This is a genomic window from Streptomyces sp. NPDC037421 (assembly GCF_055602105.1).
In genome coordinates this window covers 1-105,012 of the sequence record NZ_JBVJWV010000005.1, presented here as the reverse complement: position 1 = coordinate 105,012, position 105,012 = coordinate 1, and the positions used below count along the sequence as shown (strand labels likewise).

Here is a 105,012-nt window from a genome sequence, read left to right as displayed (position 1 = left end):
GGAGGGTGGGACTAAAGCGGGCAGCGCCAACCCCCCACCCCCCCCACCCCCCCCCCCCCCCCCCCCCCCCCCCCCCCCCCCCCCCCCCCCCCCCCCCCCCCCCCCCCCCCGGCGTCGTGCGTCACCGGCTCACAGCACCCGCTGGAGCAGGACGTACCCGCCCGCCTCGCCCGCCGGCGCGAAGCGCGATCCCGGGTGCAGCCGCTCGGCGTAGGCGACGGGGTCGCCGGCCCCGAGGGAGGAGTTGTCGAAGACCAGGAAGGCCGGCAGCACCCCCTCGGTGCCGCCGATCCAGTACACCTGGCAGCGCGAGGTCAGCCGGGTCAGCGGCCCGTGGTCCGCCTCCACCCGCACCCCGTCCGGGATCTGCGCCAGCAGCCGTTCGACTTCGGTCACCCGTGCGGGCTTCTCGTACGCGGACCGCTCGCCGAGCCGGGCCAGCGGCAGGCTGGTCGCGCTCAGCGCGAGGGCGGCCGCGAGCACGGCGCCGGGCAGCTGGTGGGCGTACGCCCGCACCCGCGGCCGGGTGCTGCGCCGGGCGGTGTCGAGGGCGTCGGCCAGGGCCAGGGCGACGACCGGCATCAGGACGGCGCTGTAGTGGAAGTCGGTGGACCAGTAGTGCGGGTCCCCCGACAGGAACCGCCAGCCCAGGGTGGGCACGGCCACCAGCAGCAGCGGGGAGCGCAGCGCGAGGAGCCCGGTGGTGGGGAGGAGCACCCAGCCGAGGGTGGTCAGCTTCGTGCCGAGGCCGCTCAGGGGGCCGCCGCCGGCCTCGCCCCCGCCGAGCTTCTCCCAGTAGGCGTAGCCGTCGGCGGCGAAGGCGGGGATCACCACGGTGAACACCAGTGCCGCGGCGGCCGCCCCCGCCACGGCGACGGCCGCCGCGAGCCGAGCGGCCCGCGGGTCGGCGCGCCGGGCCCGCCAGGCGGTGACGAGGGCCAGGGCGGCCAGAGTGACCCCGAGGTCCTCCTTGACCAGCAGCAGCGGCAGCCCCCAGCCCAGGGCGGCCCGCCAGCGGCGCGCGAGCAGCGCCTCCAGGGCGAACGCCAGCAGCGGTACGGCGAAGCAGATCTCGTGGAAGTCGAACTCCACGGCCCGCTGGATCCCCCAGGACAGCCCGTACGCCGCCCCGAGCGCGAGCCCCCGGGCCTGCCCGAGGAGCTTCGCCGAGGCCCGGGTGACGGGCAGCGCGGACAGCGCGATCAGGGCCGCCTGCACCACCAGGAGGGTGACGGGGGTCGGGAAGATCCGGTAGAGCGGGGCGATCAGGGCGATGACCGGGCTGAAGTGGTCGCCGAGGATGTTGGAGCCCGGGCCCTTCAGGTCCACCACGGGCGCCTGGAGCCAGGCGTAGGCCCTGACCGCCTGTTCGAATATCCCGAGGTCCCAGGAGGCCTCCTCCATCCGCCGGTAGCGGGTCACCGAGAGCACGGCGTACGCGAGGAACAGCGCGGCGGTGAGGGCGTACGGCGCCCGGCGCGCGGCCCGCCCGGCGCGGTCGCCGGAGTTCGGGGTGCTTCCGGATATCGGCATCCGGACAGATTCTCACCCCCGACCGGAATGCCTCCCTCCGCCCCCCTGGCCCCGCCCCGCACGGCTCCCCCGCACCATCCGCCCCCCGCCTCACCCCTTCCGGGACCGGAATGCCCCGCGCGGCCGGGGGAGCGGCGTCATAGGGTGGGAACCCCCGGCCCGTTCACGTGTCGGGCCCTTCGCGTTGCCCCCGGCACCCCTCGCCCCTCACCGGATGGAAAGCCTGTCTCATGAGCCTGCACGGACTGCTCGACGCCGTCACCCGGGATCCCGCCCTCGCCGAGGCGGTCACCGCGGCCGGGGACGGCAACCGCATGCACGTGGACCTCGTCGGCCCGCCCGCCGCCCGGCCCTTCGCGATCGCCGCGCTGGCCGCCCGTACCGAGCGGACCGTGCTCGCGGTCACCGCCACCGGGCGGGAGGCGGAGGACCTCGCCGCCGCGCTGCGCTCCCTGCTGCCCCCCGACGAGGTGGTCGACTACCCGGCCTGGGAGACGCTGCCGCACGAACGGCTCAGCCCGCGCAGCGACACCGTCGGCCGCCGGATCGCGGTGCTGCGCCGGCTCGCGCACCCGAGCAAGGAGGACCCGGCGGCCGGACCCGTCTCGGTGGTCGTCGCCCCCATCCGCTCCGTGCTCCAGCCGCAGGTCAAGGGGCTCGGGGACCTGCTGCCGGTGAGCCTGCGCCAAGGCGACACCGCCGACCTGGGCGTGATCACCGAGGCCTTGGCGGCGGCCGCCTACGCCCGCGTCGAGCTGGTCGAGAAGCGCGGCGAGTTCGCCGTGCGCGGCGGCATCCTCGACGTGTTCCCGCCCACCGAGGAGCACCCGCTGCGCGTGGAGTTCTGGGGCGACGAGGTCGAGGAGATCCGTTACTTCAAGATCGCCGACCAGCGCTCCCTGGAGATCGCCGAGCACGGCCTGTGGGCCCCGCCCTGCCGGGAGCTGCTGCTCACGGACGAGGTGCGCGGGCGGGCCGCCGCGCTGGCCGAGGAGCACCCGGAGCTCGGCGAACTGCTGAACAAGATCGCCGAGGGGATCGCGGTCGAGGGCATGGAGTCCCTCGCCCCGGTCCTCGTCGACGACATGGAGCTGCTCATCGACGTCCTGCCCGCCGGGGCGATGGCCGTGGTCTGCGACCCGGAGCGGGTGCGCACCCGGGCCGCCGACCTGGTGGCGACCTCGCAGGAGTTCCTGATGGCCTCGTGGGCGGCCACCGCCGGCGGCGGCGAGGCCCCCATCGACGTCGGCGCGGCCTCGCTGCGCGGCATCGCGGACGTGCGCGAGCACGCGCGCGAGCTCGGCATGATGTGGTGGTCGGTGTCCCCCTTCGCCGCCGACGAGGCGATCGGCGGGGACACGCTGAAGCTCGGCATGCACGCCCCCGAGGCCTACCGGGGCGACACCGCCCGTGCGCTCGCCGACACCAAGGGCTGGATCGCCGACGGCTGGCACACCGTCTACCTCACCGAGGGCCACGGCCCGGCCGCCCGTACCGTCGAGGTGCTGGGCGCAGAGGGCATCGCCGCCCGGCTGGAGCCGCGGCTGGGGGCGCTGGAGCCCTCGATCGTCCACGTCGCCTGCGGCTCGCTCGACAACGGCTTCGTGGACCCGGCGCTGAAGCTGGCCGTCCTCACCGAGACCGACCTGACCGGGCAGCGCACCGCCACCAAGGACCTCGGCCGGATGCCGACCCGGCGCCGCAAGTCCATCGACCCGCTCACCCTGGAGGTCGGCGACTACATCGTGCACGAGCAGCACGGTGTCGGCCGCTACATCGAGATGGTGCAGCGCACCGTGCAGGGCGCCACCCGCGAGTACCTGCTCGTCGAGTACGCGCCGGCCAAGCGCGGCCAGCCCGGCGACCGGCTGTACATCCCGACCGACCAGCTGGAGCAGGTCACCAAGTACGTGGGCGGCGAGGCCCCGACGCTGCACCGGCTCGGCGGCGCGGACTGGACGAAGACCAAGGCGCGGGCGAAGAAGGCCGTCAAGGAGATCGCCGCCGACCTCATCAAGCTGTACAGCGCGCGCATGGCCGCCCCCGGCCACACCTTCGGCCCGGACACCCCCTGGCAGCGCGAACTGGAGGACGCCTTCCCGTACGCGGAGACGCCCGACCAGCTCACCACCATCGCCGAGGTCAAGGAGGACATGGAGAAGTCCGTTCCGATGGACCGCCTGATCTGCGGCGACGTCGGCTACGGCAAGACGGAGATCGCCGTCCGGGCCGCCTTCAAGGCGGTGCAGGACGGCAAGCAGGTGGCCGTCCTGGTCCCCACGACCCTCCTCGTGCAGCAGCACTTCGGGACCTTCTCCGAGCGCTACAGCCAGTTCCCCGTCAACGTGAAGGCGCTGTCGCGCTTCCAGTCCGACACCGAGTCCAAGGCCACCCTGGAGGGCCTCAAGGAGGGCTCGGTCGACATCGTCATCGGCACCCACCGCCTCTTCTCGCAGGAGACCAAGTTCAAGGACCTGGGCCTGGTCATCGTCGACGAGGAGCAGCGCTTCGGCGTCGAGCACAAGGAGCAGCTGAAGAAGCTGCGCGCCAACGTGGACGTGCTGACCATGTCCGCGACCCCGATCCCGCGCACCCTGGAGATGGCGGTGACCGGCATCCGCGAGATGTCGACGATCACCACCCCGCCGGAGGAGCGCCACCCGGTGCTCACCTTCGTCGGCCCGTACGAGGAGAAGCAGATCGGCGCGGCCATCCGGCGCGAGCTGCTGCGCGAGGGCCAGTGCTTCTACATCCACAACCGGGTCGAGTCCATCGACCGGGCGGCCGCGAAGCTGCGGGAGATCGTGCCCGAGGCGCGGATCGCGACGGCCCACGGCCAGATGTCGGAACAGGCCCTGGAACAGGTCGTGGTCGACTTCTGGGAGAAGAAGTTCGACGTGCTCGTCTCCACGACGATCGTCGAGTCCGGCATCGACATCTCCAACGCCAACACCCTGATCGTGGAGCGCGGAGACAACTTCGGCCTGAGCCAGCTGCACCAGCTGCGCGGCCGTGTCGGGCGCGGCCGCGAGCGCGGGTACGCGTACTTCCTGTACCCGCCGGAGAAGCCGCTGACGGAGACCGCGCACGAGCGCCTGGCCACCATCGCCCAGCACACCGAGATGGGCGCCGGCATGTACGTGGCGATGAAGGACCTGGAGATCCGCGGCGCGGGCAACCTGCTGGGCGGCGAGCAGTCCGGGCACATCGCGGGCGTCGGCTTCGACCTGTACATCCGGATGGTCGGCGAGGCGGTGGCCGACTACCGGGCCGCCGTCGAGGGCGGCGGGGCGGAGGAGGAGCCGCCGCTGGAGGTGAAGATCGAGCTGCCGGTCGACGCGCACGTCCCGCACGACTACGCGCCCGGCGAGCGGCTGCGCCTCCAGGCGTACCGGTCGATCGCGGCGGCGAACTCCGAGGCCGACATCAAGGCCGTGCGCGAGGAGCTGACGGACCGCTACGGCAAGCTGCCGGAGCCGGTGGAGAACCTGCTGCTGGTGGCGGGCCTGCGGATGCTGGCGCGGGCCTGCGGGGTCGGGGACATCACCCTCCAGGGGCCGAACATCCGCTTCGGACCGGTGGAGTTGCGCGAGTCGCAGGAGCTTCGCCTCAAGCGCCTCTACCCGGGGACGGTCCTCAAGCCGGCCACCTCGCAGGTGCTGGTGCCGCGCCCGAAGACGGCCAAGGTCGGCGGCAAGCCGCTGGTCGGCCGTGAACTGCTGGCCTGGACCGGCGAGTTCCTCACCACGATCCTCGGCTCGTAGCGCGGACGAGGGGCCGCCCGCCTACGGCGCGGGCGGCCCCTCACGTTCGGGTGCCCCGTGGGACGGCGGCGGCTCCTACTTGTTCGGGTCGTCGTCGATGCCCAGCCGGTCTTCCACCTGCTGCTGGGCCTTGTCGACCTGGTCGGAGTACTTGCCGCCGGTCTTCTCGTTGGCCTCTTGCTCGAGCTGGTCGGAAATGTCCTTGCCCTTGGCCTTGGCCTGGTCCCTGAACTTGTCGAAAATCCCCATGCGAGGGCTCCTTCCGTGTCCCGTTTGCGACGGTACGCCGGTTTCCGAGGCCACGCATATCATCGGCTGATGATCACGCCGACGACTCTCCGGTCCGCCGCGACGGCGGACTTCCCGGCCCTGCTCCTGCGCCCCTGGCGCGAGGAGGACGTCCCCGCGCTCGTGGAGGCGTACGCCGATCCCGTCCTGCGGCGCTGGACCGGCGATCCCGTCGGCTGCGAGGCCGACGGGCTGCGGTGGGTGGAGGAGCAGCGGCGGGGCTGGGACGCGGGCCTGCGGTTCGGGTTCGCGGTCCTGGAGGGCGAGCCGGGCCGGCTGGTGGGCGGCGCCGTCCTCAAGAAGCCCGTGCCGGACGGCCCGTCGGCCGAGGTCGGCTACTGGACCGCCGCCCGCGCCCGCGGCCGGGGTGTCGCCCCCCGCGCCCTGGAGGCCCTGACGGCCTGGGCGTTCGCGACCTTCGCCGGCGCGGGACTGGAACGCCTCGACCTCCTGCACCAGGAGGACAACGAGGCCTCCTGCCGCGTGGCGGCGAAGAGCGGCTACGCCTTCCGCACCACCCTCCCGGCGGCCCCGCCCGAGTTCCCCCTGAGCGGCCACCTGCACGTCCGGCCCGCAGGGGCCTGAACGGCGGGCCGGGTCAGACCGCTTCGCCCGCCGGGCCGCCGGTCTTCGAGAGGTCCAGGACGTCGGAGTCCTTCGGGGAGGCGGTGTCGACCGGGACGCCGAAGGCGGAGAACAGGGCCTCGCCCGCGGTGTCGCCGCTGACGGTCGACTTGAGGACGTACGGCTCGCCCTGGGTGGCGACCCAGTCGGTCTGGGTGCCCTGCCGGGCCGGGGAGGTGATCGCCAGGGCCGGTTTGCCGTCTATGGTGCCGGTCGCGCCCTTGCGGGCGAGCGGGCTGCCCTTGCCGAGGTCTCCCGTCAGCTTGCCGAGGTCGCAGCTGCCGGTCATCGGGGCGGCGCGGGGGTCGGTGGCGGGGATCTTCACCCAGCGGTCGGCGAGCATGGTGACCATCTGGTCCGTCTGCTTCTGCGGGGCGCGCTTCTGCCTGGCCGCGCCCCGCCAGTAGTCGGCGTCGCCCCGGAAGTGGACGAGTTCGGCGGACTTGATGATGTCCAGCCTGCCCATGCCGTCGAGGCGGACGGCGCCGTTGCAGTTGCCCTTCTTGTCGAGGGAGAGGTCGATCCGCATCGGCTTGCCCTCGTACTGGACCTCGGCCGCTACGTGCACCGCCTCCGCCTTGCGCGTGGCCTCGCCGGCCCGGGTGAGGATCTCGGCACCCGACAGGTCGGCGAGCGCGCCCCCGCCCCCGGCGCCCGCCGGGCCCGAGGGCGGGGCGGGGGTGGACGGGGAGGGGGACCGGGCCGCGCGGGCGCGGCTGCCGACGTCGGAGGCGCGGCCGTCGGCGGGCACGCACGCCGCCAGCGCGCCGCCGATCAGGGACGCGGCGGCGAGTGCCGACGCGGTGGTCTTCGTACGGCTGCGCATCTGGATTTCCCCCGTGGAACGGCAAGTAGGACTCAGGATCCGAGAGTAGGGGGTGCCTGTGACACCGCCCCGGCGGGCCCGCGTACGCCGGTGTACTCGACCGAGCCGGAGTCCGGCCCCTGCTGCCGGTGCTTGACCAGGTACGGCACCGCGTCCAGCAGGACGTGGTCGGTGATCTCGGCGCCGCCGGGGGCCTTCGACCTGAACACCGCCACCGGCTTGCCGTTCTGGTGGCCGTCCGGCTCGCGGCGGATGTCGGCGGGCTCTGCCGGGAAGGCCCGGTCGGGCCGGGCCGCCGCGCACAGGGCGCGCAGGTGTGCGACCGAGGGGTCCGAGGTCCTGGCGTCGATCCATCCCTGGTCGGTGTCGGGTGACTTGGGGGGCGCGTCCCTGAACTGGTCCTTGAGGAAGCCCTCGTCGCCCTTGAAGGAGAGCCTGCCGCCTTCCATCAGGATCTCCCCGGTCCCGGCGCGCGCGACCGTGACCTTGCCCCAGCAGCCGCTGTCGCCCTCGAAGGTCAGGTCCGCGCTGATCTCGCGGTCGCCGGCGGTGCGCGTGACGAGCGCGTTCTTGGTCTCGGCCTTCGCCGTCTCCTCGTACGCGGCGCGCAGGACGGCGGCCGGGTCCCTGCCCGCGAGCGGGTCGGGGGCCGCGGAGGACGCGGGCGGTCCCTTCGGCGCCGCGGCGGTCCCGGGGCCGCAGCCGGTGGCGGTCAGCAGGACCGCGCAGGCGAGTGCGGTCGCGGTCGCGGGCATGGTCGCGGACATGGTGGTGCGCATGGGCTGGTCCCCCCTGGGATCGTTCGGGAGCCCGGAGGGTATCCGGAGGGTGTCCGGAGGCGCTGGAGTCAGGACTTCTTCCAGGTCGCGCAGCCCGTGGTCTTGAAGTAGCCGTCCTGCGCGGAGATCGTCACGACGGCCGGGCCGGTGGGGTTGTCGTTGGCGGCGATGGAGTCGACGTCGTGGGCGGCGTTCTTGGCGCGCTCCCAGTAGCAGCCGGCCGAACCCTCGGCGGGGCCGCTCGACTTGTAGGTGCCGGGGGCGAGGTCGAGGCCCACCTTGAACATGCCGCCGTCGCCCGCGGCCTCGGTCTTCGGGGCGTCGGAGACGGCCTTCGGGTCGACGGTCTCCCAGTCGTTGCAGCCGTTCGACTTGAAGAGCTTGTCGCCCGCCTCGATGGTCACGTAGCTGGTGCCGACGACGTTGTCGTTGGCGATGATCGACTCGACCTCGCCCGAGGCGTCCTTGGCGCGCTCCCAGTAGCAGCCCAGGCCCTTGTTGCCGGTGGTGCGGTAGGTGCCGGGCTGGAGGTCCGAGCCGACCTGGAAGGTGCCGCTGCCGCGCATCGCCGCCTTCTTGCCGTCCTTCTTCGGTTCGGAGGGCTTCTGGCTCTGCTTGCCGCCGCCCGTCTGGCCGCCGCTCGGCTTGGGGCTGCCGCTGGAGGAGGCCGGCTTCTTCGCGCCGGTGTCCTTCGAGCCGTCCGTGCCGCCGCCCCCGGTGCAGGCGCCGACCGCGACGAGGGCGAGGAGCGCGCCGGTGCCCGTGAGGACCTTGTGGCGGGCGATCCAGCTGTGGCGCGGGGTGGAGGACTGGGACATGGGTGTGCTCCTGTCTCGGATCTCTCGGTGCGGCCGGCGTGCTCCGCTGTTGACGGGATCATCACAACAGAGGCTGTGAACCGAGTCAACACGATTCACAGCATTGATTGAATTCACGCTGTGAAGTGGATTTCAGGCTGTGTACCGGTATGCTCCCGGCATGCTGGAGGAGAACGTCCCCGAGGTCACCGCTGCCGAGATCGCCCGCCTGGCCGGGGTCGGCCGGGCCGCCGTGAGCAACTGGCGCCGCCGCCACCCCGACTTCCCCAAGCCCGTCGGCGGCACCGAGACCAGCCCCTCCTTCGCGCTGCCCGAAGTGGAGGACTGGCTGCGGGCCCAGGGCAAGCTCGCCGAGGTCCCGCTGCGCGAACGCGTCTGGCAGCAGATCACCGCCCACCCCGGCGGGGCCGTCGCCGCGCTCGTCGAAGCCGGCGCCGCGCTGCTCGTCGTACGGGACCGCCCAGCGCAGTGGCTGGAGCTCGCCGCCCTCCCCGACGAACGGCTCGCCGAGCGGCTGCCCTCCGTACGGGAGGAGGCGCTCACCGCCCGGCTGGGAGCCGGCCACCCGGTGACCCCACGGACCGGGCCCGCGGCCGTGCCCCTGCTGCGCGCCACCGCCGAACTCGCCGCGGGCCTCGGCGCCCGCCAGGCCTTCGAGTTCCTCCTCGGCCGCCACCTGGAGGCCAACCCCCGCCAGTACACGCTGACCCCCGACGGCTGCGCCGAGCTCATGGCCGGTCTCGCCGGACCCGGGATCCGCACCGCCCTCGACCCCGCCTGCGGCACCGGCAGCCCGCTGCGCGCCCTCACCGGCGCCGCCGTCCTGCACGCCCAGGACGCCTCGCCCGAACTGGCCGCGCTCGCCGCGCTGCGCCTCGCCCTGCACGGCTCCGCCCAGGTCCGCGCGGCCGCCGCCGACAGCCTGCGCGCCGACGCGTTCCCCGACGCCGCCGTCGACGCCGTGCTCTGCCACCCGCCGTTCAACGAACGCAACTGGGGCCACGACGAGCTCGCCTACGACCCCCGCTGGGAGTACGGCTTCCCCGCCCGCACCGAATCCGAACTCGCCTGGATCCAGCACGCCCTGGCGCGCCTGCGCGAGGGCGGCACCGCCGTGCTGCTCATGCCGCCCGCCGCCGCGGCCCGCCGCTCCGGCCGCCGCATCCGCGCCGACCTGCTGCGCCGCGGCGCCCTGCGGGCCGTCGTCTCCCTCCCGGCCGGCGCCGCGCCCCCGTACGGGATCCCGCTCCAGCTGTGGGTGCTGCGCAAGCCCGCCCCCGGCGCCGCCGCCCCGGCCGGGCTGCTCCTCGTGGACACCGCCGGCCTCGACCCCGACGGGCCGGCGCAGGCGCGGGCCGCGTGGCCCGACGTACGCGACGCCGTCCTCGCCGCCTGGACCGCCTACGACCGCACCGGCGCGGGCCCCGAGGCCCCCGGCGTCAGCCGCGTCGTGCCCGTCATCGAACTCCTCGACGACGACGTGGACATCACCCCCGCCCGCCACCTGCCCCCGCCCGCCGCCGGCGGCGGCCTCGCCGAGCTGGCCGCCGTACGCGAACGGCTCGACGCCACCCTCACCCGCGCGGCCCGGCTCACCCCGCCGCCCGCGTCCCCCGCCGGCGGGGCCCACGCCCCGCTGTCGCAGACCACCGTCGGCGAACTCGCCCGCGCCGGAGCCCTGCTGCTGCGCGCCGGAACCGGCACCGGGAGCAGCGAGCTGCCCGTGCTCACCGAGTACGACGTCTACGCCGGAACCGCCCCCTCCGGCACCGTGGCCGCCCCCGCCCCCGGCCCCGACACCGGCGAGACCCTCGTCGCCGAACCCGGCGACGTCGTCGTCCCCGTCGTCGGCGCCCTCTCCGCCGCCCGCGTCGTCACCGAGGACCCCGCCAGCGGAGCCGGCGCCGTCATCGGCCGCAACCTCCAGCTGCTGCGCCCCGACCCGGCCGCCCTCGACCCCTGGTTCCTCGCCGGGTTCCTGCGCGGCACCGCCAACACCCGCCGCGCCAGCAGCCACGCCTCCACCGCCACCCGCCTCGACGTGCGCCGGCTCCAGCTGCCCCGGCTGCCCCCGGCCGAACAGCGGCGCTACGGGGCGCGCTTCCGGGCGCTCGCCGAGTTCGAGGACGCGCTGAGGCTGGCGGGACGCCTGGGGGAGCAGCTCGTACAAGGCCTGTACGACGGACTGTCGGACGGCAGCGTCACTCCGGACTGACCGTGCTGCGACCCTGCAACGGTTGGGTCCATCCCCTCACGAACGGCCGGAAACGCTGTATACGCTTCGAGCCGTCACCTTTCCGCACGGCCCGTCAGGAGCACCGATGCACGGCCCCGGCATCCCGCCGCAGCAAGGCCCCCACGGCCACCGGCCCCTCTCCGGGGCCGCGATGACGCTGCGCGTGCTCTTCACGGCGCTGCCCGTCCTCAGCTGCGGTTTCTTCGCCTGGGGCTCGATGCTGCGGCTCGCGATCCTCACCCGCAAGCCCCGGGACTGGGCGCTGCTGGTGCTGAGCCTGGTGCTGTCGGTCGTGTGGATCGTCTTCATCGAGCTCGACCCCACGGCCGACACGAACGGCTGGCAGGGCAACCTCGGTGCCGGTGGCTCGATCTTCACCGGCTTCGCGATCTGCGTGTACTACCTCGTCGCCGACATCAAGCACCACGAGGCCAAGGCCCTGGCCCCGGCGCCCGCGCCCTGGTACCCGCCCGCGCCCCAGGCCCCGTACGCCCAGCACCACCAGCCCCAGCCCCAGCACCACCAGCCGCAGCACCACCAGCCGCAGCACCACCAGCCGCAGCCTCCGCACCAGACCACGCCCGGCTACGGCTACCCGCCGGCCGCGCCGCAGAACGCGCCGCGGAACACCCAGCCGCCCGTGCCCCCGCAGCAGCCCACCCCGCCCCCGCGCCTCGGGCAGGTCCGCGCCGAACTCGACGAGCTCAGCGAGCTCCTGCGCCAGCAGAACCCGCCCCGGCCCCCGCAGCCCGGCGGCCCCTACCAGGACCCGAACACCACGGCGATCCAGGACGACCGGCAGTGACCCAGCCCGAACGCCTCATCGGCGAGCGCTACCAGCTCGCCACCGTCCTCGGCCAGGGCGGCATGGGCCAGGTGTGGACGGCCTACGACCGCCGCCTCGACCGCCGCGTCGCCGTCAAGCTGCTGCGCCCGGACAAGGTCGCCGGCCCCGGCACCGTCGCCGAGGAGCTGCGCCGCCGCTTCGTGCGCGAATGCCGGGTCACCGCCCAGGTCGACCACCCCGGCCTGGTCACCGTCCACGACGCGGGCAGCGACGGCGACGAGCTGTACCTCGTCATGGGCTACGTCGAGGGCTCCGACCTCGCCGACCACCTCGCCGAGCACGATCCCTACCCCTGGCCCTGGGCGGTCGCCGTGGTGGCGCAGCTGTGCGCGGTGCTCTCCGCCGTGCACGCGGTGCCGATCGTCCACCGCGACCTCAAGCCGCGCAACGTGATGGTCCGCCCCGACGGCACCGTCCTCGTCCTCGACCTCGGCGTCGCCTCCGTGATGGACACCGACACCACCCGCCTCACCAGCACCGGCTCCCCCATCGGCAGCCCCGCCTACATGGCCCCCGAACAGGCCATGGGCGGAGCGGTCGGCCCCTACACCGACCTGTACGCCCTCGGCGTGCTGCTGTACGAACTGCTCAGCGGCGGCGTCCCCTTCGCCGGCACCACCGCCCTCGGCGTCCTCCACCGCCACCTCTACGAACCCCCGGCCCCGGTGCGCCCGCTGCGCCCCGAGATCCCCCCGGAGCTGGAGGCGATCCTGCTGCGCCTCCTCGCCAAGGACCCCCAGGACCGCCCCGGCTCCGCCCAGGAGGTCTACGAGGCCCTCGCGCCGCTGCTCCCGGTCCCCGGCAGCCGCCTCCCGGCCGGCCCGCTCGATCCCACCCGTCCCTTCCTGCGCCCCCAGGCGCCCTGGCCCGACCGGGCCGCCGCCGTGCCCCCGCGCCCGGCCGCGCCGCCGGCCCCGCCCCGCCCGGACATCCCCGGCGCGGTCGACGAGGCCCGCAAGCTGCTGGACCAGGGCCGGCTCACCCAGGCCGTGGACATCCTCGGCAACATCCTCCCGGCCGCCGCCGCCGAGCACGGCGAGCACTCCCCGGTGGTCCGCAGCCTGCGCAAGCAGTACGCCGCCACCCTGATGGACGACGGCCAGTACCGCCGCGCCCTGCCCGAGCTGCGCCGCCTCGCCGACCAGTTCCCGGCCGGGGACCCCCAGTCGCTGCGCTTCCGCTACGACGCCGCGCAGTGCCTGGAGCAGCTGGGCGAACCGGCTGCGGCCCTGGCGGAGTACCGCTCGCTGCTGCCCCTGTTCGAGAACCACTACGCCAACCCGGACCCGGGCCTGCCGCTGGAGGTCCGGCGCCGGATAGCGCACCTGCTGCTCTCCCTCGGCGACCGCCCCGCCGCCCACGACACCCTGGTCCGCCTCCTCTACGACGCCGACCGCGTCCACGGCCCGGCGCACCCCCTCCCGGTGGAGATCCGCCGCACCCTCCAGTGGCTGGGCCAGGTGCGTTGACCGCCGTACGCGGCAGGCGCTAAAGCGCCGCGCCCGCGCCCCGCTGACGCCGCCGCAGCGCCAGCCCGGCCAGCACGAGTACGGACACCCCCGCCACGGCCGCCCCGGCCGGCAGGCCCGGCGGGCTGAACTCGCAGGTCACCGTGGTGGTGCGGCCGTCCAGCGGGACGGCGAGCAGACCGAGGCGGGATTGCCCCGGGCGGCCTTCGCAGCTCCAGCCCGCGATGGCCGGCACCGCGACCACCGCCGTGCCGGCGCTGCCCGGGGGCAGGGTGGCGGTCAGCCCCGAGGAGCTGACCCGGACACCGGTGGCGGCCTTCGCCCGCAGCTCCGCGACCGCCGCGCCCAGCCGGGCCCCGTCCAGGCAGGACAGCGCCCACTGCGCGGGGGCCGGGCGGTCGAAGACGAGCTTCGAGGCGTGCCCGCGCGAGAGCCCGAGCGACTGGAGCGCCGCCCGGTTCTTGGGCGGGTTGCCGTTCAGCTTGAAGGGCCGTCCGCCCGCCAGGCGGGCCGTGGCGTTGTACTCCGGCGCCCACAGGAACGCCTCCGTCCCCGCCCGGCAGATCCCGGGCGCGACCGGGTCCTCGTACACCTTCGCGCCCAGCAGCAGCTCCTGGTTGGCGAAGGGCGAGTCCCCGTACGCCCCGGGCGCCCCCGCCGGGCGGACCGTGACCAGCGGCAGGACCCCGGCGCGGGCGACCGTGCCGTCGGGCTTCAGCCGGGCGCCCACCGCGAACACCGCGTCCGTCACCGGGTTGTCCAGGCTCTGCACGCTGCGCCCGCGCGAGGTCGAGCCCGCGCCGAGCGCCGTCATCGTCCGCGTGAACACGTCCGGGGTGTGGCTGCTGTAGTACGAGCCGCCCTCCCCGCCCAGCAGCAGCGGGTCGTTGCCCGACAGCGCCGGCCGGCCCGCGTCGGTCCGGTACGCCGGCCAGCCCTCCGCCCCGGCCAGGGCGCGGGCGCGCGCGGTGTGCGACCGGTTCCAGGAGGGGTAGTCGTCCAGCCCGGCCAGCTTGCCCTTGTGCCCGTACGCCGTCGTCGCCGCGGCCTGCGCCACCAGCACCGCCGCGAGCAGCCCGGCCGCCGCCGGCCGCAGCCGCCGCCGGCCCAGCGCCCGCCAGGCGGCGGCGCCCAGCACCAGCCCGCCCGCGAAGAGCGCGTACCCCCACGTCGTCACCAGGGCGCTGCCGCCCGCCCACAGCACGGCCGCCGTCAGCAGACCGGCGCCCGCCGCGAGCGCCCGCACCCCGGGCACGCCCGCGGCGAGCCCCGTCCAGGCGGCGATCACCGCGATGCCGGCCAGTACGAAGGTCTGCCGGTACGCGCTGCCGTTCGGAGTGGCGAAGAGGTGCCACAGCAGATGGGTCGGCTCCCACTGGAGCGACAGCGTCACCGCCACCACCAGCCCCGCCCACCAGCAGCGGGTGCGGACCGGCAGCGCCCGGTGGAAGGGCAGGGCCGCCACCAGCAGCAGGGTCCCGGTGCCGACGAACACGGCGGGGGAGTTGAAGGAGTACGTGGCCGGCAGCAGCCGGGCGAAGAGGTCCGACCACGGCACCGGCCCGAACTCCTTGGACCAGCCCGGGTACGCCTGCTTCGTGCTGAGGAACAGCGGCACCAGCACCGGCGCCGCCAGCCCGATCCCCAGCAGGGTCGTCACCGCCGCCCGCCCGACCACCAGGGCCCGCTCGCGCGCCCCCTCCCGGGTCAGCACCACCCGCACCACCAGCACCAGCGCCGCGCCGAGCGTGGCCATGTACGCGGTGTAGAAGTTGGCGGTCCACCCCACCGCGACGACCAGCACCCCGAGCACCGGCCGCCGGCCGCGCAGCGCCCACTCGCCGGTCAGGCACAGCAGCGGGAAGGCGACGAGCCCGTCCAGCCACATCGGGTTGTACGCGGCCTCGATCACCGACCACCCGCACAGCGCGTAGGAGGCCCCCAGCAGCCCCGCCGCCCACCACGGCCCGCGCCGCTGGGTCCGCAGCAGCCAGGCCATCGCGGCCGCGGCGGCGGCCGTCTTCAGCACGGTCACCACGTACACCGCGAGGTCGATGTCCTCGCGCGGGAACAGCGCCACCAGCACGGCGAACGGGCTCGTCAGGTACGTGCCGAAGTCGGGCAGGAAGCTGGTGCCGTACCCGGACTGCCAGTTGAAGAGGAGACCGCCCTCGGCCCGCCCGTGCAGCAGGTCCCACAGGTGCGCGTGGAACGGCACGAACTGGTTGCCGAGGTCGTTGACGCTGCGGTGGCGCGGCCCGTACGGGAACACCCGCGCGACGGCGTCCCCGCCGCACACGGCGACGGCCGTGACGAGCGAGGCGAACACCGCCCCGAGCACCCCCGCCCCCCGCCCGGTCCCCCGCGGGGCCTGTGTCGCGGACCGGTCCGGGATCTGACGCTGGGCGAGCTGAGATGTCGGCATGGTGCACCGACGATCTCAGGAACGAAGGACTCCGCGGTGACCGGGGGGTGAACTCGCACCCCAACACCACCGGAATCGTTGGTCGAACCGGTGGCTCGGGCCACCCTGACTGCATACCATCGATCACCGCAAGGCCCTTGTGCACCGAAGCACAATCTCCCGGCCCTGGAGGCTCCTTTGCACCGTCGCACTGCGCTCTCCGTCTCCGCCGTCCTGCTCGCGGCGGCCCCCCTTCTCACCGCGTGTTCGGATGGGACCCGGCCCGGTACCGCCGCCGTCGTCGGGGGGGAGCGCATCACCACCTCGGCGCTCCAGGCCCAGGTCGGCGACGTGCGCGCCGCACAGAACAAGTCCGAGGAGGGCGCGCAGCTGATCGGCGCGACCGCCGGGCTGGAGCGGCTGAAGCTGAACAAGATGATCCAGAGCGCCGTCCTGGAGCGGGCCGCGGAGGACGCCGGGCTGAGCGTGAGCCCGAAGGAGGTCCAGGACGTCCGCAAGGCGCAGCTGGAGCAGCTGGGCGGGGAGAAGGAGCTGCGGGACGCGGCGCTCCAGCAGGCGCAGCTGGCGCCGGGGCAGATCGAGGCGGACACCCGCTTCAAGCTGCTGCGGGACAAGCTCTTCGCGCACTACGGCAGCCAGGACAAGGCGCTGGCCAAGCTGGCGGAGGCGGCGAAGGCGCTGCACATCGAGGTCAACCCGCGCTACGGCCGCTGGGACGCGCAGCAGATCCTGCTCGGCGACCAGGAGACGCCGTGGATCACCCAGCGGACCCGTCCCGAGCAGGCGGCACCCGCCGGAGCCTGAGGGCGGCGGGCGGGGGTAGGTTCGGGGGGTGAACGACACCCCCGCCCCCGCCGCCGCCGAGCCCACCGGCCGGATCGTCCTGCTGACCGCCAGCCACCGGGTCGCCCCCGGGCTGCTGTCCTGGCCGGCCTGGCAGACCCTGCACGCCGCGGACCGGGTGCTGTGCGCCGACCCGGGCCATCCGCAGCTGCCGTACCTGCGCGAGGCGGGGGTCGAGGTGGCGCACGAGGTCCCGGAGGCGCACGCGCTCGTCGAGGCCTGCGCCGGGGGCCGCACGGTCGTCGTGCTGCCGGCCGGCGAGGGCGACCAGCGGCTGACGGACGGGCTGGCCCGGCTGGCCGGCTCGGGCCGGGTCGCCATGCCCGACCTGGAGCTGCTGCCCGGTTCGTACGACCTGCCGGGGGCGCGGCTGCTGGACCTGGTGCAGGTCATGGACCGGGTGCGCCGGGACTGCCCCTGGACCTCGCGGCAGACCCACGAGGGGCTGGTGAAGTACGCCATCGAGGAGGCGTACGAGCTGGTCGAGGCGATCGAGGACGGCGACCGCGACGCGCTGCGCGAGGAGCTCGGCGACGTGCTGCTCCAGGTGGTGTTCCACGCGCGGATCGCCGAGGAGGAGGGCGGCGGCGAGGACGGGGCGGAGGCCTTCTCCATCGACGACGTCGCGGGCGACCTGGTCGACAAGCTAATCCGGCGCCACCCCCATGTGTTCGGGGACGCCACGGCCGACTCCCCGGAGGACGTCAGCGCCCACTGGCAGGCCACCAAGGCGGTGGAGAAGCAGCGGGACTCGGTCACCGACGGGATCCCGCTGGGCCAGCCGGGCCTGGCGCTGGCGGCCAAGCTCGCCGGGCGGGCCCGTACGGGCGGGGTGGCCGTGGAGCTGCCCCGGGGCGAGGGCATCGGGTACGAGCTGCTGGAGCTGGCGGCGCGCGCGGAGGCGTCGGGGACCGACCCCGAGACGGCGCTGCGTGCGGCGGCCCGCGTCTACCGGGACGCGATCCGGGCGGCCGAGGGCGTAGGAGGGGAGTAGCCCGGAAGGCACGGCCTAGTCGCGCGGGGCGCGGGCCGAGGGGTTGTGCCAGTGCGGGGACGGGCGGTGCAGGAACCACTCGCCGAAGCCCAGCGGCCGGGTGCGCTGGGAGCCGGAGACGGGGACGGTGTCGTGGAAGAGCCGGTCGGGGCGGGCTCCGAGTTCCCGGAGGAGGTGGGAGGTCTCCTCGATGAACAGGGCCGGCCCGCTGAGGTAGACGTCCTGTTCCCGCCACAGGGCGCGGTTGCTGAGGGCGGTCGCCAGCCGGTCGGTGGCCTGGTTGCGGTGCTGCCCGGGGGCGGGGGTGATGTAGGTGACGCCGAGCCAGCGGCAGGCGGCGGCGTGCCGGTCGATCAGGGGCCGGTCGTAGAGGTGCGCGGCGTCCCGCGCGACCACGAAGAGCCGTACGTCGTGGTCGGGAGGGTGCTGGAGGAGTTCCTCCAGCAGGGCCCGGACGGGCGCCCAGCCGGTGCCGGCGGCGATGAGGGTCAGGGGGCGGTCCTCGCGGCGCAGGGTGAGCTGTCCGCCGGGGGCGCCGAGGCGCAGGACTTCGCCGGGCAGGACGTCGCGGACCAGGGCGGTGCTGAGCCGGCCGCCGTCGATCCGGCTGACGTGCAGGTCGACGGTGCCGTCGGGGCGGGGGGCGTTGCCGAGGGAGTAGGTGCGCCAGGTGGTGGGGACGCGGTCGCTGCTCACGCTGACGTACTGGCCGGGCCGGTAGGGCAGCGGGGTGCGCGGTGCGAGGGTCAGTACGCCGATGTCCTCGCCGTACTGGAGGTGGCGCACCACCTCGGCCTCCCACCAGGGAGGTTCGTCGCTGTCGGCGGCGCCGGCCGTCATGGCGTCGGCGATGACCTGGTAGGCCTCGTACCAGGCCTTCTCGACGGCCGGGGTCCAGGCGTCGCCGGAGGTCTCGGCGAGGGCGGCGATCAGGCTGGCGCCGACGGCCGCGTAGTGCTCGGGGCCGACGAGGAACTTGCGGTGGTCGCGTCCGAGGTCGCGTAGATAGGGGAGGAGGGTCCCGCTCTCCAGGTGGGTGACGACATGGGTGAGCGCGGCGAAGAGCCGGTCGCGCTGGCGTTCCATGTCCTCGGCGGAGGCCGGGAAGAGTTCGCGGAGCCCGGGGTTGTGCCAGAAGAGGTGGGAGTAGAAGTACTTGACCGAGTGCTCGGCCCTTCTCTCCACCACCGCGAAACTGCTTTTCAAGATCCTCACGTCCACAGAACCGAAAGTAGGAATGTCGTAGAAGCTGACGTCAAGTGATGTCCGATCTGCGGACAGCCGCGACGAAGCGGCCATAAGGGATGGCCGGTGGCGAGCCGGGATACGGTCGACGGGTGCACGATCAGACCTCCGCCGCCCAGCCCGATCCGTCCCGTCCCGAGGGGCCGACGCTCTTCGACTGGGAGTTCGCGACCGACCCCTATCCGGCCTACGCCTGGCTGCGCGAGAACTCCCCGGTGCACCGCACCCGGCTCCCCAGCGGGGTCGAGGCCTGGCTGGTGACCCGGTACGCGGACGCCCGCCAGGCCCTCGCTGACCAGCGGCTGAGCAAGAACCCGGCGCACCACGCGGAGCCGGCGCACGCCAAGGGCAAGACCGGGATCCCGGGGGAGCGCAAGGCGGAGCTGATGACGCACCTGCTGAACATCGACCCGCCGGACCACACCCGGCTGCGGCGGCTGGTGTCGAAGGCGTTCACCCCGCGGCGCGTGGCCGAGTTCACCCCGCGCGTGCAGGAGCTGACCGACCACCTCATCGACCGGATCGTCGAGAAGCAGCACGGTGCCGGGAAGGGGGAGGCGGACCTCATCCACGAGTTCGCGTTCCCGCTCCCCATCTACGCCATCTGCGAGATGCTCGGCGTACCGCGCGAGGACCAGGACGACTTCCGCGACTGGGCCGGGATGATGATCCGCCACGGCGGCGGGCCGCGCGGCGGGGTCGCCCGCTCGGTGAAGCGGATGCGCACCTATCTCGGGGAACTCATCCACCGCAAGCGGGATGATCTGGGCAATGACCTCATTTCAGATCTGATCCGGGCAAGTGACCACGGAGACCATCTGACGGAGGCCGAGGCCACGGCGATGGCCTTCATCCTGCTCTTCGCCGGCTTCGAGACGACCGTGAACCTCATCGGCAACGGCATCCACTCCCTCTTCACGAACCCGGACCAGCGCGAGCGCCTCCAGGCCTCCCTCGCGGCCGGGGAGAGCGCGCTGCTGGAGACCGGCGTCGAGGAACTCCTGCGCTACGACGGCCCCGTGGAGCTCGCCACCTGGCGGTTCGCCACCCGCCCGCTGACCCTCGGCGGGCAGGACATCGCGGCCGGAGACCCCGTGCTGGTGGTCCTCGCGGCGGCCGACCGCGACCCGGAGCGGTTCGCCGAACCGGACACCCTGGACCTCTCCCGGAGTGACAATCAGCACCTCGGATACGGCCACGGGATCCACTACTGCCTCGGCGCTCCGCTGGCCCGTCTCGAAGGCCAGACGGCGCTCGGAACTTTGCTGAAGCGTCTGCCGGATCTGGAACTTGCGATTCCCCCTACGGACCTGCGCTGGCGCGGCGGGCTCATCATGCGGGGCCTGCGCACCCTCCCGGTCCGCTTCACAGTCCCGAACGAATGAGGGCGCGAGCGAAGCGGAACTGACCGGAAGTCAGTCCACTCCCGAACTTGTGACATCCGTTCGAAGGCGGCTAGGTTCTGCCGTTACCCCGCCGTTATGCGAAAGGTGCAGTCTCATGCTTCCCGGGAACGGCCGCCACAGACGCCCCCGCCAGGTACCCGCGATCGTCGTCACCGCAGGAGTCACCGGCTCCGCGCTGGCCATGCCGCTGCTCGCCGCCACAGGTGCGAACGCGGCCGACACCGCCACGTGGGACAAGGTCGCCGACTGCGAGAGCGGCGGCACATGGAGCGCGAACTCCGGCAGCGGCGCCTACGGCGGCCTGCAGTTCACCCTGGAGCAGTGGCGCAACGCCGGCGGACTCGCGTACGCGGAGCGCCCCGACCTCGCCAGCCGCTCCCAGCAGATCGCGGTCGCCGAGCGGGTGCTGGCCTCCCAGGGCCCCCAGGCGTGGCCGCTGTGCTCCGCCTCGGCCGGGCTGACCCAGCAGGGCCCCGCGCCCGAGGTGGACCCGGGCGACAAGCTGAACCCCGGGCCCGTCGCGCCCACTCCGACCCGGCCCGACAGCTCGGTGCCGAAGACGGGCAAGGGCAAGCCCTCCACGGACTTCGGGGCCCCGACCCCGGCGCCGAACACCCCGTCCAGCCCGAGCGGGCTGCCGGACTACCCGCTGGGCCCCTCCAGCGGACTGCCCGTCATGCCCGAGCCGGACTTCACGGTCCAGCCCACGACGCCCGGCACGCCCACGCCCACCCCGGGCAGCCCCACGGCGCCGGTCACCCCGACCGCCCCGGGCACCCCGACGGCCCCGGCCACCCCGGGCGCCACCCCCACCCCGGGCGCCACGCCCACCGCCCCGGCCGTCCCGGGCGCCCCGACGGGCACCCCGTCCGCCGAGGCGGGCGACGGCTCGGGCAAGCACCGCGGCCCGGCCGCCCTGGAGGTGCCGGCGGCACCCGGCACGGCGTCAGCCGCCGCCGCGGAGCCCACGTACACCGTGAAGCCGGGTGACAGCCTTTCGGACATCGCGAACGCCAAGGGCCTCAAGGGGGGCTGGGGCGAGCTCTACAAGGCCAACGAGCAGGTCATCGGCGGGGACGCGGATCTCATCAAGCCCGGGCAGAACCTGGATCTAACCAAGAAATAGCGGCAGTTCGGACACCCATTAAGAGTTGAATGTCCGTTATCGCCAAATGAGACATGCATCTCTTCCGGACAACTGGCGTGTCTCGTTCCGGAACTTCCGCAAACCCCCCTCTCACCTGCACAAACGTGCTCATGAGGAAGGCAAGTAGGCCGGTTTCTCCCCAAAATCACACGTTGAACATCGGGGAGAGACCTGTCTACCTTCTGAATCGCTCGCCACCGCGGGCTCCTTCCGACCGCATCGCCGAATCCTGCCGGCGGACGGAGGGGACAGTCGTCGCGCAAGCGCCGAAGGCAGGAGCGGGGGAACCAAGGTAGGCGCCGGGAAAGGCCGTTGAGAGACGGTCCGTGTACCGGCTAGGGGTGAAGACACGCGCCGCGCCGCGTGACCGGGCAACTCATCCGCCCGAACCCGACAGCTCACCTCGAAGGCGTCGGTGAGGAGAAATCCATGCTGCTTTCCGGCAAGGGCAAGCACCGCCGCGGCTCCAAGGCCGTCCGCATCGTCACGCTCGCCGGTGTCGCCGGTGTGGCCGTCGCCGCCCCGCTGATGGCGGCCGGCACCGCCAGCGCCGCCACCGCGGCCGAGTGGGACAAGGTCGCCGCCTGCGAGTCCGGCGGCAACTGGTCCATCAACACCGGCAACGGCTACTACGGCGGCCTGCAGTTCTCGTCCTCCACGTGGGCCGCGTACGGCGGCAAGGCGTACGCCGCGCAGGCCAACCAGGCCACCAAGGGCCAGCAGATAGCCATCGCCGAGAAGGTCCTCAAGGGCCAGGGCAAGGGCGCCTGGCCGCACTGCGGCGTCGGCCTGTCCAACTCCTCGTACAACGGCGGCGGCTCGACCACCCCGGCCAAGCCGAAGCCCGAGACCAAGCCGGCCCCGGCCAAGCCCGCTCCGGCCAAGCCGGCCCCGGCGAAGCCCGCTCCGGCCAAGCCGTCCACGCCGAAGACCGAGACCGAGACCAAGGGCTCCGGCTCCGGCGCCGGCAACTGGACCCCGGCCAAGCCCTCGACCCCGAAGACCGAGGCCCCGCAGACGGGCAACGGCTCCTACACGGTCAAGGAAGGCGACACCCTGGGCACCATCGCCGAGGCCAACAAGGTCAAGGGCGGCTGGGAGAAGCTCTTCGAGCTCAACAAGGACACCGTCTCCGACGCCGACCTGATCTTCCCGGGTCAGAAGCTGAAGCTCGGCTGAACCTCCGCGTAACACTCGCGGCACCCCGCAGCATCCCCACCGCCCGGCGCGTATCCACCCACGCGCCGGGCGGCGGCGTGTCGTCCGCCGGTACCCGCAATCCGGAACCGGACCACCGGCTTCCGGCGCCCTGTCTCCCGAGGAACTCCGGAAATCAAGGGCCCTATGTCCCGGAAGACGGGTATTCGGCCCCTTTTTCGTCCCAGGACCCGGGCGGTCGGGCAGCCCACTGCCCGGAGCCGGTTAGGCTCTAGTCGGCAGGGCCGTCCCACGGCCCACACGCCACCGCACACCCAGCGTCACATCCCAGAAGGAGATGCTCGTGCCGTCCATCGACGTCGTCGTAGCCCGGGAAATCCTGGACTCCCGAGGCAACCCCACGGTCGAGGTCGAGGTGGGCCTCGACGACGGCAGCACCGGCCGTGCTGCCGTTCCGTCCGGCGCCTCCACCGGTGCCTTCGAGGCCATCGAGCTCCGTGACGGTGACCCCAACCGTTACATGGGCAAGGGCGTGGAGAAGGCCGTCCTCGCCGTCATCGAGCAGATCGGGCCGGAGCTCGTCGGCTACGACGCCACCGAGCAGCGCCTGATCGACCAGGCCATGTTCGACCTCGACGCCACCGACAACAAGGGCTCGCTCGGCGCCAACGCCATCCTCGGCGTCTCCCTCGCCGTCGCGCACGCCGCGTCCGAGGCCTCGGACCTGCCGCTGTTCCGCTACCTCGGCGGCCCGAACGCGCACCTGCTGCCCGTTCCGATGATGAACATCCTCAACGGTGGGTCGCACGCCGACTCCAACGTCGACATCCAGGAGTTCATGATCGCCCCGATCGGCGCGGAGTCCTTCTCCGAGGCGCTGCGCTGGGGTGCCGAGGTCTACCACACCCTCAAGAAGGTCCTGCACAACAAGGGCCTCTCCACCGGCCTGGGCGACGAGGGCGGCTTCGCCCCGAACCTGGAGTCCAACCGCGCCGCGCTCGACCTCATCATCGAGGCCATCAAGCAGGCCGGCTACACCCCCGGCAAGGACATCGCGCTCGCGCTCGACGTCGCCGCGTCCGAGTTCTACAAGGACGGCAAGTACGAGTTCGAGGGACAGTCCCGCTCGGCCGCCGAGATGACCGACTACTACGCCGAGCTCGTCGAGGCGTACCCGCTCGTCTCCATCGAGGACCCGCTCTTCGAGGACGACTGGGCCGGCTGGAAGACCATCACCGACCGCCTGGGCTCCAAGGTCCAGATCGTCGGCGACGACCTCTTCGTCACCAACCCCGAGCGCCTCGCCCGCGGCATCGAGGAGGGCTCCGCGAACGCCCTGCTCGTGAAGGTGAACCAGATCGGTTCCCTGACCGAGACCCTCGACGCCGTCGAGATGGCCCAGCGCAACGGCTTCAAGTGCATGATGTCGCACCGCTCCGGCGAGACCGAGGACGTCACCATCGCCGACCTCGCCGTCGCCGTGAACTGCGGTCAGATCAAGACCGGCGCCCCGGCCCGCTCGGACCGCGTCGCCAAGTACAACCAGCTGCTGCGCATCGAGGAGATCCTCGACGACGCCGCCGTGTACGCCGGCCGCAGCGCCTTCCCGCGCTTCAAGGGCTGACACCGCGTCAGGGCGACGCCCCCGGGGGACACCCCTGGGGCTTAGCCTCCGTACGTCCCCGCACTCGGTCCCGTACCGTGTGCGGGGACGTATTGCGTAGTGCGCGCACAGGGGAGGCGGGGCCATGGCCGGGAACCGGGATCGGTTCTCCACCTTCTCGACGGCGACCCGGCTCAAACAGCTCGGCGAACGGACCGCGGCCCGCGTCTACCGCTCGCAGTCCCGCCGGCACATCCGCCGCAGCCGGCTCACCGGCCGCGCGGCACTGCTGGTCCTCGTCCTCTGTACGCTGGTCGTCGCCCTCGCGTATCCGATGCGCCAGTACGTGTCCCAGCGCTCGGAGATCACGGACCAGCGGCGGGCCGCCGACACCGCGCGCAAGCGCCTCGAACAGCTCCGCGACGAGAAGGCCCGCTGGCAGGACCCCGCCTACGCGGAGCAGCAGGCGCGCAAGCACCTGCACTTCCTGCGCCCGGGGGAGATCGGCTACATCATGACCGACCCCGGGGCCGCGGCCCCGGAGCACCGCCGCGGCGGCCAGGACGGTTCCGACCGCCCCTGGTACTCCAACGTCTGGGACGGCGTCGACAAGGCCGACCGCCCCGGCGAATGACCCACCCATCACGTACGACCGAACGAAGAGACTTCCTCCAGGCATGCAGACGCCCCCGCCCCAGACCGACCGGACCGAGCCGACCGACGCGGACATCGAGGCGTTCGAGCAGCAGCTCGGCCGCCCGCCCCGCGGGCTGCGCGCCATCGCGCACCGCTGCCCCTGCGGCCAGCCGGACGTCGTCGAGACCGCACCCCGGCTGCCCGACGGCACCCCCTTCCCCACGCTGTACTACCTGACGTGCCCGCGCGCGGCCTCCGCGATCGGCACCCTGGAGGCCAACGGCGTGATGAAGGAGATGCAGGCCCGGCTCGCCGAGGACCCGGAGCTCGCCGCCGCGTACCAGAAGGCGCACGAGGACTACATCCAGCGCCGCGACGCCATCGAGGTGCTCCAGGGCTTCCCGAGCGCCGGCGGCATGCCGGACCGGGTCAAGTGCCTGCACGTGCTGGTGGGCCACTCGCTGGCCGCCGGCCCCGGGGTGAACCCGTTCGGCGACGAGGCGCTGGCCATGCTGCCGGAGTGGTGGGCCAAGGGCGCCTGCGTCACCCCGTGCGGGGAGAAGAAGGAAGAGGAGACCGGGGAGGAGTCCGCATGACCCGGGTCGCGGGCATCGACTGCGGTACGAACTCCATCCGCCTCCTGGTCGCCGACTGCGACCCGGCCACCGGCGAGCTGGTCGAGCTCGACCGGCGGATGATCATCGTCCGGCTCGGCCAGGGCGTGGACAAGACCGGCCGGCTGGCCCCGGAGGCGCTGGAGCGCACCTTCGCGGCCTGCCGCGAGTACGCCGGGGTGATCAAGGAGTTCGGCGCCGAGCGGGTGCGGTTCGTGGCCACCTCGGCCTCGCGCGACGCGGAGAACCGGGACGAGTTCGTCCGGGGCGTGCTGGACATCCTCGGCGTCGAGCCCGAGGTGATCTCCGGCGAGCAGGAGGCGGAGTTCTCCTTCACCGGCGCCACCAAGGAGCTCGTCGCGCACGAGCACCTGGAGCGGCCGTTCCTGGTCGTGGACATCGGCGGCGGTTCGACCGAGTTCGTCGTCGGCGAGGACCACGTGCGCGCCGCCCGCTCGGTCGACGTGGGCTGCGTACGGATGACCGAGCGCCACCTGGTGGTGGACGGCGAGGTCTCCGACCCGCCGACCGGGGCGCAGGTCGCCGCCATGCGGGCCGACATCGAGGCGGCCCTGGACCTGGCCGCCGGGACGGTCCCGCTGGCCGAGGCCCGCACCCTGGTGGGCCTCGCGGGTTCGGTGACCACGGTCGCCGCGATCGCGCTCGGCCTGGAGGGGTACGACTCGTCGGCGATCCACCACTCCCGGATCTCCTACGAGCAGGTCCGCGAGATCAGCGAGCGCATGCTGACCGCCACCCACGCCGAACGGGCCGCCATCCCCGTGATGCACCCGGGGCGGGTCGACGTGATCGGCGCGGGCGCCCTGGTCCTGCTCGCGATCATGGAGCGCATCGGCGCCGCCGAGGTCGTGGTCTCCGAGCACGACATCCTGGACGGCATCGCGATCAAGGCCGCGGAAGAGGTCGAGTCCGCCAAGAGGCGGGTCTGACCTGCCGAATCGCTGAACGACGCTGCTCCGGTCGGCTGACCGGAGCACCGTCGTGCCGCAGGACCCGGATGGTGCGGCAGACGTCGCGCCGGTCGCCGACATGGGCATCGCGGCCGGCCTGCCGATCGCCCGGAGCCGCCGTTGCGCCGCGGTGGCGAACCGGAACGCGTACTTCGCGCCGCTCCGTCACCCCGCTCACCGAACAGGCCGGTGCGGCGCCGAACCAGTGCGGGTTCACCGTGCCCCGCCCGGCTGACGGCTACTTGCCCTTGGCCAGCTGGTCCACCCTCGGTATGGACAGGCCCAGCAGTTCCCCCACCTCCCTGAGCGTCCGCCCGTGGCGCAGTTCCAGCACCGCGGCGGTGCGTGCCTGCCTCGCGGAGCGCACGGCGTGGGGGAGCAGGTCGTCCGACAGCAGGCGTGCCGCGCGCTCGCGCTCCAGCGGGTCCTGGATGCCGTCGAGGTGCGCGAGGGCGGCGCTGATGTGGTCGGCCATGAGGGTGCGCAGCTCCGTGAGCCGCGCTTCCAGGGTGTCCTTTTCGATCATGGATCCAGCGTACGAGCGGGCCGGGCGCTTCCGGTCCCCTTTGGCAACCCCGCCTCGACCGGTTCCCGGGCGGCCGTGCAGCGGCCGTCGTGCGCTCGTGTGGCCGAACATCGCGTTCCGCCCGATGGGCGGCTGGTGGGCGGGGGGAGGGGGGCCTGTGCGGGGGCAGTGCGGGGGCGGTGGGGGCCCCCGGAGCGGCCGAAAGCACCCCTGCGGGAACGAGGTTCGTGAAGTTCTTCACAAGGAAAAAGGGTCTGTCGGGTCAACAAGGTGGCCCTTCGGGGCCTTCTTGGGGGTCGCAGGGCCGTTTCGGCACCTGTTTGTGCGATGCGCGGCCGCGACGGGTTTCGTATCAGAGGTAAGGACGAAACCCAGTGGTCCAGTCCGGTTGAGGCCTTGGAGGCCAGTTCAGACCGGGTGAACAACGACTCCCGTTATACGTTGGTTCCCGTTGCGCGTCATGATCTGGGTCACGCGGGCCGCGCAGTGTAGCAGAGACCTTGTGTCACCTTGTGAAGGGGCTCACGAGCGTCACCCCTTGGGGTGCTGGATACTCATTCCATGAGCACCACGGAGCGTCCCAGGATCCTCGTAGTAGGAGGTGGGTACGTAGGCCTGTACGCGGCCAAGCGCATCATGAAGAAGATGCGCTACGCCGAGGCGACCGTCACGGTCGTCGACCCGCGGTCGTACATGACCTACCAGCCCTTCCTCCCCGAAGTGGCCGCAGGCAACATCTCGCCTCGGCACGTTGTCGTCCCGCTGCGACGCGTGCTGCCCAAGGCTGAGGTTCTCACCGGCCGGGTCACCACCATCGACCAGGACCGCAAGGTCGCCGTCGTCACGCCGCTGGTCGGCGAGGCGTACGAGCTGCCCTTCGACTACCTGGTGATCGCGCTCGGCGCCGTCTCCCGCACCTTCCCGATCCCCGGCCTGGCCGAACAGGGCATCGGCATGAAGGGCGTCGAGGAGGGCATCGGCCTGCGCAACCACGTCCTCGAGCAGCTGGACAAGGCGGAGTCCACGACGGACGAGAACGTCCGCCGCAAGGCGCTCACCTTCGTCTTCGTCGGCGGCGGCTTCGCCGGCGCCGAGACGATCGGCGAGGTCGAGGACATGGCCCGCGACGCCGTGAAGTACTACTCCACGATCAAGCGCGAGGACATGCGCTTCATCCTGGTCGACGCGGCCGACAAGATCCTTCCCGAGGTCGGGCCCAAGCTCGGCACCTGGGGCAAGGAGCACCTCGAGTCCCGCGGCATCGAGATCTACCTCAACACCTCCATGGACTCCTGCGTGGACGGCCACGTGGTGCTGAAGAACGGCCTCGAGGTCGACTCCAACACCATCGTGTGGACCGCGGGCGTCAAGCCGAACCCGGCGCTGGCCCGCTACGGCCTGCCGCTGGGCCCGCGCGGCCACGTGGACACCGCCCCGACCCTCCAGGTCCAGGGCACGGACTACATCTGGGCCGCGGGCGACAACGCCCAGGTCCCGGACGTCGCCGCCCGCAAGGCCGGCGTCGAGAACGCCTGGTGCCCGCCGAACGCCCAGCACGCGCTGCGCCAGGCCAAGGTCCTCGGCGACAACGTGGTCTCCGGCATGCGGGGCTTCCCGCAGAAGGAGTACTCGCACTCCAACAAGGGTGCGGTGGCGGGCCTCGGCCTCCACAAGGGCGTCGCGATGATCGTCATGGGCAAGATGAAGATCAAGCTCAAGGGCCGGCTCGCCTGGTACATGCACCGTGGCTACCACGGCATGGCCATGCCGACCTGGAACCGCAAGATCCGCGTCTTCGCCGACTGGACCCTCGGCATGTTCCTCAAGCGCGAGGTCGTCTCCCTCGGAGCGCTGGAGACCCCGCGCGAGGAGTTCTACGAGGCCGCCAAGCCGGCGCCGGCTCCGGCCGCCGCCGCTGCCCCGGCCGAGAAGGCCAAGGCCTCCTGACCCTGGCCGGTCCGGCAGGTCACCGAGCACGACCCCGAAGGGGCCGCCCGCCATCCGTGGTGCGGGCGGCCCCTTCGGCGTACCCGGGGACCGCCGGGCGGGGTGGCCGGATCCGGGCGGGGGCGTGGCCGGACCCGCCCCCTTACCGTAGGTCCGGCGCGGCGGGCTGGAGCCCCGGTCGAGGGACGGTCCAGCAGGCAAACCGGTCTGATTGCCCCAGAGGCGAAGTGGGAAGTCGTTCCACTGAACTTCTGGAGGTGCCTGAAATGACCGACGCCGCGCCGCGGCTGGCAGCGATTGCCGAAACCCTGCTGGGCGCCCCCGTGCCCGTGCGGATACGGGCCTGGGACGGCAGTGAGGCCGGCCCGGCCACCGGCCCCGTGCTGGTGATCAACCACCGGCGCGCCCTGCGCCGGATCCTGTGGAAGCCGGGCGAGCTGGGGCTCGCCCGCGCCTGGGTCGCCGGGGACCTGACCGCCGAGGGCGACCTGTTCGACCTGCTCGACCGGGTGGCCGGCCTGCTCTGGGAGCGGGAGCACCCGGCGCCCGCGCCCGCGCCCGCCCCGGCCCGTTCGGGGCTGGGCAAGCTCGCCGCCCTGCGCCCGCACCTGCCCGGGCACGGCTCCGCTACCGCCGGGACCGCCGCGCTCCTGCGCGACCCGGCCGCACGGGCCGCCGTACGCGACCTCGTGGCCCTGGCGCGCCCGTGGACGGCGCCCGCGCCGCCGCCGGAGGAGGCCGTCCGCAGCGGCGGGCCGCGCCACTCCAAGAGGCGCGACAGCGAGGCGATCAGCCACCACTACGACGTGGGCAACGACTTCTACGAGCGGGTCCTCGGCCCCTCGATGGTCTACTCCTGCGCCTACTGGACCCCGGACGGCACCCTTGAGGACGCCCAGCGGGACAAGCTCGACCTGGTCTGCCGCAAGCTCGGCCTGAAGCCGGGGCAGCGGCTCCTGGACGTCGGCTGCGGCTGGGGCTCCATGGCCCTGCACGCGGCCCGCGAGTACGGGGTGCGCGTCACCGGCATCACCCTCTCGCGCGAGCAGGCCGCGTACGCCCGCAAGCGGATCGCCGAGGAGGGCCTGACCGACCGGGTCGAGATCCGGGTGCAGGACTACCGGGACGTCAAGGACGGCCCGTACGACGCGATTTCCTCGATCGGCATGGCCGAGCACGTGGGCTCCGCGCGCTACCGCGAGTACGCCGGGATACTGCACGCCCTGCTGGCCCCCGGCGGCAGGCTGCTCAACCACCAGATCGGGCGGCCCCCGGAGCACGACGAGCAGGCGTACGAGGTCGACGAGTTCATCGACGCGTACGTCTTCCCGGACGGGGAGCTCTCCCCGATCGGCACCACCGTCGGCGAGCTGGAGCGGGCCGGCTTCGAGGTCCGCGACGTGGAGGCGCTGCGCGAGCACTACGCGCTGACCCTGCGGGCCTGGGTGGCACGCCTGGAGCGGCACTGGGACGAGGCCGTACGGCTCACCTCGCCCGGGCGGGCCCGGGTGTGGCTGCTGTACATGGCGGCGTCCGCGCTCGGCTTCGAGCACGGACGCCTGGGGGTCAACCAGGTGCTGGCGGTGCGCCCCGGGGGCGGCGGAGCCTCGGGGATGCCGCTGCGGGCGCGCGTCTGGGGCGCGGGGCCCTCGTAGCCCCGCGGCCCTCGTGGCCGGGCAACGGGAGGGGCCCCGGGGCGTGTTGCCCCGGGGCCCCTCCGTGTGCGCCGCGCCCGCCGTGTACGGCCGTGCCGCTACTCGGTCTTGATGGCGGTCAGCATGTTCAGCCGGGCGGCGCTGCGGGCCGGCCACATGGCGGCGAGGACGCCGACGACGGCGGCCAGCAGCAGGAAGATGCCGATCCGGTCGTAGGGGAGGACCAGTTCGTAGTTCGGCACCGACTTGGTGAGGGTGGAGCCGACGGCCCAGGCGAGGAAGACGCCGATGCCGACACCGAGGACCGCGCCGAAGAGCGAGATGACCACGGACTCCAGGCGGATCATGTTCTTGACCCGGGCCCGGTCGAGGCCGATCGCCCGCAGCATGCCGATCTCCTGGGTCCGCTCGAAGACGGACATCGCCAGGGTGTTGACCACGCCGAGCACCGAGATGATCAGCGCCATGCCGAGCAGGCCGTACATGATGTTGAGCATCGTGTTGATGAGGCCGCCCATCTCGTTGCGCATGTCCTGCTGGGTGGCGACGGTCATCGCCGGGTTCTTGCCGAGGGCGTCGATGACGGCCTGCTGGCTCGCCTTGGACTGGCCGCCGGTGGTGTTGACGTAGACCTCGGGGATGTACTGCTGGTCGGTGTGCGCGCCGAGGATCTTGTTGTCGAGGACGTACGGGGACAGCAGGCCGTCGAGGTCCTTGTAGACCGCGCCGACCTTCAGGCTGGCCTTCTGGCCGTCCTCGAACTGCGCCTGGAGGGCGGAGCCGACGGTCAGGTTCTGCTTCTTCGCGGTCTTCTCGGCGACGGCGACCTCGCCCTTGCCGAGGCTGTCCAGGGAGCCGCTGACGACCTGGATGTTCAGGAGCTGGCCGATGGCGGCCGGGTTGACGCCGGAGGCCGAGCGGAAGCTGTCGCCGATCTTGAAGTAGCCGGCGGCCTGCGGGGAGACCGCCTTGACGCCGGGGGCCTTGGCCAGGGTCTCGGCCACCGACTTGTCCAGGCTGCCCATGCCGCCGGACATGGTGACCTTGTAGTCGGCCTTGAGCTTGTCGGTGCTCATCCGGTCGATGGCCTTGCCCATGGTGACGCCGAGCACGGACATGGTGGTGACGAGGGTGAGGCCGATCGCCAGGGAGGCGGCGGTGACGGCGGTGCGGCGCGGGTTGCGCACGGCGTTCTGCGCGGCCAGCTTGCCGGGGACGCCGAAGACCTTCTGCAGCGCCGGGCGGACGGCCGCGATGACCGGCTTGGAGAGCAGCGGGAGCAGCACGATCATGCCGACGAGCATGAGGAAGGCGCCGCCGCCGATGACCATGCGGCCGTCGCCGCCCATCGAGACGCCGAGGAAGACGACGCCGATGCCCGCGAGGCTGATCACGGAGCCGATGACGTTGCGGACGACGAGGGACTTGGCGGAGGCCGGCAGGTGGGCGCTGCCCATGGCGGCGACGGGGGCGATCCGGCCGGTGCGCCAGGCGGGCAGCAGGGCGGCGACGGTGGTGACGAGGACGCCGATGACCAGGGCCGCGATGATCGTGCCCGGGGCGACGACCAGGCCCCCGGCGGGGATCTTGGCGCCGATGGAGTCCATCAGGGAGCGCATGCCGACCGCGAGGCCGATGCCGCCGGCCAGGCCGATGGCGGCCGAGAGGGCGCCGACGACCAGGGCCTCGGCGAGCACCGAGCGCATGACCTGGCCGCGGTTGGCGCCGACGGCGCGCAGCAGGGCCAGCTCCTTGGTGCGCTGGGCGACCAGCATGGTGAAGGTGTTGTAGATCAGGAAGACGCCGACGAAGAGGGAGATGCCGGCGAAGGCGAGCAGCATGTTGCTCATGCTGCTCATCCCCTTCTCGATGTCCTTGGCCTGCTGGGCGGCGAGCGCGGCGCCGGTCTGGGCCTTGGTGGACTTGCCGTCGACCAGCGGCTTGATGTCGGCCAGCAGCTGGTCGGCGGAGGCGCCGGGGGCGGCGGCGACGGAGAGCTCGTCGTAGAAGCCGGGCTGGAGGTAGAGCTCCTGGGCGATCCTGGTGTCGAAGAGGACCAGGCTGCCGCCGGCGTTGACGGCGCCGTCCTCGGTGCTGAAGACGCCGGAGAGGGTGAACTCGCGGACCGGGCCGTTGGTGGCCACGCGGACCTTGTCGCCGGTCTTGTACCCGCCCTTGGAGGCGGTCTCCTTGTCGAGGGCGACCTGGTCGTCCTTGACCGGGCCGGTGCCGTCGGTGAACGTGTAGCGGGGGTCCTTGCCGTCCTTGACGGGGGCGAAGTTGGAGCCCTTGTTGTCCCAGCCGGAGCCGATCAGCTTGCCGTTCTCGTCGCCGACGCCGGCGAAGCCCGAGACGCGGCCGGAGACCGAGCCGACGCCCTTGACGGCCTTGACCTTCTCCAGGGTCTGCTGGCTGATGCCGGGGTCGCCCTCCTTCTGGCCGTCCTCGCCACGGGCCTGCCCGTGCGAGGTGACGGAGACGGCGACGCCGCTGTAGCTCTTGGCGGCCTGGCCGGACAGGGCCTTGCCGAGGGTGTCGGTGAAGACGAGGGTGCCGGAGACGAAGGCTACGCCGAGGGTGACGGCGAGCACCGTCATCAGCAGCCTCGCCTTGTGCGCGAGGACGTTGCGCAGGGCGGTACGGAACATGGGGATCTCAGTCCTGGGGCTGGAGGTCTGTGAGGAGGGCTGCGGGAGCTCCGCGGAGCGGGGCGGTCCGGCTCCGGGTCAGCTGGTGCGGCCCTTGGCGTCGAAGGCCTTCATCCGGTCGAGCACTCCGTCGGCGGTGGGCGCGTACATCTCGTCGACGATGCGGCCGTCGGCGAGGAAGATGACGCGGTCCGCGTAGGAGGCGGCGACCGCGTCGTGGGTGACCATCACGACGGTCTGGCCGAGCTCGCGGACCGAGTTGCGCAGGAAGCCGAGGACCTCGGCGCCGGAGCGGGAGTCGAGGTTTCCGGTCGGCTCGTCACCGAAGATGATCTCGGGGCGGGCGGCCAGGGCGCGGGCCACGGCGACGCGCTGCTGCTGGCCGCCGGAGAGCTGCGTGGGGCGGTGGGAGAGGCGGCCGGAGAGGCCGACCATGTCCACCACGGTGTCCAGCCACTGCTTGTCGGGCTTGCGGCCGGCGATGTCCATGGGGAGGGTGATGTTCTCCAGGGCGGTCAGGGTCGGCAGCAGGTTGAAGGCCTGGAAGATGAACCCGATCTTGTCCCGGCGCAGCTGGGTCAGCTGCTTGTCCTTGAGGGAGCCGAGCTCGGTGTCGCCGATGCGGACCGAGCCGGAGGAGAAGGTGTCCAGGCCGGCGACGCAGTGCATCAGCGTGGACTTGCCGGAGCCGGAGGGGCCCATGATCGCGGTGAACTGGCCCTGGGCGAAGTCGACGGAGACGTTGTCCAGCGCGACCACCTGGGTCTCGCCCTGGCCGTACACCTTGGAGAGCTGCGTGGCGCGGGCGGCCACGGCCTGTGCGGTGTGCTGCCGGGCGTAGTTCATGGCGGTCACGGGGGGACTCCTGTCGAACGGTTCTGCGGTGTGGCGGGACCCTTCCATCCTCACCGGGGGCACCCCCGCCGGGGATCAGCCGAGGTGCCCGTTCGACGGCCCACTGGAGTCTGACCACGGGCGGTGCCGTCTCCTCCTTTGGTATGACAGGAGGCGGTCGCGGGGGTCCGCGCGGGGGTCCGGCGCGCGGGGTGGCCCGGGGTGGCGGGCGGGGTGGCGCGGGGCAACGGAATCAGGTCAATCCCGGGGCGGGGCGGCGCATCCTCCGGAAGGGGGCCGACCGCGACTTATCGGGTCTGACGCCCACTCAATCGCCAATAAAATCAGACAACATCGGATAGAGAGCCCTCTGTCGGCCAGGGTGTTCCGGATAGGCTCGTCACTGCGTACAAGGCATTTTCCACGGGGCCCGCCGCGCCTTGCCCGGATGGTGGAATGGCAGACACGGCGAGCTTAAACCTCGCTGGCCCTCGGGCCGTGCCGGTTCAAGTCCGGCTCCGGGCACACATGCGGCTCTTCCGTTTATCGGCGGCGGTTCGCCGCGCCTTCTCCTAAGATCCTCCTCCAGCAGTAGGGTGCTTTTTTTGCGAGCGCATTACTCTTGAAGCAAGGCCGCGCACGGTGGCCATGGAGGAGTGAGATGAGGAGCAGTAACCCGGTCTTCTCGCGACGGGGGTTCAGCCGCGACAACGGCGGCTACGCGGGCTTCGAGGCGCAGCACGCGCAGGCCGGGACCGCGACCAACCCGTACGCGACGAATCCTTACGCCACCGACCCGACCACCGGCATGCCGGCGGCCCCGGTCCGCGGCACCGCGATGACCATCGACGACGTCGTGACCCGTACGGCCATGACGCTCGGCACCCTGATCGTCACCGCGACCCTCGCGTGGATCGCCCTGCCCGTCGACCCGGCCAATGTCGGCAAGTCGTACGGCATCGCCATCGGCTCGGCGCTGATCGCGTTCGTGCTCGCCATGGTCCAGAGCTTCAAGCGCAAGCCGGTGCCGGCGCTGATCCTGGGCTACGCGGCGTTCGAGGGCGTCTTCCTCGGCGTCATCTCCATGGTGACGAGCACCTACATCAGCCCCGGCGTGGTCGTCCAGGCCGTGCTCGGCACGATGTGCGTCTTCGCCGGCGTGCTCGTGGCGTACAAGATGCGCTGGATCCGCGTCACCCGCCGCTTCACCGGCTTCGTGATGGCCGCGGCCCTCGGCTTCGTCCTGCTCATGCTGGCGAACTCGCTGTTCATGCTGTTCGGCGGCGGTGACGGCCTCGGCTTCCGCAGCGGCCCGCTCGGCATCGTCTTCGGCGTCGTCGGCGTCATCCTCGGCGCCTGCTTCCTCGCCCTGGACTTCAAGCAGGTCGAGGACGGCGTGACGTACGGCGCTCCGCGCGAGGAGTCCTGGCTGGCGGCCTTCGGCCTCACGCTGACCCTGGTGTGGATCTACCTGGAGCTGCTGCGCCTGTTCCAGATCCTCTCGGGCGACGACTAGCCGTACCGGCTGGTGGCCGCACCGGCAGGACAAGGGGAAGGCCCCGCGAGCGGACCGCTCGCGGGGCCTTCCCGCGTCCTGGGCTCGTGAGGGGGACAACGGGTCGTCGGCGGGATCAGCCGAACCTGCGGGCGGCTCTGCGCAGGCCGTGCTCGTGGATGATCGCCTTGGCCTGGCCGTACGAGAGCTCGTGCGCGCCGAGCAGCCAGCTGACCTTCTCCTCGAACCGGACGAGGGAGGGGCCTTCGTCCACGGTACGGAGCCAGTCGGAGATCTCACGACCGGTGGTCTGGGGGATTCTGTCGATCATGTTGCGGTGGGTCTTCTCGGAGAACTCTACGGACATGGGCGCCTCCGGGGGTGTCGCCGTGCTGTTCTCTTCACGTCACCGTGCCGCAGAGTTCGCCCGTTGGCAATGGTGCCGGGACGGCGCGTAAGGTCGGCCGGGTGCTCGATACCTCACCCCTGAACGCCGCCGTGGAACGCTTCGCCGACCGGCTGCGGGCCGCCCCGCAGAGCAGGCTCCAGCGGGGTGCGGCCGCCGAGGCCCTGGAGCTGGCCCGTGAGCTCGCGCTGCGCGCCCAGCGGCTGGAGGACCCGGCCGGGGCGGCTCCGGCGCGTGTGATGCCGGACGCGGGCCTCTTCGTGGTGGGGGACCAGGTGGCCGTGGCCGGCCTCGACCTCGCCGAGGCGCTGCGCGCGGCCGCCGGGAGCGGCCCGGACAGCGCGAAGGCCCCGTCCGAGATGCTGGACGAGGCCGTGGCGCTGGTGGAGCGGGCGGAAGTCAGAGCGATGCGATGACGCGGTCCGCGAGGATGTAGACGTTGCTGTCGGGGTCCCCGGCGTCGCCGCAGGAGAAGGTCAGCGCGTAGGCGCCGGAGATGCCGGAGCCGCCCAGCAGGACCGGGGCGGTGCCCGAGCGCAGGGCCTCGGCGAGGCGCTCCGCGGTCTCCCGGTGGCCCGGGGTCATGCAGAGCGTGGTGCCGTCGGTGAAGACGTACACGTCGAGGGTGCCCAGCGGGCCCGGGCGGACGTCCGCGAGGGCCGTACGGGCCTCCGCGAGCTCCTCGAGGCGGCTGACGGTGCGCTCGTGGTCGGCGCCGGGGTTCGGCTGGACCGGGACGAAGTCGGGGTGCGAGGGGTGGCGGCGGCGGGCCGCGGCCAGCTCGGCCGAATCCTCGGGGTACTCGTCGGCGAGGTCGTCGCCCAGGACCGGCTCCAGGCCGACCATGTCCGCCTGCCGGGGCAGGAAGACCGGGCTGTCCTCGCCGAGGCCCGGCAGGCCGCCCAGCAGCGAGGGGGCGTCGGCGGCGTCGCGGGCCTCCTGCGCGGCCCAGAAGGCCCGCGCCTCGGCCAGCTCGCGCTCGCGCTCCTCGGCCAGGGCCTCGGCCACGGCGGCTCGTATCTCGGCGGCGGGGGACTGCACCGCGGCGCGGGCGTGCGGGACGGTCGCGGCGCGCGGGTGGGCCGACACCGCAAGCTCACCGCGCAGGGCGGTGACCTGCTTGCGCAGTCCGTGGACGGCGTGCAGCGCAGCAGCGCCCACGGCCGTGGCAGCGGCCGTGGTCAGCAGCAGGGCAAGAGACATGGCGCTCACTGACTAACTCCTGGTTGATTCGATCCCCCGACTTCCTACATCAGCTTGTCCCGTGCTGTGAATGGCGTGCAGTGCATTACGTCATGAAATGGACAGGTCTTTCGTCCTTGCGGACCAAGGGGGATGGCTTCTGACCTGGGCAAATGCCGATCCCCCAGGACAAAGGTCACATCCTGGGGGAGATTCGGTCACAGGTCGGCCGCGACGGGATTGGATTTGCCGTCAGTAGAGCGCACGGATCTGGAGGATCCCTTGCGGGGCCTGGGGGTCCCGCTCGATCCGGTGGTCGCCGGGGCCGTCCGGGACTACGACAGGCGCTCGATCACCATCGCCATGCCCTGGCCGCCGCCGACGCACATCGTCTCCAGACCGAACTGCTTGTCGTGGAACTGGAGGCTGTTGATCAGCGTGCCGGTGATACGGGCACCGGTCATCCCGAACGGGTGACCGACGGCGATGGCCCCGCCGTTGACGTTCAGCTTGTCGAGCGGGATCTCCAGGTCGCGGTAGGACGGGATGACCTGGGCGGCGAAGGCCTCGTTGATCTCGAACAGGTCGATGTCGCCGACGGTCAGCCCGGCCCGCTTCAGGGCCTGCTTGGACGCCTCGACCGGGCCCAGGCCCATGATCTCGGGGGACAGGGCGGTGACGCCGGTGGAGACGATCCGCGCCAGCGGGGTCAGGCCCAGCTCCCGCGCCTTGGTGTCGCTCATGATGACGAGCGCGGCGGCGCCGTCGTTGAGCGGGCAGCAGTTGGCGGCCGTGACCAGGCCGTCGGGGCGGAAGACGGGCTTGAGGCCCTCCACGCCCTCCAGCGTGACGCCGGCGCGCGGGCCGTCGTCCTTGCTGACGACCGTGCCGTCCGGGGTGGTGACCGGGGTGATCTCGCGGGCCCAGAAGCCGTTCTTGACGGCTTCCTCGGCGAGGTTCTGCGAACGCACGCCGAACTCGTCCATGTCCCGGCGGGTCACGCCCTTGAGGCGGGCCAGGTTCTCGGCGGTCTGCCCCATGGAGATGTACGCGTCGGGGATCAGGCCGTCCTCGCGCGGGTCGTGCCAGTCGCTGCCCTCGCTCTGCGCGACGGCGGCGGTACGGCCCTCGGCGTCGGCGAAGAGCGGGTTGTGGGTCTCCGGCAGGCCGTCGGAGGAGCCCTTCACGAACCGGGAGACGGTCTCGACGCCGGCCGAGATGAACACGTCGCCCTCGCCCGCCTTGATGGCGTGCAGCGCCATGCGGGAGGTCTGGAGGGAGGAGGAGCAGTAGCGCGTGATCGTGGTGCCGGGCAGGTAGTCCATGCCCATCTGCACGGCGACGATACGGGCGAGGTTGTGGCCCTGCTCGCCGCCGGGGAGGCCGCAGCCGAGCATCAGGTCGTCGATCTGGCGCGGGTCCAGCTCGGGGATCTTGGCGAGGGCGGCCTGGATGATCGTGGCGGTGAGGTCGTCCGGGCGGACGTCCTTGAGCGAGCCCTTGCCGGCGCGCCCGATGGGGGAGCGGGCGGTGGAAACGATGACGGCTTCGGGCATCGGGACTCCAAGGGGGTGCGTCGTTGCGGGACCGCAAGCGAAGTTACCGCCCCGTACGGTCGGGGTCACCGGGTCCGGCATGTGATGCCGGACCCATTCTCGCCGCGTCGCCCGTCCGGTGCGGCGCCGGGGCGCCCCGCCGGCTTCTCGCCGCTGCGCCGGACTCCGTCCGACGGGCCCGGCGGGGCTACGCGGGGTCTTCCGGCGCGGCGGCGGCCGTGGCGGCCGGCTCCGGGGACTGGGGTTCCGGGAGGCGCCGGCGGCGGCGGTGTTTCAGGAGGGCCCACGGACCGCGGGCCGGGGTTACCTCCGTGCCGGGCTCGCCCGCCGCCGCGGACGCCGCCTTCGCCACCGGCAGCATGTCCTCGTCCCGCGAGATGTCCAGCCGGTCCGACCCCGGCCACAGGCCCAGCGCCGCGCACAGCGTCGGCAGCACGGCCATCGCCGCCGTCGCGTACCCCTCCGCCGAGGGGTGGTAGGAGTCCGGGCCGAACATCTCGCGCGGGTTCGCCGCGAACTCCGGGCCCAGCAGGTCCCCCATCGAGATCGTGCGCGCCCCCAGCGCGACCACGCCGATCGTCTGCGCCGCCGCCAGCTGCCGCGAGACCCGGCGGGCCATCCACCGCAGCGGCTGGTACACCGGCTCGATCGTGCCCAGGTCGGGGCAGGTCCCGACCACCACCTCCGAGCCCGCGAGCCGCAGTCTGCGTACCGCCGCCGTCAGCAGCCGCACCGACTGCGTCAGCGGCATCCGCTTGGTCACGTCGTTCGCGCCGATGATGATCACGCACACGTCCGGCACCGGCCCGCGCCCGTCCAGCAGCAGGCTCACCTGGCGGTCGAGGTCGTCGGACATGGCCCCGGACAGCGCCACGTTGCGCAGTTCCACCGGCCGCTCGGCCACCGCCGCCAGCCCGGACGCCAGCAGCGCGGCGGGCGTCTGGCGGGCCCGGTGGACTCCCAGCCCGGCCGCAGTGGAATCGCCCAGCATGCCCATCCGCAGCGGCCCCGGGCTCATTTCCGGCCCGCTGAACTCGCTCCCGTACAGGCCGTCCGCGCGCGGCGGATCACCCAGCCCGTTGCCCACCGTGCGCTTCGCGAACTGGACCTCCGCCAGCACCAGCCCGAACGCGGCGACTCCGACCAGCCCGAGTCCGCCCCCGCCGTACGCTGCCCCCGCCGCGATCCGGCGGGCCGTCCTCGCCCTGGACACCCTTGGAGCCACCTCCTGCGTCGTGTTGACCTACCTGCCCCGTACTGCCGGTCGGCCAATCCCTTTCCGCATACTCTGGCCGGACCTCCCGGAGAACCCGTGGAGTCCCCTTCTTGGAGAACATGGTGCAATTCCACGACTCGATGATCAGCCTCGTCGGCAACACCCCGCTGGTGAAGCTCAACCGCGTGACCGAAGGCCTGCAGGCCACCGTGCTTGCCAAGGTCGAGTACTTCAATCCCGGCGGTTCGGTGAAGGACCGCATCGCCGTCCGGATGATCGAGGCCGCCGAGCAGAGCGGTGCCCTCAAGCCCGGTGGCACCATCGTGGAGCCCACCAGTGGCAACACCGGTGTGGGACTCGCCATCGTGGCCCAGCAGAAGGGCTACAAGTGCATCTTCGTCTGCCCTGACAAGGTGTCCATGGACAAGATCAACGTGATGCGCGCGTACGGCGCCGAGGTCGTGGTCTGCCCCACCGCCGTCGACCCCGAGCACCCGGACTCGTACTACAACGTGTCCGACCGCCTCGCGCGCGAGCCCGGCGCCTGGAAGCCCGACCAGTACAGCAACCCGAACAACCCCCGTTCGCACTACGAGACCACCGGTCCCGAGCTGTGGGAGCAGACGGACGGGAAGATCACGCACTTCGTGGCCGGCGTCGGCACCGGCGGCACGATCTCCGGCACCGGCAACTACCTCAAGGAGGTCAGCGGCGGGAAGGTCAAGGTCATCGGCGCGGACCCGGAGGGCTCCGTCTACTCCGGCGGCAGCGGCCGCCCGTACCTCGTCGAGGGCGTCGGCGAGGACTTCTGGCCGACGGCCTACGACCCGGACGTGACCGACGAGATCATCGCGGTGTCCGACAAGGACTCCTTCCAGATGACCCGCCGCCTGGCGAAGGAGGAGGGCCTGCTGGTCGGCGGCTCCTGCGGCATGGCGGTCGTCGCCGCGCTGCGCGCCGCCGAGGGCCTGGGACCGGACGACGTGGTCGTCGTCCTGCTGCCCGACAGCGGCCGCGGCTACCTCAGCAAGATCTTCTCGGACGAGTGGATGGCCGGGCACGGCTTCCTGGAGGAGGCGGGCCCCGCCGCGCGCATCGGCGACGTCCTCGCCGACAAGGAGGGCGGCATCCCGTCGCTCGTCCACATGCACCCGGAGGAGACCGTCGGCCAGGCCATCGAGGTGCTGCGCGAGTACGGCGTCTCGCAGATGCCGATCGTGAAGCCGGGCGCCGGCCACCCCGACGTGATGGCCGCCGAGGTCATCGGGTCGGTCGTGGAGAAGGAGCTCCTCGCGGCGCTGTTCGCGCAGCGGGCCTCGCTCGGCGACCCGCTGGAGAAGCACATGAGCGCGCCGCTGCCGCAGGTCGGCTCCGGTGAGCCGGTGTCCGAGCTGATGGCGGTGCTCGGCGAGGCCGACGCGGCGATCGTGCTGGTCGAGGGCAAGCCCACCGGTGTGGTGAGCCGCCAGGACCTGCTGGCGTTCCTGGCCAAGACGGCCAAGTAGTCCCCGCGTACGCGGCCGGGGAGGCGGCGGGCCACGGGGCCGCCGCCCTTCCCGCGGTGATGGTGGTGGGCGGGGACCGCCGCACCCCCGGCGGGCCGGGGGGCGGGACGACGGCGGTCCCCGCCCGGGACACGGGCCGGGTCAGGGCCGTCCGCGTCCGTGGCGCCGGCGCGTTCCGGGAGCCGCTCCGGAGGTGCGCAGGCGCCGTGCGAGGCGTCGGCCGGGTGCGCTGCCTTCCCGGTCTCCCGGGCTTCCCTGCCGACGACACCACTGTGCCGCAGCCGTGTTAAGCCGGTGCTGCCGTCACGTGTCGCCCCCGTACCGTTTGCGCGAAGGGCGCGGGCCAGGGGCTGTCCGCTGGGTCCTGTCCGGGCGATCTTCAGCGCAGCTCGTACTTGGCCGTACTCGCGCGCTCCGACAACGCGGCGAGGTGCCGTGCCAGACGTCGCGGGCCCGCGAAGATCGCCCGGCCAGGGCCTAGGCGCGAGGATCCCGCGAGGGGCGGCGGAGCCGGCCGGCGTGGGCGAGGTTCACGCCCACGATGCCCGCCCAGACGACCACCAGGCCGCCGATGCCCTGGGTGATGCCGATGGCCGACAGCGGGACCGCCAGCACCAGCGTGACGATCGCGAAGCCGAAGCGCTCCCCGAAGGCGCTCGCCGGGGACCCGCCGGGGCCCGGCCCGCCGCGCGCCTGGAGCAGCCGCTCCTCGGCGAGCCTGCGCCGGACCTGGGTGTCGACCTTGTCCACGAAGGAGTCCACGAGTGCGCTCTCGTACTCGGGCCCGAGCTCCCGCCGGGCCTCCAGCGCGGCGGCGAGTTCCTTCTTGAGCTCTGTCATGCGGCCACCGTAGGAAGCGCCGCGGCGGCCCGCACTGGGGTTAGCCCCCGTATCCGGATCGCGGGCACCGGCTTGCCGAGCTGCATAGACACATGCAGAGTGCAGGGTGACTGAATATCTGACCGGGGACGGGACGGAGGGGGCGGCGATGAACGACAGCCCGGCCGCACGGCTGCAACAGCTGTTCGAGGGACACCGGCTGACGCCGACCCAGCGGCGCATCGCGCACTGCATGGTGCGCGGCGCGGCGGAGGTGCCCTTCCTGTCGAGCGTGGAACTCGCCGAGCTGGCCGGGGTGAGCCAGCCCTCGGTGACCCGGTTCGCCGTGGCCCTCGGTTTCGACGGGTACCCGGCGCTGCGCCGGCACCTGCGCGAGGTGGCTCCGGCCGGGCGCCCCGAGCCCGCGCCCGACGGCGAGTACAACGAGTACCAGCAGGCCGTCCAGGGCGAGATCGAGAACCTCCAGCGGCTCTCGGCGATGCTCGCGGACCCGGCGCCGGTCGAGGAGGCGGGCCGGCTGCTCGCGGCCTCGGCGCCGCTGCCGGTGCTCGGGCTGCGGGCGGCGTCCTCGCAGGCGCGCGGGTTCGCGTACTTCGCCGCCAAGGTGCATCCGGACGTACGCCTCCTCGACGAGGGCGGCTCCATGCTCGCCGACCGGATCGACGCGGCGGCCGCCGCCGGGGCCTCGGCGCTGCTGTGCTTCGCGCTGCCGCGCCACCCGCGCGAGGTGGTGGAGGCCCTGGAGCACGCGCGGGCGGCCGGGCTGACGGCGGTGACGGTCGCCGACTCGGCCTTCGCGCCCGTCGCCCGGCACTCGGACCTGCTGATCCCGGCGCCGGTCGGCACCGGGCTGGCCTTCGACACGGCGTGCGCGCCGATGCTGCTGGGCCGGGTGCTGCTGGAGGCGATGGCGGACGCCCTGCCGGACGCGCAGGCGCGGCTGGAGGACTTCGACGCGCGGGCCGCGGCGCGCGGGCTGTTCGTGGAGTAGCCCTCGCCCGGCCCGGCGGTCCGTCGGCGCTCACCCCGGAGGAGGCCGTGGAGGGCCTGGCCCCGGCCCTCGCGGCCACCCTGGCGACTCCCTGGCGACGACCCGGCGGGCGGCCCCCCGGCCTCCGGACCCTGCCCGCCGGACCCTGGCGGATCCCGCCCGGCAGGCCCCCGCGGCGCTCACCGGCGCCCGGCGCACCCCGGTCCGGCGGAGCTCGGCTCGGCCGCCCCCGCCCGGCACGCCCCTACAGCAGCGCGTCCCGCTGCCCGCCCCCCGCCTCCGCGACGATCTCCGCCGGGGACTGCGCCGCGCGGGCCAGGGCGAAGCGGACGCCGTCCCGGGCGTCCTCCGTGAAGCCGTGGACCGCCGGGCGGGGGAGGCTGTTGTAGCCGTAGTGGGCCGTGAAGGCGTACGCGCCCGTGTCCGGGACGGCGATCACGTCGCCCGGGAAGAGCTCCGGCAGCTCCCGGGCGGTGGCCAGCAGGTCCCCCGCGAAACAGGCCGGGCCCGCGACGTCCTGGGCCACCGGGGCGCCGGCCCTGGGGGCGCCCTTGGCGTCGTACGCCAGGATCCGCAGCGGCCAGGCCGCCGGCGCGTACACGGTGCGGGTGGCCAGCTGGACGCCGGCGTGGGTCAGGGCGATGCGGCGGCCGCCGGTCGTCTTCGTGTACTCGACCCGCGCCAGCACCAGCCCGTGCTTGGCCAGCAGTGACCGCCCGAACTCGGTGACCAGCCCGTACGAGCCGTCGAAGAGCGCGGGGACGGCCCCGCGCAGGGCCGCCACGTACTCCCCGTACGCCGGCGCGTGCTCGTCCGAGGCGAAGTTCACCGGCAGCCCGCCGCCGATGTCGAGGGTGTCGACCCGCCGCTCCCCGGCCGCCGCGTTGATCTCCTCGGCCAGCCCGTGCAGCTCCCGCACCCCCTCGGCGATCAGCTCCAGCGGTACGCCCTGCGAGCCCGAGTGGGTGTGCAGCCGGGTCAGCCACGGCCGCTCCACGAAGGCCCGTACGAGCCGCTCGCGCGCGCCCGGATCGCGCAGCGCGAAGCCGAACTTGGAGGTGGCGGTGGCCGTGGACAGGGCGCCGATGGACCCGGCGCCCGTCTGCGGGTTGATCCGCAGCCCGATCGGGGAGCGGGTGGGGGCCGCCGCGACCAGGGCGTCGAGGCGCTCCAGCTCCTGCCGGTTGTCGGCGTTGACGGCGATCCCCAGGGCCAGCGCCCCGCGCAGTTCGGCCGCCGTCTTCGCGGGGGAGTCCAGCACCGTCCGCTCCGCCGGGACCCCGGCCGCCCCGGCCAGGGCGAGCTCGCCGGGGCTGGCCGCCTCGCAGCCGAGCCCGGCGTCCGCGAGCAGCCGCAGTACGGGCACCAGCGGGGCGGCCTTCACGGCGAAGGTGTGCAGGACGGGCGTGCCGGGCGCCACCGCGGCCGCGAAGGCGCCCGCCAGGGCGGCGGCGGAGGCGCGGATACCGGCCACGTCGAGCAGGCAGACCACCGGCTCGCGGTCCAGCAGCCCCTGCTCCACGGCGGCCCGTACGGCCCGGTCACGGCGCTCGGCGGCGCCCTGCGTGTGCGTCTCGGCGGCCATGTCCGCCATCCCATCATCACGCCGACCCGCCCGCAGCTGTTGACTGGAACTATTCATACCGCGAGGATGTGAATGGATTGACCAACACCGGAGGAGGCACCAGCCATGTCAGGACCCCGCCCCGTACGGGCCGCGCGAGGCACCGAGCTCAGCACCCTGGGATGGCAGCAGGAGGCCGCCCTCCGGATGCTCCAGAACAACCTCGACCCCGAGGTCGCCGAGCACCCCGACAAGCTCGTCGTCTACGGCGGCACCGGCAAGGCCGCCCGCGACTGGCGCTCGTACGACGCGATGGTCCGCACCCTGCGCACCCTCAAGCAGGACGAGACCATGCTGGTCCAGTCCGGCCGCCCGGTCGGCGTGATGCAGACCCACGAGTGGGCGCCGCGCGTCCTGCTCGCCAACTCCAACCTGGTCGGCGACTGGGCCAACTGGGAGGAGTTCCGCCGCCTGGAGCACCTCGGCCTGACCATGTACGGCCAGATGACGGCCGGCTCCTGGATCTACATCGGCACCCAGGGCATCCTCCAGGGCACGTACGAGACCTTCGCGGCCGTCGCCGCCAAGAAGTTCGGCGGCACCCTCGCCGGCACCATCACCCTCACCGCCGGCCTCGGTGGCATGGGCGGCGCCCAGCCGCTGGCCGTGACGATGAACGACGGCGTCGCCATCTGCATCGACGTCGACCCGCGCGCCATCGAGCGCCGCATCGAGCACCGCTACCTGGACGTGAAGGCCGACGACCTCGCCCACGCCCTCCGGCTGGCCACCGAGGCCCGCGACGCCCGCCGCCCCCTCTCCATCGGCCTCCTCGGCAACGCCGCCGAGCTGCTCCCGCAGATGCTGGCCGAGGGCGCCCCGATCGACATCGTCACCGACCAGACCAGCGCCCACGACCCGCTGGCCTACCTGCCGGTCGGCGTCGACTTCGAGGACATGGCCGACGCCGCCGCCAAGGACCCGGCCGGCTTCACCACCCGCGCCCGCGAGTCGATGGCCAAGCACGTCGAGGCCATGGTCGGCTTCATGGACGCCGGCGCCGAGGTCTTCGACTACGGCAACTCCATCCGCGGCGAGGCCCAGCTGGCCGGCTACGACCGCGCCTTCGCCTTCCCCGGCTTCGTCCCCGCCTACATCCGCCCGCTGTTCTGCGAGGGCAAGGGCCCCTTCCGCTGGGCCGCCCTGTCCGGCGAGGCCTCGGACATCGCCAAGACCGACAAGGCGATGCTGGAGCTCTTCCCGGAGAACGAGTCCCTGCACCGCTGGATCAAGATGGCCGGCGAGCGCGTCCACTTCCAGGGCCTGCCCGCCCGCATCTGCTGGCTCGGCTACGGCGAGCGCGACCGGGCCGGCGAGCGCTTCAACGACATGGTCGCCTCCGGCGAGCTGGCCGCCCCGCTGGCCATCGGCCGCGACCACCTCGACTGCGGCTCCGTGGCCTCCCCGTACCGCGAGACCGAGGCCATGCTCGACGGCTCCGACGCGATCGCCGACTGGCCGCTGCTCAACGCCATGGTCAACGTGGCCTCCGGCGCCTCCTGGGTCTCCATCCACCACGGCGGCGGCGTCGGCATGGGCCGTTCCATCCACGCCGGCCAGGTCACCGTGGCCGACGGCACCCCGCTGGCCGGCGAGAAGATCCGCCGCGTCCTCACCAACGACCCCGGCATGGGCGTCATCCGCCACGTCGACGCCGGCTACGACATCGCCGAGAACGTCGCCGACGAGCGCGGCGTCCGCGTCCCGATGCGCGAGGGTGACCAGGCGTGAGCTCGCCCCACGACCCGTCCCCGGCCGCACGGCCGGGGGCGGGGTCCTCCTTCCACGCCATGTGGGACGAGCTGCGCCCCATCGGCCGCCACGCGGACACCGGCGGCTACCGGCGCCACGCCTGGACCGGCGCCGACGCCGACTGCCGGGCCTGGTTCCGGGGGCAGGCCGAGGCGCGCGGGCTCACGTACGAGGTGGACCGCAACGGCAACCAGTGGGCCTGGCTCGGCGACCCCCTCGCGGGCGACGCCGTGGTCACCGGCTCCCACCTGGACTCCGTCCCCGACGGCGGGGCCTTCGACGGCCCCCTCGGCGTGGTGTCCTCCTTCGCCGCCCTGGACGAGCTCCGCGCCCGCGGCGCCGCCCTGACCCGGCCCCTGGCCATCACCAACTTCGGTGACGAGGAGGGCGCCCGGTTCGGGCTGGCCTGCGTCGGCTCCCGGCTCGCCGCCGGACAGCTGACCAAGGAGAAGGCGTACGAACTGCGCGACGCCGACGGCGTCAGCCTGCCGCGGGCCATGGAAGCCGCCGGGTACGACCCGGAGGCCATCGGCGCCGACCCCGAACGCCTGGCCCGCATCGGCGCCTTCGTCGAACTGCACGTCGAACAGGGCCGCGCCCTCGACCTGTCCGGCGACCGCGTCGGCATCGCCTCCGCGATCTGGCCGCACGGCCGCTGGCGGTTCGACTTCCACGGCGAGGCCAACCACGCGGGCACCACCCGCCTGGTGGACCGCCGCGACCCGATGCTCTCGTACGCGCACACCGTGCTCGCCGCCCGGCAGGAGGCGGCCCTCGCCGGCGCCGTCGCCACCTTCGGCAAGATCTCCGTCGAGCCGAACGGCGTCAACGCCATCCCCTCCCTCGTCCGGGGCTGGCTCGACTCCCGCGCCGCCGACCAGGCCACCCTCGACACGGTCGTCACGGCCGTGGAGAAGGCCGCCCGCGAGCACGCCGACCGCGACGGCATCGACCTGACCGTCGTACGGGAGTCCTTCACCCCGGTCGTCGAGTTCGAGCACGCCCTGCGCGACGAGCTCAACCGCATCCTCGGCGGATCCGTCCCGGTCCTCGGCACGGGCGCGGGACACGACGCCGGAATCCTCTCCGCGTCGGTCCCGACCGCGATGCTGTTCGTACGCAACCCCACCGGGGTCTCCCACTCGCCGCGGGAGTTCGCGGCCGAGGACGACTGCGTCGCCGGAGTCCTCGCACTCGCCGACGTACTGGAAGGCCTGGCATGCCGCTGAAGACGTACTGGCTGGAGCACGCCCGGCTCGGCGACACCGTCGAGCCGGGCGTCGCCCTGGAGGTTTCCGCCGACGGGCGGATCGCCGCCCTGCGCACCGGGACGGACACCCCGCCCCCCGGCGCGGAGGTACTGCGCGGCCTGACGGTCCCGGGCCTGGCGAACGCGCACAGCCACGCCTTCCACCGGGCCCTGCGCTCGGTGGTCCAGGTCGGCTCGGGGACCTTCTGGACCTGGCGCGACGTCATGTACAAGGTCGCCCAGAACCTCACCCCCGACAGCTACTTCGACCTGGCCCGCGCCGTGTACGCGGAGATGGCCCTGGCCGGCATCACCAACGTCGGCGAGTTCCACTACGTCCACCACGCCCCCGGCGGCACCCCGTACGCCGACCCCAACGCCATGGGCGAGGCCCTGATCGAGGCCGCCGCCGCGGCGGGCATCCGCATCACCCTCCTCGACACCGCGTACCTCTCCTCCGGCTTCGGCGAGGCCCCCAACGAACACCAGAAGCGGTTCTCCGACGGCACCGCCGACGCCTGGGCCGAGCGGGTTTCCGCCCTCAAGCCCCGCGAGCACGCGCTGATCGGCGCGGCCGTCCACTCCGTGCGGGCCGTCCCGGCCGGGCAGCTCGCCACGGTCGCCGGCTGGGCGCAGGAGCGGCGGGCCCCCCTGCACGTCCACCTGTCCGAGCAGACGGCGGAGAACGACGCCTGCCAGGCCGCCCACGGCCGCACGCCCACGCAGCTGCTCGCCGACCACGGGGTCCTCGGCCCGCGCACCACCGGCGTGCACAACACGCACCTGACGGACGCGGACATCGCCCTGCTCGGCGGGACCACCACCGGCACCTGCATGTGCCCCACCACCGAACGCGACCTCGCCGACGGCATCGGCCCGGCCGGCCGGCTCCAGCGGGCGGGCAGCCCGCTGTCCCTGGGCAGCGACAGCCACGCCGTGATCGACCTCCTGGAGGAGGCCCGCGCGATGGAGCTGAACGAACGCCTCGCCAGCCGCACCCGGGGCCACTGGACGGCGAACGCCCTGCTGCGGGCCGCCACCGAGGACGGGCACGCCGCGCTCGGCCTGCCGGACGCGGGCCGCCTGGAGGCGGGCGCCCTCGCCGACTTCACCACCGTCGCGCTGGACTCCGTACGCACGGCCGGTCCGCCGCCGCGCCTCGGCGCGGAGACGGCCGTCTTCGCCGCCTCGGCCGCCGACATCCGCCACACGGTGGTCGGCGGCCGGCAGGTGGTCCGCGACGGCGCCCACACCCTGGTCGGGGACGTCGCCGCAGCCCTGGCCGACTCGATCGCCGCCGTCCGCGGCTGACAGCCTGGAGCCCCTCACCCCGCCCCTTCCCGAAACCGGGGGCGAGCCCCCGGCCCCCATTACCGCGCAGCGGCGATCCAGCCCCGCCGGCGATCGAGGCGCGGGGGCCTGGGGGCGGAGCCCCCGGTTTCGGGAAGGGGCGGGGTGGGGGAACAGAACCCTCCGAGAGGAACCCCGTGACCACCCTGATCACCAACATCGGCAGCCTCGTCACCAACGACCCCGCCCTCGGCGACGGCAGCCCCCTCGGCCTGATCGAGAACGCCGCCCTCGTCATCGACGGCGGCACCATCGCCTGGGCCGGCGAAGCCGGCCGGGCCCCCGCCGCCGACGCGTCCTTCGACGCGAAGGGCCGCGCCGTCATCCCCGGCTTCGTCGACTCGCACAGCCACCTCGTCTTCGCGGGCGACCGCACCGCCGAGTTCAACGCCCGGATGTCCGGCCGCAGCTACTCCGCCGGCGGCATCCGCACCACCGTCGCCGCCACCCGCGCCGCCACCGACGCGGAGCTGGAGGCCAACCTGCTGCGCCACCTCGACGAGGCCCGCCGCCAGGGCACCACCACCTTCGAGACCAAGTCCGGCTACGGACTCACCGTCGCCGACGAGGCCCGCGCCCTGCGCATCGCCTCCGCGCACACCGAGGAGGTCACCTACCTCGGCGCGCACATCGTCTCCCCGGACTACGCCGACGACCCGGCCGGCTACGTGGACCTCGTCACCGGCGAGATGCTCCGGGCCTGCGCCCCGTACGCCCGCTGGGTGGACGTCTTCTGCGAGAAGGGCGCCTTCGACGGCGACCAGGCCCGCGCCATCCTGACCGCCGGCGCCGCCGCCGGTCTGGTCCCGCGCGTCCACGCCAACCAGCTCTCCCACGGGCCCGGCGTGCAGCTCGCCGTGGAGCTGGAGGCGGCCTCCGCCGACCACTGCACCCACCTCACCGACGCCGACGTGGACGCCCTCGCCCAGGCCGCCGGCACCACCGTCGCGACCCTGCTGCCCGGCGCCGAGTTCTCCACCCGCGCCCAGTGGCCCGACGCCCGCCGGCTGCTCGACGCGGGCGCCACCGTCGCCCTGTCCACCGACTGCAACCCCGGGTCCTCGTACACGAGTTCCATGCCGTTCTGCATCGCCCTCGCCGTCCGGGACATGGGCATGACCCCCGACGAGGCCCTGTGGGCCGCCACCGCCGGCGGGGCCCGCGCGCTGCGCCGCAGCGACATCGGCCGCCTGGCGCCCGGCGCCCGCGCGGACCTGGCCCTGCTCGACGCCCCGAGCCACGTCCACCTCGCCTACCGCCCGGGCGTCCCGCTCGTCTCCGCCGTCTGGCAGCGGGGGGTCCGCGCCGCCTGAGCGGCGTCCGGGCGCCGCCCGCAGAACCGCCCGAAGTGCCGTCTGCCCTTTGTCTTCCCTCCGTAAGGTCCCGGGCGTACCTTGTGCCACCAATCTGATGTGTCGTCAGTAACTTGTGGCCCGAGGGGAAGACGAAGGTGTCCGACCGGAAACGCTCCACCGCACTCGCGCTGGCCGCCGCGCTCGCCGGGGCCGCGGTCCTGCTCGCCGCCCCCGCGGCCCACGCCGACGTGGTCGACGTCGAGTACAAGTGCCAGACCCCGATCGGGGACAAGTCGGCGGTCTCGCCCATCGACATCAAAGCCGTCAAGGAGGGCGACGGCTACAAGCTGACGATGTCCTTCCAGAAGGGCGTCTCCTCCAGCCCCATCGAGCTCGGCAAGGGCGCGATGAACCCCAGCGCCGTGATCATGGCCGACGGCGCCGAGAAGGCCTCCGTGCCGGTCTCCGGACCGCCCAACCCCGAGGCCGCGCCCGCCAACACCCCCATCAAGATCACCGACCTCTCGGGCACCTACACCCCGAAGAAGAGCGGCAAGGTCACCTTCACCGCGGGCGTCCTCACCATCAAGGCCATGGGGACCACCACCACCTGCACCCCGGGCAACAGCCCCAAGCCGTCCCTGGAGATGGACGTCACGGCGGCCGGCGGCGGAGCCCCGCAGACCGGCGGCGGGGGCGGCGGCGGGGACACCCTCCCGCAGACCGGCCCCGCCGACTCCGCCCTCGCCCTCGGCACCCTCGGCGCCACCGTGCTGCTCTCCGGCGCCGCCGGAGTGCTCTGGCTGACCCGGCGCGGCCGGCAGCCCCAGCGGACCCGGCCCTGAACGGAGCGCCCACCCGTGCTCCACGACCCCAGACGACGCGGTCTCCAGCGGCTCGGCGCCGTACTCCTCGCCGCCGCCACCCTGTACGGCGCCCCGGCCGCGGCCGCCGGCGAGCCCGGCGCGCCCGGCTGGACCGCCGGGCCGGCCACCGCCCGACCCGGCTCCGCGCGCCCGTACTTCTACCTCGCGGGCCCCGCCGGCACCGTCCTGGAGGACCGCCTCACCCTCGACAACCCCGGCGACCGCGAGCACACCGTCACCCTGCGCGGGGCCGACGCCTACAACACCCCGGACGGCGCCCTCGCCGTGCGCCCCGCCGCGCCGGGGGCCTCCGGCGCGGGCTCCTGGATCAGCTTCGGCGGCGCCGCCACCGTGAAGCTCCCGCCCCGCACCCGCGCGGTGGTCCCCTTCACCGTCACCGTGCCGCCCGCCGCCCCGCCCGGCGACCACCCGGCCGCCGTCGTCGCCACCGAGGCCGGCCGCGAGGCGGGCGTACGGATCCACCTGCGCGTCGGGGGACCGGCAGTGGCCGCCCTCACCGTCGAGGACGTCTCCGTACGCGGCCACGGCGCGGCCACCGTCGTGGACTACACCCTGGTCAACCGGGGCAACGTCGCCCTCGCCCCCGAGCTCGCCCTGAGCGCCGAGGGCACCCTGCACGAGCTGCCCGCCCGGCCCGCACGCGCCCTGCCCGTCGAGCTGCTGCCCGGCCAGCGGGCCCGGCTGAGCGAACCCTGGCCCGGCGCCCCGGTCGTCGACCGGGTCGCCCTCACCCTCACCGCCACCGCCCCCGGCGCCGCCCCGGCCACCGCCACCGCCCCGGCGTGGCTGGCCCCCGGCGGCAGCGCGGGCCTGGCCGCCGGCGCCCTGCTCGCCCTCGGCGGGAGCGCCCTGGCCGCGCTGCTCCTCGTACGGGCCCGGCGCGCCCGGCGCACCCGGCGCGAAGCGGCACCCGGGGCGCCGGGGAGCCCCCAGGCACCGGCACCGGCCCGCGGGGACGCGGAAGGCCACGACGAGCACGAGCACGAGCTGACGGGAGCACCCAGGTGAGCCGCACGGCCGGCCCGAAGGCCGCATCCCCCCTCGGCGCGGCCCTGGCGGCACTCGCCCTGGCGCTGCTCCCGCTGCTCCCGGCGGCCGCCCCGGCCGCTGCGGCCGAGGGCGAGCCCGCCGCGACGCTCTCCCTCCAGGAAGCGGCCAAGGGCACCGAGATCACGGTCACCGGCACCGGCTGGCGGGCGAAGACCCTCGTCATGCTGCTGGTCTGCGGCCAGAACATGATCGGCGGCACCAACAGCTGCGCCAACGCCGACGGAGCGGCCGTCTCCGTCACCGACGACGGGCGCTTCACCGCCCGTCTGCCGGTCGCGGAGCCGCCCAAGCCCTGCCCCTGCGTGGTCAACGTGACCTCCGTCAACGGGGACCAGTCCACGGTGGCCGTGCCGATCAGGATCACCGGTCATCCGGTGGCCGAGCTGCCCGCCGAGTCCGGGACGGCCCGGCTCGCGATGCTGACGGGGGTCCGCCTCAAGGGCGAGGACGGGGTGCTGACCTGGTTCGGCGCCCCGCCCGGCCGCAAGTTCACCGCCACCGTCGGCAACCTCGGCTCGGCCCCGGTCAAGGACCCCGTGTTCCAGCTCGGCACCGCGCGGGGGGTCTTCGCCCCGGTGTGGGAGGAGGCCCGCTGGAAGGGGACGATCCCGCCCGGCGGCAAGGCGGAGGTCGCGCTGGACGTGGCCCTGCCGGCGGGCGCCCACGGCGACTACACCGTCTCGCTCAAGTACGGGGACACGGTCCTGGCCGCCCAGCCCTGGGGCGTGGACCGCCCGTACGGGGTGCTGCTCTTCTGGGGCCTGCTGCTGGTGGTGATCCCGACGGCGCTCTTCCGGGCGGGCATGGCCGTCGTCGACAGGGTCCGCCCCCGCGCGGGGGCCTCCGGCCGCCACCGGGGGCCGAAGGCCGCCCCGGACCCGGCCTGGGCGGTGACCGCCCGCCTGCCCGGGGTCACCGCCGCCGGCGCTCCCGGGGCCCCGCCGCCGGCCCTCCCGTGGTTCACCCCGCAGCCGCAGCCGCAGCCGCCGGAATCCGGGCCGGAGCCGCGGGACGCAGGCCCCCCACAGACATCCGCACCGTCCGATCACAGTCCGACGACGAAGGGACCATCGTGAAGACCCAACGGAGGGCGAGCGCGGCCTTGGCCGCGCTGCTGCTCAGCGGCGCGGGTATCGCCGTGGCGGCTTCCCCCGCCCAGGCCGCCGAAGCCACGTTCAAGGTCAAGTGCGTACCGCCGGCCGGCGGCGGCGACCCGGTGGAGGGCGAGACCACCGCCAAGATCACCGCACCGGCCACGGCCAAGGTCGGCGACGAGGTCGACGTGTCGTGGGAGACGGTGAAACCGGCCTCGAACAACACCGACCTGATGGTGATCCCGAAGGACTCGGTCCAGCCCACCGGCTGGCTCACCGTCGGAGGCGGGGGAGGGGAGGTCAAGGTCGTCGGGGAGAAGAAGAACCCGGAGATCCCGAAGAAGGCCCCCATGGTGATGTCCACCATGAAGGGCAAGCTGAAGCTGACCAAGGCCGGCAAGATCACCGTGACCCCCGGCAAGTACGAGGTCGCGGTGACCTTCTCCTTCGGCACCTTCGTCACCAAGTGCGCCCCGGTCGGCGAGGTGAAGGGCGGCGCGGTCATCGACGTGACGGACGGCGGCAGCAGCGGCGGCGGCACGGCCACCGGCGGCACGACGACGGGCGGCACGACGACGGGCGGCTCGGCCACCGGGGGCGCCAGCACCGGCGGCTCCACCACCACGGGCGGCTCGACCACCACCTCGGGCGGCTCCTCCGGCGGCAGCGGCGGCCAGACCGACTTCCCGGGCAAGGCGGTCGAGGTGGCCTACGACTGCGGCGCGGTCGTCCCGGGCGGCATCAAGACCCCGGTCACCGTCAACGCCAAGAAGAACGCGAGCGGCGCCTACGACCTCACGGTCAAGACCGCCAAGGGAGCGATGGCCGCCCCCATGGCCCTGCCCGCGGGGGCCCTCAAGCCCTCGATGGACATCAAGCTCGGCGGCGCCGACAGCGGCAAGGTCAAGGTCACCGGCCCGGCCAACGCCGAGCCGATCCCGGACAAGGCCCCGGTCAGCCTCAGCGACATGACCGGCACCTACAAGCCCGGCAAGTCGGGCAAGGTGACGCTGAGCCCCGACCAGCTGACGATCGACGTCACGATGGCCCCGGGCTCCACCCCGATCAACGTGCCCTGCAAGGCGGCCAGCAGCGGCGTCTCCCTGGAGCTGGACACCACCGCCCAGCCGGGCGGCTCGGGCTCCGCCTCCTCGGGCTCCGCGGCCTCCGGCAGCTCCGGCGCCGCGGGCGGCCTCGCCGAGACCGGCGCCGCCGACGACGGCGGCGTCAAGGCCCTCGCCCTGGTCGCCGGCACCGTGATCCTGCTCGGCGGGGCGGTCTTCACCTTCACGCCGTGGCGCCGCCTGCGCGGCACCCGCTGACCGGCGCGGACAGCAGAACGGCCCGGCACACCTTCCGGTGTGCCGGGCCGTTCACCGCTCGCGCGGGGTGACTCAGTTCGTGTCGCCCACGAGCGCGTCGACCTTCTTGCGGTACATGAAGATCGCGAGACCGGCGAGCACGGCGGCGGCCGCCTGGAAGAGGATCACGCCCACGCCGTTCATCTTCACGTCGGCCAGGCCGAGCAGACCGGTGACGCAGTCACCGGCGGTGACGGCGAGGAACCACACGCCCATCATCTGGGACGAGTACTTCTGCGGCGCCATCTTCGTGGTGACCGACAGGCCGACCGGCGACAGGCACAGCTCGGCGACGGTGTGCATCAGGAAGATCAGCACCAGCCACCACATGGTGACCTTGGTGTCGTTGCCGGCGGTCTGGTTCAGCGGAATGGCGAACACGAAGAACGAGGCGCCGACGATGACCAGGGCCACCGAGAACTTCACGATGGTGCTGGGCTCGCGGTTGCGGCGGGCCAGGGCCAGCCACACGGCGGCGAAGACCGGGGCCAGGGCCACCACGAAGGCCGGGTTCAGCGACTGGAAGATGACGGTCGGGATTTCCCAGCCGAACAGGCTGCGCTCGGAGTTCTTGTCACCGAACAGCGACAGGGTCGAACCACCCTGGTCGTAGATCATCCAGAAGACGGCGGCGGCCACGAAGAACCAGATGTAGGCGCTCATCTTGGTCTGCTCGCCCGGGGTCAGGTCCTTGTCGCGCTTGATGCGGACGAGAACGGCGACCGGGATGATCAGACCGGCGATGGTGATCGGGTACAGCGCCCACTTGATCGTGAACATGTCGGCCATGGTCACGGCGGTGTAGAACACGGCGATGACGGCCAGGACCGCGAGGGCCTTGACGATCACGGCCTTGCGCTCGGCCGGGCTCAGCGGGTTCGGGACGAGGCTGCTCTTCGGGTCCAGCGTGCGGCCGGCGAGCAGGTAGACCGCGAGGCCGATGCCCATGCCGACGGCGGCGAGCGCGAAGCCGAGGTGCCAGTTCACGAGCTCGCCGACCATGCCGATGCCGACCGGGGCGAGGAGGGCACCCATGTTGATGCCGATGTAGAAGATCGTGAAGCCGCTGTCGCGGCGCGGGTCGTCCACACCCTTGTACAGGTGGCCGACCATCGTGGAGATGTTGGCCTTCAGCAGACCGGAGCCGACCGCGACCAGCAGCAGACCGGTGAAGAACGAGATCTGGCCGGGCAGCGCGAGCGCCACGTGGCCCGCCATGATCACGCCGCCGGCGATGGCGACGGTCTTGCGGGCGCCCCAGACGCGGTCGCCGAACCAGCCGCCCGGCAGCGCCATGAGGTAGACCAGCGCCACGTACACGGAGTAGATCGCCGTGGCCGTCGCCGCGGTGTAGCCGAGGCCTCCGCCCTGGCTGCCGGTCGCGGCGTCGACACCGCCGGAGACCAGGTACAGAACGAGAAGCGCACGCATGCCGTAGTAGGAGAATCGCTCCCACATCTCGGTCATGAACAGCGTGGCCAGGCCAACGGGGTGGCCGAGGAAGGTCTTTTCGGGCGCCGGAGTCGCCGAGTCCTTCGTCAGGCTGGAAGCCATGGTCGATCCTTGCTTGCTCGGGACGCTTGGCTTCGTGAGCTGATCAGCGCCCGGTGGGGGGTGGCCGGCACCGGCGACGGCAGTCCCACCCCACGCCCTGGGGTCTCGTGTCCCGCTATGGCGGGATGACGGGGCAGCCGTAACCGGGATCCACGCCCTGCGCGCCTCCTCGCGCGCCGGGCCCGGCCCATAGGTCATTCACTGTCATCTGGGCCGGAACCAACCGGCCAGAGCAGAATTTGAGGTTCTTGGCTCGGATTTGAGCGCAGATGTCCCCTCGATAGTGCATCGGGCGTTCCGCCACCATACGACAGGGCACCGATGGATATGGAAGGCCTTGAGAGATGGATCACAGGCTTCCGGGGAACCGATCCGTCATGTTCGAAGGCGGATAGTAGTTCATAACCCCAGTTCGAGAGGGGTGTGCGGGCAAGCGCCTGCTTTCAGCCGCCGCGGACTACCATCACCCACATGACGCGTGTACTGCTCGCCGAGGACGACGCATCCATCTCGGAACCCCTCGCCCGCGCCCTGCGCCGGGAGGGGTACGAGGTCGAGGTCCGGGAGGACGGCCCCTCCGCCCTGGACGCCGGACTGCAGGGCGGCATCGACCTCGTCGTCCTGGACCTGGGCCTGCCGGGCATGGACGGCCTGGAGGTGGCCCGGCGACTGCGCGCCGAGGGCCACGGCTTCCCGATCCTGGTGCTGACCGCCCGCGCCGACGAGGTCGACACGGTCGTCGGCCTCGACGCCGGCGCCGACGACTACGTGACCAAGCCCTTCCGCCTCGCCGAGCTGCTGGCCCGCGTACGGGCCCTGCTGCGGCGCGGCGCCACCGAGGCCAGCCAGGCCCCCGCCACCCACGGCGTGCGCATCGACGTCGAATCGCACCGCGCCTGGATGGGGGAGGAGGAGCTCCAGCTCACCGCCAAGGAGTTCGACCTGCTCCGCGTCCTGGTCCGCGACGCCGGCCGGGTCGTCACCCGCGACCAGCTGATGCGCGAGGTCTGGGACACCACCTGGTGGTCCTCCACCAAGACCCTCGACATGCACATCTCCTGGCTGCGCAAGAAGCTGGGCGACGACGCCGCCAACCCCCGCTACATCGCCACCGTCCGGGGCGTCGGCTTCCGCTTCGAGAAGAGCTGACCCTTCGGGAAGAGCCGGCCCTTCGGGAAGAGCCGGCCCTTGGAGCAGAGCCGACGCTCCGCCCTCCGGGCCATCGGGCATCCTCTAAGGCATGCGCCGCCGCCTCATCAACTCCACGCTCGCCGTGGTGCTCGTAGTGATCGCCGTGTTCGGGGTCTCCCTCGTCATCGTGGAGACCCGGACCATCACCAGCAGCGCCCAGGACCGCATCGGCTCCGAGGCGCTGCGGCTGCTCGGCATCGTCGAGGCGGACGCCCTGGAGCACAAGCCCGTCGACGCGGGCGCCATCGCCGAGCAGCTCGACCTCGGCACGTACGCCCGCATCACCATCCCCGGCCGGCCGGTGCTCGAGGTCGGCGACCGGATCGACGACAGCGTCATCCGGGGCACCGCGCGCGGCGAGCACGGCCTGCTCGTGGTGGTCGAGGAGTCCCGCGCCACCGTCACCAAGGAGGTCGGGCGCACCCTGGCGGTGGTCGGCGCGGTGGCGCTGCTGGCCGTCGTGGCGGCCGTACTGCTCGCCGTGCGCCAGGCCAACCGGCTGGCCTCCCCGCTCACCGACCTCGCCGAGACCGCCGAACGGCTCGGCTCCGGCGACCCGCGGCCCCGGCACAAGCGCTACGGGGTCCCCGAGCTGGACCGGGTCGCCGACGTACTGGACTCCAGCGCGGAGCGGATCGCCCGCATGCTGACCGCCGAGCGGCGCCTGGCCGCCGACGCCTCCCACCAGCTGCGCACCCCCCTCACCGCCCTGTCGATGCGGCTGGAGGAGATCACGGTCACCGACGACCTGGAGACCGTGCGGGAGGAGGCGAGCATCGCCCTCACCCAGGTGGAGCGGCTCACGGACGTGGTCCAGCGGCTGCTGACGAACTCCCGGGACCCCCGGACCGGCTCGGCGGTCCCCTTCGACCTGGACGAGGTCGTCAAACAGCAGGTGGAGGAGTGGCGGCCCGCCTACCGCAGCGCCGGACGGGCCGTGGTCCGCTCCGGCAAGACCGGCATGCGGGCCGTGGGCACCCCTGGGGCGGTCTCCCAGGTCCTGGCGACCCTCGTGGAGAACGCGCTGATGCACGGCGGCGGCACCGTCGCCCTGCGCACCCGCGTGACCGGCAACCAGGCCGTCATCGAGGTCACGGACGAGGGCCCCGGCGTCCCGGCCGACCTCGGCAACCGGATCTTCGAGCGGGCCATCAGCGGCCGCAACTCCACCGGCATCGGCCTGGCCGTCGCCCGGGACCTCGCGGAAGCGGACGGCGGCCGTCTGGAACTCCTCCAGAGCCGGCCGCCGGTGTTCGCGCTCTTCCTCAGCCGCACCGCCCCGGAGCGCGCGGAGCCGGAGCGTACGGTCAGGTAGCCGTCAGCCCTGGTTCGCCGCGGGCGCGGGGGTGCGGGGGGAGGCGGGCGCCTCGTGCCCGTCGCGCTGCTCGACGACCAGCGAGTGCGCGGCCGGCGTGGGCAGGGCCTTGAAGACCCAGGTCCGGTAGGACCAGAAGCGGAACACGGTCGCCACGCCCATGCCGACGAACTTGAAGACGTTGTTGGCGAGCGAGCTGTCGAAGCCGAAGCCGTACGTGCCCACGTAGAGCACACCGCTCTCGATGACCATGCCGACCAGGCTGAACACGGCGAAGAGAACCATCTCGCGGCGCCGGCTGCCCAGGTCGCGGTCACGGTAGGTGAAGTAGCGGAACCCCACGTAGTTCGTGATGATCGCGACCACGATGGCTATCACGTTCGCACGCACCGTCTGAAGGTCGGTCGTGCTGCGCAGCAGGTTGAAGACGCCGAAGTTGACCAGGACGCCCGCTCCGCCGACCGCTCCGAACTTGACGACCTCCCGGGCCAGACCGCGCAAGCGCTCGGACAGCGGTACGGCGTTCGGCGTGCTGCTCATGTGATGGTTCAGTCCCTGTCCGTCGTCGTCGCCCCGAGGCGGCGCGTCACCCGATGTCGTCAACCACACCATGCTAAGTGTCCCCCGTGGCGGGAGTCTGCGCCCCGGCACCCCGTGCGACGCACGGCACACGAGGCCTCCGGGGCCCACCGGCGGGTCCGCGCCAGGGTCCCGTCCGAATGGCGGAATACCGGCGGATACCCTGGAGGCGTGACGTTCCCGGTAGTCGGCATGGTCGGCGGCGGTCAGCTCGCCCGCATGACCCACGAGGCGGGTATCCCCCTCGGCATCAGATTCAAGATCCTCAGTGACACCCCACAGGACTCGGCGGCCCAGGTCGTGAGCGACGTCGTCATCGGCGACTATCGCGATCTGGAGACGTTGCGCGCCTTCGCGCGCGGCTGCGACGTGATCACCTTCGATCACGAGCACGTACCCACCGAGCACCTCCGGGCCCTGGAGTCGGACGGCATCCCCGTCCGGCCGGGGCCCGACGCGTTGGTGCACGCCCAGGACAAGGGGGTGATGCGCGCCAAGCTCGACGAGATCGGCGCGCCCAGCCCCCGCCACCGGATCGTGAGCGATCCGGCGGACGTGGCGGCCTTCGCGGAAGAGGTCGGCGGGTTCCCCGTCATCCTCAAGACGGTGCGCGGCGGGTACGACGGCAAGGGCGTGTGGTTCGTCCGCACCCCCGAGGACGCGGAGGCCCCCTTCAAGGCGGGCGTCCCGGTCCTCGCCGAGGAGAAGGTGGACTACGTCCGCGAGCTCGCGGCCAACATCGTCCGCTCCCCGCACGGCCAGGCGGTGGCCTACCCCGTCGTCGAGTCCATCCAGGTGGACGGGGTCTGCGACACGGTGATCGCCCCCGCCCCCAACCTCTCCGAAGCCCTCGCCGGCGAGGCCCAGGCCCTGGCCCTGCGCATCGCGAGGGAACTCGACGTGACCGGCCACCTGGCCGTGGAGCTGTTCGAGACCACCGACGGCCGCATCCTCGTCAACGAACTGGCCATGCGACCGCACAACAGCGGTCACTGGACCCAGGACGGTGCGGTCACCTCCCAGTTCGCCAACCACGTCCGCGCGGTCCTGGACCTCCCCCTGGGCGACCCGCGCCCCCGGGCCCGCTGGACGGTCATGGCGAACGTGCTCGGCGGTGACTACCCCGACATGTACGCGGCGTACCTGCACTGCATGGCCCACGACCCGCAGGTGAAGATCCACATGTACGGCAAGGACGTGAAACACGGCCGCAAGGTCGGCCACGTCAACACCTACGGCGACGACCTGGACGATGTGCTGGAGCGCGCACGTCACGCAGCCGGCTACCTCAGAGGAACGATCACCGAATGAGCACCTCCCCCGTCGTAGGCATCGTCATGGGCTCGGACTCCGACTGGCCGGTCATGGAGGCCGCCGCCAAGGCACTGGACGAGTTCGAGATCCCCTACGAGGTCGACGTCGTCTCCGCCCACCGCATGCCGCGCGAGATGGTGGCGTACGGCGAGCAGGCCGCCGACCGGGGCCTGAAGGCGATCATCGCGGGCGCGGGCGGAGCCGCCCACCTGCCCGGGATGCTCGCGTCGGTCACCCCGCTGCCCGTCATCGGCGTACCGGTCCCGCTGAAGTACCTCGACGGCATGGACTCGCTGCTGTCGATCGTCCAGATGCCCGCCGGGGTCCCCGTCGCCACCGTCTCCGTCGCCGGAGCGCGCAACGCAGGCCTGCTGGCCGTACGCATGCTGGCCGCGCACGACCCGGAGCTGCTCGGCCGGATGCGCGACTTCCAGCAGGAGCTGAACGACCAGGCCACGGAGAAGGGCAAGCGGCTGCGTACGAAGGTCGCGGGCGCGGAGTCCTTCGGGTTCGGCAAGTGAGCGCGGCGGACCTGCTGGCGCAGGCCCGGGAGCTGCTCGCCGAGTACCCGGTCGTCGACGGGCACAACGACCTGCCCTGGGCGCTGCGCCAGCAGGTCCGCTACGACCTCGACCGGCGGGACATCGCCGGCGACCAGTCGGACCACCTGCACACCGACCTCCCCCGGCTGCGCGCCGGCGGGGTCGGCGCCCAGTTCTGGTCCGTCTACGTGCGCTCCGACTACAGCGGCGACGAGGCGGTCAGCGCCACCCTGGAACAGATCGACGCCGTCGACCAGCTGATCACCCGTTACCCGGGCTCGCTGGTGCGCGCGCTGACGGCGGACGACATGGAGGCGGCCCGCGCCGAAGGCCGGATCGCTTCGCTGATGGGCGCCGAGGGCGGCCACTCCATCAACAACTCGCTCGCCACCCTGCGCGCCCTGCACCAGCTGGGCGTGCGGTACATGACGCTCACCCACAACGACACCATCGACTGGGCGGACTCGGCGACCGACGAACCCCGGCACGGCGGCCTCACCGGCTTCGGCCGCGAGGTCGTGCGCGAGATGAACCGCATCGGCATGCTCGTCGACCTCTCGCACGTCGCCGCGTCGACCATGCGCGACGCCCTCGACGCCTCACGGGCGCCGGTGATCTTCTCGCACTCCTCGGCGCGCGCGGTCTGCGACCACCCGCGCAACGTCCCCGACGACGTGCTGGAGCGGCTGCCCGGCAACGGCGGGGTCGCGATGGCCACGTTCGTGCCCAAGTTCATCCTCCCCGCCGCCGTCGAGTGGACCCTCGCGGCGGACGAGAACCTGCGCGCGCACGGCTTCCACCACCTCGACACCACCGCGGAGGCCATGGCCCTGCACCGGGAGTTCGAAGCGGCGCGCCCGCGCCCGGTGGCCACCGCCGCCACCGTCGCCGACCACCTGGACCACATGCGCGAGGTGGCCGGCGTCGACCACATCGGCATCGGCGGCGACTTCGACGGCACCGCCTTCACCCCGGCGGGGCTGGACGACGTGTCGGGCTACCCGAACCTGATCGCGGAACTGATCGGACGCGGCTGGTCCCGGGCCGACCTGTCGAAGCTGACCTGGTCCAACGCGGTACGGGTGCTGCGCGACGCGGAATCGGCGGCCCGGGAGCTCTCGGCGCTCCGCGGCCCGTCCAACGCCCGCCCCTGACGGCCCCGGCACACGGGGTCCGGGCCCGCCCCCGGACCCCGCCCCGGACCGGGCCGTGACCCCCTCGGAGTCCGCCTCCGCACCGGGGCACCACCCGAACGCCACATCCGCCGGGCGGCCCCGGCGCCCCACGTGTCACGGTGGCACCATCTTCTCTCCCTGCTGCCGCCGAGACCGGAGCCAACGCCATGGCCGACCTGCAGGATGAACCCCACTCCGTGGGCGTCGGAGCCGAAGACGTCCCCGCCCCCGCCTTCGCGGGCGGCGCCCTGGACCGCGCAGCCGCGCTGCTCGCCGTCCATCCCGTCGCGGACGGGTGCAACACCCTCGTCTGGACCCTGCGCCAGAGTCCGTACCACGACATCGACACCCCGGACACCGGTGTCGACACCGACATCCCCCGGCTGCGGGCCGGCGGGGTGGGCGCCCAGTTCTGGACGCTGCTCGTGCCCCCGGGCCGGCCGCGCGAGAACGCGGCCGCGGACCAGGTGGTGTCCGACACCCTCGAACAGATCGACGTGGCGCGGTCCCTGATGCGCCGCTATTCCGACAGCCTGTGCCTGGCGCTGAGCGCCGACGACATGGCCGACGCCCGCAACCGGGGCCGGATCGCCTCGTTCCTGGGCCCCGTCCCCGGCAGTACGCTCACCGATTCCCTCGGCGCGCTGCGGGCCTTCCACGCGCTGGGCGTCCGCATCCTCGCGCCCGCCGGCGCCCCCTGGGCCGAGGAGGGCCTGACGGCCTTCGGCCACGAGGTGGTCAAGGAGGTGAACCGGCTGGCGATGCTGCTGGACCTGACGGGCTGCCCGTCGGCCGCGGCCTGCCAGCTCGCGGCGGCGTCCAAGGCGCCCGTGATCATCTCGAACACGGGGGCCGCCGCCCTCAACCCGCATCCGGGCAACGTCACGGACGAGGTGCTGCTCGCGCTGCGGGCGGCGAACGGACTGGCGATGGTCACCTTCGACATCACGCGGACCGGGGACTCCCTGCACGCGGTGGCCGACCACCTGGACCACGTACGGGCGATCGCGGGTCCGGAGGGCGTCGGACTCGGCGCGGCCTTCGGCGCCGAGCGGGGCGGCCCCCGCCCGGCCGGCCTGACGGACCCCTCGGGCTACCCCAACCTGATCGCGGAACTACTGGAACGGGGCTGGTCGGAATCCGACCTGGCCCTGCTGACCTGGGGCAACGCCCAGAGGGTGCTGCGCGACGCGGAGTTCACGGCCCGCGCCGCCCAGCACCGCAGAGCGCCCTAGCGGGAGCCCAGCGCCCGCTTCGGCAGGACGGTCGCCTTCCACAGCCGGATCCCGGACCACACCGTGGCGTAGAGCAGGAGGCCGTTGCGCGTGCACAGCAGGACCGTGCCGAGCGTGCTGTTGGTGAGGATGTCCGAGCCGTACCAGACCGGGAAGATCAGCGTGGTCAGCGCGTTGGCGGCGATGAGCAGCCAGGCGATCGGACGCTGGGTGGTGTTCCTGGAGGTCAGGCAGACGGCGGCGAGGCCGAGCAGCCAGATCATGTACTGCGGGCTGATGACGCGGCTGGTGACCGTGAAGACCATGATCGCGCAGAGCGCGGCGTCGAAAGGCGTCGCGCTCGACCAGCGGTTGGCCCGGACGCGCCACAGCAGGAGCAGCAGGAAGCCGGCCACGGTCAGGCCGAGCGAGGCCCGCGCGATGCTCGACACGTACGGGCCGACGTACTCGAAGGCGCCGTACTGGAAGTTGATCTTCCCGGGCCACAGGTCCAGGAGGCGGGCCGCCATCAGCGCGGAGCCGCCGAGGGACTCGACCTGCACGCCGCGGTCGCCCTGGTTGCCGAGGAAGCCGAGCGTGTCGCGGAACAGCGCCGCGAAGACGGCGAGCAGCGCCGCGCAGGACAGCGCGGCCGCGACGAAGGCGTCCCGCGTCGACTTGCCGCGCGGGGTGCCGAGCAGGGTCAGCAGCGGCCACACCTTGACCATCGCGCCGATGCCGGCGATGACCCCGCCGACCCTGGGGCGGTTGCGCAGCGCGAGCAGCGCGAAGACCGCGAGCAGGGTGACCTGGATGTCGTAGCGGGCGAACGGGGTCGCCATCATCATCGGCAGCGTCACCAGCCACACCAGGGCGCCGGCCATGCTGCCGTCGCTCCTGCGCGCCGCCCGGACGAGGCCGAGCAGGACCACGCCGTCGCAGAGCACCGTCAGGGCCACGAAGGCCTGGAAGTAGGTGAGGAACGGCAGCAGGTCGGGCGAGAGGAAGATCGCCGCGGCGGCCGGGGGGTACTGCCACATGATGTCGTTCTGCGGCAGCGTCCACGTGACGAGGACGTTGTACCAGTTGTGGTAGGTCGCGGTGACCTCCACGCGCACGACGTTCGAGCTGAAGAAGTCGTTGACGAGCATCCAGAGCATCGCGGCCCGGCTGGCGAGCCAGAAGCCGGCGATGCCCAGCAGGGCGCCGCGTCCTCGCATGGCCGCTTCGAAGGATGCCCGACGGCCGCGCGGGGCGGGCGCCGCCGTCGCGGGTGCGGTGGGGTTGGCTGTGGGGCTGCTGGTCGTGGTCATCGGCCCAGAGTCTACCCAGTCATTTATTCCACTTTTTTGACTGAGATCGTTCAAAAGTGGGTATGGATATATGCCCTGCTCAACCGGCAGACCCCCGGGATCCCTTGCGCCCGCTACGCCTGCGGGCGCCCCATCGCCCGGTACGTCCAGCCGGCCGCGCGCCAGCGCACCGGGTCGAGCGCGTTCCGCCCGTCCCCTTCTTGACGCGGCCCTCGCGCCCCTCGGCGCCGGGGCGCCTCGGGGGCTTCGGACCGCTGCACCGGACTCCGTCCGGTGAGGTGGGGGCTGGTGTTACGCCTGCGGGCGCCCCATCGCCCGGTACGTCCAGCCGGCCGCGCGCCAGCGCACCGGGTCGAGCGCGTTCCGCCCGTCCAGGACGAGGCGGTCGGTGACGACGGAGCCGAGCTCGGCCGGGTCGAGGTCGCGGAACTCGCGCCATTCGGTGAGGTGCAGGACGACCTCGGCGCCGCGGGCCGCCGCGAGCGCGGAGTCCGCGTAGCCGAGGGTGGGGAAGACCCGGCGGGCGTTGTCCATGCCCTTGGGGTCGTAGACGGTGACCTGGCCGCCCTGGAGGTGGATCTGCCCGGCGACGTTGAGCGCGGGGGAGTCGCGGACGTCGTCGGAGTCGGGCTTGAAGGTGGCGCCGAGGACGGCGACCCGCTTGCCGAGGAAGGAGCCGCCGACGGCCTCACGGGCCAGCTCGACCATGTGGCCGCGGCGGCGCATGTTGATGGAGTCGACCTCCCGCAGGAAGGTCAGGGCCTGGTCGGCGCCCAGCTCGCCGGCGCGGGCCATGAAGGCGCGGATGTCCTTCGGCAGGCAGCCGCCGCCGAAGCCGATCCCGGCGCGCAGGAACTTCGAGCCGATCCGCTCGTCGTGGCCGATGGCCTCGGCCAGCTTGACCACGTCGCCGCCCGCGGCCTCGCACACCTCCGCCATCGCGTTGATGAAGGAGATCTTGGTCGCCAGGAAGGAGTTGGCCGCCGTCTTGACCAGCTCGGAGGTCGGGAAGTCGGTGACCACCAGCGGGCTGCCCTCGGACATCGGGGTCTCGTACACCTCGCGCAGCACCTTCTCGCCGCGCTCGCCCCGGACGCCGATGACGATCCGGTCGGGGTGCAGGGTGTCCTGCACGGCGAAGCCCTCGCGCAGGAACTCCGGGTTCCACGCCAGCTCCACGTCCGCGCCCGCCGGGGCCAGCTCCGTCAGCTTCACCGCGAGCCGCGCCGCGGAGCCCACCGGCACCGTCGACTTGCCGACCACCAGCGCCGGCCGGGTCAGGTGCGGGGCCAGCGACTCGAACGCCGCGTCCACGTACGACATGTCGCAGGCGTACTCGCCGTGCTTCTGCGGGGTGTTCACGCACACGAAGTGGACGTCCCCGAACTCGCCGACCTCCTCCCACGACTGCGTGAACCGCAGCCGCCCGGTGGATCCCGGCAGCCCCTCGCCGTGCTTGGCGAGCAGCTCCTCCAGGCCCGGCTCGTACATCGGGGCCCGGCCGGCGGCCAGCATCGCGATCTTCTCCGGGACCACGTCCAGGCCCAGCACCTCGAAGCCGAGTTCCGCCATGGCCGCGGCGTGGGTGGCGCCCAGGTAGCCGGTACCGATCACGGTGATCTTGAGGGGGGCCATGGATGCTCCAGAGGTGCGGGGCCGTTTGCGGCCCCGAGCATAGTCGGGCCGGTCCGGGGGGACGTTCCCAGGAGCATCCCGCTGTCACGCAGCTCACGTACGTGCCGCATATCGCTGTGCGGACGCCGGGAACTAGAATTTGGGTTACTTAACGGTAGTTAGCATCCCGCGCCGAGCGTGCGACAGCGACACACGGCTGTCGGCGCCCCACGGCGCGTGACCTTGGGGAGTGAGAGATCTTGGCGGGTTCTGCCGACTTCGACCTGTACCGCCCGGCCGAGGAGCACGACATGCTCCGCGAGTCCGTCCGCGCGCTCTGCGAGGCGAAGATCCTCCCGTTCGCGGCCGCGGTCGACGAGGAGGCCCGATTCCCTCAGGAGGCCCTCGACGCCCTGGTCGCCAACGACCTGCACGCCGTCCACGTGCCCGAGACCTACGGCGGTGCCGGCGCCGACGCGCTCGCCACCGTGATCGTGATCGAGGAGGTGGCCCGCGTCTGCGCCTCCTCCTCCCTCATCCCGGCCGTGAACAAGCTCGGCTCGCTCCCGGTGATCCTCTCCGGTTCCGAGGAGCTCAAGGCCAAGTACCTCGGCCCGCTGGCCAAGGGCGACGCGATGTTCTCGTACTGCCTCTCCGAGCCCGACGCGGGCTCCGACGCGGCCGGCATGAAGACCCGCGCGGTGCGCGACGGCGACTTCTGGGTGCTCAACGGCGTCAAGCGCTGGATCACCAACGCGGGCGTCTCCGACTACTACACCGTCATGGCGGTCACCGACCCGGAGAAGCGCTCCAAGGGCATCTCGGCCTTCGTGGTCGAGAAGTCCGACGAGGGCGTCTCCTTCGGCGCCCCGGAGAAGAAGCTCGGCATCAAGGGCTCCCCGACGCGCGAGGTCTACCTCGACAACGTCCGCATCCCCGCCGACCGCATGATCGGCGCCGAGGGCACCGGCTTCGCCACCGCGATGAAGACCCTCGACCACACCCGCATCACCATCGCCGCCCAGGCCCTCGGCATCGCCCAGGGCGCGCTGGACTACGCCAAGGGCTACGTCCAGGAGCGCAAGCAGTTCGGCAAGCCGATCGGCGACTTCCAGGGCGTGCAGTTCATGCTCGCGGACATGGCCATGAAGATCGAGGCCGCCCGCCAGCTGACCTACGCGGCCGCCGCCAAGTCGGAGCGCCTCGACTCCGACCTGACCTTCTTCGGTGCCGCCGCCAAGTGCTTCGCCTCCGACGTGGCCATGGAGGTCACCACGGACGCCGTCCAGCTCCTCGGCGGCTACGGCTACACCCGCGACTACCCGGTCGAGCGCATGATGCGCGACGCGAAGATCACTCAGATTTATGAAGGAACGAACCAGGTCCAGCGCATCGTCATGGCCCGCAACCTGCCGTAAGGCAGCCCGGCCCGTACGCGCGCGAAAGGCCCCCGCATCCGACGGGGGCCTTTCCGTGCGCCCTCCTTTGTAACGATTCCGATCCAGCGGGCTGCCGGGCCGCAGGCGCGCGCCCCCCGCGGGCCGCCGCGCCCCGCCCGAGGGGAAGGATCCCCGTCCGCCCGCGCCGCCCGCGGCGCGCGGGCGGACCTCGCGGGCGGGGTTTCGCCGCTGAGCAGCGGCTCTTCGGCCCCGCGGCCCGGACGCCGTACATATAGAGGGGACGGACGGGCCCCCGCGCATGCGCAGAGTGAGGAACCCGCCGTAACCGGAACGTTGCCGGAGGCGGCCCGCCCGGCCCGCCTCCGGGCTTTGCACCGCCCGGGATGGGCTAACTTTGAAGCTTCGTACGCCCGAACCGGTTGGGGAGAGAACAAAATGACGGAAGCGATCCTGCTGGTCGGCGGGCAGGGGACGCGACTGCGCCCCGTGACGGTGAACACCCCCAAGCCGATGGTTCCGGCAGCGGGCGTCCCGTTCCTCGCCCACCAGATAGCCAGGGCCGCCGCCGCCGGTGTCACGCACATCGTGATGGCCACCTGCTACCTCGCCGAGGTCTTCGAGCCCTACTTCGGCGACGGTTCCGCCTTCGGCATCACCCTCGAATACGTCGTCGAGGACGAGCCGCTGGGCACGGGCGGCGCCATCCGCAACGCCGCGGAGCGCCTGACGGGCGGCCCGGACTCCCCGGTCCTCGTCTTCAACGGCGACATCCTCACCGGTCTGGACATCGCCGGCCTGGTCGAGTCGCACCAGGCGGCCGACGCCGATGTCTCCCTGCACCTCGTACGCGTCGAGGACCCGCGCGCCTTCGGCCTGGTCCCCACCGACTCCGAGGGGCGGGTGCTGGCCTTCACCGAGAAGCCGGAGACCCCCGAGGAGATCATCACCGACCAGATCAACGCCGGCTGCTACGTCTTCCGCCGCAGCGTGATCGACTCCATCCCGGCCGGCCGGGCGGTATCCGTCGAGCGCGAGACCTTCCCGGGCCTGCTCGCCTCCGGTGCCAAGCTCCACGGCGTCACCGAGGACACCTACTGGCTGGACCTCGGCAAGCCCGAGTCCTTCGTCCAGGCCTCCGCCGACCTGGTGCGCGGCGTCGTCGCCTCCCCGGCCGTCCCCGGCCCGCGCGGCGAGGCCCTCGTGCTCCCCGGTGCCGAGGTGGCGGAAGGCGCCAAGCTCTCGGGCGGTACCGTTGTGGGTGCCGGCGCCCGGATCGAATCGGGTGCTGTCGTCCAGGGCTCCATCGTGCTGGACGGCGCGATCCTCGGCGCGGACACGGTGGTGAGCGCCAGCCTCATCGGCGCAGGCGCCTCGGTCGGCAAGCGCACGGTGGTGACGGGCGCGGTCATCGGCGACGGTGCCGTCGTCGGGGCTGACAACGAACTTCGCGCAGGGGTGCGGGTGTGGTGCGAGGCTGAACTGCCCGACGCCTCCGTCCGCTTCTCCTCCGACCGGTGACCAACTTGAGTGAGGCACAACCTGTGATAGGCGAGCAGCAGACTCCCCGCGCGACCGACGTCGCATCCACCAAGCTCCCCGACACCTGGGCGGACACGCCGCTCACCGTGGTCATGCCCACCTACAACGAGGCGGGCAACCTGCCGGGCATGGTGGAGCTGCTCATGGGTCTCGACCAGCCGGGCCTGCGCCTGCTGATCGTCGACGACTCCTCGCCCGACGGCACCGGCAAGATCGCCGACGAGCTCGCCGAGGGCTTCCTCACCGAGGACGGCAAGCCCCGCATGTCCGTCCTGCACCGCACCGCCAAGGACGGCCTCGGCCGTGCCTACGCGGCCGGCATGGCCAAGGCCGTCGAGGACGGCGCCGAGTACGTGCTCCAGATGGACGCCGACGGCTCCCACCCGGCCGGCAAGATCGCCGAGATGCTGGGCGTCGCCCGCTCCACCGGCGCCGGACTCGTCGTCGGCTCCCGCTACGTGCCGGGCGGCACCCTCTCCGACGCCTGGGGCGCGCACCGCAAGCTGCTCTCCCGCTGGGCCAACGCGTACGCGAGCACCATCCTGGGCACCCGCGTCCGCGACATCACCGGCGGCTTCAACCTGTGGAGCGCCGGCGCGCTCAAGGCGATCGACCTCGCGTCGATCGGCAGCGCCGGCTACAGCTTCCAGGTGGAGATGAAGTACAAGGCCCTGCGCCGCGGCTTCCAGGTGATGGAGGTCCCGATCCACTTCGAGGACCGCACCGTCGGCGAGTCCAAGATGAACCTGGCCGTCCAGCTGGAGTCCATCGCCATGCCGTGGAAGCTCCGCGCCCGCGCCGGCAAGTAGACGGGAACGAGAGGAGGAGGGGCACCCCGGGCGGGGCTGCCCCTCCTCCTTTTCCCTACGCGGTCTTCCGCCCGCCCCGCCCCGCCGGCCGGGCCTCCAGGAAGCGCTTCAGCCGGCCCGCCGCCGGCCGCTCCACGAACCGCTGGATCAGCCAGGACGCCAGCAGCATCACGGCCATCGCCGACAGCAGCAGCGTCCACGGCTCGACGTCCCGGTGCCACTGCTTCAGCAGGGTCACCCCGATCTGCTGGTGCAGCAGGTACAGCGGGTACGACATGGCCCCCGCGACCGACAGCCAGCGCCAGTCGACCCGGTCGAGCAGGCCCAGCGCCACGGCGGCCATCACCACGTAGCACAGGGTCACGACGAGCAGGCACATCTCCCAGGACAGCCGGTCGCCCTTGACGGTGTTCCACTGGACGATGTCGTTCAGCCAGCGCTGCATCAGCAGCCAGGAGAACACCAGCAGCGCCCACGGCTCGCCCGCGCGCGCCCCCTCACGGCGGATCAGGTAGAAGCAGATGCCGGAGATGAACAGCGGCGAGTAGTTCGGGTTCGCCAGCACCTGGAGCACCGGCAGCCCGGAACCGGGCGCCAGCAGCGAGGCCACCGTCCAGATCCAGCAGAAGTTCAGCACCTTGCGGTACGTCAGGCCCGTCCACGCGACCACGGCGAAGATCAGGTAGAAGCGGACCTCGGACCAGAGCGTCCAGTACGACGCGTCCATCGGCGAGCTGCCCAGCGGGGTCTGCACCATCGTCAGGTTGGTGAGCACCTGGCTCAGCCCCGGCCCGGCCCCGCCGAAGGGCTTCTGGACGGCCAGCATCACGCCCATGGTGACCAGTACGCAGAACCAGTACGCGGGTCCCAGCCGGATGACCCGGCTGCGCAGGTAGCTGCCGAGCGGCCGCCCCCAGGCCGACATGCAGATGACGAAGCCGCTGATCATGAAGAACAGCTCCACGCCCATCCAGCTGTACCGGCCGACCACCGTCAGCCACCCGAAGGCGTCCCGCCCCCACACCTCCTGACGGGTGTAGTGGTGCACCAGCACCAGCACCGCCGCGAGGATCCGCAGCCCGTCCAGTACGCCCAGCCGGGGCGGCCGCGCGGCCGGCGGGGTCCCCTGCCCCGGCCGGGAGGACGGCACAAGGGGACGGTCGCCGTCCTCCCGTCGGTCTTCGAGGACGCGCGGGGACGGATGCAGGGACATGGAGGCTCCACGGGCAGGCGGACGCGTGCCCGAATTTTTTACGGCCGCGCCGGTTCACGGGCCCATTCGCGCCTTCCCCCGGGCGTCTGGGCCGCAACAGTCTTACGAGAAAACCGGCGGGCTGTCCACAGGCAGTGATCGAGCGAACACCGGCCCCTCACCCGTTCGGAGCCCGGATCACTGCCCCTTGACGGTCACCTTCTGGTCGTTCTGGATCTCCTTGACCAGCTGCTGCACCTTCGCCTTGTCCCAGACGAGGTTGCCGCCGCGCTGACCGGAGATCGGCATGTTCAGCGACACGCCGTCACCGCCGCTGATGCCCTTCATCGCGAAGAACATCTGGCCCATGTCCCACAGCCCCATGTCCTTGTCCACGATCAGCGTGTCCAGGCCGGCGCCCATGACCGGGTAGAGGGAGAAGGGGTTGAGGACCGTGCCCGGGGTGGCGGCCTGGCTCGCGAGCGCGGACAGGAACTTCTGCTGGTTCTTCGTCCGCTGGAGGTCCGACTCGGCGAAGGCGTACCGGGTGCGGACGAAGGCCAGCGACTGCTCGCCGTTGAGGGTCTGCTTGCCCGCCTTGAAGTCGGCGCCCGACTTCTCGTCCTTGAAGCCCTGCTCGATGTCCAGCTCCACCCCGCCGAGCGCGTCCACGATGTTCGCGAAGCCGGCGAAGCCGATCTCGGCGTAGTGGTCGATGCGCAGGCCGGTGTTGAACTCCACCGTCCGCACCAGCAGCTCCGGCCCGTCCTCCGCGTACGCGGCGTTGAGCTTGACCCGGCGCCCCTGCGAGGGGAACTTCTTGCCCGACTGGGAGCCGACGAAGGAGGGGATCTCCACGTCCGAGTCGCGCGGCAGCGAGATCATGGTGTTCCCGCTGGAGCACTTCGCCAGGATCATCATCGAGTCGGTGCGCTTGCCCTCGGCGGAGCCCGTGTGGAGCTTCTTCTTCTCCTCGTCGGACATCCCCTCGCGGCTGTCGGAGCCCACGATCAGGTAAGTGGTGCAGTCGCCCTCCTTCGGGCGCTCGATGACCTTCGACAGGTCGACCTCGCGGCGCACCTGGGAGTCGGCCCAGAAGTAGGTGCCGATGCCGGTCACGAGGAGTACGGAGACCACCGCGATCGAACCGATCTTGATCCGCTTGCGCCAGTCCGGGGCCGGCCCCTGCGGCCGGCCGGGCCCACCGGGCCCACCGGGGCCGGCGGGACGGCCGTACACCTGGCCGGTGTTGTAGCCGCTGTCGAACGCGGCGTCGGGACCCTGCGTCTGCTGCGCCGGCACCCCGTACCCCGGACGGCCGCCCGGCGGCGGGGACTGCGGCGGGACCGGCGGACGCGCCGGGCGCTGCGGCTGCCGCTGCTGGGGCTGCCGCTGGACGTGACGCATCCGCTGCGCCCCGTCCGGCTGCGCCTGCCCGCTGCCGCGCCCGTACCCGTCATCGCGGCGGCCCCGCGCCTCGCGCTCGCCGTACCCGTCCCAGTCACTCATGCGGACAAGGATGCCCGCCCGGGACCACCGCCCGACACCCCGGTCCACGCTTCGTACCGCGCCTGTTGCACACCTGATGCCTACGAACCGCACTTAAGGTATTTGCGTGACACAGATACCGGACGCACCCGAGGGCAAGCCGATCTCGGCGTCCCGGACCACCCTCAGCCACATCATGACGGCCAACGACACCAACCTGCTCGGCACCGTGCACGGCGGCGTGATCATGAAGCTGGTGGACGACGCCGCCGGCGCCGTGGCCGGACGACACTCCGGCGGGCCCGCCGTCACCGCCTCCATGGACGAGATGGCCTTCCTCGCCCCCGTCCGCGTCGGCGACCTGGTCCACGTCCGGGCGCAGGTCAACTGGACCGGCCGCACCTCGATGGAGGTCGGCGTACGCGTCCTGGCGGAGCGGTGGAACGAGTCGAGCCCCGCCACCCAGGTCGGCAGCGCCTACCTCGTCTTCACCGCGGTGGACTCCGACGGCAAGCCCCGCCAGGTCCCGCCGGTGATCCCGGAGACCGAGCAGGACGAGCGCCGCTACCAGGAGGCCCAGATCCGCCGCACCCACCGGCTCGCCCGCCGCCAGGCGATCACCGAGCTGCGTGAGCGGCGGGCCGCCGAGGGCCTCGACGACTGAGTTCCGGGTGTGGAGTCGACCACTGAAAGGCCATCGGACGGCATCGGCGCCCGGCTGCGTCTAGAGTGTCGGGCGACGACCGGGGGGCGTCGATTCCAAGCCGGACACTTCGTGGAGCTGTTCCCCTCATGACTCCTGCCACACAAGTACCCGTACTGCTCGACGCCATACCGCCCCAGCAGGAGCAGCGCGACAAGGGGCGTGCGCGCCGCCCGCGCCTCTACGTCCTGGACGCGCTGCGCCTGATGGCCGCGCTGTCCGTGGTCGCCTTCCACTGGACCGGCGTCAACCTCCACCCGGAAGTGTGGGGCCAGAAGCCCAAGGCGATGATGCCCACCGTCAACGGCATCACCGCGTATGGCTGGATGGGGGTCCAGCTCTTCTTCCTGATCAGCGGCTTCGTCATCTGCATGTCGTGCTGGGGCCGTTCCCCCCGGGACTACTTCATATCCCGCGTGGTCCGGCTCTACCCCGCCTACTGGTTCGGCGTCATCGCCACCGCCCTCGTGGTGAACTTCGCCGCCACCGTCCGGCCGAGCCGCAAGCCGCTGGGCGTCAGTGACCTGCTGGCCAACCTCACCATGTTGCAGAAGCCCCTGTGGGTGCCCGACGCCGACGGCGTGTACTGGACCCTCTGGGTCGAGCTCCGCTTCTACCTGCTCTTCGCCGTCGTCGCCGTCATGGGGCTCACCTACCGCCGGGTCCTGGCGTTCTGCGGGATCTGGACGATCCTGGCCGTGATCGCCCCGTACACGCAGCTCGGCCTGATGGACCTGCTGTTCCTGCCGAACGACGCCCCGTACTTCATCGCGGGCGTGGCCATGTACCTGATCTACCGCTTCGGTGTGAACCCGATGCTGATCGGGGTCGTCGCCTTCTCCTGGCTCATCGCACAGAACCGGCTGCACGTCACCGTGGGGGCCTACCGGCACGAAGTGGGCTACGACCTGTCGTGGCCGGTCGCCGCGGCCATCACGGCCGTGTTCTTCCTGGTGATGCTGGCCGCCGCGACCGGCCTCTTCAACAGGATCCAGTGGAAGTGGCTGACCGTCGCCGGCGCCCTCACCTACCCCGTCTACCTGCTGCACCAGGAGATCGGCTGGGCGCTGATCCGCTGGGGCCGCGACCACGGGCTCGCTCCGTACCCCCTGCTCGCGATGTGCCTGGCGGCGATCCTGCTGCTCTCCTGGCTGGTCCACCGCTTCATCGAGCGCCCCGGTTCGGCGTGGCTCAAGCGGATGCTGGAGAGCGCGAGCTTCTCGCTTCCGAAGAAGGACCCGGCGGTCGTCTCCCGCTAGGAGCGTCCGCCGGGTGCCCGGCGGAATTGGATGGGGCCCCGGGCCGCGACTTACCCTGTGACGTCGAGCGAGGTCCGGGCCGCCCCCGCGCCGAGGCCACCCCACAGCCGATCCGACGGATCCGGAAGGTACGACCAGATGACCAGCAGCAGTACGGCGACCGCGGCCGAGGCAGGCCCCGGCCGGCACGTCCCGGACGGGGGAACGGGCTCCCGGGACGCCTCGCGGGCCACCCGGTCGGCCCGCTACGACTGGCTGTGGGCCGCCCTGCTGACCCTCGCCGTCGCCGCCGTCGGCATCGGCCGCGCCCAGCCCTGGCGGGACGAGCTCGCCAGCTGGAACGCCGCCTCGCGCAGCACCGGCGAGCTCGTCGACATGCTGGGCCACGTCGACGCGGTCTCCGGCCTCTACTACCTCCTGCTGCACGGCTGGGTCTCCGTCTTCGGGGACTCCACCGCCATGCTCCGGCTCCCGTCGGCGCTCGCCATGGCCGGCGCCGCCGCCTTCGCCGTCCTGACGGCCCGTACGCTCTTCGACCGCCGGACGGCGGTCTTCACCGGGCTGCTCTTCGCCTTCGTGCCCGCCGTGTCCCGGTACGGCCAGGAGGCGCGGTCGTACGCCTTCGTCGTGCTCGCCGTCAGCGCCGCGACCTGGCTGCTGCTGCGGGCGCTGGAGCGGCCGGTCCTGCGGCGCTGGGCCCCGTACGCCCTCGCCGTGGCGGCGGCCGGGCTGTTCCACGTCGTGTCCCTGCTCTTCCTGCTGCCGCACGGCCTGATCGTGCTGCTGCGCTGGTGGCGGGACCGGCGCGGGCGCACCGTCGCCGCCTTCGCGGTCACGGTGGCCGTCGCGCTGCTCCCCGTGGTCCCGCTGGTGCTGCTGGGGCAGCGCCAGGTCGGCCGCCAGATCAGCTGGATCAAGACCCCGCACCTGCGGAGCGTCGCCGACCTCTGGAGCAACCTCTTCGGCTCCCCGACGATCGGCCTCGCCCTCGCCGCGCTGGTGCTGCTCCCGCTCGCCTGGAGCCGGGGCCGGCGGCCCGCCGTGGAGCTCCTGCTGACCGGCGCGGCCCCGATCGGGGCGGCCTGGGTGGTCTCGCAGGGCAGCACCTCGTACTTCATGGACCGCTACCTGCTCTTCACCCTGCCCGCCTGGGTGGTGCTCGCGGCCGCCGCCCTGGCCGCGCTGCGGCCGCTGCGGGCCGGGGCGCTCGTGCTGGCCGCGCTGGTCCTCCTCGGCCTTCCCGACCAGCGGCAGATGCGGACGGAGTGGGCCAGGGTCGGCCTCGACGGCCAGGCCGCGGCGCAGGTCATCAGCAAGGGCTACCGGCCCGGGGACGGGTTCGTGCCCGTGCGCGGCGCGGACCGGGTGTTCATGATCGACTTCCAGGTGGAGTACTTCCTGCCGGACCGCGTCCAGCTCAGGGACGTCTTCGCGGAGCGCTCGGCGCTGGAGAGCGACGACCTGTTCCCGCAGGAGTGCGCCCGGCCCGCGCAGTGCCTCCGTGCCACCCCGCGGGTGTGGGTGGTGACCTGGAGCGGTACGAAGGATCCGTACCACAAGCTCCCGAAGGAGCAGGCCGACGCGCTGCGCAGCCACTACCGGGTGGTCGAGAGCAAGACGGTGCGCGGCCTGAGCGTCACCCTGCTGGAGCGCGCCGCCTAGCGGCCGCGGCTACGGCTACGGCCCGCACACCACCTGGTCGCCGGTGACGGCCTGGGCCCCGCCGCCCTGGTAGGGGTCCTCGGCCCGCACCGGCACCACCTTGCGGTACTCCGAGCCGGCCGTCACCAGCACCGTGCGGCCCTGCCCGGCGACCGCGCGCAGCTCGCTGCCCGGCAGCGCGGCCGCCACCGTGCGCGCGGAGCGGTCCCAGCGCGGGTCGTACGCGATCACCGTGCGCCGGACGTCGCGGCTGGCGGCGTTGCCCGGGGCGCGAGTGGTGTCGAAGCCGGTGGCGCGCAGGGCCTCGTCCACCCGGCCGCCGAGCCCGTCGATCCGGGTCCCGTTCTCCACCTGGACCCGGATCTGCTGCGGCGGCACGTCCACCGGCACGGCGGCGGGCCGCTGCCGCCCGCCGGTGCCCCCGCCGGGCCTGGGCGGGGCGAGCGGGCGGTCCTGGCGGAGCGACTCGAAGAGCCGGGCGGCCTTCGGACCGTCCCACTTCACCGTCGAGCCGATGCCCTTGACCGGGTACGAGGCGTCCCCGACCGGCACCGAGGCGAACTCGGACGAGGAGGGCGTGAAGTCGCGCATGGCCTGCCCCAGCGCCAGCATCTGCTCCGAGCCGAAGTCGCGGTCGGCCCGCACCGACCCCAGCAGGGTGGAGCTGACCTCCTTGAACTTCACCGGGTTGAGCAGCACCCCGCCCCCGGTGGCCTGTTTGACGAGGGCGGCCACGAACCGCTGCTGGCGCTGCATGCGGCCCAGGTCGGAGGCCCCGTCGACATGGCGGGAGCGCACGTACTGCAGGGCCTGGCCGCCGCTGAGCCGGTGCGTGCCGGGCAGCAGGTCCAGGCCGGTGTTCTGGTCGTGCAGGGCCTTGACGGTGCAGATCTCCACCCCGCCCATCGCGTCGACGGTCTTCATGAAGCTGCTGAAGTCGACCTCCAGGTAGTGGTCGATCTTGACCCGGGTCATGTTCTCCACGGTGCGCACGGTCAGGTTCGGCCCGCCCTCGGCGTAGGCCGCGTTGAGCTTCACGGGGTGGGGCCGGTGCGGTCTGCCGGTCACCGGGTCGCGGTGCGCGGGCAGCTCGGCGTAGCTGTCGCGGGGCAGGCTGACCACGCTGGCCCGCTCCCGGTCGGCGGAGAGGTGCACCAGCATGATCGTGTCGGTGCAGTGGCAGGGGGCGCCGCCGAGCCGGTACTCGCGCTTCTCCTCCGGGCTGATCCTGTCCCGGCCGTCGGTGCCGACGAGCAGGAAGTTCAGCCCGTGCCCGGCCTGCGGGCGGTTCTTCATGTCCTTGAAGGGGTCGACCCGTTCGATCCCGGTGTCCAGGCCGGTCATCACCGCGTGCCCGACGGCTCCGGACCCCAGCACCACCACAGACAGTCCGGCCGCGATCCGTACCCCCCACCGGGGCCGGCCGTCCCGGCGCCGGCCCTGACGGCCGCCGCCGCGCGCACGCTGCGGCTGGGAGGGCCTGGCGGGTGGGGTGGGACGGTGCGGCTGGGGCACGGTGGACACCTCCGCGGGGACAGCACGGGGACGGAGCCGGCGGTTCGCTCACGGTGCTGACCGGCCGGCACATCGGGCAGATTCGTCAGAACAGTAGGCCCATACGATCAGCCGCTGTCCGTACCGCTCGTCCGCCGCGCACCCGTTTCCCCCGTACGCGGTAACGTGACACCGATACCCGACCGTGAAGGACGACATGCCCGCCCAGCAGCCCGCAGTCTCGGTGATCATGCCGGTGCTCAACGAGGAGCGCCACCTGCGTGACTCCGTCCGGCACATCCTCGGACAGGAGTACGCAGGCGAGATGGAGGTGGTGATCGCGCTCGGGCCGTCCACGGACCGCACCGACGAGATCGCCGCCGAGCTCGTACGCGAAGACCCCCGCGTACACACCGTCCCGAACCCCACCGGACGGACCCCCGCCGCCCTCAACGCCGCGATCAAGGCCTCCCGCCACCCGATCGTCGTCCGCGTCGACGGCCACGGCATGCTCTCCCCGAACTACATCGCCACCGCCGTCCGCCTCCTGGAGGAGACCGGCGCGCAGAACGTCGGCGGCATCATGCACGCCGAGGGCGAGAACGCCTGGGAGGAAGCCGTCGCCGCCGCGATGACCTCGAAGATCGGCGTCGGCAACGCGGCCTTCCACACCGGCGGCCAGGCCGGCCCGGCCGAGACCGTCTACCTCGGCGTCTTCCGCCGCGAGGCCCTCGAACAGCAGGGCGGGTACAACGAGGAGTTCATCCGCGCCCAGGACTGGGAGCTGAACTTCCGCATCCGCGAGGCGGGCGGGCTCATCTGGTTCTCGCCCGAGCTGAAGGTCCAGTACCGCCCGCGGCCCTCCGTACGGGCCCTGGCCAAGCAGTACAAGGACTACGGCCGCTGGCGCCACGTCGTGGCCCGCTACCACTCGGGCTCCATCAACCTGCGCTACCTGGCCCCGCCGACCGCCGTCTGCGCGATCGCGGCCGGTGTCGTGGCGGGCGCGGCCGTCACCCCGTGGGCCTTCGCCGTCCCGGCCGGCTACCTCGCGGCGATCACCGCCGGCTCCGTCCCGGCGGGCAAGGGGCTGTCGCTGAAGGCCCGGGCGCAGATCCCCGTCGCCCTCGCCACCATGCACATGTGCTGGGGCTTCGGCTTCCTCACCAGCCCGCGCTCGCTGGCCCGCAAGGTCATCGCGAGCCGCCGCCCCTCGGTCCCGGGCCGGGACCCCTCGCAGGTCTGACACCGCCCGTCCGGACCCCGGACACGGCGCAAGGGGTGGCCCGGTCCTTCGCGGACCGGGCCACCCCTTCGCGTTCATGCGGGCCGGCTCACCAGCGGTACGGCTTGTAGACCTCCATGCAGGCCCCGGTGTCCGAACCGTTGAGGGCGTCCGCCGAGTCCGGCACGGAACCGGCCTCCGGCGGCGCCTGCTGCGGGTAGACGGCGCCGTCGCGCCAGTCGGCACCCACGACCAGGGTGATCCGGGAGACGTCCGCCGACTGCTGCACCGCGGTGCCCGGGATGCCCATGGCCGCCGCCACGCTCTGCGCCTCGTCGGCCAGGTCGGGGGTCGGGTAGCGCACGACGGTGGTCTTCTCCGGGGTCAGCGCGCTGTCCGCGCGGGCCCCCGTGAAGCCCTTGGAGACCAGGGCCTCCGCCACCACGTTGGCCCGCCGGGGCGCCAGCGGCATCTTCTCCACGGCGGTGCCGTTGACCACGTTGACCTGGATCTTGTCCGGGGCCGTCACCGGATCCTTCGACGGCTCCTGGCCCGGCTGCGCCGACTGGCCCGGCTGCGCGGGCTGCGAGGCGCCCGGGGCGGGGGCGGACGCGGAGGGTGAGGCCTGTGCGGAGGGGCTCTGCGGGGCCGTCGGAGTGCCGTTCTTGTCGAAGGCCACGTCCTTGCGGAGCATCGCCCACAGCTTGTCGGCGTCCGTCGGGTTCACGATGAGCCGGTCCCGGTCCGAGGGGTCCTGGAAGGTCGGCATCGTCGTCATCGTGATGCGGTTGGTCGGCACGTCCTTGAGCTGCATGGCCAGGTTGTAGAGCTTCTTGACCGAGCCGATCTCCTCGGAGACCTCCAGCGCCTTGGTGCCGGCCTCGGCCAGCGCCGTGATCCGGCCGACGTCGGTGAAGGCGTTCTGGCCCTTGAGCTCGCGCATCATCGAGTTCATGTACATGTGCTGGGCCTGCGCCCGGCCCAGGTCGCTGCTGAACGCGTGCCGGGTGCGCAGCCACTGGAGGGCCTGCTCGCCCTTGACCCGGGTCGTGCCCTTCTGGAGCTTGAGGCCGGAGCCGCCGCCGGAGGTGGCCAGCGGCCGGTCCCAGACGTTGTCCTTGACGCAGACCGGGACACCGCCGACCGCGTCGGCCATCTGCACCACACCGGAGAAGTCGATCATCATCCAGTGGTCGATGTAGACGTTGGTCAGGTTCTCCCACGTGGCCAGCGTGCAGCCGGGGCCGCCGCGGCCGAGCGACTCGTTGATCATCGCCCGGGTCTTCTTGAACTTCTCGCCGGTCTTCGGGTCCGTGCACTCGGGTATCTCGACCCGGGTGTCGCGCGGGACGCTCACCACGGAGGCGTTCTCCCGGTCGGCCGACACGTGCAGCAGCATCTGCACGTCCGCGAGCGGGGGGTTCCCCACGGTGTCGCGGCTGCCGCCGAGTTCGACGTTCTCGGGCTTGTTGCGGCTGTCCGAGCCGATCAGCAGGATGTTCAGCGGCCGCTGGCCCTTGGCGTTGGCGTGGGTCTTCTCCACGCCGCTCTCTCCGCTCAGGCGCTGCCCGCTGCGGATGTTGCCGTCGAGATGACGGTAGTAGAGGTACCCGGCCGCCGAGGTCCCCAGGATCAGGAACGCCATGACGGACGCCACCCAGAACAGCACCCGGCGGCGCCGCCGCCGGACCGGGAGCCCACCTTCCGGGGGCTGGGTCGTACCCGAGCCCTTCCGGGGCGGGGGCACCGAGGCGGCGGCTTCCCCGTCGCCGTCGGATATGCCGTCGGCGGCCTGGTCGGGCGCCCCCTCCCCCCGCACGCTGCTGTGCTTCACACGTCCCCCCTCAAGATCACTACTGGTCGGTATTGTGCCGGTCCTACCGGCTACCGCCCGTCATGCGCCGGTCGGTCGAAAAGATTCGGTGGTGCTGGTGCCGTGCTGTGCCTAACAGCCGTCCGCCCACGTGGTGCGGACCGCTCACTTCGCGCAGACCGCCTTGTCCGCCTCGACCCGCTGGAGCCCCTCGGGCGCCTGCTGCGGAGTCTCCGGAGCGCCGAGCGGCGTCCCGGGCTCCTTGAAGTCGGAGCCCAGCGTCAGCTTCATCGGCGTCCTCGGACCCGCGTCCACGGAACCCACCTTCAGGGCGGCGCCCGACAGCCCCATCATGTCCGCCAGCGCCCGGGCCTGGTCGGCCTGGTTCGGGGCGAACTCCAGCTGGGTGGCGCCCAGCCGGGTGGAGGCGTTGCCGTGGTTGCTGGCCTTGTGGACGCCCTTGCTGTTCTGTAGCCAGGTCAGGGTAGTGGAGGCCGATCCCGGGGGCCCGCCGCCGTTGTACACGTCCACCCGGACGTCCCCGGCGGGCGCGCGGTTGCCCTGGAGCATCGCGTCCTGCCGGCTCTTGGCGTCGGCGTCGGCCGCTTCCTTCGCCGCCGCCTCCTTCTTCTCGACCTCGGTGAGCGAGACGTCCCCGCGGATCATCTGGAGCAGCGGCTCGGCCTGCGCCGAGTTGAGGACCACGGTCGACTTGCGGTTCGCCGGCTCGTTCGGATTGTCGAGCACCGGGAGCGTGGTGAAGGTGACGTTCTTGAGGTTCATGTCCTTCAACTCACCGGCGAGATCGGTGAGCTTGCCGATCGACCCCAGGCCCTGGTCCACCGTCAGCGACTTGGTGGCCGCCTCCGCCAGCGACACGAACTTCTTCGGACTGGTCAGCGTCTCCTTGGACTTCATCTCCCGCATCATCGAACCCAGGAACTGCTGCTGGGTCTTGATCCGGTCCAGGTCGCTCTCGTTGCCGAACGCGTGCCGCGTCCGTACGAAGGCCAGCGCCTGCTCGCCCTGGAGGCGGTGCTCGCCCGCCTTCAGGTTCAGCTTGGAATCGCGGTCGTTGACGTCCTTCTCCACACAGACGGGCACCCCGCCCACCGCCGTGCTCAGGTTCTTCACCGCGTTGAAGTCGACCATCATGAAGTTGTCGACCTCAAGGCCGGTCAGCTGTTTGACCGTGCGCATGGTGCAGCCCGGGTCGCGCCCTTCCTGGCCCAGACTGTTGTTGAAGCGGGTGCCCTTGGTGCCGGGGATGTCCTTCACCGAACCGTTCGACTGCTTCGTCGGGCAGGCCGGGATGTCGGTGATCAGGTCGCGCGGGATGGACAGCGCGGTCGCGTTGGTGCGGTCCTTGGACACGTGGAAGAGGATCGTGGTGTCGGCGTGGCCGACGCTCTCCGCGTCCCCGTAGCCCTCGTTGCCCTTGCCGCTGCGCTTGTCGGTGCCGATCACCAGGATGTTGATCGGCTGGTCCTTCTTGAAGCCGCCGCCCGCTCCGCCGGTGTCGATGACCTTCAGGTTGCCGTTCAGGTGCTCGTAGTAGAGGTACGAGCCCAGCCCGCCGGCGATCAGCAGCAGCGCCAGCGTCCCGCCCGTCGCCACCAGGACCTTGCGGCGCCGGGGCGGACCACCGCCCTTGCGGGGGCGGCCGCCCCGCCGCCCGCCGGGCGGGCCTTCGCCGCGGCGGGGCTTGGGGACGGCCGGGGAGGGTGCGGTCGGCGCGGAGGGTGCCGTGACGGTCCTGCGGGATCTGCGGGGTGCGGCGACGGTGTGCTGCTGCGCAGCGGAATGCCCCAGTCGCAGTTCGTAGTTGCCGGTGCGGGGATTGAGCACCCACTGGTCGGCGGGGTCGATCTCGTCCGCCCGCCCACGGCTTTGCGCATCCACGGTTGCTCGAATCCTCCGTCGGTGCTTCGCGACGCGCCTCCCCCCAGGCACGCGGTCAACGATCCGGCTGCAGGTGCACGGCCTCTTTCACGGCCGGTGCACCGGATCGCTCACCTTATCCGGCCAGGTCAGCCCCAAACCATGCTGGTGACAAAATCCACTCCCTCTATAACGGGCCAAAGCGCCCATCGGGCTCGGTTGGGCCCCGGGCTTTTGGATTGCTTTACCGGCAGTCGGCCGCAGCCGCCGTGGTTCCCGTGAAAGTCGGCACCGGAGTGGCCGGTACGGGGCTTCCGCTTTTCCTCGGCGCGGGCTCCTGCGAGGACGTCGCCGGGCCGGTCGCCGTGGCCGGTCCGGCACCATCCCGGACCGGCTCCGAGGGGCTCGGACGGGCCTCCGGATCGGGCACGGGATCGGGCACCGGATCGGGTTCCGGAGAGGTGATCGTCAGCGGCCGGTCCATGCGCAGCTGCTGGAACAGCCGGGCCGCGTCGGGCTCCACGAGCTCGTCCCGGTTGGGATCCGCCGCGTACGGGCGACGCGGCACGGTCAGGAACTTGACCTGCTCGGTCGGTATGTCCCGTACGCCCCGTACGAGTTCATACAGGTCGCGCAGCGACGCCAGCCCCGGATCGGTGGTCACCGAGGAGGTGGCCGCGTCCAGCAGCGGATACAGCCGCGCCGGGTTCAGCAGCACCCCGTTGCTCTTCACCTTCTCCACCAGCGAGCCGAGGAACTGCTGCTGGCGCTCCATCCGTTCGGTGTCGCTGCCGTCGCCCAGACCGTAACGGGCCCGGACGAACCCGAGCGCCTGCTCACCCTGGAGCAGCTGGCGCCCCGCCGGGAGCCTGAGGTGAGCCTCCTCGTCCACCACCGGCCGCTTCAGGCACACCTCCACCCCGCCGACCGCGTCGACCATCTTCTTGAACCCGCCGAAGTCCACCACCATGTGGTGGTCGATGCGGATCCCGGTCAGCCGTTCGACCGTACGGATCGTGCAGGCGGCCCCGCCCCACTGGAAGGCCCAGTTGAACTGCGCGAACCGCTCACCGGTCCGGGTGCCGTCCGGCTTCAGGCAGCTCGGGACCTCCGCCATCAGGTCCCGGGGTATCGACACGGCCGTGGCGCTCCCGCGGTCCGCGGGCAGGTGCAGCAGGATCGTGGTGTCCGAGCGCTGGGTGCCCTCGTCCTGCCCGTAGCGCGAGTTGGCCGTGCCCGACCGGGAGTCCGAGCCGATCAGCAGGATGTTCTGGGCGCCTGCCCCGAAGTGCGCCGGGCGCTCGCGGTCGTAGCGCCGCAGCTCGGCCTCGGCGGAGCTGTCCTCGGTGATGTTCCCGTCGAGCTTGGCGTACAGCCACCAGCCGGCCGCCGCCCCCGCCAGCACCAGCAGGACGAGCCCCAGCCCGATCCAGCGCAGCAGCCGGCGCCGGCGGCCGCGCGGAGGCCTCCCACTGCCTCCGGCCACCCCGGCCCCGAACGGTATGCCCGCGCTGCCCGTCACTCGCGCTCCGTCCCCTCGCCCTGCCGGCAACCAGCCGTACGGGTGAGTACGGCCTCCAGCCGATCCTGCCCCCGGGTGACGTCGCGGGCCCGGGGGCAGGGGCCCGGCAAGGGCCATGTGGGTGACAAATCGCGGCGGAGCCGCCGCCCGGACGGGGTGCGGTCGGACCTTGGACGGGGGCGGTCAGACCTTGAGGGTGACGCGCTCGCTCTCGACGCGCTGCGCCAGCGCCTCCGGCGACAGCGCGTCCAGGTTGCGGCACAGCACCACGGAGCCGCCCGTGGCCAGCGCCCCGTACAGCCCGGCCGACAGCCCCTCCCAGCTGTCGTAGCCGAGGCCCGACAGCACCCGGGAGCCCTCGCCGGCGCCCCGGCCGGCCGCGTCCGCGCGCGCCCGCTCGACCAGGTCCGCGTACGAGAGCTCCTCGCCGCCCACCACCAGGCCGGGGCCGTCGGCGTCGACCGGCGCGAAGGGCGCGAACCGGTCACCCTGGCCCGGCACCTCCACCGCGTAGTCCGCGAACCCGGCCGGCGGCTGCGGGAACCGCCCGCCCAGCGGACGCAGCGCGAGCGCGACCCGCTCGCCGGAGCAGGCGCGGGCCTCCTCCAGGGTGTCGGGCCCGCTCACCACCAGGTCGGCACCGGCGGGATCCCCGCCCACCTCGGCAACCACCCCGACGGAGGCACAGGCGAGCAGCCACACGGCGCTCTGCCAGTGCGCCGGAAGCAGCAGCGCGAGCCGGTCGCCCGGCTCGGCGCCCAGGTCGCCCTGGAGCAGGTTGGCGGTCTTGGCCACCCAATTGGCGAAGGTGGCGACGGACAATTCGACGCGCTCGCCCGTGGCGTCGTCGTAGAAGGTCACGAGCGGGCGGCCCGGATCGGCGGCGAGCGCGGATCGCAGCAGGTCGGCAGGGGTGCGGTCAGTGGCGTTCACCCGGCCCAGCGTACGCGGGCCCGTCCCTCGTACGGAGGGTGGCGGCTCCCCCGTACGGGGGTGGGCGGCCGCACTGATCGTCGGACGGATCGTCAGTTCTCCGATGGCGCTTCGTGGTGGCTGTGCCCAGCATCGCTTGCATGCGCGGATTCCTTGCTTCCTCCATCGGCGTCGCGACGGCTGCCGCACTGGCCCTGCCGCTCGCGCTATCCACTCCTGCCCTGGCCGAGTCGATCCCGGCGGACCCCGCCGGCTCCACCCAGTCGCTGCCGCTCGTCCCCCTGGCGCCCTCGGGCTCCCGAATCCCCGGCGTGCCCGGCATGAGCGCCGCACCGGACCCGGCCGAGACCCGGGGCCTGGCGGCGCGCGAGGTCAAGACGTTCTCGCTGGTCGGCGTCGTCTGGGACGACGAGAGCACGCCGCTCGTCGGCCGGGTCCAGGTCCGTACCCGCGCGGTCGGCACGCGGCAGTGGTCGGACTGGCAGGACATCGAGACCCACAACGGCGAACACGCCGCCGACCCCGACGCGACGGAACGCGGCACCGGCCGCGTCCGCGGCAGCACCGCCCCGCTGTGGGTCGGCGCCTCCGACGGCGTGGAGGTCCGCGTCCAGGCGGAGACCGCCGGCACCCGGGCGGCGTCGCGACTGCCGTCGGGCATGCGGATCGAACTCGTCGACCCGGGGGCGGAGGCGCCCGTGGCGGTCCTGGACGGCAAGAACGGCGCGGGCGGCACCACGACCCGCCCGGCGCAGCGCCCCTCGGACGACGACAAGGGCGACACGGCGCTGCAGACCGGCATGACCATGGAGATGGCGGAGGCCTCCTCCGCCAACCTCCCGCACGCCCCGCTCGGCGCACTGGAGATCCCGGCGCTGAACAAGGCGGACTCCACGGCCGACGCCGCCTTCGCGAGCGACGGCGAGCTCGAAGCGGCCGCCCGGCCGTACATCGGCCCCCGCCCGAAGATCGTGACGCGGCGCGGCTGGGGCGCGGACGAGTCCCTGCGCGAGACGGGCTTCGTCTACACCGGCACCGTCAAGGCGGCGTTCGTCCACCACACCGCCTCCGGCAACAACTACGCCTGCAAGGACGCCCCGGCGGTGCTGCGGAGCCTGTACCGCTACCACGTGGTGAGCAGCGGCTGGCGGGACTTCGGCTACAACTTCGCCGTCGACAAGTGCGGAACGGTCTACGAGGGCCGGGCGGGCGGAGTCGCGAAGCCGGTGCTCGGCGCGCACACCATGGGCTTCAACGCGGACAGCATGGGCGTCGCGGTGATCGGCAGCTACTCCAAGACCGAGCCACCGGCGCCGGCGGTGGAGGCGGTGGCGCGCCTCACGGCCTGGAAGCTGGGCCTCTTCGGGGCGGACCCGCGGGCGAAGACCACCCTGAAGTCGGGCGGCGGCAACCGCTACCCGAAGGGCAGCAAGGTGAAGCTGAACGTCATCTCGGGCCACCGCGACGGCTTCGCCACCGAATGCCCGGGCCGCCTCCTCTACAACCAGCTCCCGCCGACCCGCACGTCGTCGGCGAAGCTCCAGGGGCGGTAAGGGTCGCGGTACGGGGCTTGCGGCGCGGGCGCGCCATCTCCCCCTCGAGGGGTGGGGGCGGGCCGGTGGTTGCCCACCCGCCCCCGTCCGCGGGCCCGGGGAGCGGTAGCCCCTTGGGCGGTCTCGCAGCTGGTTTGGGGGTTTCCCGTCAGTCCCATCGTCCTTCCGGTTCGTGCCGGCCCGTCAAGGGCGCTCCTTCGTCGCGTCGCTTCGCGATCGCCTTCGGCGACCCTTGACAGGCCGTCCCGCCCCGGAAAGACAAGGACTGCCGGGAAACCCCCAAAAGAACGGCACGGTCCAAGGGCAAGGGACGGGTTCGTCAGGGATGTGCGAGGGGCCGGGGCCCGGCGGGCCGGCCCCCGGCCCGCCGGCCAGGGGCGGGTGGGCAAACAGCGCCCCGCCCCCACCCCTCGAGGGGGAGATGGCCGGCCCCAGCCGCGCGGCACCGGCCCCCGCCCCCGCCGGGCTACGCTCGACGCATGGCCGGCCGGTTCACCCCCTCCACCCGTACCACCGTCCGCGGTGGTCAGACCGCCGTGCCCGCCGGCCAGGGGCGGCCCGCAGGCGGGGGCGGGAAGACCCGCAGCTGGGACCCCGGAGCACCCGTGGACCTCGGGCTGGTGCTCGGCCCGCTGCGGCGGGGGCCCGGGGATCCGACCTTCCGTACCACCCCCGACGGTTCCGTCTGGCGTGCCACCCGTACTCCCGGCGGCCCCGCCACGCTCCGCGTCGCCGCGACCGCCGACGGGGTGGACGCCGAGGCGTGGGGGCCGGGCCGGGACTGGCTGCTGGAGAACCTGCCCGCGCTGCTCGGGGCCGCCGACGATCCGGCCGCCTTCGTACCCCGGCACCGGCTGGTGCACGCCAGCCACCGCCGCCGTCCGGGGTTGCGGCTGACCCGCACGGGGCTGGTGCTGGAGTCGCTGGTCCCGACCGTGCTGGAGCAGAAGGTCACCGCCGACGAGGCCTACCGCGCCTGGCGCCTGCTGGTCCGCCAGTACGGGGAGCCCGCGCCCGGGCCGATGGGCGGGGAGCTGTACGTGATGCCCGCCGCCCGGGACTGGGCGCTGATCCCCTCCTGGGACTGGCACCGCGCCGGGGTGGACATGAAGCGCTCGGGCACCATCGTGCGCGCCGCCCGGGTGGCCGCCCGCCTGGAGGAGGCGGCCGTGATGGAGCTCGGGGCGGCCGCGGCGCGGCTGGAGGCGGTGCCGGGCATCGGCCCGTGGACGTCCGCCGAGACCCTCCAGCGCAGCAACGGCGCTCCCGACGCCGTGACCACCGGCGACCTGCACCTGCCCGGCATCATCGGCTACGCCCTCGCGGGTGAGCGGGACGCCGACGACGCCCGGATGCTGGAGCTGCTGGCCCCGTACGAGGGGCAGCGCCACCGCGCGGCCCGGCTCGTGCTGCTGGCGGGCCGTACCCCGCCCCGCCGCACGCCCCGGATGCCGCGCGGCGACATCGGCAAGCTGTAGACGGCTACCGCACCTCGATGAAGGCCTCCGCCGCCCTGGCCGGCCGTTCGGCGGCGGGTGCCGCCGGGTGGCCGACCGCGACGGCCCCCATCGGGTCCCAGCCGTCGGGCAGCGCGAGCACCTTGCGCACCACGTCCCGGCAGAACATCGTCGAGGACACCCAGGCCGAGCCGAGCCGCTCTCCGGCCAGCGCGACCAGGAAGTTCTGCACGCCCGCGCCCATGGCGACGACGAACATCTCCCGTTCGGCCGCGTCCCGCCGGGCGTGCCCGTAGTCGTGCGCGCCGTCCGTCACCATGCACGGCACGACGAGGTAGGGGGCGTTGCGCAGGACGTCTCCGCGCCGCACCCGCTTGGCGATGGACTCCTCGGACTTGCCGTCGCGCCGCAGGTCGTCGATCCAGGCGTCCCGCATCGCGTCGAGCAGTTCCAGGCGTGCGGCGGCCGACTCCAGCAGGACGAACCGCCACGGCGTGGTGTGGTGCGGCGCCGGGGCGGTGACCGCCGCGGCCACGGCGCGGCGTACGGCGCCCGGGTCGACGGGGTCGTCGGTGAAGGCCCGTACGGTGCGGCGCTGGGTGACGGCTTCCCGTACGGCTTCGGAGGTGCCCAGGCGGAACATGTCGTCGGCGGGCGCGCGGACCAGGTCGGCCGCCGAGGAGCCCTCGCCGAGTACGTGTCCGAGCCCGCGTACGACGGCCACGGGCAGTCCGGCGGCCTTGCCCTTGACCAGGTCGCCGGCGGCGGCGAGCTCGTCGGCGGTGGCCACTATCGTCGCGCTGAGCGGGTTGCCGTGGGCGTCGGTGCCGCCGCGCAGGTCGTCCAGTACGCGCACCCCGGCGGAGCCGATGGCGACGTCGGTCAGCCCGGAGCGCCAGGGCCGGCCGAAGGTGTCGGTGACGATGACGCCGACGTCGACGCCGAGCGAGGCACGCAGTGCGGCGCGGATCGCGGCGGCCGAGGCGTCGGGGTCCTCGGGCAGCAGCAGGACGGTGCCGGGTTCGGTGTTGGAGGCGTCGACGCCGGCCGCCGCCATGACCAGTCCCCGCCGGTTCTCGACGATGCGCAGCGGGCCGCGGCGCGCGACGACCCGTACGGTCTCGGCGTCTATGGCGTCCTCGCGGGATTCGGCGCGGACGATCCGCCCCTCGGCCTTGGAGACGATCTTCGAGGTGACGAGCAGGACGTCCCCGTCGCGCAGGCCGGGTTCCGCGTCGGTGATGAGGCGGGCCAGGTCGTCGCCGGGCCGGACCTCCGGGATGCCGGGGACGGCCCGCACCTCGTAGGAGGGGACGGTCACCGGGCGGCCTCCGCGAGTTCCAGTGCGGCGCGGGCCATGGCTGCGGTGGCGGCGGTGTCGGTCATCATCAGCGGGACGGCCCGGCAGGGGATGCCGGCGGCTTCGACCTCGGTGACGGCGTCGGTGTCGGAGGTGTCGACGAGCCAGCCGTCGAGGAGGCCGGAGCCGTAGTGCCGGGCGACGGCGGCTGCGGTGGATTCGACGCCGACGGCGGCGAGGACCTTGTCGGCCATGCCCCGTACGGGTGCTCCGCCGACGATGGGGGAGAGGCCGACGACGGGTGCCGGGGAGGCGGCGAGCGCCTCGCGGATGCCGGGGACGGCCAGGATGGTGCCGATGGAGACGACGGGGTTGGAGGGCGGGAAGAGGATGACGTCGGCGCCTGCGATGGCGTCGAGGACGCCGGGGGCGGGCTTGGCCTGTTCGGCGCCGACGGGTACGACGGCTTCGGCGTCGAGGGAGGCGCGGAGCTTGACCCAGTACTCCTGGAAGTGGATGACGCGGCGCTCGCCGGTCTCCGGGTCGGTGACCGCGACGTGGGTCTCGACGCGGTCGTCGGACATGGGGAGCAGCCGGACGCCGGGCTGCCAGCGGTCGCAGAGGGCTTCGGTGACGGCGCTGAGCGGGTAGCCGGCGCCGATCATCTGGGTGCGGACGATGTGGGTGGCGAAGTCGCGGTCGCCGAGGCCGAACCAGGAGGGTCCGACCCCGTACGCCGCGAGTTCTTCCTTGACGGTGAAGGACTCGTCGGTGCGGCCCCAGCCCTGGTCCTCGTTGATGCCACCGCCGAGGGTGTACATCACCGTGTCCAGATCGGGGCACACCTTCAGCCCGAACAGGTGAATGTCGTCACCGGTGTTGCCGATGACCGTGATGTCCGCGTCGGGGACCGCCGACTTGAGTCCGCGGAGGAAACGGGCGCCGCCGATGCCGCCGGCCAGAACAACAATGCGCATGCACCGCAGTCTGTCAGGCGGGTACGCGTTCCTCGCGGGCCGGGGAGCAGCTGTGCATCGGCATCTCGGTCAGGCCGGGGAAGTAGACGTGCAGGCTGACCGCTCCGTCGAGGGTGTCGTTGACGACCTCGTGGGCGTAGCCGGGGGCGAAGACGCGCTGGGAGCCGGGGCGGTGGCTGAGCCGGCCGCGGGCGGTGTGCTCGGTGAGCTCGCCGTCGAGGACGGTCAGGATGCCGGAGGAGCTGCCGTGGTCGTGCAGGCCGCTGCCCTGGCCGGGGACCCAGCTGAGCAGCCAGACCTCGTAGCCGGGGCCGGTGCGCAGGCGGTGGTACCAGCGGGTGGTGGCGTCGTACTGGACGAGGTGTTCCCAGCTCGCCCGGTCCTCGGCGATGGAACGGGCGAGGCCGGCGAACTCGGCGACGGTGACCGGGTGTTCGCGGGCGGGCTGGAGGAGGTGCTGGACGGCGAGGATGTCGCCGGCGATCTGGAGGTCGCTCTCGACGGTGGCGGCGGCCGGGGCGGCCGGGGTGGTCGCGGCGGAGGCGTTGGGGGCGCTGTTCATCGTGGGGGTGTCCTCGACGGGTGTCAGTCGTGCGGGGCGGTTGCTGTGGAGGAGTGGCCGGAGCTCAGCGGAGCCTGGGGCTCCGGGGGCATCAACAGCTGCAACAGCAACAGCGAACCTGGGCAGCGCACAGGAACCCACGAATGGGGGTCCGGGTGGCGGCTGCGGGCGCTGACATGAAGACAAGGAGACCGGGCGGAGGGCCGGACTGTCAACCCAATGTCCGGTTTGAGGGAAAAGTTTCACCTCATCCGGTTACTGTGCGCGGAGAAAGGTTTGTGCACTCGCCGCCAGGGGATGTGCCGCTCCAAGCCCGCGGGAACCGACCTCAAACCCGTCGGCGTCACTCGTGATCGGAATGTGATCTCGGCTGCATCTTCGGCCGAATCGCAACCCCTCCTCAGGGTGACGCGTCGACCTCGAACGAGGGCGGCAGTCGCGAACGGCCTGTGGCTTGTGTCACGATTTTTGGCGATATGAACACTTTCTGTATACGCTTGGTTCCGCAGAGTGAATAAGGGCCCCAATAGCAGATCTCGGCTTGACTGCACAGGAGCCACACACTTGTAATTTCACTCGTGTCGTTGCTCGGCGATCAGTAACGGCAACATCACGGGGACGCACAGACAGAGCGAGGGGCGCACATGACCGAGCTGTTTCAGGAACTGCTGGTCGAAGAGGCGGACGAGGAGCTCGGTTGGCAGGAGCGCGCACTGTGCGCGCAGACCGACCCCGAATCCTTCTTTCCCGAGAAGGGCGGCTCCACCCGCGAAGCCAAGAAGGTCTGCCTCGCCTGCGAGGTCCGCTCCGAATGCCTTGAGTACGCCCTCGCCAACGACGAGCGATTCGGCATCTGGGGCGGTCTGTCCGAGCGCGAGCGGCGGCGGCTGAAAAAGGCCGCGGTCTGAGAGCGGCGGCGACCGGCGGTCCGAAACGGTCGCGGAGCACCACCAAGAGCAACGGAAACAACCACAGACCGAGCAAACGGTCCGCCTCCCGCACCTTCCCCGCAGGAGGCGGACCGTCGCGTTCCGGACCTTCTCCCGACGCGGCGTACCCTCCCCTTCCCAGCCGTTAGTGTGGGGCGCTGTCCAGCAGCCTCCGAGGGCACAACACCCCCGGATCCCCAGGCCGGAGGGCCCGTACCGCGATGTCCCCGCACAGCAGCTCGCAGGCCTCCCAGCAGGCGGCCGCCACCCCCGAGTTCCCCCGGCACGTCGTCACCGCGGTCCTCGTCGCCCACGACGGAGCCCGCTGGCTGCCCGAGACCCTCGCAGGACTCCTCGCCCAGGAACGCCCCGCGCAGAACCACGTCGCCGCCGACACCGGCAGCGCCGACGAATCCGCCCGCCTCCTCACCGAAGCCCTCGGCGACGACCGCGTCCTGCACCTCGCCCGCCGCACCGGATTCGGCGCCGCCGTCGACGAAGCCGCCCGCAGCGCCGGCACCCTCACCCCCGAGGAACTCCCCTACCTCAAGCGCCCCAGCGGCTGGGACCCCGTCAGCCGCACCTGGCGCGACGACGCCTACGACCTCCCCGACCTCCCCCACGGCGAACCCGTCCAGTGGCTCTGGCTGCTCCACGACGACAGCGCACCCGAACCCGACGCCCTCACCGAACTCCTGCGCGTCGCCGACGGCAACCCCGACGCCGCCGTCATCGGCCCCAAACTCCGCGGCTGGTACGACCGCAAGCAGCTCCTCGAAGCCGGCGTCACCATCGCCCGCAGCGGCCGCCGCTGGACCGGCCTCGACCGCCGCGAACAGGACCAGGGCCAGCACGACCAGGTCCGTCCCGTCCTCTCCGTCTCCACCGCCGGCATGCTCGTACGCCGCGACGTGTACGACGCCCTCGGCGGCTTCGACCGCCGCCTGCCCCTGATGCGCGACGACGTCGACCTCTGCTGGCGCGCCCACAGCGCCGGCCACACCGTCCTCGTCGCCCCCGACGCCGTCCTGCGGCACGCCGAAGCCGCCGCCCGCGAACGCCGCACCGTCGACTGCGCCGGCCGCTCCGCCGTCAGCCCCCACCGCGTCGACAAGGCCGGCGCCGTCCACACCATGCTGGCCAACACCCCCCGCCGCGCCCTGCCCTACGTACTGCCGCGCCTGGTCATCGGCACCCTGCTGCGCACCCTCGGCTACCTCGTCGGCAAAGCCCCCGGCCAGGCCGTCGACGAGCTCACCGGACTCCTCGCCACCCTGCTGCGCCCCGGCCGCGTCCTCACCGCCCGCAAGGCCCGCCGCCGCCCCGCCGTCCCCGCCGCCGAACTGCGCCCCCTCTTCCCCCCGCCCGGCGCCACCCTGCGGGCGAGCGCCGAACAGCTCGTCGCCCACCTCGGCTCCGGACGCGACAGCGACCCCGCCCCCGCCGGCCGGCACGGCGGAGCCCTCGAATCCGGCCCCGGCGACGACGCCGACCACCTCGACACCGGCCGGCCCGGCCGGCTCAAGCGGATCGCCCGCAACCCCTCACCCGTCCTCTTCGCGGGCCTCCTCCTCGTCTCCCTCGTCGCCTGCCGCGCCCTCATCGGCGGCGGCAGCCTCATGGGCGGCGCCCTGCTCCCCGCCCCCTCCGGCGGCCTCGGCCTCTGGCACGCCTACACCGGCCACTGGCAGCCCGTCGGCACCGGCACCACCGCCGGCGCACCCCCCTACCTGGCGGTCCTGGCCGGCCTGTCCGCACTCTTCCTCGGCTCCACCCAGGCCGCCCTGACCCTGCTGCTCGTCTGCTCGGTCCCGCTCGCCGGCCTCACCGCCTACTTCGCCTCCCGGCCCCTGGTCACCTCCCGGCTGCTGCGCGCCTGGGCCGCCGTCGGCTACGCCTTCCTCCCCGCCGTCACCGGCGCCCTCGCCGGCGGCCGCCTCGGCACCGCCGTCCTCGCCGTACTCCTGCCGCTCATCGCCCGCGCCGCCGCCACCGCCCACGGCCTCACCGGCGCCGAGCCGGGCGGCGGCCGGCGCGCGGTGTGGACGTACACCCTCCTGCTCACCCTGGCCACCGCCTTCACCCCCGTCGTGTGGCCCCTCGCCGCCGTCCTCGGCACCGCCGCGGTCCTCGCACGCCGCGCGCACTGGAAGACGTACGCCCCCCGCCTGCTCGCCACCCTCGCCGTACCCGTGGCCGTCCTCGCGCCCTGGTCACTCGGCCTGCTCACCCACCCCGGCCGCTTCCTGCGCGAGGCCGGACTGCCCTACGGCACCGGCTCCGCCACCCCCCTCGGCCTGCTCACCGCCGACCCCGGCGGACCCGGCACCACCGGCCGGCTCCTCCTCGCAGGCACCCTGCTCGCCGCCCTCGCCGCCCTGCTCCGCGCCGACCGGCGGTTCGCCGTCCGCACCGCCTGGACCGCCGCCCTCGCCGGGCTGCTCCTGGCCGTCCTGCTCAACCGCACCGGCTGGGCCGGCCCCGGCACCCTGCTGTACGGGCTCGGGCTGCTCGCGGCCGCCGTGCTCGGCGCGGACGGCGCCAAGCACCGCGTCGCCGCCCGCAGCTTCGGCTGGCGCCAGCCGCTCGCCGCCCTCACCGCCCTCGCCGCCGCGGCCGGCCCGCTGCTCCTCGCCGCCGCCTGGGCGGCGGCCGGCGCCGACGGACCGGTCAAGCGGCGCGACCCCGTCCAGGTCCCGGCCGTCGTCGCGGAGCACTCCAACGACACCAACCGCACCCGCACCCTGGTCCTCGGCGGAGACTCGCCCGCCACCGTCTCCTACGCCCTGGTCCGCGGCTCCGGCGCCCGCCTCGGCGACGGTGAGCTCCTCGCCGCGGCCGGCCCCGAACCCCGCCTCGCCAAAGCCGTCTCCAGCCTGGTCTCCGGCTCCGGGGCCAACCAGTCCGAGCAGCTCAGCGCCTTCGCCGTGCGCTACGTGATGATCCCGCCCGGCGGCTCCACCCCCATGCGCCGCATCCTCGACGGCACACCCGGCCTCAAACAGCGCCACCAGAACGACGGCACCGCCCTGTGGGAGGTGGAACGCCTGACCTCCCGCGTCGCGATCGTCCCCGGCCGGCAGGGCCGGACCGCCACGCTCACCGTCGAAGCCGGCCCCGTCGAGGTCCACGCCGACCTCCCGGCCGGCCCCGAAGGCCGCACCCTGCGCATCGCCGACCGGGCCGACGCGGGCTGGCGGGCCACGCTCGACGGCGAACCCCTCACCCCCAGGACGGTCGACGGCTGGGCGCAGGGCTTCGCACTGCCCACCGACGCCGGCCACCTCGACCTCGTCCACCAGGACTCCTTCCCCCGCACCGCCTGGCACTGGGCGCAGGGCTCCCTCGCCCTGCTGCTGCTCGTGATGGCCCTGCCCGGCCGCCGCGCCCGCCTCGACGACGACCTGCCCGAGGAGACCGCGCCCGGCGCCGCCCCCGGGGACCGCCCCGGCGAGCCCGGCCAGGGCCGCCGCCGCCGGACCGGCGCGGCCGCCGCTCCCGACCCGGAGCCGGTGCCCGCCGAGGCCGTCATCGACCCGTACGCGCAGATCCCCGCGCAGCAGGTCTACGGCGAGGAGTCGTACGCCTACCAGGAGCCCCACCCGTACGGGACGCAGCAGCAGCCGGATCCGTCGTACGACGCGTACGGGCAGCACCCCGGGCAGTACTCCCCGCCGCAGCCGCACTTCCCGCAGCAACAGCAGCCCCGAGGCCCCCATGCCTACGAGTACGAGCAGCAGTACGACACCTACGGACAGCACCACCCGCGTCCGGACGGGAGCAACCAGCAGTGAAGCAGCGCGCCCCCCTGACGCTCGCGGCCGTGACGGCGGCTCTGGCCGCCGCCACCGGACTGGCCTTCCTCACCGCCCCCGCCGCCACCCCGGCCGGCGGCGCGGCCGGGCGGGCCGCCGCCCGGATGCCGGTGGAGCGGTCCGTGCTGGTGTGCCCCGCGCCCAGCTCCTCCGACATCGCCGAGACCACGTACACCTCCCTCACCCCCGGCAAGGGCGGCGGCGGGGGTGAGGCCCGGCTGGCCGACAAGGACGGCAAGGCGGTCCTGGAGCCCAAGGAGCCCGGCAAGCCCGTCGCGGCCACCGCCTCCGGCGCGGAGGCACCGGCACTGACGGGCGCCGCCGAGGGCGCCCTGGCCCCCGGCTGGACGGCCCAGCAGACCACCAAGGTCTCCGTCGGCCACGCGCGCGGCCTGCTCGGCCTCGCCTGCACCGCGCCCGGCACCGACTTCTGGTTCCCCGGCGTCAGCACCGCCAAGGGCCGCCAGGACTACGTCCACCTCACCAACCCCGACGACGCCGTCGCCGAGGTGGCCATCAAGCTCCACGGCCCCGACGGGCTGCTCAAGGACAAGCCGGGCACCCCCGACCCCGTCTTCGAGGTAGCCCCCCGGTCCACCGCCAAGGTGTCGCTGTCCCAGCTGGCCCCCGACAGTCAGCTCGCGGACGCCACCGCGCACGTCACGGCGCGCTCCGGCCGGGTCGGCGCCTCCACCCACGTCGCCGAGGACGGCACCGGCACCGACTGGCTCCCGGCCTCCGCGGGCCCGGCGGACACCCTGGTCCTGCCCGGCATCCCCGCCGACGCCACCTCCGTACGGCTGGTCGCCTTCACCCCCGGCGAGGACGACGCCGACCTCACCGTGAGGCTGTCCGGCCCGACCGGCCCCATCAGCCCGGCCGGCAAGGAGCGCCTCCACCTCAAGGGCGGCATGACCGCGGGCCTGGACCTGGGCGACGTGACCCGGGGCGAGGCCGGCTCCCTGCTGCTGGCCCCCGCCGACCCGAAGAAGGCCGTACCCGTCGTCGCCGCCCTGCGCGTGGTCCGCGGCACCGCCGCCAAGCAGGAACTGGGCTTCATCGCCGCGAGCACCCCCGTCGGCGAGCGGGCCACCGTCGCCGACAACCGCGCCGACGACAAATCCACCGTCCTCACCCTCACGGCCGCGGGCGCCGACGCGAAGGTCCGCGTCACGGCCTCCCCCGGCACCGAGGGCGGGCAGGGTGCCGCCCAGGAGATCACCCTCAAGGCGGGCACCACCCGCGCGGTGAGCCCGCCGCCCGCCCCCTCCGGCGGCAAGGGCCCCTACGCCCTGACCGTCGAGACGCTGTCCGGCGGCCCCGTCCACGCGGCCCGCACCCTGACCCTGCCGCACGACGGGATCCCGATGTTCACCGTCCAGGCCTTCGGCGACGACCGCTCCACGGTCTCGGTGCCCGAGGCCGCCGAGGACCCCTCGATCCTGCTGCGCTGAACCCGGGGGTACGGGTGGGGTGTCAGTCCTGCCCGTACCGGGGGTCCACCGTCTCCGGCGACAGCCCGAGCAGCTCCGCGACCTGCTCCACCACGATCTCGTGCACCAGCAGCGCCCGCTCGTCCCGCGTCTTCGCCCGGATCTCCACCGGCCGCCGGAACACCACGATCCGCGCCGGCTTCCCGTCCCGGGCCTCCACCAGCCCGCCCAGCGGCACCGCCTCGTCGTTCCAGCCCGCGTCGGGCCCGCCCGGCGGTCCCGGCACGTCCGCGATCACGAACTCCACCTCGGCCAGCTGCGTCCAGCGCCGCTCCAGCCGCTCCACGGAGTCCCGTACGAGGTCCCCGAACAGCTCCGCCCGGCTCGCGGACAGCGGCACCTGCGGCGGGGCCAGCGGCCCGCGCATCCCCCGGCCGTGCCGGTCGCGCCGCCGGTGCCGGGGCTCGGAAGGGGCTGCGGCGGGAGCCGCCGGGCGGGGAGGAAGCGAACTGTCCGTCACACCCGCAGGGTAGCCCGCACGCCCGGCCAGGACCCGATACGGTCACGACCTGGTGTCACGACGGTGTCACCCCCCGAACGATCCGGCCAAGATCGGGCCGCTTTACGGACTCGTTGCCCCTCTTCGTCACCCGTCGCGGAGCACGAGCGGAGTACGACACGGGGGAGTGGCCGGGGGGCGAGTCGTCGCGGCCCGGTCAAGAGTGCGGTACCGTCCAACGTCGTGAGCCTTGTACGTCGCTGTTCGCGCACCGCGTGCGGCCGCCCTGCCGTCGCCACACTGACGTACGTCTACGCCGACTCGACCGCAGTTCTCGGCCCGCTCGCCACCTACGCCGAACCCCACTGCTATGACCTGTGCGCCGAGCACTCCGAGCGCCTGACCGCCCCGCGCGGCTGGGAAGTCGTGCGCCTGTCGGACGGTTCCGGCCCGTCCCGCCCCAGCGGCGACGACCTCGAAGCCCTGGCCAACGCCGTCCGCGAGGCGGCCCGTCCGCCCGAGCGCGCGGCCGAGGCCGGCGGGGCCGGACCGGGTGCCCCGGTGGCCGGCGAGACGCGCCGCGGACACCTGCGCGTCCTCCGTTCGCCCGATTCCTGACACACGGATCGTCTGAAAAGCCGCTCTCCGTACAAGGTAGGTTTGCTCCACCGCACAGAACCTTCAGGAGGGCAGGCAGTGGCCGCAGATCTTTCGAACATCGTCAAGGCGTACGACGTACGTGGCGTCGTACCCGACGAGTGGGACGAGCCCCTGGCAGAACTGTTCGGTGCTGCGTTCGTCGAGGTCACCGGCGCCACGGCGATCGTGATCGGTCACGACATGCGGCCCTCCTCGCCAGGCCTGTCCGCCGCCTTCGCCCGCGGCGCGGCCGCCCGCGGCGTCGACGTCACGCTGATCGGTCTGTGCTCCACCGACCAGCTGTACTACGCCTCCGGCAAGCTGGACCTGCCCGGCGCCATGTTCACCGCCTCGCACAACCCGGCCCAGTACAACGGCATCAAGCTGTGCCGCGCCGGTGCCGCGCCCGTGGGCCAGGACACCGGCCTCGCCACCATCCGCGAGCTCGCCGAGAAGTGGACCGACGAGGGCGCCCCGGAGATCCCCGCCGGCACCGTCCCGGGCACCATCACCGAGCAGGACACCCTCACCGGCTACGCCGAGCACCTCAAGGGCCTGGTCGACCTGACCGCCATCCGCCCGCTGAAGGTCGTCGTCGACGCGGGCAACGGCATGGGCGGCCACACCGTCCCCACCGTCTTCGAGGGCCTCCCGCTGGACCTCGTCCCCATGTACTTCGAGCTGGACGGGACCTTCCCGAACCACGAGGCCAACCCCCTCGACCCGAAGAACATCGTCGACCTCCAGGCCCGCGTGCTCGCCGAGGGCGCCGACCTGGGCCTCGCCTTCGACGGCGACGCCGACCGCTGCTTCGTCGTCGACGAGCGCGGCGAGGGCGTCTCCCCGTCCGCCATCACCGCCCTGGTCGCGGCCCGCGAGCTGGCCCGCAACGGCGGCACCGGCACGATCATCCACAACCTGATCACCTCGTGGTCGGTCCCCGAGGTCGTCCGCGAGAACGGCGGCACCCCCGTCCGCACCCGCGTGGGCCACTCCTTCATCAAGGCCGAGATGGCCGCCTCCGGCGCCATCTTCGGCGGCGAGCACTCGGCGCACTACTACTTCAAGGACTTCTGGAACGCGGACACCGGCATGCTCGCCGCGCTCCACGTCCTCGCCGCCCTCGGCGGCCAGGAGGGCACCCTCTCCGCCCTCGTCGCCGAGTACGACCGCTACGTCGGCTCCGGCGAGATCAACTCCACCGTCGCCGACCAGGCCGCCCGCACCGCCGAGGTCAAGGCCGCCTACGCCGGCCAGGACGGCGTCACCTTCGACGAGCTGGACGGCCTCACGGTCTCCGCCGCCGACTGGTGGTTCAACCTGCGCCCCTCCAACACCGAGCCGCTCCTGCGCCTCAACGTGGAGGCCCGCGACGAGCCCACCCTGGCCAAGATCCGCGACGAGGTCCTGGCGCTCGTCCGCGCCTAACGCCTGGCCGGCGGGTACGGGGGTTCCGGGTTCGCCCCGGAGCCCCGGCCCCGCTCCCGCCGCCTCCACCGGAGGCGGCGGGCCGCGTGTCCGAGCCCGGCGACCCGGCCCGGCCACCCAGCCGGTCCCGCGGAATCCAGCCCCGCCGGCGTTTGAGGCGCGGGGGCCCGGGGGCAGAGCCCCCGCAACGGACCCGCACCCGGACCGGGGCCATCCCGCCCGGCAGGGCGACCCGGGCCGACGGGCGGCACCCGACCCGTCAGGCCGCACGCCCAGTGACTCGGCGGTACGCTGACCTCGCCCAATCCGCGATCCGCGATCCGCATCCCCGAAGGGAACCGCCCATGCCGCTCGAAGCCGGCCTGCTGGAGATCCTCGCCTGCCCCGCCTGCCACGCCCCCCTCCGGGACGAGTCGGCGGACGAGACCGCCCCCGAGCTGATCTGCACCGGCCAGGACTGCGGTCTCGCGTACCCGGTCCGCGACGGCATCCCGGTCCTCCTCGTGGACGAGGCCCGCCGCCCCGCCTGACCGGCCCCGTTCCACCGCTCGACCAGCCTGGATCCGTCAACACCGCCGGAGGCCCCCATGCTCGACGAGTCACTCCTCGACGCACCGGACGATCTCGCCCGTGCCGACCGCCGCGGCCTGCTCCGCGGCGCCGCCGAGGCCGGGGCCAGGGTCCGCACCGCGGCCCGGCACGCCACCGAGGCCGGCCTCGCGGACCTGCGCCCCGACGGGCGCCCCCGCGCCGTCCTGATCGCCGGGTCCGGCACCGCCGCCACCGGCGTCGCCGACCTGCTCGGCGCCCTCGCCGGAGCCTCCGCCCCGGTCACCCGCCTGCACCCCACCGGCGTCGCGCACGCCTCCGGGGCGCTGCGCTGGGCCCTGCCCGGCTGGGCGGGCCCCGTGGACCTGCTGCTCATCGCCACCACCGACGGCACCGAGCCCGGCCTCGCGGTCCTCGCCGAGCAGGCCTACCGGCGCGGCTGCGCCGTGGTCGCCGTCGCCCCCGAGCGCTCGCCGCTGGGCGAGGCGGTGGACGGCGCGCACGGGGTCCTCGTACCCATGGCCAAGGCCCCGTACCAGGAGTACGACGAGTCCGCCGCGGCCGGTCCCGGCGCGCTCTGGGCCCTGCTGACCCCGCTGCTGGTGCTCCTCGACAAGGTGGGGCTGATCAGCGCGACCCCCGACGCCCTCCAGCGCGTGGCCGACCGGCTCGACCGCACCGCCGAGCGCTGCGGCCCGGCCATCACCACGTACTCCAACCCGGCCAAGACCCTCGCCGCCGAGCTGGCCGACACGCTCCCGTTGATCTGGAGCGAGGGCGACGGCGCCGGTCCCGTCGGCCGCCGGTTCGCCGCCACCCTCGCCGAGCTGGCCGGGCGCCCCGCGCTCGCCGCGGCCCTCCCCGAGGCGCTGCCCGCCCACGGGGTGCTGCTGGCCGGGTCCTTCGCCGCCGGAGCCGACCCCGACGACTTCTTCCGGGACCGCGTCGAGGAGCCCCAGGCCCTGCGCGCCCGCATCGTCCTGCTGCGCGACCGGCCGGCCGGCGGGCTCACCGCCGCTCCGGCCGCGCGCGAGCTCGCCCTCAGCCACGACACGGCCATCAGCGAGCTCGAACCGGAGGAGGGCGGGGAGCTCGAACAGCTCGCCGAGCTCCTCGCCGTCACGGACTTCGCCACCGCCTACCTGGCGCTGGCGGGCCGGGGACACAGCTGAGGCACACACCCGTGCCCGCACCACATCCAGATCCAGGAAGACGACGACGATGGACCGCCTGACCAACACGATCCGCCCCTACGCGTGGGGATCCACCACCGCGATCCCGGCCCTCCTCGGAGCCGAGCCGACCGGTGAGCCCCAGGCCGAGATGTGGATGGGCGCCCACCCCGGAGCCCCGTCCCGCCTCGACCGCGGAGCCGGCGAGACCACCCTGGCAGCCGTCATCGCCGCCGACCCGGAGGGCGAGCTCGGTGCCGCCGCCGTCGCCAAGTTCGGCCCCCGCCTGCCCTTCCTCCTCAAGATCCTCGCCGCCGGCGCCCCCCTCTCCCTCCAGGTCCACCCCGACCTCGCCCAGGCCCGGGCCGGCTTCGAGGACGAGGAGCGCCGCGGCGTCCCGATCGACGCGGGCCACCGCAACTACAAGGACGCCAACCACAAGCCCGAGCTGATCTGCGCGCTCACCCCCTTCGACGGCCTGTGCGGCTTCCGCCCGCCGCTGGAGGCAGCGGAGCTCCTCGAAGGCCTCGGCGTCGACTCCCTCAAGCCGTACGTGGACCTGCTGCGCGCCCACCCCGAGGAGGCGGCCCTGCGCGAGGTCCTCACCGCCGTCCTCACCGCCGACCGCGAGGAGATGGCCCGTACGGTCGCCGAGGCCGCGGCCGCCGCCGAGCGCCTCGGGGGCCCGTACGAGGCCTACGCGGGGCTCGTCCACGACTACCCGGGCGACCCGGGCGTGATCGCGGCCATGCTCCTCAACCACGTACGGCTCCAGCCCGGCGAGGCCATGTTCCTCGGCGCCGGCATCCCGCACGCCTACCTCGACGGCCTCGGCGTCGAGCTCATGGCCAACTCGGACAACGTGCTGCGCTGCGGGCTGACGCCCAAGCACGTGGACGTTCCCGAGCTGCTCAAGGTCGTCATCTTCGAGCCGAGCGCCCCGGGCGTCCTGCGCCCCGAGGGCGACGGCGAGGAGGTCTACGAGACCCCCATCGACGAATTCCGGCTCTCCCGCCACGTCCTGGCCCCCGGCGGAGCCCCCCGCACCCTCCCCGACGGCACCCCGCAGATCCTGCTCTGCACCGCCGGCGCCCCCCGCGTCGGCGAACTGGCCCTCGCCCCCGGCGAGTCGGTCTTCGTCCCCGCGGGCGAAAAGACCGAACTGTCCGGTACCGGTACCGTCTTCCGGGCCACCGTGGTCATCTGACGTAGCGCCGGCGGCACCCACAGCTGCAACAATGTGCGGCCGTAGTCAGTGGCCAAGGAAGGACACCCAGCACCCATGAGCGCGTCGGGCGGTACCAAGGCGATCGTGGCGGCACTCGCCGCCAACCTCGCCATCGCTGTAGCCAAGTTCGTGGCATTCCTCTTCAGCGGCTCCTCGTCGATGCTCGCGGAAAGCGTCCACTCGGTCGCCGACTCCGGAAACCAGGGCCTGCTGCTCCTCGGCGGGAAGAAGGCACAGCGCGAGGCGACCCCCCAGCACCCCTTCGGGTACGGGCGCGAGCGCTACATCTACGCCTTCCTCGTCTCCATCGTGCTCTTCACCGTCGGCGGCATGTTCGCCATCTACGAGGGCTACGAGAAGATCCACGACCCGCACGAGATCGAGGCCTGGTACTGGCCCGTCGGCGTGCTCTTCTTCGCGATCATCGCGGAGGGCTTCTCCTTCCGCACCGCGATCAAGGAGTCCAACGAGAGCCGCGGCAGCCAGAGCTGGAAGCAGTTCATCAAGAGCGCCAAGGCCCCCGAACTGCCCGTCGTCCTGCTGGAGGACCTCGGCGCGCTCGTCGGCCTCGTCCTCGCCCTCGGCGGCGTCGGCCTGGCCCTGCTCACCGGCAACGGCGTCTGGGACGGCATCGGCACCCTGTGCATCGGCGTCCTGCTGATCGTCATCGCCGTCGTCCTGGCCCTGGAGACCAAGTCCCTGCTGCTCGGCGAGGCCGCCGGCACCGCCGAGGTCGAGAAGATCAAGGCCGCCCTCGTCGACGGGGACACCGTCACCGGCGTCATCCACATGCGCACCCTGCACCTGGGCCCCGAGGAACTCCTCGTCGCCGCCAAGATCGCCGTCCAGGCCGACGACACCGCGACCGAGGTGGCCAACGCCATCAACGCCGCCGAGGCCCGCATCCGCGCCTCCGTCCCGATCGCCCGCGTGATCTACCTGGAGCCGGACATCTACGACCCCGAGGCCGCCAAGGCCGACGGCCGCTGACCGGCCCCCGGACGCACGCGAAGGCCCCCGCAGCTCACCGGCTGCGGAGGCCTTCGCACGTACGGGGCCGCTCGCACCGCGGCCGGCCGCTCAGGGCGGCCGCTTACGACGGCACGTCCGCGCGCTCGCCCGGCGCGCCCGCGCCCGCCTCGGCCGCGACGGCCGGCTTGAACACCTCCGGGGCCTTCGCCGGCGCGGGGACGGCCGCCCGGGCGCCCCGGCCGCGCGCCCGCCGGGACGCGAACCCCAGCACCGCGCCCACGGCCAGCAGCAGCGCACCGGCCAGCTGCCCCCACACGGCCAGCTTCGCCATCGGGTACATCACGACCTTGGAGGCGACCTTGCTCACGGGCACCGGCCCGTTGTTCGCGTACTGGGAGCCGTCCGAGTTCATCCGGTTGTCGGCCATCAGGAACACGTAGCCCTTGGGCACCTTCACGTCGAAGCCCACCGCCGACGGGTTCTTCCACTGCTCCAGGTACGGCTCGTCCAGCGGCACGCCGTTCAGGACCAGCCGGTACTGGCCGGTGATCTTGCTGCTCGGCTTGTACCGGATGCGGTCCCCGCCCACGGCGACGACCCGGTTCATCTGCGTCTTCTGGAGGGACCACGGAACGGACGCGAGGACGACGTCCCCCCGGCGCAGCTTGCCCTTGACGACCGGCTCCAGGTAGATGCTCTCCCCGTTGGTGTAGGTCGGCGCCATCTGCCAGCCGACCGCCTTGCCCTCCGTGTAGCGCGACGGCGGGTTCACGGCCTTCGCCGCCGTCACCCCACCCAGAACGAGCGCTCCGAGCACCAGCAGGACGATCGCCGCGATCCCGCGTCCGCGTCCTGGCCTGTGTTCCATTTCGTCCCTTCCGATGTACCTGCCTTGCATCGTAGGTCGACGCGGAAGGCGCCCATGCCGTCGGGGCCCTGGTGTGCCAAGTCCGTACATACCGATTCGGACACTGCCCGTACGCCGTCGGGGGGGGGGGGGGGGGGGGGGGGGGGGGGGGGGGGGGGGGGGGGGGGGGGGGGGGGGGGGGGGGGGGGGGGGGAGGCACCACAGACGAGAG

General features: G+C 73.0%; 84 protein-coding genes, 1 tRNA gene and 1 riboswitch. Of the genes, 53 read left to right on the top strand and 32 right to left on the bottom strand.

The annotated features are described in order from the left end of the window. Nucleotides 1-129 precede the first annotated feature (129 nt). Nucleotides 130-1,533, bottom strand: coding sequence for a DUF2079 domain-containing protein (locus ACZ7IF_RS09785; RefSeq protein WP_470965778.1), 1,404 nt, complete (start codon nucleotides 1,531-1,533; stop codon nucleotides 130-132). 230 nt (nucleotides 1,534-1,763) lie between these two features. On the opposite strand from ACZ7IF_RS09785, the gene mfd reads away from it, so the two are divergent. After that, nucleotides 1,764-5,297: a transcription-repair coupling factor gene (gene mfd, locus ACZ7IF_RS09780; protein ID WP_470965775.1), complete on the top strand. Its 3,534-nt coding sequence runs from the start codon at nucleotides 1,764-1,766 to the stop codon at nucleotides 5,295-5,297. 75 nt (nucleotides 5,298-5,372) lie between these two features. Here the strand turns inward: mfd and ACZ7IF_RS09775 are convergent, their stop codons facing one another. Continuing rightward, nucleotides 5,373-5,546, bottom strand: a complete 174-nt coding sequence (locus ACZ7IF_RS09775; RefSeq protein ID WP_470965772.1) for an Rv0909 family putative TA system antitoxin — start codon at nucleotides 5,544-5,546, stop codon at nucleotides 5,373-5,375. Nucleotides 5,547-5,615: 69 nt separating this feature from the next. Between ACZ7IF_RS09775 and ACZ7IF_RS09770 the strand changes: the two genes are divergently transcribed. Beyond that, nucleotides 5,616-6,170 carry a GNAT family N-acetyltransferase gene (locus tag ACZ7IF_RS09770; RefSeq protein WP_470965769.1) on the top strand — a complete coding sequence of 185 codons (555 nt, stop codon included), beginning with the start codon at nucleotides 5,616-5,618 and terminating at the stop codon, nucleotides 6,168-6,170. 13 nt (nucleotides 6,171-6,183) lie between these two features. Here the strand turns inward: ACZ7IF_RS09770 and ACZ7IF_RS09765 are convergent, their stop codons facing one another. The 3 genes from ACZ7IF_RS09765 to ACZ7IF_RS09755 form a co-directional block, all read right to left on the bottom strand. Further along, nucleotides 6,184-7,035 (bottom strand): hypothetical protein, encoded by an 852-nt coding sequence (locus ACZ7IF_RS09765; RefSeq protein ID WP_470965766.1) that lies wholly within the window; start codon nucleotides 7,033-7,035, stop codon nucleotides 6,184-6,186. 32 nt (nucleotides 7,036-7,067) lie between these two features. Beyond that, nucleotides 7,068-7,814, bottom strand: coding sequence for a hypothetical protein (locus ACZ7IF_RS09760; protein ID WP_470965763.1), 747 nt, complete (start codon nucleotides 7,812-7,814; stop codon nucleotides 7,068-7,070). A 68-nt stretch (nucleotides 7,815-7,882) separates the two neighbouring features. Continuing rightward, nucleotides 7,883-8,632 (bottom strand): hypothetical protein, encoded by a 750-nt coding sequence (locus ACZ7IF_RS09755; RefSeq protein ID WP_470965760.1) that lies wholly within the window; start codon nucleotides 8,630-8,632, stop codon nucleotides 7,883-7,885. Between the two features lie 160 nt (nucleotides 8,633-8,792). On the opposite strand from ACZ7IF_RS09755, the gene ACZ7IF_RS09750 reads away from it, so the two are divergent. The 3 genes from ACZ7IF_RS09750 to ACZ7IF_RS09740 all read left to right on the top strand — a co-directional run bounded on the left by ACZ7IF_RS09750 (nucleotide 8,793) and on the right by ACZ7IF_RS09740 (nucleotide 13,184). After that, a complete protein-coding gene (locus ACZ7IF_RS09750) occupies nucleotides 8,793-10,847 on the top strand; it encodes an N-6 DNA methylase (protein ID WP_470965756.1) in 2,055 nt (684 codons plus the stop codon). 106 nt (nucleotides 10,848-10,953) lie between these two features. Next, a complete protein-coding gene (locus tag ACZ7IF_RS09745; RefSeq protein WP_470965753.1) occupies nucleotides 10,954-11,673 on the top strand; it encodes a hypothetical protein in 720 nt (239 codons plus the stop codon). Further along, nucleotides 11,670-13,184: a protein kinase domain-containing protein gene (locus ACZ7IF_RS09740; protein ID WP_470965750.1), complete on the top strand. Its 1,515-nt coding sequence runs from the start codon at nucleotides 11,670-11,672 to the stop codon at nucleotides 13,182-13,184. Before ACZ7IF_RS09745 ends, ACZ7IF_RS09740 begins: the two co-directional genes overlap by 4 nt. Nucleotides 13,185-13,203: 19 nt before the next feature. Here ACZ7IF_RS09740 and ACZ7IF_RS09735 read toward each other — a convergent pair whose 3' ends face one another. Further along, complete coding sequence (locus ACZ7IF_RS09735; RefSeq protein ID WP_470965747.1) at nucleotides 13,204-15,609, bottom strand: YfhO family protein; 2,406 nt, start codon at nucleotides 15,607-15,609, stop codon at nucleotides 13,204-13,206. A 177-nt stretch (nucleotides 15,610-15,786) separates the two neighbouring features. On the opposite strand from ACZ7IF_RS09735, the gene ACZ7IF_RS09730 reads away from it, so the two are divergent. Beyond that, entirely contained in the window at nucleotides 15,787-16,413 is a 627-nt protein-coding gene (locus ACZ7IF_RS09730; protein WP_470965744.1) for a SurA N-terminal domain-containing protein, read from the top strand. 28 nt (nucleotides 16,414-16,441) lie between these two features. Continuing rightward, nucleotides 16,442-17,446 (top strand): nucleoside triphosphate pyrophosphohydrolase, encoded by a 1,005-nt coding sequence (locus tag ACZ7IF_RS09725; protein WP_470965741.1) that lies wholly within the window; start codon nucleotides 16,442-16,444, stop codon nucleotides 17,444-17,446. A 15-nt stretch (nucleotides 17,447-17,461) separates the two neighbouring features. Here ACZ7IF_RS09725 and ACZ7IF_RS09720 read toward each other — a convergent pair whose 3' ends face one another. After that, complete coding sequence (locus ACZ7IF_RS09720) at nucleotides 17,462-18,634, bottom strand: globin domain-containing protein (RefSeq protein ID WP_470965738.1); 1,173 nt, start codon at nucleotides 18,632-18,634, stop codon at nucleotides 17,462-17,464. Between the two features lie 149 nt (nucleotides 18,635-18,783). Between ACZ7IF_RS09720 and ACZ7IF_RS09715 the strand changes: the two genes are divergently transcribed. The 7 genes from ACZ7IF_RS09715 (at nucleotide 18,784) to ACZ7IF_RS09685 (ending at nucleotide 26,205) form a co-directional block, all read left to right on the top strand. Continuing rightward, nucleotides 18,784-20,076, top strand: coding sequence for a cytochrome P450 family protein (locus tag ACZ7IF_RS09715; protein WP_470965734.1), 1,293 nt, complete (start codon nucleotides 18,784-18,786; stop codon nucleotides 20,074-20,076). A gap of 115 nt (nucleotides 20,077-20,191) precedes the next feature. Further along, nucleotides 20,192-21,223 carry a transglycosylase family protein gene (locus ACZ7IF_RS09710; protein ID WP_470965731.1) on the top strand — a complete coding sequence of 344 codons (1,032 nt, stop codon included), beginning with the start codon at nucleotides 20,192-20,194 and terminating at the stop codon, nucleotides 21,221-21,223. 275 nt (nucleotides 21,224-21,498) lie between these two features. Then, a riboswitch (cyclic di-AMP (ydaO/yuaA leader) is annotated at nucleotides 21,499-21,671 on the top strand. 2 nt (nucleotides 21,672-21,673) lie between these two features. Beyond that, the gene (locus tag ACZ7IF_RS09705) at nucleotides 21,674-22,423 is read left to right on the top strand and encodes a transglycosylase family protein (RefSeq protein ID WP_470965727.1); all 750 of its coding nucleotides are present in this window, start codon (nucleotides 21,674-21,676) and stop codon (nucleotides 22,421-22,423) included. A 316-nt stretch (nucleotides 22,424-22,739) separates the two neighbouring features. Beyond that, nucleotides 22,740-24,026 (top strand): phosphopyruvate hydratase, encoded by a 1,287-nt coding sequence (gene eno, locus ACZ7IF_RS09700; protein ID WP_042801000.1) that lies wholly within the window; start codon nucleotides 22,740-22,742, stop codon nucleotides 24,024-24,026. A 124-nt stretch (nucleotides 24,027-24,150) separates the two neighbouring features. Next, nucleotides 24,151-24,639 (top strand): FtsB family cell division protein, encoded by a 489-nt coding sequence (locus ACZ7IF_RS09695; protein ID WP_470965724.1) that lies wholly within the window; start codon nucleotides 24,151-24,153, stop codon nucleotides 24,637-24,639. Between the two features lie 43 nt (nucleotides 24,640-24,682). Continuing rightward, entirely contained in the window at nucleotides 24,683-25,237 is a 555-nt protein-coding gene (locus ACZ7IF_RS09690) for a DUF501 domain-containing protein (protein ID WP_401243954.1), read from the top strand. Then, nucleotides 25,234-26,205, top strand: coding sequence for a Ppx/GppA phosphatase family protein (locus ACZ7IF_RS09685; RefSeq protein WP_470965721.1), 972 nt, complete (start codon nucleotides 25,234-25,236; stop codon nucleotides 26,203-26,205). Before ACZ7IF_RS09690 ends, ACZ7IF_RS09685 begins: the two co-directional genes overlap by 4 nt. A gap of 259 nt (nucleotides 26,206-26,464) precedes the next feature. On the opposite strand, the gene ACZ7IF_RS09680 is transcribed toward ACZ7IF_RS09685, so the two are convergent. Beyond that, nucleotides 26,465-26,752, bottom strand: a complete 288-nt coding sequence (locus ACZ7IF_RS09680) for a hypothetical protein (protein ID WP_470965718.1) — start codon at nucleotides 26,750-26,752, stop codon at nucleotides 26,465-26,467. Nucleotides 26,753-27,313: 561 nt separating this feature from the next. Between ACZ7IF_RS09680 and ACZ7IF_RS09675 the strand changes: the two genes are divergently transcribed. Further along, complete coding sequence (locus tag ACZ7IF_RS09675; protein ID WP_470965715.1) at nucleotides 27,314-28,699, top strand: NAD(P)/FAD-dependent oxidoreductase; 1,386 nt, start codon at nucleotides 27,314-27,316, stop codon at nucleotides 28,697-28,699. Between the two features lie 266 nt (nucleotides 28,700-28,965). Then, complete coding sequence (locus tag ACZ7IF_RS09670) at nucleotides 28,966-30,354, top strand: class I SAM-dependent methyltransferase (RefSeq protein WP_470965711.1); 1,389 nt, start codon at nucleotides 28,966-28,968, stop codon at nucleotides 30,352-30,354. A gap of 98 nt (nucleotides 30,355-30,452) precedes the next feature. Here ACZ7IF_RS09670 and ACZ7IF_RS09665 read toward each other — a convergent pair whose 3' ends face one another. After that, nucleotides 30,453-33,002 (bottom strand): ABC transporter permease, encoded by a 2,550-nt coding sequence (locus ACZ7IF_RS09665; protein ID WP_470965708.1) that lies wholly within the window; start codon nucleotides 33,000-33,002, stop codon nucleotides 30,453-30,455. A gap of 78 nt (nucleotides 33,003-33,080) precedes the next feature. Continuing rightward, nucleotides 33,081-33,848 carry an ABC transporter ATP-binding protein gene (locus ACZ7IF_RS09660; protein WP_125603645.1) on the bottom strand — a complete coding sequence of 256 codons (768 nt, stop codon included), beginning with the start codon at nucleotides 33,846-33,848 and terminating at the stop codon, nucleotides 33,081-33,083. Nucleotides 33,849-34,278: 430 nt separating this feature from the next. On the opposite strand from ACZ7IF_RS09660, the gene ACZ7IF_RS09655 reads away from it, so the two are divergent. Together ACZ7IF_RS09655 and ACZ7IF_RS09650 are read left to right on the top strand one after the other, a co-directional pair. Beyond that, a tRNA-Leu gene (locus tag ACZ7IF_RS09655) sits at nucleotides 34,279-34,361 on the top strand. A 136-nt stretch (nucleotides 34,362-34,497) separates the two neighbouring features. After that, a complete protein-coding gene (locus ACZ7IF_RS09650; RefSeq protein WP_470965705.1) occupies nucleotides 34,498-35,352 on the top strand; it encodes a Bax inhibitor-1/YccA family protein in 855 nt (284 codons plus the stop codon). Between the two features lie 115 nt (nucleotides 35,353-35,467). Here the strand turns inward: ACZ7IF_RS09650 and ACZ7IF_RS09645 are convergent, their stop codons facing one another. Further along, entirely contained in the window at nucleotides 35,468-35,698 is a 231-nt protein-coding gene (locus ACZ7IF_RS09645) for a DUF4287 domain-containing protein (protein WP_470965702.1), read from the bottom strand. A 101-nt stretch (nucleotides 35,699-35,799) separates the two neighbouring features. On the opposite strand from ACZ7IF_RS09645, the gene ACZ7IF_RS09640 reads away from it, so the two are divergent. Further along, nucleotides 35,800-36,153 (top strand): hypothetical protein, encoded by a 354-nt coding sequence (locus ACZ7IF_RS09640; protein ID WP_470965700.1) that lies wholly within the window; start codon nucleotides 35,800-35,802, stop codon nucleotides 36,151-36,153. Here the strand turns inward: ACZ7IF_RS09640 and ACZ7IF_RS09635 are convergent. The 3 genes from ACZ7IF_RS09635 to ACZ7IF_RS09625 all read right to left on the bottom strand — a co-directional run bounded on the left by ACZ7IF_RS09635 (nucleotide 36,137) and on the right by ACZ7IF_RS09625 (nucleotide 39,688). Next, on the bottom strand, nucleotides 36,137-36,940 hold the full coding sequence (locus ACZ7IF_RS09635; RefSeq protein WP_470966734.1) for a hypothetical protein: 804 nt from the start codon (nucleotides 36,938-36,940) through the stop codon (nucleotides 36,137-36,139). The genes ACZ7IF_RS09640 and ACZ7IF_RS09635 overlap by 17 nt on opposite strands. Nucleotides 36,941-37,254: 314 nt before the next feature. Beyond that, entirely contained in the window at nucleotides 37,255-38,475 is a 1,221-nt protein-coding gene (locus ACZ7IF_RS09630; RefSeq protein WP_470965697.1) for an acetyl-CoA C-acetyltransferase, read from the bottom strand. 187 nt (nucleotides 38,476-38,662) lie between these two features. Continuing rightward, nucleotides 38,663-39,688, bottom strand: a complete 1,026-nt coding sequence (locus tag ACZ7IF_RS09625; protein ID WP_470965694.1) for an SGNH/GDSL hydrolase family protein — start codon at nucleotides 39,686-39,688, stop codon at nucleotides 38,663-38,665. A gap of 125 nt (nucleotides 39,689-39,813) precedes the next feature. Here ACZ7IF_RS09625 and ACZ7IF_RS09620 point away from each other — a divergent pair, with 125 nt between their 5' ends. After that, nucleotides 39,814-41,196, top strand: a complete 1,383-nt coding sequence (locus tag ACZ7IF_RS09620) for a cystathionine beta-synthase (protein ID WP_470966727.1) — start codon at nucleotides 39,814-39,816, stop codon at nucleotides 41,194-41,196. A gap of 477 nt (nucleotides 41,197-41,673) precedes the next feature. Here ACZ7IF_RS09620 and ACZ7IF_RS09615 read toward each other — a convergent pair whose 3' ends face one another. Then, complete coding sequence (locus ACZ7IF_RS09615) at nucleotides 41,674-42,036, bottom strand: hypothetical protein (RefSeq protein WP_470965691.1); 363 nt, start codon at nucleotides 42,034-42,036, stop codon at nucleotides 41,674-41,676. Nucleotides 42,037-42,184: 148 nt separating this feature from the next. Here ACZ7IF_RS09615 and ACZ7IF_RS09610 point away from each other — a divergent pair, with 148 nt between their 5' ends. Further along, on the top strand, nucleotides 42,185-43,027 hold the full coding sequence (locus ACZ7IF_RS09610; RefSeq protein WP_470965688.1) for a MurR/RpiR family transcriptional regulator: 843 nt from the start codon (nucleotides 42,185-42,187) through the stop codon (nucleotides 43,025-43,027). A 244-nt stretch (nucleotides 43,028-43,271) separates the two neighbouring features. Here ACZ7IF_RS09610 and ACZ7IF_RS09605 read toward each other — a convergent pair whose 3' ends face one another. Next, nucleotides 43,272-44,612, bottom strand: coding sequence for a type III PLP-dependent enzyme domain-containing protein (locus ACZ7IF_RS09605; RefSeq protein WP_470965685.1), 1,341 nt, complete (start codon nucleotides 44,610-44,612; stop codon nucleotides 43,272-43,274). A 105-nt stretch (nucleotides 44,613-44,717) separates the two neighbouring features. Here ACZ7IF_RS09605 and hutU point away from each other — a divergent pair, with 105 nt between their 5' ends. The 8 genes from hutU to ACZ7IF_RS09565 all read left to right on the top strand — a co-directional run bounded on the left by hutU (nucleotide 44,718) and on the right by ACZ7IF_RS09565 (nucleotide 54,650). Next, nucleotides 44,718-46,382, top strand: a complete 1,665-nt coding sequence (gene hutU, locus ACZ7IF_RS09600; RefSeq protein ID WP_470965683.1) for a urocanate hydratase — start codon at nucleotides 44,718-44,720, stop codon at nucleotides 46,380-46,382. Nucleotides 46,383-46,441: 59 nt separating this feature from the next. Then, nucleotides 46,442-47,632: an allantoate amidohydrolase gene (locus ACZ7IF_RS09595; RefSeq protein WP_470966722.1), complete on the top strand. Its 1,191-nt coding sequence runs from the start codon at nucleotides 46,442-46,444 to the stop codon at nucleotides 47,630-47,632. Beyond that, nucleotides 47,623-48,963: a formimidoylglutamate deiminase gene (locus tag ACZ7IF_RS09590; protein WP_470965680.1), complete on the top strand. Its 1,341-nt coding sequence runs from the start codon at nucleotides 47,623-47,625 to the stop codon at nucleotides 48,961-48,963. Before ACZ7IF_RS09595 ends, ACZ7IF_RS09590 begins: the two co-directional genes overlap by 10 nt. Nucleotides 48,964-49,139: 176 nt before the next feature. Next, a complete protein-coding gene (gene hutI / locus ACZ7IF_RS09585) occupies nucleotides 49,140-50,315 on the top strand; it encodes an imidazolonepropionase (protein WP_470965677.1) in 1,176 nt (391 codons plus the stop codon). A gap of 137 nt (nucleotides 50,316-50,452) precedes the next feature. Further along, nucleotides 50,453-51,142 (top strand): LPXTG cell wall anchor domain-containing protein, encoded by a 690-nt coding sequence (locus tag ACZ7IF_RS09580; RefSeq protein ID WP_470965674.1) that lies wholly within the window; start codon nucleotides 50,453-50,455, stop codon nucleotides 51,140-51,142. A gap of 15 nt (nucleotides 51,143-51,157) precedes the next feature. Continuing rightward, nucleotides 51,158-52,192: a COG1470 family protein gene (locus tag ACZ7IF_RS09575; RefSeq protein WP_470965671.1), complete on the top strand. Its 1,035-nt coding sequence runs from the start codon at nucleotides 51,158-51,160 to the stop codon at nucleotides 52,190-52,192. Beyond that, nucleotides 52,189-53,310 (top strand): hypothetical protein, encoded by a 1,122-nt coding sequence (locus ACZ7IF_RS09570; protein WP_470965668.1) that lies wholly within the window; start codon nucleotides 52,189-52,191, stop codon nucleotides 53,308-53,310. Before ACZ7IF_RS09575 ends, ACZ7IF_RS09570 begins: the two co-directional genes overlap by 4 nt. After that, the gene (locus ACZ7IF_RS09565; protein WP_470965665.1) at nucleotides 53,307-54,650 is read left to right on the top strand and encodes a hypothetical protein; all 1,344 of its coding nucleotides are present in this window, start codon (nucleotides 53,307-53,309) and stop codon (nucleotides 54,648-54,650) included. The genes ACZ7IF_RS09570 and ACZ7IF_RS09565 overlap by 4 nt, the downstream gene beginning before the upstream one ends. 72 nt (nucleotides 54,651-54,722) lie before the next feature. On the opposite strand, the gene ACZ7IF_RS09560 is transcribed toward ACZ7IF_RS09565, so the two are convergent. Continuing rightward, nucleotides 54,723-56,243 (bottom strand): peptide MFS transporter, encoded by a 1,521-nt coding sequence (locus tag ACZ7IF_RS09560; protein WP_470965662.1) that lies wholly within the window; start codon nucleotides 56,241-56,243, stop codon nucleotides 54,723-54,725. 471 nt (nucleotides 56,244-56,714) lie between these two features. Between ACZ7IF_RS09560 and ACZ7IF_RS09555 the strand changes: the two genes are divergently transcribed. Further along, nucleotides 56,715-57,392 (top strand): response regulator transcription factor, encoded by a 678-nt coding sequence (locus ACZ7IF_RS09555; protein ID WP_470965659.1) that lies wholly within the window; start codon nucleotides 56,715-56,717, stop codon nucleotides 57,390-57,392. A 91-nt stretch (nucleotides 57,393-57,483) separates the two neighbouring features. After that, the gene (locus ACZ7IF_RS09550; protein ID WP_470965656.1) at nucleotides 57,484-58,749 is read left to right on the top strand and encodes an ATP-binding protein; all 1,266 of its coding nucleotides are present in this window, start codon (nucleotides 57,484-57,486) and stop codon (nucleotides 58,747-58,749) included. 3 nt (nucleotides 58,750-58,752) lie between these two features. Here the strand turns inward: ACZ7IF_RS09550 and ACZ7IF_RS09545 are convergent, their stop codons facing one another. Then, nucleotides 58,753-59,289 carry a GtrA family protein gene (locus ACZ7IF_RS09545; RefSeq protein WP_470965653.1) on the bottom strand — a complete coding sequence of 179 codons (537 nt, stop codon included), beginning with the start codon at nucleotides 59,287-59,289 and terminating at the stop codon, nucleotides 58,753-58,755. A 210-nt stretch (nucleotides 59,290-59,499) separates the two neighbouring features. Here ACZ7IF_RS09545 and ACZ7IF_RS09540 point away from each other — a divergent pair, with 210 nt between their 5' ends. The 4 genes from ACZ7IF_RS09540 to ACZ7IF_RS09525 all read left to right on the top strand — a co-directional run bounded on the left by ACZ7IF_RS09540 (nucleotide 59,500) and on the right by ACZ7IF_RS09525 (nucleotide 63,594). Further along, the gene (locus tag ACZ7IF_RS09540) at nucleotides 59,500-60,639 is read left to right on the top strand and encodes a 5-(carboxyamino)imidazole ribonucleotide synthase (protein ID WP_470965651.1); all 1,140 of its coding nucleotides are present in this window, start codon (nucleotides 59,500-59,502) and stop codon (nucleotides 60,637-60,639) included. After that, nucleotides 60,636-61,163, top strand: a complete 528-nt coding sequence (purE, locus tag ACZ7IF_RS09535; protein WP_470965648.1) for a 5-(carboxyamino)imidazole ribonucleotide mutase — start codon at nucleotides 60,636-60,638, stop codon at nucleotides 61,161-61,163. Before ACZ7IF_RS09540 ends, purE begins: the two co-directional genes overlap by 4 nt. Next, nucleotides 61,160-62,338, top strand: a complete 1,179-nt coding sequence (locus tag ACZ7IF_RS09530; protein ID WP_470965645.1) for a dipeptidase — start codon at nucleotides 61,160-61,162, stop codon at nucleotides 62,336-62,338. Before purE ends, ACZ7IF_RS09530 begins: the two co-directional genes overlap by 4 nt. Before the next feature lie 188 nt (nucleotides 62,339-62,526). Then, nucleotides 62,527-63,594 (top strand): membrane dipeptidase, encoded by a 1,068-nt coding sequence (locus ACZ7IF_RS09525; protein ID WP_470965642.1) that lies wholly within the window; start codon nucleotides 62,527-62,529, stop codon nucleotides 63,592-63,594. Here the strand turns inward: ACZ7IF_RS09525 and ACZ7IF_RS09520 are convergent. Further along, complete coding sequence (locus ACZ7IF_RS09520) at nucleotides 63,591-64,886, bottom strand: glycosyltransferase 87 family protein (RefSeq protein ID WP_470965639.1); 1,296 nt, start codon at nucleotides 64,884-64,886, stop codon at nucleotides 63,591-63,593. The two genes, ACZ7IF_RS09525 and ACZ7IF_RS09520, sit on opposite strands and share 4 nt — an antisense overlap. A 291-nt stretch (nucleotides 64,887-65,177) precedes the next feature. Then, nucleotides 65,178-66,521, bottom strand: coding sequence for a UDP-glucose dehydrogenase family protein (locus ACZ7IF_RS09515; protein ID WP_470965636.1), 1,344 nt, complete (start codon nucleotides 66,519-66,521; stop codon nucleotides 65,178-65,180). A gap of 239 nt (nucleotides 66,522-66,760) precedes the next feature. Here ACZ7IF_RS09515 and ACZ7IF_RS09510 point away from each other — a divergent pair, with 239 nt between their 5' ends. The 3 genes from ACZ7IF_RS09510 to ACZ7IF_RS09500 all read left to right on the top strand — a co-directional run bounded on the left by ACZ7IF_RS09510 (nucleotide 66,761) and on the right by ACZ7IF_RS09500 (nucleotide 70,248). After that, complete coding sequence (locus ACZ7IF_RS09510) at nucleotides 66,761-67,918, top strand: acyl-CoA dehydrogenase family protein (protein WP_470965633.1); 1,158 nt, start codon at nucleotides 66,761-66,763, stop codon at nucleotides 67,916-67,918. Nucleotides 67,919-68,335: 417 nt separating this feature from the next. Continuing rightward, nucleotides 68,336-69,418 (top strand): mannose-1-phosphate guanylyltransferase, encoded by a 1,083-nt coding sequence (gene manB, locus ACZ7IF_RS09505; RefSeq protein WP_470965630.1) that lies wholly within the window; start codon nucleotides 68,336-68,338, stop codon nucleotides 69,416-69,418. A gap of 113 nt (nucleotides 69,419-69,531) precedes the next feature. After that, complete coding sequence (locus tag ACZ7IF_RS09500; RefSeq protein WP_125816695.1) at nucleotides 69,532-70,248, top strand: polyprenol monophosphomannose synthase; 717 nt, start codon at nucleotides 69,532-69,534, stop codon at nucleotides 70,246-70,248. Nucleotides 70,249-70,303: 55 nt separating this feature from the next. Here ACZ7IF_RS09500 and ACZ7IF_RS09495 read toward each other — a convergent pair whose 3' ends face one another. After that, nucleotides 70,304-71,461 carry an acyltransferase family protein gene (locus tag ACZ7IF_RS09495; protein ID WP_470965627.1) on the bottom strand — a complete coding sequence of 386 codons (1,158 nt, stop codon included), beginning with the start codon at nucleotides 71,459-71,461 and terminating at the stop codon, nucleotides 70,304-70,306. 177 nt (nucleotides 71,462-71,638) lie between these two features. Continuing rightward, on the bottom strand, nucleotides 71,639-72,949 hold the full coding sequence (locus ACZ7IF_RS09490) for an LCP family protein (protein WP_470965624.1): 1,311 nt from the start codon (nucleotides 72,947-72,949) through the stop codon (nucleotides 71,639-71,641). Nucleotides 72,950-73,124: 175 nt separating this feature from the next. Here ACZ7IF_RS09490 and ACZ7IF_RS09485 point away from each other — a divergent pair, with 175 nt between their 5' ends. The 3 genes from ACZ7IF_RS09485 to ACZ7IF_RS09475 all read left to right on the top strand — a co-directional run bounded on the left by ACZ7IF_RS09485 (nucleotide 73,125) and on the right by ACZ7IF_RS09475 (nucleotide 76,552). Continuing rightward, nucleotides 73,125-73,592 carry an acyl-CoA thioesterase gene (locus ACZ7IF_RS09485; RefSeq protein ID WP_470966716.1) on the top strand — a complete coding sequence of 156 codons (468 nt, stop codon included), beginning with the start codon at nucleotides 73,125-73,127 and terminating at the stop codon, nucleotides 73,590-73,592. Nucleotides 73,593-73,720: 128 nt separating this feature from the next. Beyond that, nucleotides 73,721-74,890, top strand: a complete 1,170-nt coding sequence (locus tag ACZ7IF_RS09480; protein WP_470965621.1) for an acyltransferase family protein — start codon at nucleotides 73,721-73,723, stop codon at nucleotides 74,888-74,890. A gap of 138 nt (nucleotides 74,891-75,028) precedes the next feature. Next, entirely contained in the window at nucleotides 75,029-76,552 is a 1,524-nt protein-coding gene (locus ACZ7IF_RS09475) for a glycosyltransferase family 39 protein (protein ID WP_470965619.1), read from the top strand. Between the two features lie 15 nt (nucleotides 76,553-76,567). Here ACZ7IF_RS09475 and ACZ7IF_RS09470 read toward each other — a convergent pair whose 3' ends face one another. Beyond that, nucleotides 76,568-78,067 (bottom strand): LCP family protein, encoded by a 1,500-nt coding sequence (locus ACZ7IF_RS09470; protein ID WP_470965617.1) that lies wholly within the window; start codon nucleotides 78,065-78,067, stop codon nucleotides 76,568-76,570. 196 nt (nucleotides 78,068-78,263) lie between these two features. Here ACZ7IF_RS09470 and ACZ7IF_RS09465 point away from each other — a divergent pair, with 196 nt between their 5' ends. Continuing rightward, nucleotides 78,264-79,292 carry a glycosyltransferase family 2 protein gene (locus ACZ7IF_RS09465; protein ID WP_470965613.1) on the top strand — a complete coding sequence of 343 codons (1,029 nt, stop codon included), beginning with the start codon at nucleotides 78,264-78,266 and terminating at the stop codon, nucleotides 79,290-79,292. An 88-nt stretch (nucleotides 79,293-79,380) separates the two neighbouring features. Here the strand turns inward: ACZ7IF_RS09465 and ACZ7IF_RS09460 are convergent, their stop codons facing one another. The 4 genes from ACZ7IF_RS09460 to ACZ7IF_RS09445 form a co-directional block, all read right to left on the bottom strand. Further along, nucleotides 79,381-81,105, bottom strand: coding sequence for an LCP family protein (locus ACZ7IF_RS09460; protein WP_470965610.1), 1,725 nt, complete (start codon nucleotides 81,103-81,105; stop codon nucleotides 79,381-79,383). Between the two features lie 144 nt (nucleotides 81,106-81,249). Further along, entirely contained in the window at nucleotides 81,250-82,986 is a 1,737-nt protein-coding gene (locus ACZ7IF_RS09455) for an LCP family protein (RefSeq protein WP_470965607.1), read from the bottom strand. A 223-nt stretch (nucleotides 82,987-83,209) separates the two neighbouring features. Next, nucleotides 83,210-84,487: an LCP family protein gene (locus ACZ7IF_RS09450; protein ID WP_470965604.1), complete on the bottom strand. Its 1,278-nt coding sequence runs from the start codon at nucleotides 84,485-84,487 to the stop codon at nucleotides 83,210-83,212. 183 nt (nucleotides 84,488-84,670) lie between these two features. Next, a complete protein-coding gene (locus ACZ7IF_RS09445; protein WP_470965601.1) occupies nucleotides 84,671-85,420 on the bottom strand; it encodes a TIGR03089 family protein in 750 nt (249 codons plus the stop codon). Between the two features lie 140 nt (nucleotides 85,421-85,560). Here ACZ7IF_RS09445 and ACZ7IF_RS09440 point away from each other — a divergent pair, with 140 nt between their 5' ends. Then, complete coding sequence (locus ACZ7IF_RS09440) at nucleotides 85,561-86,973, top strand: peptidoglycan recognition protein family protein (protein WP_470965598.1); 1,413 nt, start codon at nucleotides 85,561-85,563, stop codon at nucleotides 86,971-86,973. A 479-nt stretch (nucleotides 86,974-87,452) separates the two neighbouring features. Beyond that, nucleotides 87,453-88,451: a DNA-3-methyladenine glycosylase family protein gene (locus ACZ7IF_RS09435; RefSeq protein WP_470965595.1), complete on the top strand. Its 999-nt coding sequence runs from the start codon at nucleotides 87,453-87,455 to the stop codon at nucleotides 88,449-88,451. Between the two features lie 4 nt (nucleotides 88,452-88,455). On the opposite strand, the gene ACZ7IF_RS09430 is transcribed toward ACZ7IF_RS09435, so the two are convergent. From ACZ7IF_RS09430 to ACZ7IF_RS09420, 3 genes are read right to left on the bottom strand one after another with little or no spacing between them, the layout of a single operon-like run. Further along, nucleotides 88,456-89,751: a coenzyme F420-0:L-glutamate ligase gene (locus tag ACZ7IF_RS09430; RefSeq protein ID WP_470965592.1), complete on the bottom strand. Its 1,296-nt coding sequence runs from the start codon at nucleotides 89,749-89,751 to the stop codon at nucleotides 88,456-88,458. Beyond that, nucleotides 89,748-90,707, bottom strand: a complete 960-nt coding sequence (gene cofD / locus ACZ7IF_RS09425; protein WP_470965589.1) for a 2-phospho-L-lactate transferase — start codon at nucleotides 90,705-90,707, stop codon at nucleotides 89,748-89,750. The genes ACZ7IF_RS09430 and cofD overlap by 4 nt, the downstream gene beginning before the upstream one ends. 13 nt (nucleotides 90,708-90,720) lie before the next feature. Continuing rightward, the gene (locus tag ACZ7IF_RS09420; RefSeq protein WP_470965586.1) at nucleotides 90,721-91,269 is read right to left on the bottom strand and encodes a cysteine dioxygenase; all 549 of its coding nucleotides are present in this window, start codon (nucleotides 91,267-91,269) and stop codon (nucleotides 90,721-90,723) included. A 644-nt stretch (nucleotides 91,270-91,913) separates the two neighbouring features. Here ACZ7IF_RS09420 and ACZ7IF_RS09415 point away from each other — a divergent pair. The 3 genes from ACZ7IF_RS09415 to ACZ7IF_RS09405 all read left to right on the top strand — a co-directional run bounded on the left by ACZ7IF_RS09415 (nucleotide 91,914) and on the right by ACZ7IF_RS09405 (nucleotide 97,467). After that, nucleotides 91,914-92,177 (top strand): WhiB family transcriptional regulator, encoded by a 264-nt coding sequence (locus ACZ7IF_RS09415; protein WP_003983763.1) that lies wholly within the window; start codon nucleotides 91,914-91,916, stop codon nucleotides 92,175-92,177. 242 nt (nucleotides 92,178-92,419) lie between these two features. After that, entirely contained in the window at nucleotides 92,420-95,992 is a 3,573-nt protein-coding gene (locus ACZ7IF_RS09410; RefSeq protein ID WP_470965584.1) for a glycosyltransferase, read from the top strand. Then, on the top strand, nucleotides 95,989-97,467 hold the full coding sequence (locus ACZ7IF_RS09405; protein WP_470965581.1) for a DUF5719 family protein: 1,479 nt from the start codon (nucleotides 95,989-95,991) through the stop codon (nucleotides 97,465-97,467). The genes ACZ7IF_RS09410 and ACZ7IF_RS09405 overlap by 4 nt, the downstream gene beginning before the upstream one ends. A 22-nt stretch (nucleotides 97,468-97,489) precedes the next feature. Here ACZ7IF_RS09405 and ACZ7IF_RS09400 read toward each other — a convergent pair whose 3' ends face one another. Then, nucleotides 97,490-97,966 (bottom strand): metallopeptidase family protein, encoded by a 477-nt coding sequence (locus ACZ7IF_RS09400; protein WP_470965578.1) that lies wholly within the window; start codon nucleotides 97,964-97,966, stop codon nucleotides 97,490-97,492. Nucleotides 97,967-98,188: 222 nt separating this feature from the next. Between ACZ7IF_RS09400 and ACZ7IF_RS09395 the strand changes: the two genes are divergently transcribed. The 6 genes from ACZ7IF_RS09395 (at nucleotide 98,189) to ACZ7IF_RS09370 (ending at nucleotide 103,951) form a co-directional block, all read left to right on the top strand. Next, on the top strand, nucleotides 98,189-98,563 hold the full coding sequence (locus tag ACZ7IF_RS09395; protein ID WP_470965575.1) for a DUF3499 domain-containing protein: 375 nt from the start codon (nucleotides 98,189-98,191) through the stop codon (nucleotides 98,561-98,563). Nucleotides 98,564-98,641: 78 nt separating this feature from the next. After that, nucleotides 98,642-100,012: a phosphomannomutase/phosphoglucomutase gene (locus tag ACZ7IF_RS09390; protein WP_470965572.1), complete on the top strand. Its 1,371-nt coding sequence runs from the start codon at nucleotides 98,642-98,644 to the stop codon at nucleotides 100,010-100,012. A gap of 344 nt (nucleotides 100,013-100,356) precedes the next feature. Next, nucleotides 100,357-100,542, top strand: a complete 186-nt coding sequence (locus tag ACZ7IF_RS09385) for a Trm112 family protein (protein ID WP_007264456.1) — start codon at nucleotides 100,357-100,359, stop codon at nucleotides 100,540-100,542. 57 nt (nucleotides 100,543-100,599) lie between these two features. Continuing rightward, nucleotides 100,600-101,733: an SIS domain-containing protein gene (locus ACZ7IF_RS09380; RefSeq protein WP_470965569.1), complete on the top strand. Its 1,134-nt coding sequence runs from the start codon at nucleotides 100,600-100,602 to the stop codon at nucleotides 101,731-101,733. 49 nt (nucleotides 101,734-101,782) lie between these two features. Beyond that, entirely contained in the window at nucleotides 101,783-102,940 is a 1,158-nt protein-coding gene (gene manA, locus ACZ7IF_RS09375) for a mannose-6-phosphate isomerase, class I (RefSeq protein ID WP_470965566.1), read from the top strand. 75 nt (nucleotides 102,941-103,015) lie between these two features. Further along, nucleotides 103,016-103,951, top strand: coding sequence for a cation diffusion facilitator family transporter (locus ACZ7IF_RS09370; RefSeq protein WP_470965563.1), 936 nt, complete (start codon nucleotides 103,016-103,018; stop codon nucleotides 103,949-103,951). A 103-nt stretch (nucleotides 103,952-104,054) separates the two neighbouring features. On the opposite strand, the gene lepB is transcribed toward ACZ7IF_RS09370, so the two are convergent. Next, complete coding sequence (lepB, locus tag ACZ7IF_RS09365) at nucleotides 104,055-104,801, bottom strand: signal peptidase I (RefSeq protein WP_470965560.1); 747 nt, start codon at nucleotides 104,799-104,801, stop codon at nucleotides 104,055-104,057. Between the last annotated feature and the right edge of the window lie 211 nt (nucleotides 104,802-105,012).

Excerpts from the sequence above, each read along its gene's own strand:
- ACZ7IF_RS09520 (WP_470965639.1), bottom strand. The coding sequence starts at position 64,886 with ATGACCACGACCAGCAGCCCCACAGCCAACCCCACCGCACCCGCGACG.
- ACZ7IF_RS09650 (WP_470965705.1), top strand. The coding sequence starts at position 34,498 with ATGAGGAGCAGTAACCCGGTCTTCTCGCGACGGGGGTTCAGCCGCGAC.
- ACZ7IF_RS09485 (WP_470966716.1), top strand. The coding sequence starts at position 73,125 with ATGACGGCCAACGACACCAACCTGCTCGGCACCGTGCACGGCGGCGTG.
- ACZ7IF_RS09415 (WP_003983763.1), top strand. The coding sequence starts at position 91,914 with ATGACCGAGCTGTTTCAGGAACTGCTGGTCGAAGAGGCGGACGAGGAG.
- ACZ7IF_RS09760 (WP_470965763.1), bottom strand. The coding sequence starts at position 7,814 with ATGCGCACCACCATGTCCGCGACCATGCCCGCGACCGCGACCGCACTC.
- ACZ7IF_RS09495 (WP_470965627.1), bottom strand. The coding sequence starts at position 71,461 with ATGTCCCTGCATCCGTCCCCGCGCGTCCTCGAAGACCGACGGGAGGAC.
- ACZ7IF_RS09750 (WP_470965756.1), top strand. The coding sequence starts at position 8,793 with ATGCTGGAGGAGAACGTCCCCGAGGTCACCGCTGCCGAGATCGCCCGC.
- ACZ7IF_RS09680 (WP_470965718.1), bottom strand. The coding sequence starts at position 26,752 with ATGATCGAAAAGGACACCCTGGAAGCGCGGCTCACGGAGCTGCGCACC.
- ACZ7IF_RS09370 (WP_470965563.1), top strand. The coding sequence starts at position 103,016 with ATGAGCGCGTCGGGCGGTACCAAGGCGATCGTGGCGGCACTCGCCGCC.
- ACZ7IF_RS09755 (WP_470965760.1), bottom strand. The coding sequence starts at position 8,632 with ATGTCCCAGTCCTCCACCCCGCGCCACAGCTGGATCGCCCGCCACAAG.
- ACZ7IF_RS09465 (WP_470965613.1), top strand. The coding sequence starts at position 78,264 with ATGCCCGCCCAGCAGCCCGCAGTCTCGGTGATCATGCCGGTGCTCAAC.
- lepB (WP_470965560.1), bottom strand. The coding sequence starts at position 104,801 with ATGGAACACAGGCCAGGACGCGGACGCGGGATCGCGGCGATCGTCCTG.
- manA (WP_470965566.1), top strand. The coding sequence starts at position 101,783 with ATGGACCGCCTGACCAACACGATCCGCCCCTACGCGTGGGGATCCACC.
- ACZ7IF_RS09675 (WP_470965715.1), top strand. The coding sequence starts at position 27,314 with ATGAGCACCACGGAGCGTCCCAGGATCCTCGTAGTAGGAGGTGGGTAC.
- ACZ7IF_RS09660 (WP_125603645.1), bottom strand. The coding sequence starts at position 33,848 with ATGAACTACGCCCGGCAGCACACCGCACAGGCCGTGGCCGCCCGCGCC.
- ACZ7IF_RS09590 (WP_470965680.1), top strand. The coding sequence starts at position 47,623 with ATGCCGCTGAAGACGTACTGGCTGGAGCACGCCCGGCTCGGCGACACC.
- eno (WP_042801000.1), top strand. The coding sequence starts at position 22,740 with ATGCTCGTGCCGTCCATCGACGTCGTCGTAGCCCGGGAAATCCTGGAC.
- ACZ7IF_RS09480 (WP_470965621.1), top strand. The coding sequence starts at position 73,721 with ATGACTCCTGCCACACAAGTACCCGTACTGCTCGACGCCATACCGCCC.
- ACZ7IF_RS09735 (WP_470965747.1), bottom strand. The coding sequence starts at position 15,609 with ATGCCGACATCTCAGCTCGCCCAGCGTCAGATCCCGGACCGGTCCGCG.
- ACZ7IF_RS09500 (WP_125816695.1), top strand. The coding sequence starts at position 69,532 with ATGCCCACCTACAACGAGGCGGGCAACCTGCCGGGCATGGTGGAGCTG.
- ACZ7IF_RS09745 (WP_470965753.1), top strand. The coding sequence starts at position 10,954 with ATGCACGGCCCCGGCATCCCGCCGCAGCAAGGCCCCCACGGCCACCGG.
- ACZ7IF_RS09605 (WP_470965685.1), bottom strand. The coding sequence starts at position 44,612 with ATGGCCGCCGAGACGCACACGCAGGGCGCCGCCGAGCGCCGTGACCGG.
- ACZ7IF_RS09770 (WP_470965769.1), top strand. The coding sequence starts at position 5,616 with ATGATCACGCCGACGACTCTCCGGTCCGCCGCGACGGCGGACTTCCCG.
- ACZ7IF_RS09560 (WP_470965662.1), bottom strand. The coding sequence starts at position 56,243 with ATGGCTTCCAGCCTGACGAAGGACTCGGCGACTCCGGCGCCCGAAAAG.
- ACZ7IF_RS09385 (WP_007264456.1), top strand. The coding sequence starts at position 100,357 with ATGCCGCTCGAAGCCGGCCTGCTGGAGATCCTCGCCTGCCCCGCCTGC.
- ACZ7IF_RS09440 (WP_470965598.1), top strand. The coding sequence starts at position 85,561 with ATGCGCGGATTCCTTGCTTCCTCCATCGGCGTCGCGACGGCTGCCGCA.
- ACZ7IF_RS09665 (WP_470965708.1), bottom strand. The coding sequence starts at position 33,002 with ATGTTCCGTACCGCCCTGCGCAACGTCCTCGCGCACAAGGCGAGGCTG.
- ACZ7IF_RS09615 (WP_470965691.1), bottom strand. The coding sequence starts at position 42,036 with ATGACAGAGCTCAAGAAGGAACTCGCCGCCGCGCTGGAGGCCCGGCGG.
- ACZ7IF_RS09380 (WP_470965569.1), top strand. The coding sequence starts at position 100,600 with ATGCTCGACGAGTCACTCCTCGACGCACCGGACGATCTCGCCCGTGCC.
- ACZ7IF_RS09545 (WP_470965653.1), bottom strand. The coding sequence starts at position 59,289 with ATGAGCAGCACGCCGAACGCCGTACCGCTGTCCGAGCGCTTGCGCGGT.
- ACZ7IF_RS09705 (WP_470965727.1), top strand. The coding sequence starts at position 21,674 with ATGCTGCTTTCCGGCAAGGGCAAGCACCGCCGCGGCTCCAAGGCCGTC.
- purE (WP_470965648.1), top strand. The coding sequence starts at position 60,636 with ATGAGCACCTCCCCCGTCGTAGGCATCGTCATGGGCTCGGACTCCGAC.
- ACZ7IF_RS09410 (WP_470965584.1), top strand. The coding sequence starts at position 92,420 with ATGTCCCCGCACAGCAGCTCGCAGGCCTCCCAGCAGGCGGCCGCCACC.
- ACZ7IF_RS09555 (WP_470965659.1), top strand. The coding sequence starts at position 56,715 with ATGACGCGTGTACTGCTCGCCGAGGACGACGCATCCATCTCGGAACCC.
- ACZ7IF_RS09765 (WP_470965766.1), bottom strand. The coding sequence starts at position 7,035 with ATGCGCAGCCGTACGAAGACCACCGCGTCGGCACTCGCCGCCGCGTCC.
- ACZ7IF_RS09420 (WP_470965586.1), bottom strand. The coding sequence starts at position 91,269 with ATGAACAGCGCCCCCAACGCCTCCGCCGCGACCACCCCGGCCGCCCCG.
- ACZ7IF_RS09775 (WP_470965772.1), bottom strand. The coding sequence starts at position 5,546 with ATGGGGATTTTCGACAAGTTCAGGGACCAGGCCAAGGCCAAGGGCAAG.
- ACZ7IF_RS09525 (WP_470965642.1), top strand. The coding sequence starts at position 62,527 with ATGGCCGACCTGCAGGATGAACCCCACTCCGTGGGCGTCGGAGCCGAA.
- ACZ7IF_RS09550 (WP_470965656.1), top strand. The coding sequence starts at position 57,484 with ATGCGCCGCCGCCTCATCAACTCCACGCTCGCCGTGGTGCTCGTAGTG.
- ACZ7IF_RS09695 (WP_470965724.1), top strand. The coding sequence starts at position 24,151 with ATGGCCGGGAACCGGGATCGGTTCTCCACCTTCTCGACGGCGACCCGG.
- ACZ7IF_RS09670 (WP_470965711.1), top strand. The coding sequence starts at position 28,966 with ATGACCGACGCCGCGCCGCGGCTGGCAGCGATTGCCGAAACCCTGCTG.
- ACZ7IF_RS09435 (WP_470965595.1), top strand. The coding sequence starts at position 87,453 with ATGGCCGGCCGGTTCACCCCCTCCACCCGTACCACCGTCCGCGGTGGT.
- ACZ7IF_RS09710 (WP_470965731.1), top strand. The coding sequence starts at position 20,192 with ATGCTTCCCGGGAACGGCCGCCACAGACGCCCCCGCCAGGTACCCGCG.
- ACZ7IF_RS09515 (WP_470965636.1), bottom strand. The coding sequence starts at position 66,521 with ATGGCCCCCCTCAAGATCACCGTGATCGGTACCGGCTACCTGGGCGCC.
- ACZ7IF_RS09630 (WP_470965697.1), bottom strand. The coding sequence starts at position 38,475 with ATGCCCGAAGCCGTCATCGTTTCCACCGCCCGCTCCCCCATCGGGCGC.
- ACZ7IF_RS09490 (WP_470965624.1), bottom strand. The coding sequence starts at position 72,949 with ATGAGTGACTGGGACGGGTACGGCGAGCGCGAGGCGCGGGGCCGCCGC.
- ACZ7IF_RS09685 (WP_470965721.1), top strand. The coding sequence starts at position 25,234 with ATGACCCGGGTCGCGGGCATCGACTGCGGTACGAACTCCATCCGCCTC.
- ACZ7IF_RS09635 (WP_470966734.1), bottom strand. The coding sequence starts at position 36,940 with ATGTCTCTTGCCCTGCTGCTGACCACGGCCGCTGCCACGGCCGTGGGC.
- ACZ7IF_RS09610 (WP_470965688.1), top strand. The coding sequence starts at position 42,185 with ATGAACGACAGCCCGGCCGCACGGCTGCAACAGCTGTTCGAGGGACAC.
- manB (WP_470965630.1), top strand. The coding sequence starts at position 68,336 with ATGACGGAAGCGATCCTGCTGGTCGGCGGGCAGGGGACGCGACTGCGC.
- ACZ7IF_RS09785 (WP_470965778.1), bottom strand. The coding sequence starts at position 1,533 with ATGCCGATATCCGGAAGCACCCCGAACTCCGGCGACCGCGCCGGGCGG.
- hutU (WP_470965683.1), top strand. The coding sequence starts at position 44,718 with ATGTCAGGACCCCGCCCCGTACGGGCCGCGCGAGGCACCGAGCTCAGC.
- ACZ7IF_RS09595 (WP_470966722.1), top strand. The coding sequence starts at position 46,442 with ATGTGGGACGAGCTGCGCCCCATCGGCCGCCACGCGGACACCGGCGGC.
- ACZ7IF_RS09645 (WP_470965702.1), bottom strand. The coding sequence starts at position 35,698 with ATGTCCGTAGAGTTCTCCGAGAAGACCCACCGCAACATGATCGACAGA.
- ACZ7IF_RS09475 (WP_470965619.1), top strand. The coding sequence starts at position 75,029 with ATGACCAGCAGCAGTACGGCGACCGCGGCCGAGGCAGGCCCCGGCCGG.
- cofD (WP_470965589.1), bottom strand. The coding sequence starts at position 90,707 with ATGCGCATTGTTGTTCTGGCCGGCGGCATCGGCGGCGCCCGTTTCCTC.
- mfd (WP_470965775.1), top strand. The coding sequence starts at position 1,764 with ATGAGCCTGCACGGACTGCTCGACGCCGTCACCCGGGATCCCGCCCTC.
- ACZ7IF_RS09690 (WP_401243954.1), top strand. The coding sequence starts at position 24,683 with ATGCAGACGCCCCCGCCCCAGACCGACCGGACCGAGCCGACCGACGCG.